Here is a 98,835-nt window from a genome sequence, read left to right as displayed (position 1 = left end):
TCGGCTTCGGCGGTGGCCTCGCCGACGAGGGTGTCGGCCTGTTCGGCGGCGTCCTGGCGGCGCTTGTCGGCGGCCTGCCGGGCCTCGTCCAGGACCCGCTCGGCCTCCGCGGCGATCCGGCCCGCCTCGGCCGTCGCCTCGCCGACCACGCCCTCGGCCTTCTCGGCCGCCTCCGAACGGATCCGGTTGGCGTCGTCCCGGGCGTCGGCCCGGGTGCGGGCCGCGTCCTGCTCGGCCGACGCCAGCGCGTCCGTCGCCTCCGTGCGCACCCGCTGGGCGTACTCGGCGGTGTCCGTACGGAGCTTCTCCGCCTCCGCGATCGCGTCGCCGACGGTCCGCTCGGCCAGCGCCTTCGCCGCCTCGGACTCCTCCTGGGCACGCGCCCGCGTGCGGGCCGCGTCCTCCGAGGCCCGCTCCCGCTCCTCGTACGCGTCGGCGCGGACCCGGTCCGCCTCCTCCTGCGCCTCGGTCCGGGTCCGCTCCGCCGCGTGCTCCGCGGCCGAGCGCAGCCCGGCGATCTCCTCCTCGGCCTGCTCGCGCAGCCCGGCGACCGAGTCGCGGACCTCCTGCGCGGTCTGTTCGGCGGCACCGACCATCTCGGTCGCCCGCGCGTCCGCCTCCTCGACCAGGCGCTGCGCCTCGGCCTGCGCCTCCTCCACCCGCTTGCGGGCGGCGGCCAGCAGCTCCTCGGACTGCTCGCGGGCGTGCTCGCGCTCCCGGCCGGCCTCGGCACGGGCCGACTCCAGCGTCTCCTCGGCCTCCCGGCGGCGCCGGACGGCCTCCTCCTGCGCGGCGGCGAGCGCCTCGGCGGCCTCGGCGGCCACCCGCTCGGCGGCGGCCGCGGCCTCGGCCCGCACCCGGTCGGCGGTCTCCTGGGCCTCGGAGCGCAGCCGCTCGGCCTCGGACTCCGCCTCGGACGTCAGCCGCTGCGCGGTCGCCTCGGCCTCGGCACGGGCCGCCGACGCGTCCGCGGCGGCCTCCGACCGCAGCCGCTCGGCCTCCTGCTCGGCCTGCTCCGACAGCGTCCTGATCCGCTCGGCGCCCTCCGCGCGCAGCCGCTCGGTCTCCTCGGCGGCCTCGCGCCGGATCCGCTCGCCCTCGGCGCGGGCGTCGGTCAGCTCCTGTCCGGCCGCCGCCACCTTCGCCTCGGCGTCGGTGTGCAGCCGGGTCAGTTCCTCGGCGGCCTCGGCACGGCGCGCCTCGGCGGCCCGCTCGGCGTCCGCGCGCAGCTCGGCGGCGGCCTTCTCGGCGGCCGCCCGTACCGCCTCGGCCTGCTCCTCGGACTCGGCGCGCAGCCGCTCGGCCTCCGCGCGGGTCCGCTCCAGGGTCTCCTCGGCCTGGGTCCGGAGCGTCTGGGCGCGCTCCATCGCCTCCGACCTGACCTTCTCGCTCTCCGCGCCGGCGCTGGAGCGCAGCTCGTCGGCGTCGGCCTTCGCCTTGGCCAGCAGCTCCTCGGCGGTCTTCGCCGCCTCCTCGATCTGCTGGACGGCCTCGCGGCGGGCCTCGCCCCGGATCCGCTCGCCCTCGGCGACGGCCTCGGCGCGCAGCTGCTCGGCCTCGCCGCGCAGCCGCCGGGCCTCCTCCTGGAGCTCGACCGTCTTGGCCCGGTACTCCTTGGTGTCGTCCTTCGCCGAGCCGAGCAGCTCGTCGGCCTGCTCCTCGGCGCGGGAGCGCAGCCGGTCGGCCTCGGTCTCGGCCTCGCGGCGGATCCGCTCGGCCTCCTCGGAGGCCCTGCGGGTGGTCTCGGCGGCCTCCTCGGAGGCCTTGCTGAGGATCTCCTCGGCGCCCCGGGCGGCCTTGGCGAGCGCGGCGGCCGAGTCCTCGGCGGCGCTGGCGCGGGCCTTCTCGGTGGCCTCGGCGAAGACCTTCTCGGTGTGGGCGGTGGCCTCGCGGAGCTTCTCCTCGGCCTCGGCCTTGAGCTGCTCGGCCTTCTCGGTGGCCTCGCCGACGAGGCGGGCGATCTCCGACTTGGCGGTACGGGTGCGCTGCTCGTTGACGGAGTCGGCGGAGGCCAGCGTCCTGGCGGCGGACTCCTTGGCCTCCGCGAGGGCCTTGTCGGCCTCGGCGCGGGCCTGCCGCAGCCGCTCCTCGGCCTCCTGCATCCGCTGCTCGGCGGCGCGGGTCAGCTCGGTGGCCTGGCGGCGGGCCTGGTCGGTCTCGGCGACGGCGGCGGTCCGCAGCTGCTCGGCGTGACCGGTGGCCTCCTGGGCCTGGGTGGAGGCGGCCGTCATCAGCCGCTCGGCGTCCTTGCGGGCGCGCAGCAGAATCGCTTCGGCCTCGGCGCGGGCGGCCTCGGCCTCGGCGCCGACGCGGCGGCCGGTCTCCTCGGTCAGCCGGGCGGCCTCGGCGCGGGCGGCGGCGATCGACTGCTCGGCCTCGGCGCGGGCCTCGTCCATGAGCCGGCGGGCCTGGGCCTCGGTGCGGGCACGCAGCTGCTCGGCCCAGGCCACGTTCTCGTTGACGTGGGCCTCGACGGTCTGGCGGCGCTCGTTCAGCTCCTGGTCGAGCTGCTGCCGGCGCTGCACGGCCTCGTTGTGGAGCTCGGCCTGGAGCCGGGCCTGGTGCTCGGCGTGCTCCTGGAGGATCCGCTGGGTCTGCGCCCGGGCCTCGCGCAGCTCCCGCTCGGCGTCCTGGCGGAGCTGCTCGGCCTGCGCCTGCGCGTTGCGCAGCAACTGCTCGGCCTGGTAACCGATGTCCGCGCTGTCGTAGGCGGGACGGGACGCGATGGTGCGCCGCGCCTCGTGGAGCTTCGCACGCAGGACCTCGACCTGGTAGCCCAGGTCCTCGGCGTGCTGGACCGCCTTCTCCCGCTCCTTCTTCAGCCGGTCCATCTCGGCTTCGAACCGCGAGAGATGGTCGTCCTCGGCTCGCTGGCTCTCCTGCCGTTCGTAGCCCCGCACCGCGCGGTCCATCCTTCCCCGAGCCTTGCGAGCGGGGGAGACCCCAACCCCTGGTCGCGTCGTTCCGACGAGCACCGTTCACCGGACAGAACGGCCCCCCGGGGAATCGTGGCAGATCGGACGACCCCGACATCCCGACTACGGCGCTGCGCGAAGCGGCCCCGACCGGCCCCGGCCCGGAGCCGCCCACTCTACCGGGCCGGGAATACGGAGGTCAGTGCTCCGCTGAGGAGTGGTCAGCGGAAGCGGGTGCGGAGGTGACGAGTTCGGTGAGGACGCCGTGGCAGTCCTTGGGGTGGAGGAAGGTGATCCGGGAGCCCATGGAGCCGGTCCGGGGCTCGTCGTAGAGGACCCGGACGCCCTTGCCGCGGATCGCCTCGGCGTCCCCGTCGACGTCCGCGGTGCCGAAGGCGATGTGGTGGACGCCCTCGCCGTTCTTGGCCAGCCACTTGCCGACCGCGGAGTCCTCGCGGGTGGGCTCCAGGAGCTGGAGGTAGGAGGCGCCGCCGTCGTCCGTGGCGTTGATCCGCAGCATGGCCTCGCGGACGCCCTGCTCCTCGTTGACCTCCGAGTGGTAGACCTCGAAGCCGTACGTGGCACGGTAGAACTCGACGGTCTTGTCCAGGTCGAAGCAGGCGATCCCGATGTGGTCGATACGCGTCAGCATGGCTCCAGTCCACCCCGGCGGGGATGGTTACGCAACGTGCGCGCCGTCACACCGGCGGGCCGGTGACCGGGCCCCGCACCGCTCAGTACATTGGCGGTAAACCCTCGTTCACTCCTCATCCCAAGGGGCCGTGCCTCATGTCTGGAACGACCGGTACCACCTCAGTGATCGTCGCGGGCGCCCGCACGCCCATGGGTCGACTGCTCGGCTCGCTCAAGTCCTTCTCCGGCGCCGACCTCGGCGGCTTCGCCATCAAGGCCGCCCTGGACCGGGCCGGCATCGGCGGCGACCAGGTGCAGTACGTGATCATGGGCCAGGTGCTCCAGGCGGGCGCCGGGCAGATCCCCGCCCGCCAGGCCGCCGTCAAGGCCGGCATTCCGATGAACGTCCCCGCCCTCACCATCAACAAGGTGTGTCTGTCGGGCCTGGACGCCATCGCGCTCGCCGACCAGCTGATCCGTGCCGGCGAGTTCGACGTCGTCGTCGCCGGCGGCCAGGAGTCCATGACCAACGCCCCGCACCTGCTGCCGAAGTCCCGCGAGGGCTACAAGTACGGCGCGATCGAGATGCTCGACGCGATGGCGTACGACGGCCTCACCGACGCCTTCGAGAACATCGCCATGGGCGAGTCCACCGAGAAGCACAACACCCGCCTCGGCATCGACCGCGCCTCCCAGGACGAGATCGCCGCGCTGTCGCACCAGCGCGCCGCCGCCGCGCAGAAGAACGGCGTCTTCGAGGCCGAGATCACCCCGGTCGAGATCCCGCAGCGCAAGGGCGAGCCGGTGGTCTTCGCCAAGGACGAGGGCGTCCGCGCCGAGACGACCGTCGAGTCCCTCGGCAAGCTCCGCCCCGCTTTCACCAAGGACGGCACCATCACCGCCGGCACCTCCTCGCAGATCTCCGACGGCGCCGCCGCCGTGGTCGTGATGAGCAAGGCCAAGGCGGAGGAGCTGGGCCTGGAGTGGATCGCCGAGATCGGCGCCCACGGCAACGTGGCCGGCCCGGACAACTCGCTCCAGTCGCAGCCGTCCAACGCGATCAACCACGCCCTGAAGAAGGAGGGGCTGACCGTCGACGACCTCGACCTGATCGAGATCAACGAGGCCTTCGCCGCCGTCGCCGTACAGTCCATGAAGGACCTCGGCGTGTCCCCGGAAAAGGTGAACGTCAACGGCGGCGCCATCGCGCTCGGCCACCCGATCGGCATGTCCGGCGCCCGCGTGGTGCTCCACCTCGCGCTGGAGCTCAAGCGGCGCGGCGGCGGCATCGGCGCGGCCGCGCTCTGCGGCGGCGGCGGCCAGGGCGACGCGCTGATCATCCGCGTGGCCGGCAAGTAAGCACTTCCGACAGGAGAAGGCAGCATGGTGGACGTCCCCGCACTGGTCGCCCAGGCACGGGAGGGCAGGCCGCGGGCCGTGGCCCGGCTGATCTCGCTCGTGGAGGGGGCGTCCCCGCAGCTGCGCGAGGTGATGGCGGCGCTGGCCCCGCTCACCGGCAACGCCTACGTGGTGGGCCTGACCGGCTCGCCCGGCGTCGGCAAGTCCACGTCGACCTCGGCGCTGGTGACCGCGTACCGACGGGCCGGCAAGCGGGTCGGCGTGCTCGCCGTCGACCCGTCCTCGCCGTTCAGCGGCGGCGCGCTCCTCGGCGACCGGGTCCGGATGTCGGAGCACGCCTCCGATCCGGGCGTCTACATCCGCTCGATGGCCACCCGCGGCCACCTGGGCGGTCTCGCCTGGGCCGCCCCGCAGGCCATCCGGGTCCTCGACGCGGCCGGCTGCGAGGTGATCCTGGTGGAGACCGTCGGCGTCGGCCAGTCCGAGGTGGAGATCGCCGGGCAGGCGGACACCTCGGTGGTGCTGCTGGCCCCGGGCATGGGCGACGGCATCCAGGCCGCGAAGGCGGGCATCCTGGAGATCGGCGACGTGTACGTGGTCAACAAGGCCGACCGGGACGGCGCCGACGCCACCGCCCGCGAGCTCAACCACATGCTGGGCCTCGGCGAGGCCCGTGGCCCCGGCGACTGGCGGCCGCCGATCGTGAAGACGGTCGCGGCGCGCGGCGAGGGCGTGGACGAGGTCGTGGAGGCCCTGGAGAAGCACCGGGCCTGGATGGAGGAGCACGGGGTCCTGGCGGAGCGCCGCAGGGCCCGGGCGGCCCGCGAGGTGGAGACCATCACCATCACGGCGCTGCGCGAGCGGATCGGCGACCTGCACGGGGACCGGCGCCTCGACGCGCTGGCCGAGCGGATCGCGACGGGCGCGCTCGACCCGTACGCGGCCTCCGACGAGCTCCTGGCGAGCCTGACCGGCGCCTGAGGGCCCGGATCGACGGAAAAGGGCCTCCCCGTCCGGGGAGGCCCTTTTCCGTCGATCCGTCAGGTCACGGCTTGCCGCGCTTGCCGCGCAGCCGCTCGGCGATCGGCTTGAGCGACTCGTGGAGGTCGCCGAGCGCCTCGGGGGAGAGCCGGTCGATGAAGTGGTCGCGGACCGACTCCACGTGGTGCGGGGCGACCTTGCGCATGGTCTCCATGCCCTCGTCGGTGAGCACCGCGTACAGGCCGCGGCGGTCGGACTCGCAGTTCTCCCGCTGGACCAGGCCGGCGTTCTCCATCCGGGTGATCTGATGGGAGAGGCGGCTCTTGGACTGGAGGGTGGCGGCGGCGAGGTCGCTCATGCGGAGCCGGCGCTCCGCGGACTCGGAGAGATTGACGAGGATCTCGTAGTCGTTCATCGTCAGGCCGAAGGGCTGGAGGTCGCGCTCCAGCTGGTGCGTCAGCATTCGCTGGACGTCGAGGAAGGTGCGCCACGCGCACTGCTCGGCGTCGGTGAGCCAGGGGGTGGCCGTCTCGGTGTCCATAGAGTGGATTCTACCTAAGAAGTTGAATACTTGACGAAATCTGCGGGGTGACGCGCGGCACCCGCCGTACCGGCCGCGGTCCCCGCGCGGCCGTTCGAGGCGTCACGCTCCGCAGACTACCGCTCACAGCCCGAAGCGCCGCTGCAGGTCGCCGAGCTGGCCGGGAAGGCGCGGTACCGCGCCCTGCGCCGCCTGGCCGGAACCGTGTGCCCCGTGCCCGCCCGGCACCCCCGCCTGGGCCGGCGGCGCCCCGGTGGCCCGCTCCGCCATGAGCAGCTCCGTCGACTGGAGCAGCACCGTGCCCGCGCCGACGAACTCGAACTGGTGCTCCTCGCCCGAGGAGCCCCCGATGCCGGTCAGGGCCCGTACGCCGCCCATCACGCCCGTCAGGTAGGCGTGGTCGTAATGATGGCAGGGGGACGGGCAGTCCGCCCAGCCGACCAGCGCCTGCGGGTCGACCCGCAGCGGCGGCTCCATGAAGACCACCGAACCGTTCGACGCGGCCACGAACTTCCCGGTTCCGATCAGCGTCACGAACCCCGGCACGATCGACTGCTTCAGCGCCAGCGTCGGCTGGTAGGCCAGCAGGTTCCCCGAACGGATCGTCAGGTTGCCCTGGTCCAGGTCGTACGAGTTCACGTCGAAGGCGCGGTCCGCGAGCAGCATCTTCCCGGAGCCCTCGGCCACCACCCAGTCGCTCGCGTGCAGCGGCGAGTGGAAGGCGGTCCGCACCAGCCGGTCGAGCCGCCCGTGCCCGATCCCGTTGAACTCGATCTGCCCGTAGTAGGCGATCATCTTCCCCTTCTGCAGGAACCACTGGGAGCCCTTGAGCTCCACGCAGAAGGTGTACGGATTGACGTTGTCGTCCGACGGCAGGGTGTGCGGATCGTGGATGACGGGGGTGCTCACAGCTTCTCCTCCGATGCCTGGACGTACACCGCGCCGCTGCCGCTCAGCTCCAGCTGGAAGGCCTCGCCCGAGCCGCGGCCCACCATGTCGCGCCAGCCCAGCGCGGTCGAGAGCTTGTTGCGCACGTCGCCGTGGTGGGCGACGTACGCCTGGGGGTCGACGTGCACCGGGCGGCCCGGCGCGATCGGCAGCTCGATGACCCCGCCGTGCGCCATGACCGCCACCGCGCCGTGGCCCTTCAGGGTGGTGGTGAAGAGGCCCTGGCCGGTGACCTGGCCGCGGACCAGGCCCATGACCCCGCCCTGCGCGCCCAGGAACATCGTGCCCTGCTCCAGGGTGCCGTCGAAGGCGAGCAGCCGGTCCGCCTCCACGTACAGGGTGTCGCCGGTCAGCGTGATCACCTGGATGTGGTGGCCGCCGTGCCCGAACAGCACCGTGCCGCTGCCCTCCACGGTCATCAGCGGCGTCGCCTCGCCGGCCACCCTGCGGCCGATCATCGACATCAGGCCGCCCTGCCCGCCCGCCATGTTCGGCGTGAACGTGACGTCCCCGCGGTAGGCGAGCATGGCGCCGCGCTGGCTGAAGAGGCGCTGTCCGGGGACGACGGCCGCCTCGACCATCTTCGAGTTGATCTCGCGGAAGGGCATCAGACGTCGCCTCCGATCGTGTTCCGCTCGCTCGGCTGGACGTAGACCAGGCCGTCGCCCTCGAAGCGGATCTGGAAGGCCTCGCCGCCGCCCTCGCCCAGCAGTGTGCGAAAGGTCACACCGGACTGGAAGTGCTGCTGGAGGTCGCCCTGGTGGGCGATGTACGCGCCCGGGTCGACCGACAGCGGGTACTGCGGGGTCACCCGGAGCACCACCGCCGGGCCGTCGGACAGGAGCGCCGCCTGGCCGGTGCCCTCCACCGTGGTGGTGAAGAGGCCGTTGCCGGTGGCGCCGCCGCGCATCCCCGTGAAGGTCGTGCCGGTGCGCAGCCCCGCGTCCGCGCAGAGCAGGTTGCTCGCCTCCACCCACAGCCTGTCGCCGTGCAGCCGGACGAGGTTGATCTCGGAGGCCCGGTCGGCGAACCAGCAGGTCCCCTGGCCCCTGACCTCCATCACCTCCATCTGTTCGCCCGTCAGCCGACGGGTGACCATGCCGCGCAGGCCCTCCCCGCCGCCGCTCATCTTCTTGAACGCCATCTGCCCGTCGTAGGCGACCATCGAGCCGTTCTTCGCCTTGACGGCGTCGCCGGTCATCGTCACGGCGAGCACCTTGCTGCCTTGGAGTCGGAACGTAGCCACGGCCCGAAGGTAGCGGGGACCCGGATAAAGAGACAGCAAAGTCGCCGTGCACAATGGACCCGCCCACCCTTGTGCATCCGTTCACAAGATCGCGCCCGGCAGCTGTTCATCGGCTCGAACGAAGGTGACCCTCCGTGGACCTCAAGACCGCTTCCTCCCTCCACCGCCTCCGGCTCGTCTCCGCGCCCGAGGCCGTGTCGTTCCTGCTCCTGCTGGTCTGCTCGGTGCTCAAGCGGACCACGGACTTCAACGCGGTCCCGGTCATGGGCGCGGTCCACGGCCTCCTCTTCGTCCTCTACGTGCTCTTCTGGCTGGACGCCTGGAACCGCACCAAGTGGAGCTTCGGCACCGCCGCCGTCTACTTCCTCCTCTCCGTCGTGCCCTTCGGCGGCTTCTTCGCCGACCGGAAGCTGAAGAGCGAGGCCGAGGCCGCCGTCATCGCCTCCCGCGCCCGCGCCGAGGCCGCCGAGGGCAAGGTGAACGCGTGATCGTCGCCTTCTCCGTCACCCCGCTCGGCGTGGGCGAGGAGGTCGGCGCATACGTCGCCGACGCCGTCCGCGTCGTCCGGGAGTCCGGGCTCCCGAACCGCACCGACGCCATGTTCACGTCCATCGAGGGGGAGTGGGACGAGGTCATGGACGTGGTGAAGCGGGCCGTCGCCGCCGTCGAGGCGCGCGCCCCGCGCGTCTCCGTCGTGCTCAAGGCCGACATCCGGCCCGGCGTCACCGACGGCCTCACCGCCAAGGTCGAGACGGTCGAGCGCCACCTCGGCGGCTGAGCCCGCCGCATCCGAGCCCCTGGCCGCCTGGCCAGGGGCTTCGTGCCGCCCGCCGGGACTTTGAGCGGGTGTTTGACATCGGTTAACGTCCTCCTTGAGCGATCGCTCAAAACGGGAAAGCGGCCGTGGCACACCACCGGCCGTCCCCGTTCCCGGCCGCCGTCGGCCCGGTGTCTCCGCGGGGGAGCGCCACCGGGCCCGCGGCGCGCCGCGGGGGGTGAGGAGGGGCGGGCATGGCGCGGGACGCCAAGGGGCGGGAGACCCGCGAGAAGCTGCTCGACGGGGCGCTGCGGGCGCTCGTCGAACACGGGATCGCCGGGGCCTCCGCGCGGACCGTGGCGGCCGCCGCCGGGGTCAACCAGGCTCTCGTCTTCTATCACTTCGGCTCCGTCGACGACCTGCTCGCCGCCGCCTGCCGGCGGGGCGCGGAGCAGCGGGTGGCCCGCCACCGCGACCGGCTCCGGGCCGTCACCCGCCTCACCGACCTGCTCGCCTTCGGGCGGGCCATGCACGCCGAGGAGCGGGAGGCCGGACACGTCGCCGTCCTCGCCCAGCTGCTCGCCGGCGCCCAGACCCACCCCCGGCTCGCCCCGGCCACCGCCGCCGGGCTCGACCTGTGGGCGGAGGAGATCGAGGCCGTGCTGCGGCGGGTCCTCGCCGGCACCCCGCTGGACGGCGTCACCGACCCGGCCGGCCTCGCCCGCGCCGTCGCCGCCTCCTTCGTCGGCCTCGAACTCTACGAGGGCGTCGACCCGGACGGCGCCGACGCCGCGCTCACCGCCCTGGAGCAGCTCGGCGCGCTGCTCGCCGCCGTGGAGGAGCTGAATCCGATGGCGCGGAAGGCGGTCGCGCACACACTGCGTCGATCGGGTGGACGCGGCCGGTAGGACGCCCTCACTCGGAGCACTCCAGTCGACACGCCGAGACATCTCCCCTTTTGTGGGGATATCGGCTCGATCGACGACAGCTGGAGGCACCGTGCGGCCGGGAGGCTACGACTACGACACCTACAGCCGACTCGCCGGTCCCCTCACGGAACCGGACACGGCGGAGTACCGGGTGCAGTACACGAGTCTGCTCTCGAAGGAGCCGCACCGAATACGAGCCGTCCTCCTCATGGCGCTCGCGCCGCTGCTCTCCGCGGTGCTCCTCGCCTACCTGGTCTGGCCCACCCACTGGACCGTCCGCGAGGGCGACGACACCTGGCGGGTGCCGTACGACACGGTGATGCTCGTGTCGATCGGGCTCATCTGCTTCTTCATGCTGGTGAACGTCACCTCGATCGCCCACGCCACCATGGTCGCCCGCGACCCCGTCCCGGTGTGTCCGGAGAAGGGCACCCGGGTCGCCTTCCTCACCACCTACGTGCCCGGCAAGGAACCCCTCGCCATGGTGCGGGCCACCCTGGAGGCCGCCGTCCGCCTCCGGCACGACGGCACCCTGCACGTGTGGCTCCTCGACGAGGGCGACAGCGACGAGGCCAAGGCCCTCTGCGCCGAACTCGGCGTCCGCCACTTCACCCGCGCCGGCGTGCCCGAATGGAACCGGAAGAAGGGCGTCCACAAGGCGAGGACCAAGCACGGCAACTACAACGCCTGGCTCGCCATGCACGGCGACGCCTACGACTTCTTCGCCTCGGTCGACACCGACCACGTGCCGCTCCCGGGCTTCCTGGAGCGGATGCTCGGCTACTTCCGCGACCCCGACGTCGCCTTCGTCGTCGGCCCCCAGGTCTACGGCAACTACACCGGCGCCGTCACCAAGGCCGCCGAGTCCCAGCAGTTCCTCTTCCACGCGCTCATCCAGCGCGCCGGGAACCGCTACCGCGCCCCCATGTTCGTCGGCACCAACAACGTCGTCCGGATCTCCGCCCTCAAGCAGGTCGGCGGCCTGTACGACTCCATCACCGAGGACATGGCCACCGGCTTCGAGCTGCACCGCCGCAAGAACCCGGCCACCGGCCGGCGCTGGCGCTCCGTCTACACCCCCGACGTCCTCGCCATCGGGGAGGGCCCGGCCTCCTGGACCGACTTCTTCACCCAGCAGCTCCGCTGGTCCCGGGGGACGTACGAGACGGTCCTCAAGCAGTACTGGAAGGCGCCGTTCAGCATGCCGCCCGGCCGCCTCCTCAACTACACGCTCATGCTCGTCTACTACCCCATGACGGCCGTGAACTGGCTGCTCGGCATCCTCAGCTGCGTCCTCTACCTCTGGCTCGGCGCCTCCGGCACCCAGGTCTCCTCCCAGGTCTGGCTCATGATCTACAGCGACGCCGTCGCCCTCCAGATCGGCCTCTACCTCTGGAACCGCCGCCACAACGTCTCCCCGCACGAACCCGAGGGCTCCGGCGGCCTCGCCGGCATGGTGATGTCCGCGCTCTCCGCGCCCGTCTACCTGAGGTCCCTCGGCTCCGCGCTGCTGCGCACCCGGGGCCGCTTCGTCGTCACCCCCAAGGGCGGCTCCGCCAGCCCCGACCGCCTCCTCACCTTCCGCATCCACCTCTTCTGGGCGGTCGTCCTCGTCGCCTCCCTGGCGGCCTCGGTCCGCTACGACCACACCCACGCGGCGATGCGCACCTGGGCGGTCCTCGCCCTCGCCATCACCCTCGCCCCGGTCACCGTCTGGACCTGGACCCTGCTGCGCGACCGGCGCGCCCGGGCGCTGCGCGAACGGGCCCGCGCCCGGACCCGCGACCGCCGCCTCGCCGTCGCCCGCACGGGGATCGAGCTGCGCACCGTACCGCCGCTGCCGCAGTTCCCCCCGCTGCCGCAGTTCCCGCCCCTGCCCCCGCACCCGCCCGCGACCCCCGCGCCCACGACGTCCGGAGGGAACTGATCCATGGCCTACCGGCCGTCCAAGAAGTTCAAGAAGACCCTGCTCGGCAGCGGCGCCGTCCTCCTCCTCGCGGCGCTCAACGCCCCCGCGGCCGTCACCTTCGCCTCGGAGAAGTACCACGCCTACAAGATCGCCCAGCCCGGGTACAAGAAGAAGTACGGCTCCTGGGGCGGCGTCTCCGTCCCCGACGGGGCGCGGATCAACGCCATCCACGCCGCCCTCCTGCACACCGGCAAGGTGCTGCTGATCGCCGGCTCCGGCAACGACCAGAAGAACTTCGACGCCGGGACCTTCGACACCGTCCTGTGGGACCCGGTGAAGAACACCTTCAAGAAGGTCCCCACCCCCGAGGACTTCTTCTGCGCCGGCCACAGCCAGCTGCCCGACGGGCGGCTCCTGGTGGCCGGCGGCACCGCCCGCTACGAGGTCCTCGACGGCGGGGTGACCAAGGCCGGCGGCGGCATGCGGGTGAAGAACGAGAGCCCCGACAAGGCCGTCACCCTGAAGAAGGGCACCCGCTTCCGCTCCCCGTCCGGCGTCGAGTACGTCTCCACCACCGACGTCACCGTCCCCAAGGCGAAGCGCGAGTTCGAGATCTCGTACTTCAAGAGCGGCCAGATGAAGCCCTGGAAGACCAAGGTGACCGCCGCCGAGGCCCGGGTCTTCGTCGAGGCCGTCGAGGAGGGGCCGCAGGGCCTCACCACCGAGGCCGCGCAGTACGAGGTCGTCGGCCTCAAGGGCGAGCAGGCCGACAACGTGTACGGCCTCGCCCAGAAGCTCACCACCGAGAAGCAGGACTTCCAGGGCATCAAGGCCGCCTACGAGTTCGACCCCAAGGCGGAGAAGTACGTCCCGGTCGCCCCCATGAAGGACGCCCGCTGGTACCCCACCCTCGTCGGCCTCCAGGACGGCAGGGTCCTCGCCGTCTCCGGGCTCAACGACGTCGGCGACGTCGTCCCCGGCGACAACGAGATCTACGACCCGAAGACCAAGAAGTGGACCAAGGGCCCCTTCCGCTACTTCCCCACCTACCCGTCGCTCTTCCTCACCAAGGGCGGCAAGCTCCTCTACACCGGCTCCAACGCCGGCTACGGCCCCGCCGACAAGGGCCGGGAGCCGGGCCTGTGGGACCTGAAGACCAACAAGTTCACCCCCCTGACCGGCCTCACCGACCCCGACCAGCTGGAGACCTCCGCCTCCCTGATCCTGCCCCCGGCGCAGGCGCAGAAGGTGATGGTCCTCGGCGGCGGCGGGGTCGGCGAGTCCGCCAAGTCCACCGCCCGCACCTCCATCGTCGACCTGAACACCGACAGCCCGACCTTCCGGGACGGCCCCGCCCTCCCGCAGGGGACCCGCTACCTCAACAGCGTCCTGCTCCCCGACGACACCGTCTTCACCACCGGCGGCTCGCGCGACTACCGGGGCCGCAGCGGCAGCGACATCCTGAAGGCGCAGTTCTACGACCCCGCCACCAACGCCTTCGCGGCGGCGGCCGACCCCACCGTCGGCCGCAACTACCACTCGGAGGCGCTGCTGCTGCCCGACGGACGGGTCGCCACCTTCGGCTCCGACCCGCTCTTCGACGACAAGGACAACACCAAGCTCGGCACCTTCGAGCAGCGCATCGAGGTCTTCACCCCGCCCTACCTCCACAAGGCCGGCGCCGACCGGCCGGTGATCGGCGAGGGTCCCCGCGAGCTCGACCGCAACGGCCGCGCCACCTTCAGGACCAAGGACGCCGGCCGGATCGCCAAGGCCCGCCTGATGCGGCCCAGCGCCGTCACCCACACCACCGACGTGGAACAGCGCTCGGTGGCGCTGGAACTGACCAGGGGCAAGGACGGGCTCACGGTCACCGTGGACGCCCCCGAGGACCGCACCCTCGTCCCGCCCGGCTGGTACATGCTCTTCGTCACCGACGAGGCGGGCATCCCCTCCGAGGCGAAGTGGATCCACGTGAACGGAAAGTGAAGGAGCGTCAGGACTCGGCGCGGCGGGCCAGGCCGAGCGCGTACTCGGGCCACCAGGTCCCCGCGGCCGGGCCGCCCCGGCACTGCCCGTCCGAATCCCCCGGGCGCTTGATCCACAGGTAGGCGTCCACCAGCGCGTCCCCCGTCCGGTCCGTCGGCGGCACGCCGAGCGACCGGCCCGGGGGATTGCACCAGGCCTCCGCCCGGTCCCCCGGGAGGGGGCCGGCGCCGTTCCGGCTCGTGTCGACGGTGAAGTGCATCCCGCCGAGCAGCCCCGACAGGGTCGCCCCGAAGTCCCGCACCACCGACGTCTCCTGGAAGTTCGACACGTTCAGCGAGAAGCCGTCCGCACGGGCGATCCCGGCCCGCCGCAGCGGCTCCACCAGCTTCCCCGGGTCGTCGATCCACGCCGGGTTCCCCGCGTCCAGGTAGACCCGGGTGCCCGGCTGCCGCTTCAGCCGCTCGATCGCCTCCGAGAGCAGCGCCGACCGCTCCTCGTGGTACTGCCCCGGCGTGCAGCCGTCCACCATGTGCGGCACCGCGTCCGGCTCCAGGACCACCACCGCGGAGGCGTCCCCGATCGCCGAGGCGAAGGCGTCCACCCAGGCCCGGTACGCCCCCGCGTCCCGCGCCCCGCCGGCCGAGTACATCCCGCAGTCGCGGTGCGGGATGTTGTACGCCACGAAGACCGCCGTCCGGTCCTCCGCCCGCGCCCCGCGCACCGCCCGCTCGATCTCCGGCACCGGGTCGTCCCCGGCCGGCCACTCCGCGACCGGCTGCTCCGCGATCCGCTTCAGCACCCGGGCGTCGTCGGTACGGCCCTGCGCCTCGTACTGCCGGACCTGCTTGGCCGCGTCGCTCTCCGGGTCCACCCAGAACGGCGAACCGCCGGTCGGCGCCGGAGCCTCGCCCCCCGTCGCGGCCGGCGGACCGACGGGGGAGCGGGCGGGTTCGTCGGAGGAGCAGCCGCTGCCGGCCAGCAGCAGCGCGGCGGCGAGGGCGACGGCGGTGACGGTGGTGGTGCGGCGGGACATCCGGCCCCCAGGGTCGGCAACGTGGGGAGTACGGGCGCGAGGTCCGTCAGGAGATCACCGACGAACGGGGCTCATCGTGACATAACGGTCACCCGGCGTCCGGCTGCGACACCGCGATCCCCAGCGGCGTCCGCTCGTACAGCACCTGGTGGCCGTACCGCCGCGAGGTCAGCAGCCCCGCGTCCCGCAACACCGCCAGGTGCGCCGACACCGACGACGGCGCCCGGCCGAGCCGGTGCGCGAGCGCCGTCGTCCCGGCCGGCTCGTCGAGCGCGCACAGCACGTCCGCCCGCACCGGCCCGAGCAGCCGCGCCAGCGCCTCCGGCGTGCGCTCCCGCGGCGGGCTCCACAGCCCGCCGACGCCGCGCACCGGGTACACCACCGTCGGCTGCCACGGCTCGTCGAAACCGCTGATCACCTCCGGCCAGATGAACACCGACGGCATCAGCACCAGACCCCGGCCGCCCAGCGCCCGCACGTGCTCGCCGCGATAGGAGCCGACCTCCAGGACCGCCGTCCCCGGATCCCAGGAGAAGGACGGGTGCAGCTCGCCGAGCAGCCGCTCCAGACCGCCCTCCGCCAGCCGCCGGGAGTGGTACGCCACGTCCGCCTCCAGGAGCGCCCGCAGCCGGGGCCACTCGGGCGCGACCAGCGCCTCCCAGGCGGCCCGGAGCAGCTCCGCGAGCCGCGCGACGGACGCGGCGGGGTCGGCGAGCAGCCGCCGCCCCTCGGCGCTCCCGGCCGCCCCCGGCGTGCAGGCGAGGGCCCGCGCGAGGTCCGGCCCGGCCAGCGCCGGATCGACGTCCCGCACGGCGGCCAGTTCCTCCTCGAAGGAGGCGGCGGGCCCCAGCGGCGGCGGATACAGGAAGTCCGGCGAGTGCCCCCGCTCCGGCATCAGCAGCTGGAGCGGCGCCAGGTCCAGCTCCCGCGCGGCTCCGGCGATCCGCCGCAGCCACGGCAGGTGGTACCCCTGCTGCCGGGGCCGCGCGAGCACCCGCACGGCCGACTGCGTCTCCCAGAGCGGCGACACGGCGAACCGGATCCGCAGCGGATCGGACTCCCCGAAGAGCAGGTGATACGGCACGGGCACCGTCCGGAGACTCGAAGATTCGGCTGGACCCGAAAGTCTAGGTCTCCCGCCCCCCGCCCCCCCAGGCTGCGGTCATGGCCCCGACCGACACCCCTGCCCCGACCGACACCCCCGCCCCCGCCGGACCCCCCGTCCCCACGCCCGCCCCCGCCGCCACCGCCCCCCAGGCTGCGGTCATGGCCCCGACCGACACCCCGACCGGCACCCCCGCCCCCGCATCCACCTCCGCCCCGAGCCCCGCCCCGGCGACCGCCGCGGCCGGCCCCGGACCCGCGTCCGTTCCGGCCGCCCCCGGCTACCTCGCCGTCTTCCGCGTGCGCGAGTTCCGGTGGGTGTTCGGGGCGCACCTGCTGTCGTTGCTCGGGCTCGTCGTCAGCGAGATCGCGCTCACCGTGCTCGTCTACGACCTCACCCGCTCCCCGCTGCTCTCCTCGCTCACCTTCGCCCTCGGCTTCCTTCCCTACCTCCTCGGCGGCACCCTCCTCGCCGGGCTCGCGGACCGGCACCCGCCCCGCCGGGTGCTCGTCGTCTGCGACCTGGTCTGCGCCGGAGCCGTCGCGCTCATGGTGCTGCCCGCCACCCCCGTCGCCGGGCTGCTCGTGCTGCGCTGCGCCGTCGCCGCCGTCGCGCCCGTCTTCCAGGGCACCCGCATGGCGACGCTCGCCGACATCCTCGGCGACGGCGACCTCTTCGTCCTCGGCCGCTCGCTCCTGCGGATCGTCTCCCAGTCCGCCCTCCTCGCCGGCTTCGGCGTCGGCGGCGTCCTCCTCACCGTCGTCCCCGCCCGCGGCGCCATCGCGCTCACCGCCGCGACCTTCCTCCTCTCCGCCCTGCTCCTCCGCCTCGGCACCGCCCGCCGCCCGGCCCGCGCCGCCGACCGGCGCGAGGGGCCCGGCGCCACCTGGTCCCTGCTGCGCGACCGGCGGATCCGCCGACTGATGCTGCTCTTCTGGGTGCCGCCGCTCTTCGTCGTCGTCCCCGAGGCGCTCGCCGCCCCCTACGCCGACGGGCTCGGCGTCTCCACCGCCGCCCTCGGCCTCCTCATGTGCGCCCTGCCGGTCGGCACCATCGCCGGAGAGCTCCTCGCCGGCGCCCTCCTGAGCCCCGCCACCCGCGCCCGGCTCGTCGCCCCGCTCCTCCTCGCCGGCTTCCTCCCCTTCCTCCTGTACGCGCTGCGCCCCGGCCCCGCGCTCGCCGCGCTCGCGCTCGTGGCGGCCGGCGCCGCCGGCGCGCACACCCTCGGCCTCGACGCCCGGTTCGTCGCGGCCGTCCCCGAGGAGCGGCGGGGGAGGGCGATGACCCTCATGACGGCGGGCATGATGACCGTCCAGGGCGTCGGCATGGCCGGAGCGGGCCTGGCCGCCGAGTTCGCCCCCGTCCATCGGGTGGTCGCCGCCGCCGGGCTGCTCGCCGTCCTGATCCTCGGCGTCCTGCTCGCGACCGAAGGACGAGACGGGGCTGACCGCCATGTTCCCCATCGGTAAGGTCGACGCGTGCCGAAGCCGCTGAGTCTCCCGTTCGACCCCATCGCCCGCGCCGACGAGCTCTGGCAGAAGCGCTGGGGTCCGGTCCCCTCGATGGCCGCGATCACCTCGATCATGCGCGCCCACCAGATCCTCCTGGGCGAGGTGGACGCCGTGGTCAAGCCGTACGGCCTGACCTTCGCCCGCTACGAGGCGCTGGTGCTGCTCACCTTCTCCAAGGAGGGCGAGCTGACCATGTCGAAGATCGGCGAGCGGCTGATGGTCCACCCCACGTCCGTGACGAACACGGTGGACCGCCTGGTGAAGTCGGGCCTCGTCGCCAAGCGCCCCAACCCCAACGACGGGCGCGGCACCCTCGCCTCCATCACGGAGAAGGGCCGCGAGGTGGTCGAGGCGGCCACCCGCGACCTGATGGAGATGGAGTTCGGCCTGGGCGCGTACGACGCCGAGGAGTGCGCCGAGATCTTCGCGATGCTCCGCCCGCTGCGCGTCGCGGCGGGCGACTTCGACGAGGGCTGACCCCCGCTCCGGCGAAGGCCGACCCCACTCCGGCGAGGGCCGAGCCCCGGCGCCGGCGCCGGCCGACCCCCGCGAAGATCGCCCCGGAACGGGCGGTTACGCTCGACGGCATGAAATCCAGCGTGCTGACCCGCTACCGCGTCATGGCGTACGTGACCGCCGTCATGCTCCTGATCCTCTGCGGCTGCATGGTCGCCAAGTACGGCTTCGACACCGGCGAGGACCTGACCTTCGCGGTCTCCCAGACCCACGGCGTCCTGTACATCATCTACCTCGTCTTCGCCTTCGACCTGGGCTCCAAGGCCCGCTGGTCGTTCGGCAGGATCGTGTGGCTGCTGCTCTCCGGCACGATCCCCTTCGCCGCCTTCTTCGTCGAGCGCAAGGTCGTCGCCGAGGTGAAGCCGCTGGTCAGCGGCGGGCAGCCGGTTCCGGCCAAGGCCTGAGCCCCACCCCCGTACAACTGTGCGGGGGTTTCTCATCGACATTTACTAGGACGTCCTAGTAAATTCGAAGGCATGGACGCTGACGCCATCGAGGAAGGCCGCCGTCGCTGGCAGGCCCGTTACGACAAGGCCCGCAAGCGCGACGCGGACTTCACCACGCTCTCCGGGGACCCGGTCGAGCCGGTCTACGGGCCCCGGCCCGGGGACACGTACGAGGGGTTCGAGCGCATCGGCTGGCCCGGCGAGTACCCCTTCACCCGGGGACTCCACCCCACCGGCTACCGGGGCCGCACCTGGACCATCCGCCAGTTCGCCGGCTTCGGCAACGCCGAGCAGACCAACGAGCGGTACAAGATGATCCTCGCCGCCGGCGGCGGCGGGCTCTCGGTCGCCTTCGACATGCCCACCCTCATGGGCCGCGACTCCGACGACCCCCGCTCCCTCGGCGAGGTCGGCCACTGCGGCGTCGCCATCGACTCCGCCGCCGACATGGAGGTCCTCTTCAAGGACATCCCGCTCGGCGACGTCACCACGTCGATGACGATCTCCGGCCCCGCCGTCCCCGTCTTCTGCATGTACCTGGTCGCCGCCGAGCGCCAGGGCGTCGACCCGGCCGTGCTCAACGGCACGTTGCAGACCGACATCTTCAAGGAGTACATCGCGCAGAAGGAGTGGCTCTTCCCGCCCGAGCCGCACCTGCGCCTCATCGGCGACCTGATGGAGCACTGCGCGCAGGGCATCCCCGCGTACAAGCCGCTCTCCGTCTCCGGCTACCACATCCGTGAGGCCGGGGCGACGGCCGCGCAGGAGCTGGCGTACACCCTCGCCGACGGCTTCGGCTACGTCGAGCTCGGCCTGTCCCGCGGCCTCGACGTGGACGTCTTCGCCCCCGGCCTCTCCTTCTTCTTCGACGCCCATCTCGACTTCTTCGAGGAGATCGCGAAGTTCCGCGCCGCCCGCCGGATCTGGGCCCGCTGGATGAAGGAGGTGTACGGCGCCAAGACCGACAAGGCGCAGTGGCTCCGCTTCCACACCCAGACCGCCGGCGTCTCCCTCACCGCCCAGCAGCCGTACAACAACGTCGTGCGCACCGCGGTCGAGGCCCTCTCCGCCGTCCTCGGCGGCACCAACTCCCTCCACACCAACGCCCTCGACGAGACCCTGGCCCTCCCCAGCGAGCAGGCCGCCGAGATCGCGCTGCGCACCCAGCAGGTGCTGATGGAGGAGACCGGCGTCGCCAACGTCGCGGACCCGCTGGGCGGTTCCTGGTACGTCGAGCAGCTCACCGACCGCATCGAGGCCGACGCCGAGAAGATCTTCGACCAGATCAAGGAGCGCGGCCTGCGCGCCCACCCGGACGGGCAGCACCCGATCGGCCCGATCACCTCCGGCATCCTGCGCGGCATCGAGGACGGCTGGTTCACCGGAGAGATCGCCGAGTCCGCCTTCCGCTACCAGCAGTCCCTGGAGAAGGGCGAGAAGCGGGTCGTGGGCGTCAACGTCCACCACGGCTCGGTCACCGGCGACCTGGAGATCCTGCGGGTCAGCCACGAGGTCGAGTGGGAGCAGGTCCGGGTCCTCGGCGAGCGGAAGGGCCGGCGCGACGAGGCGAAGGTCCGCGCCTCCCTCGACGCCATGCTGGCGGCGGCCCGGGACGGCTCCAACATGATCCCGCCGATGCTCGACGCGGTCCGCGCCGAGGCCACCCTCGGCGAGATCTGCGACGTCCTCCGCGAGGAGTGGGGCGTGTACGTGGAGCCCGCCGGCTTCTGAGCCGCCACGGCGACGGCGCGAAGGGCCGGTACGGGACTCCGTACCGGCCCTTCGCGTTCCGCGTCAGCGGACCGAGCCCAGCACCTTCGCCGGGGTGATCCGGAGCGTCACCCGGACCTTCTCCGGCGGCAGGTCCAGATACTCCTGGCCGGCGCCCGCGCCCTCGTACTTCTCCGCCAGCGCCACCGCCAGCGCGCGGCCCTCGTCCTCGGTGACCGTCGCCGAGCCGCGGATCTCCGTGTAGCGGTCCGGGTCACGGCGGTCCAGGAGGGTGAGGGAGACCCGGGCGTCGGCCCGGACGTTCTTGACCTTGCGGCGGCCCTCCTGGCTGGAGATCAGGACGTCGTCGCCGTCCCGGCCCACCCACACCACCGAGGTCTGCGGCGAGCCGTCGGGCTGGACGGTGGCCAGGACGGCGTGGTTGACGTCGTCGAGCAGGGCGCGCACCGGCTCGGAGAGCCGGATGTCCTCATGAATGATCATGGAGGCACGCTAGCCGAGCGCCACGACCGCTCCCAGACCGCCGACCAGAAGCGACGAGAGGCGGTTCACCCAGGCCGCGTCCACCGGTTCGGCGCTCACCAGGGCGCGGTGCACCACCGCGCCCGCGACCACGTCGAAGATCAGGTCGTCGGTGGCGTCCACCACGGCCGGGTCGCGGTCGGCCGGGAGCTCGCCGCGCTCCTGGGCCCGCCGGCGCCCGTCCAGGACGAGCCGCTTCTGCCGCTCCACGATCGAGGCGCGGATCCGCTCGCGCAGCGGCGCGTCCCGGGTCGACTCGGCGACCACGGCCATCAGCGCGGTCTTGGTCTCGGGGCGCTCCAGGAGCGCCGCGAACTGGAGGACGACGTGGGAGATGTCGGCCTGGAGGGAACCCAGGTCGGGCAGTTCGAGTTCATCGAAGAGGACGGCGACGGCGTCGACGACGAGTTCGTTCTTGTTGGCCCAGCGGCGGTACAGGGTGGTCTTGGCGACCCCGGCGCGGGTGGCGACGTCGCCCATCGTGAGCTTGGACCAGCCCAGCTCCACCAGGGCCGCGCGGGTCGCCTCCAGGATGGCCTCGTCGGCCTCGGTGGAGCGGGGGCGGCCGGTGCGGGTGCTGCGGGGGGTGGTGCGGCTACACATGGACGACGACCATACCCGCCGGTAGGTTCGGCGCCAGAGGCCCGCGATGTGAGGCAGTTCACGGGGTGCGGCTCCCCTCCGTCCGGTCCCGGCCATTACGCTACGACCCGTAGCGAAAGGCTTTGAGCGGCCCGAGCGACAACCATGCAGGACGCCGGGTGGGGACCCGGCGAGCGGAGGGCGCCCTCGGCGGAGGGCGCTGTTCGGCCACGGCTTACCGGATCCGCGCGCGGAAGGGGGAGGATGTACTCATGCAGCCCCGAAACATGTCCATGAGCGGCGTCGTCGACCTCGCCGCGGTGAAGGCGGCCGGAGAGGCCAAGGCGAAGGCGGAGCAGGCGCGCGCCGAGGCGGCGCGCCACGGCGGGCCCGCGGCGGTGCCGCCTTCCGCCCTCGTGATCGACGTCGACGAGGCGGGCTTCGAGCGCGATGTGCTCCAGCGTTCCGCCGAGGTCCCGGTCGTCCTCGACTTCTGGGCCGAGTGGTGCGAGCCCTGCAAGCAGCTCGGCCCGCTCCTGGAGCGGCTGGCCGTGGAGTACGACGGCCGCTTCCTCCTCGCGAAGATCGACGTCGACGCCAACCAGATGCTGATGCAGCAGTTCGGCATCCAGGGAATTCCGGCCGTTTTCGCGGTCGTCGCCGGCCAGGCGCTGCCCCTCTTCCAGGGCGCGGTGCCGGAGGGTCAGATCCGCGAGACCCTCGACCAGCTGATCCAGATCGGCGAGGAGCGGTTCGGCCTGACGGGCCTGACCGTGGACGCCGGCGCCGAGGACGCCGGTCCCGCCCCCCGACAGGCCGCCGGCCCCTACGACGCCCTCCTGGAGGCGGCCGCGTCCGCGCTGGACGCGGGTGACCTGGCCGGCGCCGTGCAGGCGTACAAGAACGTCCTCGCCGACGACCCGGAGCACCCCGAGGCGAAGCTGGGCCTCGCCCAGGCGGAACTGCTCGGCCGGGTGCAGGGCATGGACCCGCAGGCGGTCCGGAAGAACGCGGCGGACAACCCGGCGGACGTCGCCGCGCAGATCGCCGCCGCCGACCTGGACCTGGTGGGCGGTCACGTCCAGGACGCCTTCGGGCGGCTCGTGGAGACCGTGCGCCGCACCTTCGGCGACGACCGGGACGCGGCGCGGCTGCGGCTCCTGGAGCTGTTCGAGGTGATCGGCCCGGAGGACCCGCGGGTGATCGCGGCCCGCCAGGCGCTGGCGCGGGTGCTGTTCTGACCCTTTCCGGCCCCTGAATTCCCGCCCTGCGACTAAGCGCCTGCTCAGGGCGGGAAAAGGCGCCGGATCGTCTGGCGATTTGGCGACACGGTGACAAGTCGCGGCCGCGCTTTACCAAATCTTGATAAACGCGGCCGCTGTTACTTGCAGTAAATCGAACCCGTGGGTCTGTCCGGGTTCGCCTTCCCATAAGCGGATTTTCCGCACCACGCGCCTCCACCCTGCGTACCCGGGCGGAGGCATCGCGCCATGGCGCGGTCACGCATCCGTTACTAGCGAGTAATGAACCCCTTGTGCGGGCGCCGGGAATGGACCACGATCGGCCACGCTCGGTCCGAACCGCACGCCCCGGCAACCCGCCGGGACGCACGGCGAGGGTCCCCACCGGGCGGACCGGCGGCCCACGCGGCCGGTCATCGGACAGGGGGGTTCCTGCTCCCACCGGGCAGGACCTGTCCACCGGGCCGTGCGCACGCGCGGCACATGGTTGTCGCTCGGGGGTGATCGCCGGTGAATCGGACGCGCGTCGCGCCTCCTGACGCCTCGGCGCTCTCCTTCCCGAGGACGTAGCTCTTCTCCCATCCCAGGCCGGGCCCCGGGCCCTCCTGGAGATGTACGTCCGAGAAGGAGGATTCTCATGAAGTCCCAGGTTCGTGGCGGGACCAGATGGAAGCGTTTCGCCGTCGTCATGGTCCCGAGCCTGGCGGCCACGGCCGCGATCGGTGTCGGCCTGGCCCAGGGCGCGCTCGCCGCGTCCTTCGCGATCTCCGGCCAGGAGTTCAAGGTCACGACGGACAAGCTGGAGGGCACCCAGTTCGTCCAGTACGGCAGTGTCAACAAGGCCAAGGACCTCAAGGGCGAGCCCTTCGCCGCCCCGGTCGCGGTCTCCGGCTTCGACACGGCCAAGATCACCAACATGTGCCAGTCCGTCGTCACCCCCGTCCCGGGCCTGGGGAACATCACCCTGCGCCTGGAGGCCGGCAACGAAGGGACCAAGGTCGAGGCCGAGGAGCTCTACCTCGACGTCTCCTACCTCGACGCCGACGCCGAGTTCACGAACATCGACATCGGCATCGCGGCCGGCGCCCTCGACCACGGCCCCGACCGCAAGCCGTCCGGCCGTCAGGGCATCCAGCCCAACACCGAGGCCAACCCGTTCGGCTTCGGTCAGCGCGCCGAGAGCGTGACGCTGACCGACGTCGAGCAGAAGGCGTGGGCCACCACGGCCGGCACCTTCAAGCTCCCGGACCTCAACCTGTCCCTGCACCGGGGCACGGACAAGGAGTGCTTCCAGGGCTGACCCGGTCCTGTGGGGTGCGGGCCGTCACGGCGGCCCGCACCTTCCCCGGGGCCGCCCCGGTCTTCTCACCTTCTCAGCAACACCGCTTCCAGGGAGCTGTTTTCCATGAGCGCCGAGACCCCTGCCTCCCCCGAAGTCCGCAAGGAGAACCGGTTCAAGGTCTGGCGGCAGACCCGGCCCTTCTGGGCGGGCCTGTTCACCATCCTCGCCAGCCTGCCGATCGCCTACCTCCCCTACGGAGACGTGCGGCTCGGCAACATGACCCTGGCCATGGCCACGACCGCCGGCGCCGGTGCGCTGATCATCGGCGTCCTGCTCTTCACGCTCGGCCTGACGATGTGGTTCCAGCCCGTCGTCCGGGTCTTCGCGGGTGTCGCGACGATCGTGCTCGGCCTGGTCTCCATCCCCGTGTCGAACTTCGGCGGTCTCGTCATCGGGTTCTTGTTCGCCCTCATGGGCGGCGGCATGTCCGCGGCCTGGGCACCCGCCCCGCCGGTCGAGGAGACCGACGGCGCGGAGCACGACGGTGAGCCGGTGGCATCCGAGGAGACCGCGTACGCCTCCGAGACCGAGGCCGTGCTGGCGGCCGGAATCCCGGAGCAGGCGCACGGACCGGCGACCGACACGACGATCGACGCCAACGGCGGGAGGAACAGTGCGGGGTGACGACACCCAGCCGACTGTCGCGAGGAGCGGGCCGCGCCACGCGGCCCCTCGCAAGACGCTGCTGAACAGGATCCAGGGCCCCGCGGGCAAGGCGATGGCGCTCGCCGCCATGCCCACCGCGGTGCTCATGGGCATGGGCCTCGCGCCCAGCCCCGCGCTCGCCGACGAGAAGGACATCCCCTTCGCGCCCGGCCCCTGTGTGAGCCGCTCCGACGAGCCGGTGGCGGAGGAGACGACGGCCACGCCCACGGCGAAGGCCACCGAGACCGCGAAGCCGGAGCCGACCGCGACGGCCACGGCCACCACGCCGGCCGAGCCGACCGGGCAGCCGACGGCGACCCCGTCCGCGACCGCCACGCCCACCGCGACGGCGAGCCCGTCCGCCACCACGGCGGCCCAGGGCGGCGCCCAGGCGGTGGCCCCGGAGGCGGCGGCGACCGCCACGGCCGCGCCCACACCCACGCAGTCGGCCAACCCGCTCGACCCGCTGGGCGTCGGCGACGCCCTGAAGGACCTCTTCGGCGGGCTCGCCCCGAAGCAGGAGCCCACGGCGACCCCGTCGGCCACCGCGACCCCGACCGCCTCGGCGACGACGGCCGCCCCGCAGCAGCGCGCGACCACGACGGACGAGACGCAGGCCCCGAAGACCGACACCGCGAAGACCGACACCGCGGCGGACGCGAAGGCGGCCGACACCGAGGCCGACGCGACCAAGGCCGCCATCAAGGAGGCCGCGGAGAAGGCCGGCGTGAAGGTCCAGGAGCTCCCCGAGAGCGCGCAGGGCCTGGAGGCCAAGCCGGACACGGACATACCCGACGGCGCCAAGCCCCGCTTCCCGTGCCCCGAGCGCGACGACGCGGCCCTCGCCGCCGCCGAGCTCGAACCCGGCATCCCGCTGCTGCCGGACGAGCCGTGGCGCCTGGAGAGCACCAGGCTCACGCTCAGCGGCCTGAAGTACCACGGCATCGTCGAGGTGAGGACGTACGGCGGCAAGGTCAAGAAGGTCCTGAAGTTCACCGCGACCTACATCGGGATCAAGGACCTGCATCAGATCACGGAGCACTCCGAGGGCCGCGAGGCCCACGTCCGTTCCAGGAAGGGCTCGGAGTCCACCATCACCGGCGGCACGGTGACGATGTACACGGAGGAGCTGAAGGGCAACCTCCTCGGCATCATCCCGATCACCTTCGGCCCCGAGTCCCCGCCCCCGCTGGACCTCCCGGCCGTCTTCTTCACCAACGTCAAGCTCAAGCAGGCCGGCCAGTTCGGCGGAACCCTCCGGGTCAAGGACCTCCGCAACACCATCGAGCCGAGCTGACCCCCGCACCACTCCGGGAGCCGCACAAGGGCCGTGGGTCGCGTCCCCCATCGAGGGGTGCGGCCCGCAGCTCGTCGGGGCCGACCACGCCCGGCCTGACGAGGACGAGGAGCGTGACGACGACTGACCCGGAAACGGCCGGTGGGCCGCACCCCCCTCGGGGTGCGGCCCACCGGCCGTTCGTCTGTCCGCGGGGCGCGTCAGGCGCCTTCGCCGCCCAGGTGGTGGACGCGGACCATGTTGGTGGTGCCGGGGACGCCGGGCGGGGAGCCGGCGGTGATGACCATGGTGTCGCCGGCGTTGTAGCGCTGGAGCTTGAGGAGCTCGGCGTCGACGAGGTCGACCATGGCGTCGGTGTTGTCGACGAACGGGACCAGGAAGGACTCGACGCCCCAGCTCAGGGCGAGCTGGTTGCGGGTGCCCTCGTCGGTGGTGAAGGCGAGGATCGGCTGCTGCGTGCGGTAGCGCGAGAGACGGCGGGCGGTGTCGCCGGACTGGGTGAAGGCGATGAGCGCCTTGCCGTCGAGGAAGTCGGCGATCTCGCAGGCCGCGCGGGCGACGGAGCCGCCCTGGGTGCGGGGCTTCTTGCCGGGGACCAGGGGCTGGAGGCCCTTGGAGAGGAGCTCCTCCTCGGCCGCGGCGACGATCTTCGACATCGTCTTGACGGTCTCGATCGGGTAGGCGCCCACGCTCGACTCCGCGGAGAGCATGACCGCGTCCGCGCCGTCCAGGATCGCGTTGGCGACGTCGCTCGCCTCGGCGCGGGTCGGACGGGAGTTGGTGATCATCGACTCCATCATCTGGGTGGCGACGATGACCGGCTTGGCGTTGCGGCGGCACATCTCGACGAGGCGCTTCTGCACCATCGGGACCCGCTCCAGCGGGTACTCGACGGCGAGGTCGCCGCGGGCGACCATGACGGCGTCGAAGGCGGCGACGACCTCGGCCATGTTCTCGACGGCCTGCGGCTTCTCGACCTTGGCGATGACGGGGACCCGGCGGCCCTCCTCGTCCATCACCTTGTGGACGTCCTTGACGTCGGCGGCGTCGCGGACGAAGGAGAGGGCGACCATGTCGCAGCCCATCCGGAGGGCGAAGCGGAGGTCCTCGACGTCCTTCTCGGAGAGGGCCGGGACGTTGACCGCCGCGCCGGGCAGGTTGATGCCCTTGTGGTCGGAGATCACGCCGCCCTCGATGACGACGGTCTTGACCCGGGGGCCCTCGACCTCGACGACCCGCAGCTCGACGTTGCCGTCGTTGATGAGGACCTGGTCGCCCTTGGACACGTCGCCCGGGAGGCCCTTGTAGGTGGTGCCGCAGATGGACTTGTCGCCGGGGACGTCCTCCGTGGTGATGGTGAACTCGTCCCCGCGGACCAGCTCGACCGGGCCCTCGGCGAAGGTCTCCAGCCGGATCTTGGGGCCCTGGAGGTCGGCCAGCACACCGATGGCGCGGCCGGTGTCGGCGGCGGCCTTGCGGAGACGGTCGTACCGTCCCTGGTGCTCTGCCTGGGTCCCGTGGCTCATGTTGAAACGGGCCACGTTCATACCGGCCTCGATGAGAGCCTTCAGCTGCTCGTACGAGTCGACGGCGGGGCCCAGCGTGCAGACGATTTTGGAACGGCGCATGAGGCGGATCCTATCGGTTTGTTTCACTGCGGAATATTCCGGCTGGCGGAAAGTACAAATGGGCGCGGGGTCGCTCAGGCGTTTGTCGTACGAGTAACTTCTCCGGCCGCGTTCCCGTCCGGTCCCCGCCCCCCGTCCCCGCCCGCGATCTCCCCCGTCAGCGCGAAGGTCTGGCGGGCGATCTCCAGCTCCTCGTCGGTGGGCACCACGGCCACCGCGACCCGGGCGTACTCGGGCGAGACGATCCGCGGCTCACCGGACCGTACGGCGTTGAGCCCGGCGTCCACCGCGAGGCCGAGTTCCTCCAGGCCGGCGATGGCGGCCTCCCGGACCGGTGCCGCGTTCTCGCCCACGCCGGCGGTGAAGACGACCGCGTCGACGCGCCCGAGGACCGCGTAGTACGCGCCGATGTACTTCTTCAGGCGGTGGACGTAGATGTCGAAGGCGAGCGCGGCCCGCTCGTCGCCCTCGTCGACCCGGCGCCGGATCTCGCGCATGTCGTTGTCGCCGCAGAGGCCGACGAGACCGGACTTCTTGTTGAGGAGGACGTCGATCTCGTCGGCGTCCATGCCGGCCACCCGCTTGAGGTGGAAGGTGACCGCCGGGTCGATGTCGCCGGAGCGGGTGCCCATGACCAGGCCCTCCAGCGGGGTCAGGCCCATGGAGGTGTCCACGCAGCGGCCGCCGCGGACCGCCGAGGCGGAGGCGCCGTTGCCGAGGTGGAGCACGATCACGTTCACCTCCTCGGGCTCCTTGCCGAGCAGCTTCGCCGTCGCCCGGGAGACGTACGCGTGCGAGGTGCCGTGGAAGCCGTAGCGGCGGATCCGGTGCGCGTCGGCGGTCTCCACGTCGATCGCGTACCGCGCCGCCGACTCCGGCATCGTGGTGTGGAAGGCGGTGTCGAAGACGGCGACCTGCGGCAGGTCGGGGCGCATCGCCCGCGCGGTGCGGATGCCGAGCAGGTTCGCCGGGTTGTGCAGCGGAGCCACCGGCACGAGCCGCTCGATCTCGGCGATCACCTCCTCGTCGATGACGGTCGGCTCGGTGAAGCGCAGCCCGCCGTGCACCACCCGGTGGCCGATCGCGGCCAGTTCGGGGGAGTCCAGGCCGAGCCCGTCCGCCGCCAGCTCCTCGGCGACCGCCTTCAGCGCGGCCGCGTGGTCGGTGATGGGGCCGGTCCGCTCGCGCGGGGCGCTCCCGCCCGCCCGGAGCGGGGTGTGGGCGAGCCGGGAGGTCTCCTCGCCGATCCGCTCGACGAGCCCCTGCGCGAGCCTGCTGCCGTCGCTCATGTCGAGGAGCTGGTACTTCACCGACGAGGAGCCGGAGTTGAGGACGAGGACGCGGGTGGGGGTGCCGGTCATGCGGGGAGCTCCTGAGCCGGGGTCGGGACCTGGGACTGGATCGCGGTGATGGCGACCGTGTTGACGATGTCGCTGACGAGGGCGCCGCGCGAGAGGTCGTTGACCGGCTTGCGCAGGCCCTGGAGGACCGGTCCGACGGCGATGGCGCCGGCCGAACGCTGGACCGCCTTGTAGGTGTTGTTGCCGGTGTTGAGGTCCGGGAAGATCAGCACGGTCGCCTGGCCGGCCACCTCCGAGTCCGGCAGCTTGGTGGCGGCGACGGACGGCTCCACGGCGGCGTCGTACTGGATCGGGCCCTCGATCCGCAGCTCCGGGTGGGAGTCGCGGACCAGCTTGGTCGCCTCGCGCACCTTGTCGACGTCGGCGCCGGAGCCGGAGGTGCCGGTGGAGTACGAGAGCATCGCGATCCGCGGCTCGACGCCGAAGCGGGCGGCGGTGGCCGCCGACTGGACGGCGATGTCCGCGAGCTGCTCGGCGTCCGGGTCCGGGTTGACCGCGCAGTCGCCGTACACGAGCACCTTGTCGGCGAGGCACATGAAGAAGACCGAGGAGACGATCGAGGCCTCCGGCTTGGTCTTGATGATCTCGAAGGCGGGGCGGATGGTCGCGGCGGTGGAGTGGACCGCGCCGGAGACCATGCCGTCGGCGAGGCCCTCCTGGACCATCAGGGTGCCGAAGTAGTTCACGTCCGAGACGACGTCGTACGCGAGCTCCACGGTGACGCCCTTGTGGGCGCGCAGCGCCGCGTACCGCTCGGCGAAGGCGTCGCGCAGCTCGGAGGTCCGCGGGTCGATCAGCTGGGTGTCGCGCAGGTCGACGCTGAGGTCGGCGGCCTTCTTGCGGATGGCCTCGACGTCGCCGAGGAGGGTGAGGTCGCAGACGTCGCGGCGCAGCAGCACGTCGGCGGCGCGCAGCACCCGCTCCTCGGTGCCCTCGGGGAGCACCACCCGGCGCCGGTCGGCCCGGGCCTGCTCCAGGAGCTCGTGCTCGAACATCATCGGCGTGACCCGGCCGCTGGGCGCCACCGAGATCCGCCCCAGCAGGTCGGCGGTGTCCACGTGCCGCTCGAAGAGACCGAGCGCGGTCTCCGCCTTGCGGGGGGTGGCGGCGTTGAGCTTGCCCTCCAGGGCGAAGAGCTCCGCGGCGGTGGGGAAGCTGTTGCCGGCGACGGAGAGGACCGGGGTGCCGGGCGCGAGCCGGGCGGCCAGGGTGAGGACCGCGTCGGTGGGCCGCTCGTCCAGGGTGAGCAGGACGCCCGCGATCGGGGGCGTACCGGCCGAGTGGGCGGCGAGCGCGCCGACGACCAGGTCGGCGCGGTCGCCGGGGGTGACGACGAGGCAGCCGGGGGTCAGCGCGCCCAGGAAGTTCGGCAGCATCGCGCCGCCGAAGACGAAGTCCAGGGCGTCGCGGGCGAGGCCGGCGTCGTCGCCGAGGACGACGGTCGCGCCGAGCGCGTGGGTGATCTGGGCGACCGTCGGGGCGGCGAGGGCCGGCTCGTCGGGGAGGACGTAGCAGGGGACGGGGAGCCGGGCGGTCAGCCGGTCGGCGATGGCCTCGCGGTCCTCGCCGGCGACCCGGTTGACGACCATCGCGAGGACGTCGCAGCCGAGGCCGTCGTAGGCGCGGAAGGCGTTGCGGGCCTCGGCGCGGACGGATTCGGCGGTCTGGTCCTTGCCGCCGACGACCGGGATGACGGAGGCGCCGAACTCGTTCGCGAGGCGGGCGTTGAGGGCCAGCTCGTCGGGGACCTGGGTGCCGGCGAAGTCGGTGCCGAGGACGAGGACGACCTCGTAGTCGCGGGCGACCGCGTGGAAGCGGTCGACGAGCCGGGAGAGCAGCTCGTCGGTGCCCTGCTCGGCCTGGAGGGCGGAGGCCTCGCGGTAGTCCATGCCGTAGACCGTGGACGGGTCCTGGGTGAGGCGGTAGCGGGCGCGCAGCAGGTCGAAGAGGCGGTCGGGGCCGTCGTGCACCAGCGGACGGAACACCCCCACCCGGTCCACCTGCCGGGTGAGGAGCTCCATGACTCCCAGCTCGACGACCTGGCGGCCGTCCCCGCGGTCGATCCCGGTCACGTACACACTGCGCGTCACGCCGCGGTCTCCTGTCCCGTTCCTGCGGAAGGGGCCCGTCCGGTGGGAGGGCCGTCCTGCGCGAGGGCCCGGCCCGTGCCGGGGCCCGGCCCTCGCCTTCGTCAACCCCCGGCGCTGGAAAGACACCGATAGGGTGGCATTACCCCCTTGACAATACCCCTGCACCTGGGTAGGCCGCCCGCCGTACGAAGGCCCCGTTCCAGGGGACGAAAGACCCCCGGACGGACCCGTTCCCGGCACGCGCGGAGCGGTCGCGGAAGGCCCGGGCGGATCCGGCGTGTGAGAATCGGAAACGGCTCAAGGAACGGCTCAACGGCTCACACGGAACCTCGACGGAGCAGGAGACACAGCACGATGCGCATCGGAGTCCTCACCGCAGGCGGCGACTGCCCCGGCCTGAACGCAGTGATCCGGTCGGTCGTCCACCGGGCCGTCACGAACTACGGGGACGAGGTCATCGGCTTCGAGGACGGCTACGCCGGACTCCTCGACGGCCGCTACCGCCCGCTCGACCTCAACGCCGTCAGCGGCATCCTCGCCCGCGGCGGCACCATCCTCGGCTCCTCCCGCCTGGAGCGCGACCGCTTCGCCGCCGCCTGCGACAACGCCAAGGCGATCGTCGAGAAGAGCGGCTTCGACGCGCTCATCCCGATCGGCGGCGAGGGCACGCTGACCGCCGCCCGGATGCTCTCGGACGCGGGCGTGCCCGTCGTCGGCGTCCCCAAGACCATCGACAACGACATCTCCTCCACCGACCGCACCTTCGGCTTCGACACCGCCGTCGGCGTCGCGACCGAGGCGATGGACCGGCTGAAGACCACCGCCGAGTCGCACCAGCGGGTGATGGTCGTCGAGGTGATGGGCCGGCACGCCGGCTGGATCGCGCTGGAGTCCGGCATGGCCGGCGGCGCCCACGGCATCTGCCTGCCCGAGCGCCCCTTCGACCCGGCCGACCTGGTCAAGATGGTCGAGGAGCGGTTCGCCCGCGGCAAGAAGTTCGCCGTCATCTGCGTCGCCGAGGGCGCGCACCCGGCCGACGGCACGATGGACTACGGCAAGGGCGAGATCGACCAGTTCGGCCACGAGCGCTTCCAGGGCATCGGCACGGCCCTCGCGTACGAGCTGGAGCGGCGCCTCGGCAAGGAGGCCCGGCCGGTCATCCTCGGCCACGTCCAACGCGGCGGCACGCCCACCGCGTACGACCGCGTCCTCGCCACCCGCTTCGGCTGGCACGCGGTGGAGGCCGTGCACCGCGGCGAGTTCGGCAACATGACGGCGCTGCGCGGCACCGACGTGAAGATGGTGCCGCTCGCCGAGGCCATCACCCAGCTCAAGACGGTCCCCGCGGACCGCATCCGCGAGGCCGAGTCGGTCTTCTGACCGCGCCCGCGCGGCCGGGTCGTCTTCCGGCCGCGCCCGCCGCACGACGACGGAGGTCCCGCCCGACGGGACCTCCGTCCCGTGTTCCCGACGGACCTCCGTCCCGCGTTTCCGGGGTCCTAGTGCCCCACCACCGCCCAGAAGTGCTCGTTGACCGACTCCAGGTACGCGCGGCCCTCGTCGCCGGTCGCGCCCGAGGCGCCCCAGCTGGACGTCGCGGCCATGCGGGCGTGGTACTCCGCGTGCAGCCGCGCCAGGGCCTGCTCCACCACCCGCTTGGGCAGCGGCAGCATCCGGACCGCCGGCTTCACGTACGCCTGCCAGCGGGTCGTCGCCGCGTCCCGCAGCAGCTCCGCCAGCCGCTCGTCGCCGCCGGTCGCGGTGATCAGGGCGCGCGGGCCGAGCCCCAGGACCTCGGCGAGCGCGGCCGTCTGCCGCTCGGTGCCCTTCCAGGCCCCCGCGTCCTCCATCCGGGCGTACGCGTGCGCGGCGACGCCGACCCGCCGGGCCAGCTCCTCGACCGAGAGCCCGCGGGCCACCCGGTGCTCGCGCAGCGTGGAGGCGACGGCGATCAGATCGGCCGGCGAGCACCACAGGACGCCCGCGAGCGCGGTCAGCTCCTGTTCGCTCGGCACGAGGGTGCCGCGCTCCCAGGCGGCGACGGCGTCGGGGGTGACGGGGAGCCCGTACTGCGCCCGCAGGCCGTACGCGACATGGGCGGGTGCCATGCCGAGCCCCTGCCGCAGGCGGCGCGCGGCCGGGGCGTCGAAGGGGGGAGAGGGATGGTGCACCCGGCCACGCTAACCACGAATGGCCGAAATTGGCTACGGTGCGTTCATCTGAGGCCACGGCCTGTAGGAACGTCGGAACCGGCCGGTAATCGCCGGTGAGCGGTGCGTGACGTCCGGTGAGCGGACCGCGGACCGTCCTCCGGTGCCTTTCGAGGAGGGTACGAGCTCCGCCGCGCGCGGCCCGGGCGGGGCGCGGGCCCGGCCCCCGGAGCCCGGCGCCGACGCGTCAGCGGGCGGTTTCGCGCCAGCGGTACTGCAGCTCCGGGCGGCCGATCTGGCCGTACTGGGGGGCGCGGACGGCGCGGCCCTCGGTGACCAGGTGCTCCAGGTACCGGCGGGCGGTGATGCGGGAGATCCCGACCGCCGCGCCGGCCTCGGCCGCGGTGAGGCCGGCGGGGGCCTCGCGCAGGGAGCGGGTGACGGCCTCCAGGGTCGGGCCGCTGAGGCCCTTCGGGAGGGTGGCCGGCTGCGGGGCGCGCAGCACGGCGAGGGCGCGGTCGACCTCGTCCTGCCCGGACGCCTCCCCGGCCGCCCCGCGGAACTCCGCGTACCGCGTCAGCCGGTCCCGCAGGGTCGCGAAGGCGAAGGGCTTGAGGACGTACTGGACGACCCCGAGCGACACCCCCTCGCGGACCACCGCGAGATCGCGTGCCGAGGTCACCGCGATGACGTCCGCCGCGTGCCCGGCGGCCCGCAGGGCACGGAGCAGCGCGAGGCCGTGCCCGTCCGGGAGGTAGAGGTCGAGCAGGATCAGGTCGACGGGGACCCGGTCGAGCAGCCGTACCGCCGCCGCCCGCGAGTGCGCGACCCCGACCACCCGGAAACCCTCCACCCGCCCCGCGTACAGCGCGTGCGCGTCCGCGGCGACGGGGTCGTCCTCGACGACCAGGACCCGGATCTCCTGCGCCCCGCTCATGCCTCTCCTCCGGTGCGGGGGAGCGGCACCCGGACGGTGAAGCGGGCGCCGCCCCCGGGGGCCTCGGCGACGGTGAGGGTGCCGGCGGCGCGGGTGACGGCCTGGCGGACCAGGGCCAGGCCGAGGCCGCGGCCCGGGCCCCGGGTGGACCAGCCGCGGCCGAGGACCGCGTCGCGGTCGGCGGGCCGGACGCCGGGCCCGCTGTCGTCGACGCGGAGCAGCAGCTCGCCGTCGCCCGCGCGGGCCGCGACCGTGACGGTCACGCGCGCGTGCGGGGTCCCGCCGGCCGCCTCCACGGCGTTGTCGACGAGGTTGCCGAGGACCGTCACGAGGTCCCTCGGCTCCAGGGCCGGCGGCAGCAGCCCGTCGTCGATCCGGCTGTCCTCGGTGAGGACCAGCTCCACGCCCCGCTCGTTGGCCTGCGCCGCCTTTCCGAGCAGCAGCGCCGCGAGGACCGGCTCGCCGACCGCGTCCACCACCCGGTCGGTGAGCGCCTGCGCCAGCTCCAGCTCGGCCGTCGCGAACTCCACGGCCTCCGCCACCCGGCCGAGTTCGATCAGCGAGACCACCGTGTGGAGCCGGTTCGCCGCCTCGTGGGCCTGCGAGCGCAGCGCCTCCGTGAACCCGCGCTGGGAGTCCAACTCCCCTGACAGCGCCTGGAGTTCGGTACGGTCGCGCAGCGTCACGACCGTACCGCGGCGCTCCCCGCCCACCACCGGCCGGGTGTTGACGACGAGGACCCGCTCGTCCGTCAGATGCGTCTCGTCGACCCGCGGCTCCGAGGAGAGCAGCGCCCCCGTCAGCGGGGCCGGAAGGCCGAGCTCCGCCGCCGGCCGGCCCACCACCCCCTCGTCGAGGCCGAGGAGTTCGCGCGCCCCGTCGTTGATGAGCGCGATCCTGCGCCGCCCGTCCAGCATCACGAGCCCCTCCCGCACCGCGTGCAGCGCCGCCTCGTGGTAGTCGTGCATCCGGCTGAGCTCGGTGGCGTTCATCCCGTGGGTGTGCCGCCGCAGCCGCGCGTTGATCACGTACGTGCCGGCGCCGCCGAGCGCGAGCGCCGCGCCCGCCATCCCGAGCAGCGCGGTCACCTGCTCCCGCACCTGCGCGCTGATCCGCTCGATGGTGATGCCCGCGCTGACCAGGGCGACCACCCGCCCCTCGGAGAAGATTGGCGTGATCGTCCGCACCGAGGGGCCGAGGGTCCCCGGATACGTCTCCGAGAAGGTCCCGCCGCGCAGCGCCGGCTCGATGTGGCCGAGGTAGTGGAGGCCGATCCGGTCGGGCTCCGGGTGCGTCCACCGGGTGCCGTCCGGCGCCATGACCACCACGAAGGCGAGGTCCGCCCGCCGCCGGAGCTCCTCCGCGTACGGCTGGAGCGCGGCGGACGGCTCGGCCGAGAGCGCGGCGGCCCGCACGGACGGCGAGCCGGCGAGGGCCGTCGCGGCGGCCGTCGCCTGCCGGCGCGCGGTCTCCTCGGCCTGCGCCCGGTCCGTGAGGTACGCGAAGACCGCGCACCCCGCCACGACCGCGGCCATCAGCACGACCTGCATGGCGAAGAGCTGGCCGGCCAGGCTGCGGGGGAGGGGGCGGAGGGGCGGGAGACGCATGCGTGCAAGTGTGCACGCCGGGATTTGCTCCCGCGCATCGCGTTCCCGAATCGTTCTCCACGGGAAGCGGCCGGAGCGGCACGCGCACGTTTCGGCCATGAACGAAACGCACGCAACGGTGACCCCGGTCACAGGCTGATGGATAGTCGCGGAGTCCACCGGGACGTGGACGCCCCCATCCGTACGAGGAGGACCCCGTGGCCGCACGCCGGGACCGCACCCATTATCTGTATCTGGCCGTGATCGGCGCCGTCCTGCTCGGCATCGGCGTCGGTTTCCTCGCCCCCGGCGTGGCCGTCGAGCTGAAGCCGCTGGGCACCGGCTTCGTGAACCTCATCAAGATGATGATCTCGCCGATCATCTTCTGCACGATCGTGCTGGGCGTCGGCTCGGTCCGCAAGGCCGCCAAGGTCGGCGCCGTCGGCGGCCTCGCGCTCGGCTACTTCCTGGTGATGTCGACCGTCGCACTCGCGATCGGCCTCGTCGTCGGCAACCTGCTGGAGCCCGGTTCCGGCCTCCACCTCACCAAGGAGCTGGCCGAGGCCGGCGCCCAGCAGGCGGAGGGCGCGAGCGAGGGCACCGCCGACTTCCTGCTCGGGATCATCCCCACCACCCTCGTCTCCGCCTTCACCGAGGGCGAGGTCCTCCAGACGCTCCTCGTCGCCCTCCTCGCGGGCTTCGCGCTCCAGGCGATGGGCTCGGCCGGCGAACCGGTCCTCCGCGGCATCGGGCACATCCAGCGGCTCGTCTTCCGCATCCTCTCCATGATCATGTGGGCGGCTCCGGTCGGCGCCTTCGGCGCCATCGCCGCCGTCGTCGGCGCCACCGGCCTCGACGCCCTCAAGTCGCTCGCCGTCATCATGATCGGCTTCTATCTGACCTGCGCCCTCTTCGTCTTCGTCGTCCTCGGCGCGCTGCTCCGGCTGGTCGCCGGGGTCGGCATCTGGTCGCTCCTGAAGTACCTGGGCCGCGAGTTCCTGCTGATCCTCTCGACCTCCTCCTCCGAGTCGGCGCTGCCCCGCCTGATCGCGAAGATGGAGCACCTGGGCGTCTCCAAGCCGGTCGTCGGCATCACCGTCCCCACCGGCTACTCCTTCAACCTCGACGGCACCGCCATCTACCTCACGATGGCCTCGCTCTTCGTCGCCGAGGCGATGGGCGACCCGCTCTCGGTCGGCGAACAGATCTCCCTCCTCGTCTTCATGATCATCGCCTCGAAGGGTGCCGCGGGCGTCACCGGCGCCGGTCTCGCCACCCTCGCCGGCGGCCTCCAGTCGCACCGCCCCGACCTGGTCGACGGCGTCGGTCTGATCGTCGGCATCGACCGCTTCATGAGCGAGGCCCGCGCCCTCACCAACTTCGCCGGCAACGCCGTCGCCACCGTCCTGGTCGGCACCTGGACGAAGGAGATCGACCGGACGCGGGTGACCGAGGTCCTGGCGGGGAAGTTCCCCTTCGACGAGAAGACACTCGTCGACGACCACGCCGACCACGCCGACCACGCCGACCACGCCGGGCCCGCCGACCCCACCGCCGTACCCGACCAGCGCGACCAGGGCGAGGAGCGCGCCCGCACCGGAGTCTGACCCCCCCGCCGGGCGTCCGCCCCCCCCGCCGGGCGTCCGACCCCCACCGAACCTCCTCCCGGGACCCGGGCCTTGAGCCGGATCCGGGCACCGGGAGGAACCCGCCCCCGCGAAAAGGCCCTTGACACCGTCAAGGGCCTCCGCGTGAGAATGGGGCTCCTCGCGTCGCGTGTCGGTCCGCGCTCGAAAGCGGAGACATGGAGGCAAGAGAACCGTAGGGACGGCAGTTGCCTCTCGACTTCAACACCTCGATCATCGAAGAATTCCGCACCAACGCCGGACGCCTCGGCGGCCCCTTCGAGGGATGGGTGCTCCTTCTCCTCACCACCACCGGCGCCAGGTCCGGAAAAGAACACACCACTCCGCTCGGATTCGTCGAGGACGGCGACCGGCTGCTCGTCGTCGGCTCGGCCGGCGGCTCCGACCGCCACCCGGACTGGTACCGCAACGTCCTCGTCCACCCCACGGTGACAGTGGAGCTGGGCGCGGACACCTGGCAGGCGACCGCCGTCGCCGCGGCCGGCGCCGAGCGGGACGAGCTCTTCGCCAAGGTCGTCGCGGTCGCCCCCGGCTACGCCGACTACCAGAAGGCGACGAGCAGGGTCCTGCCCGTCGTCGTCCTCCACCGGATCCCGGAAGACGACCACACCCCGCCGGACCGGCTCGACGCCCTCGCCGACGAACTGGTGAAGGTCCACGACTGGCTGCGCGACGAACTCGCCGCCCTCGCCGAGGGCCTCGCCACGCGGGGCACCGCCGAGCTGACGGTGGAGCTCCGCCGCCACTGCCTCACCTTCTGCTCGGGCCTCGCCCGGCACCACGGCGGCGAGGACGCCGGCCTCTTCCCGTACCTGGCCCGCGCGTTCCCCGGGAAGGCCGGGGTGTTCGAGCGGCTCCACGCCGAACACGCCACCGTCTCCCGCGCGCTCGACGGCCTGCGGGAGCTGCTCGCCCGGGTCGACGAGACGGGACCGGAGCGGCTGCGTCCCGAATTCGACAGGCTGCGCGCGGAGTTGGAGGCCCACTTCGCGTACGAGGAGGCGGAGGTCGTTCCGCTCCTGAGGGCGGCCGTGCCAGACTCGGCCGCATGAACCATGATCACGACGAGGCGGGGCTGACCGTCGGGGGCCGCGACCCGGACCTGACGAAACTCCTGGACCGGGGCCTCGACGCGTACAACTTCGCGGCCACCGGGACCACCGCCGAGGACCAGGGCGAGCTGTCCGTGCGGGCACGGGACCCCGAGACGGGCGAGACCGTCGGCGGGCTGACCGCCTGGACCTGGGGCGGCCTGCTCGGCATCGAGATGCTGTGGGTGCACGAGGACCACCGCCGGGACGGCTGGGGGAGCAGGCTGCTGCGCGCGGCCGAGGCCGAGGCCCGCCGGCGCGGCTGCGACCGGGCCGCCGTCTCCTCCTTCACCTTCCAGGCCCCGGACTTCTACCGGCGGCACGGGTACGTGGAGACCGGCCGCACGCTCGGCATCCCGGGCGGCGCGGAGGACGTCCACTTCCACAAGAGCCTGGTCTAGGGCCGGACCCCACGGGGCCCGGCCCTTCGTCGCGCCCGGCCTTCGGCACTTGACTTCCCCCGAGGGTGTAGCGATACGATACGTCTCGTCTTGTTGGGCGGCGGGAGGAGATCCGCATGACGCGGGAACGGTACGTGGACGTGGAGCCGGGCGTACGGCTCTGGGCCGAGGAGTGCGGAGCCGCCGACCGGCCCCCGCTGCTCCTGGTCATGGGCGCGCTGGCGTCCGGCCTCGCCTGGCCCGACGAGCTGGTGGCCCTGCTTGCCGAGCGCCACCGGGTGATCCGCTACGACCACCGGGACACCGGGCGCTCCACGTGGGCCTTCGACGAGAACCCCTACCCGATCTCCCGGCTCGCCGAGGACGCCGTCGCCGTCCTGGACGCGTTCGGGGTCGACCGGGCCCACGTCGTCGGCATGTCCCTCGGTGGGCTGCTCGCCCAGCTCCTGGTCGCCGACCACCCGGACCGGCTGCTGAGCGCCACCCTCATCGGCGCCACCGCGCTCAGCACCACCCCGTACGTCGGCCCCGACGGAGCCCGGGTGCCGGTCGAGGAGCTGCCCGGCCCCTCGGAGCGCCTCCTGGAGTTCTGGGCCCTTCCTCCGGAGGACCGCGACCTCGAGGGGGAGCTGGATGACCGGGTCGAGCACTGGCGGGCCCTGGCCGGCGACGCCCTCCCCTTCGACGCGGACTGGTTCCGCGAGCGGGAACGCGCGATCGTCGCCCACACCGGACACCACGCGCCGGGCTCCGCCCATGCCCTTGCCGATCCGTCCGGGCTGCTCCGCACCGACGAGCTCGCCGCCACCGAGGTCCCCGTCCTGGTGATCTCCGCGCCGGCCGAGCCGGTCGCGCCGGCGCCGCACGCCGAGCACCTCGCCCAGGTGATCCGCGGCGCCCGGCTCGCCGAGATCCCCGGCATGGGCCACGCCCTTCCGCCCGAGGTCCACGCCCCGCTCGCGAAGGAGATCCTGCGCCACACCGAAACCGCGTGACGACACCAAAAAACCCCGGCTGAATTGACAGTCGGGGTGGTGCGGCGTCTATATTGGTGAATTCCGTGTACTCACTCGCGACGTTGTCACGAGGAATTCACGGAGCATTTCACTAAAGGCACTGTATCGCGCTGGGAGTCGAATTGTCAACCGAGCCAATTCGGGACGAGCAGAAATTCATCACCTCGCTCTACGCGCGGCTCGACGACCTGAGGGACCGGGCCGAGACCGCCGTGGGCGAGGCGCTCAGGACGCCCGGGACCGGGAGCGCGCAGTCGCGTCTGGAACGGGACATCCTGGTCGCCGAGCAGTCGGGGCTGCTCGCCGCGTTCAACGCCGGGGAGTCCGGGCTCTGCTTCGGCCGGCTCGTCTTCAAGGACGGCCGCGACCACCACATCGGCCGCATCGGGCTGCGCGAGGACGACCCGCGGCGCACCCCGCTCGTGGTCGACTGGCGCGCCGAGATCGCCCGCCCGTTCTACCTCGCCACCGGCCACGAGCCCATGGGCCTCACCCGCCGCCGGCACATCACCACGAAGGGCCGCGAGGTCGTCTCGCTCCACGACGAGGTCCTCGACCTCGCCGACCGCAGCCGCTCCGGGCACGAGGGCCGGGACGCCGACGAGGTCCTCCTCGCCGCGCTCGACGCCGCCCGCACCGGCCGGATGCACGACATCGTGCAGACCATCCAGGCCGAGCAGGACGCCATCATCCGCTCCCCGCACCACGGCGTCCTCGTCGTCGAGGGCGGCCCCGGCACCGGCAAGACCGCCGTCGCCCTGCACCGCGCCGCGTACCTCCTCTACGCCCACCGCGAGCAGCTCGCCAAGCGGGCCGTCCTCATCGTCGGCCCCAACCCGGCCTTCCTCGGCTACATCGGCAACGTGCTGCCCTCGCTCGGCGAGACCGGCGTCCTCCTCGCCACCCCCGGCGAGCTGTACCCCGGTGTCCGCGCCACCGGCGCGGACACCCCGCGCGCCGCCGCCGTGAAGGGCGACGTCCGGATGGCCGCCGCCCTCGCCGAGGCCGTACGCGACCGGCAGCAGGTCCCCGAGCGCGGTGCGCCGCTCGTCGTCGCGCACGAGGACGGCGACCTCGTCATCGACTGGGACATGGCCCTGGAGGCCCGCCACAAGGCCCGCGAGACCGCCCTCCCGCACAACCTCGCCCGCCCCTACTTCGCCTTCCGGATCCTCGACGCGCTCGCCGAGCAGCTCGCCGACCGGATCGGCGCCGACCCGTACGGCGGCCCGAACTTCCTCGGCCCCGACGACATCGCCCTCCTCGCCAAGGGCGTCGCCGCCAACCCCGACGTGCACGCCGCCATCGACGAGCTCTGGCCGGAACTGACCCCCGAGGCCTTCCTCGCCGACTACCTCGCCGAGCCCACCCACCTCCCCGAGGAGGACGCGGCGGCGATCCGCCGCGACGGCGGCGCGTGGACCCCGGGCGACGTCCCCCTCCTCGACGAGGCGGCCGAGCTCCTCGGCCGTGACGACTCCGCCGAGCGGGCCGCCCAGGAGGCCGAGCGGCAGCGGCAGGTGCAGTACGCGCAGGGCGTCCTCGACGTCTCCTTCGCCTCCCGCACCTACGAGTTCGAGGACAAGGAGGAGCTTGACGAGGACGCCTCCGAGGTGCTGTCCGCGCACGACATCATCGACGCCGAGCGGTTCGCCGAGCGCCACGAGGAGGCCGACCACCGCACCGCCGCCGAGCGGGCCGCCGCCGACCGCACCTGGGCCTTCGGCCACATCGTCGTCGACGAGGCGCAGGAGCTGTCCGCCATGCAGTGGCGGCTCCTGATGCGCCGCAGCCCCACCCGCTCCATGACCCTCGTCGGCGACCCGGCGCAGACCGGCGACCCGGCCGGCGTCGGCGCGTGGGAGCGGATCCTCACCCCGTACGTGGAGGACCGCTGGCAGCACGTGAGGCTGGGCGTCAACTACCGCACGCCCGCCGAGATCATGGCGGTCGCCGCCGCCGCGCGCCGCGAGGACGACCCGGCCTTCGAGCCGCCCGGCTCGGTCCGCTCCACCGGCGTCGAGCCCTGGGACCGGGCCGCCGAGGACCCGGTGAAGGAGACCGCCGACGCGGTCGCCGCCGAGCTCCGCGCCGAGGGCCGGCTCGCGGTGATCGCCCCGGCGGAGCTGCTGCCCGCCCTGGCCGAGGCGCTGCCCGAGGCCTCGTACGGCGAGCAGCCCGACCTGACCCGGCCGGTGGTCCTCCTCGACCCCCGCCAGGCGAAGGGCCTCGAATTCGACACGGTCCTCGTCGTCGACCCGGACGGCATCCGGGCCGGCGCCCCGCACGGGACCAACGACCTGTACGTGGCGCTGACCCGGGCCACCCAGCGGCTCGGGATCGTCAGGCGGGCCTGAGACCGTCAGGCCCGCCCGACGACCGTCAGGCGGGGCGGAGCCAGACCGTCGCGAGCGGCGGCAGCGTCGTCCGGACGCTCGCCGGCCGCCCGTGCCACGGCACCGACTCGGTCTTCACCGGGTCGGTGCCGACCACGTCCGAACCGCCGTACCGGGCCGCGTCCGTGTTCAGCACCTCGCTCCAGGCGGCGAAGGAGTCCGGCACGCCGATCCGGTAGTCGTGCCGGACGACGGGGGAGAAGTTGCAGACGGCGAGGAGCGGCGAGCCGAAGCCGTCGTAGCGGAGGAAGGCGAGGACGTTGTCGTCGGCGGCGTCCCCGGCCACCCACTCGAAGCCCTCCGGCACGGTGTCCCGCTCCCACAGCGACGGCGTCGCCGTGTACACCCGGTTCAGGTCCCGCACCAGGTCCTTCACGCCCCGGTGGTCGGCCTCCGCGCCGTACTCCGGGTCGAGCAGCCACCACTCGGGCCCGTGGTCCGCCGACCACTCCGAACCCTGCGCGAACTCCTGCCCCATGAAGAGGAGTTGCTTGCCCGGGTGGGCCCACATGAAGCCGAGGTAGGCGCGGTGGTTGGCGCGCCGCTGCCACCAGTCGCCGGGCATCTTCGACACCAGCGCCCGCTTGCCGTGCACCACCTCGTCGTGCGAGATCGGCAGGATGTAGTTCTCGCTGTACGCGTACACCATCGAGAAGGTCATCTCGTGGTGGTGGTACTTGCGGTGCACCGGCTCCTTCTCCATGTACTGGAGCGAGTCGTGCATCCAGCCCATGTTCCACTTCATGCCGAAGCCGAGCCCGCCGTGGCCGCCCGGCCCGACCAGGTCCGTCGCCCGCGTCACCCCGTCCCAGGCGGTCGACTCCTCGGCGAAGGTGACGATGCCGGGGCAGCGGCGGTAGACGGTGGCGTTCATCTCCTGGAGGAAGGCGACCGCGTCGAGGTTCTCCCGGCCGCCGTACTCGTTCGGCAGCCACTCGCCGTACTCGCGGGAGTAGTCCAGGTAGAGCATCGACGCGACCGCGTCCACGCGCAGGCCGTCGACGTGGAACTCCTGGCACCAGTACACCGCGTTGGCGACCAGGAAGTTGCGCACCTCCTTGCGGCCGTAGTCGAACTCCAGGGTCCCCCAGTCCGGGTGGTGCGAGCGGCGCGGGTCCTCGTGCTCGTACAGCGGGCGCCCGTCGAACTCGGCCAGCGCCCAGTCGTCCTTCGGGAAGTGCGCCGGCACCCAGTCCATGAGCACGCCGATGCCCTCCCGGTGCAGCGCGTCCACCAGGAACTTGAAGTCGTCCGGGGTGCCGAGGCGGGCCGTCGGCGCGTAGAAGCCGGTGACCTGGTAGCCCCAGGAGCCGCCGAAGGGGTGCTCGGTGACAGGCATGAACTCCACGTGCGTGAAGCCGAGTTCACGGACGTACGCGGGCAGTTCCACCGCCAGCTCGCGGTAGGTCAGCCCGGGCCGCCAGGACGGCAGGTGGACCTCGTACACGGAGATCGGCGCCTCGTGCGGCGGACGGGCGCCGCGCCGCGCCATCCACTCCTGGTCGCTCCACTCGTAGTGCGACTCGGTGACGATCGAGGCGGTGTCCGGCGGGCACTCGGTGCGGCGGGCCATCGGGTCGGCGCGGAGCGTGTGCGAGCCGTCGGGCCGGGTGATGTCGTACTTGTACACCGCCCCCTCCCCGATGCCGGGCACGAACAGCTCCCACACGCCGGTGGAGCCCAGCGAGCGCATCGGCAGCCCGGTGCCGTCCCAGTGCGTGAAGTCGCCGGTGACGCGGACGCCGCGGGCGTTCGGCGCCCAGACGGCGAAGCGGGTGCCGGTGACGCCGCCGTGCCGCATCACCCGCGAGCCCAGCGCCGTCCACAGCTCCTCGTGCCGGCCCTCGCCGATCAGGTGCAGGTCCAGCTCACCGAGCGACGGCAGGTGCCGGTACGGGTCCTGCACGGCGAGCTCGTCGTCCCCGTAGCGCACGCGGAGCTCGTACGCCGGGACCTTGCGCAGCAGCGGGACGAACGCGGAGAAGAGCCCGTCGCCGTCGTGGGCGAGCTCCACCGTCCGCCCCTTGGGCAGCACGGCCGTCACCCCGCTCGCCCAGGGGCGCAGCGCCCGGATGACGAGCCCGCCCTTCACCGGGTGCGCGCCGAGGAGGGCGTGTGGGTCGTGATGCTCGCCGGCGAGCAACCGCGCGCGCTCGCCGGGGTCGAGAGGGGGCGCTGTGCGGGGCGTCTTGGCGGTCACCGGTGGCCTCCAGAAAGCTCGGAATATGTACGAACATGTCAACACCCCCACAACCCCCCCGGAAACTCCGCCGAACGGGCCATGTCCCGCCGACGCCCCCCCGCGTGGGCGGGGCGGTCACGGCGGGGTGGCGAGACGGTGGATGGCGGAGAGGGGGACGGGGAGCCAGTCGGGGCGGTGGCGGGCCTCGTAGACGACCTCGTACACCGCCTTGTCCGTCTCGTAGGCGCGGAGGAGGGCCGGGTCCGTGCGGGGGTCCGCGCCCGCGACCTCCGCGTAGCCCGTGCAGTACGCCGCCCGGCACCGCACCGCCCACTCCGCGTTCCAGGGCCGGTGCGTACGGGCCGCGTAGTCGAAGGAGCGGAGCATGCCGGCCACGTCGCGGACCGTCGGCTGCGGGCGGCGCCGTTCTTCGAGGGGCTTCGCCGGCTCGCCCTCGAAGTCGATGACGGCCCACCCGCCGTCCGAGCCGCGCAGCGTCTGCCCGAGGTGCAGGTCGCCGTGGATCCGCTGCACCGTGCCCGCGCCCTCCGCGTCGCCCGCCGCCGCGAAGACGGCCCGCAGTCCGGGGACGTACGGCAGCAGCGCGGGGACGGCCTGCGCGGCGGCGTGCAGCCGGCGGTCCATCGCGGCGGCGAGGCCCTCCGTCTCGGCCCGTTCGAGGCGCTGCGTGGGCAGGGTCTCGGCGAGCGCGAGGTGCACCTCGGCGGTGGCCCGCCCGAGGGCCCGCGCCTCCGCGGTGAACTCCCGCCCGGCGGCGAGCGCGTCGAGGGCGAGCCGCCACCCGTCGCGGGAGTCGCGGAGGTAGGGCTGGAGGACGCCGAGCGTCGCCGCCCCCGACTCGAACCAGGCGACGGGCGCCGGGACCCGGGCGCAGCCGGCCTGTCCGAGGGCGAGGGTCAGTTCGAGGTCGGGGTTGGCGCCGGGGCTGACCCGGCGGAAGATCTTCAGGATGTACGCGTCGCCGAACACCAGCGAGGAGTTGGACTGTTCGGCGTCGAGGACCCGCGGCGCGAGCGCCCCGGGCAGGGCGCGGGTGGCGTGGAAGCGGAGCGGCCCGGTGCGGCCGGGCGTGCGCAGCCGCTCGTACAGGAGACCGGCGAGGCGCGGGTCCCGCAGCCCTTCGTAGACGGCGCGGCCGGCGAGCGGGCCCTGCCGGACGCGTCCGATGAGGGCGGGCGCGAGGCGCGGCGGCAGCTGGGACCGTACGCCGAGGAGGAGCTGGTAGCAGTCGGCGGGTTCGCCGGTGGGGCGGCCGGGTTGTTCGACCCGGACGAGGAGGTGGAGGAGTCCGGGTCCGGGGCCGTCCAGGGGCAGCAGCTCGGTGGCCGCTTCCAGCGTGAATCCCGTGACCCGGCGGCCCTTGCCCGCGAACCAGCGCTGCCGGGGCAGCCATTCGTGGAGCAGGGGTGTCAGGGACGGAAGGAGGGCGTCCGGGGCCCGGGTGGTGGATGCGGCAATCTCCGGCATGGCATCGCGTCCTTTCCCCGGGGTGCGCACAGGGTTGTCGTAAGTGTTCAAATGCGCAGATTGTCCCGGATGGCGGCTGGGGCTGTCCGGATGTGCGGGACGTGTCGGAAAGGGAAGATCCGTACGGATGGGGCTGGATGGATCCGTATGGGGGAGGTTCGTGTGTGGGACACAGTTCCCGGAGTGGGACGGAGGAAACCGTCCCACTCCGGCGGAGGCCGAATCGGCCTCCGGTCAACTCCGCTTCATGCGGAACCAGTAGAAGCCGTGGCCCGCCAGCGTCAGCAGGTACGGCAGCTCGCCGACCGCGGGGAACTCCACCCCGCCGATCAGCTCGACGGGCCGCATCCCGGCGAAGCGCCGCAGGTCCAGCTCGGTCGGCTGGGCGAACCGCGAGAAGTTGTTGACGCAGAGCACGAGATCAGCGTCCTGGCCCTCCTCCGGAGCGGTCTCGCGGAGGAAGGCGAGCACCGCCGCGTTGGAGGACGGCAGTTCGGTGTACGTCCCCGTCCCGAAGGCGCGGTTCTGCTTACGGATCTCGATCATCCGCTTCGTCCAGTGCAGCAGCGAGGACGGCGAGGCCATCCCCGCCTCCACGTTGGTCACCTGGTAGCCGTGGACCGGGTCCATGATGGCCGGCAGGTAGAGGCGGCCCGGGTCGCAGGAGGAGAAGCCCGCGTTCCGGTCCGGGGTCCACTGCATCGGGGTGCGCACCCCGTCCCGGTCGCCGAGCCAGATGTTGTCGCCCATGCCGATCTCGTCGCCGTAGTACAGCACCGGGGAGCCCGGCAGCGAGAAGAGCAGCGCGGTGAACAGCTCCATCTGCTTGCGGTCGTTGTCGAGGAGCGGGGCGAGGCGGCGCCGGATGCCGATGTTGGCCCGCATCCGCGGGTCCTTGGCGTACTCGGCGTACATGTAGTCCCGCTCCTCGTCCGTGACCATTTCGAGGGTGAGCTCGTCGTGGTTGCGGAGGAAGATGCCCCACTGGCAGCCGGAGGGGATCTCCGGCGTCTTCGCCAGGATCTCGGAGACCGGGTAGCGCGACTCGCGCCGCACGGCCATGAAGATCCGCGGCATGACCGGGAAGTGGAAGGCCATGTGGCACTCGTCGCCGCCGGAGCGGAAGTCGCCGAAGTAGTCGACGACGTCCTCCGGCCACTGGTTGGCCTCGGCGAGCAGCACCGTGTCCGGGTAGTGGTCGTCGATCTCCTTGCGGACCCGCTTGAGGAAGGTGTGGGTCTCCGGCAGGTTCTCGCAGTTGGTGCCCTCCCGCTGGTACAGGTACGGCACCGCGTCGAGCCGGAAGCCGTCGATCCCGAGGTCGAGCCAGAACTTCAGCGCCGACAGGATCTCCTCCTGCACGGCCGGGTTCTCGTAGTTGAGGTCCGGCTGGTGCGAGAAGAAGCGGTGCCAGTAGTACTGCTTGCGGACCGGGTCGAAGGTCCAGTTGGAGGTCTCCGTGTCGACGAAGATGATCCGGGCGTCGGGGTACTGCTTGTCGTCGTCGGCCCAGACGTAGTAGTCGCCGTACGGTCCCTCCGGGTCGCGCCGCGACTCCTGGAACCACGGGTGCTGGTCGCTGGTGTGGTTCATGACGAAGTCGATGATCACGCGCATCCCGCGCTGGTGCGCCGCGTCCACGAACTCCACGAAGTCGGCGATGTCGCCGAACTCGGGGAGGACCGAGGTGTAGTCGGCGACGTCGTACCCGCCGTCGCGCAGCGGGGACTTGAAGAACGGCGGCAGCCACAGGCAGTCCACGCCGAGCCACTGGAGGTAGTCCAGGCGGGACGTGATGCCCTTCAGGTCGCCGACGCCGTCGCCGTTGCTGTCCTGGAAGGACCGGACGAGGACCTCGTAGAAGACGGCCCGCTTGAACCAGTCGGGATCGAGGTCCTTGGCGGGGGTGTCCTCGAAGGTGTCGGGGACGGGATCGTTGACGGTCATGAGATGGGTGACCCTCCGGTCTGCGGGGACGGTCGCAGGACGAGCACGTGCGCGGGCGCGACGCCCGGTTCCAGGCGCACGTAGGCGCTCCTGCCCCAGTGATAGGTGTCTCCGGTGAGCTCGTCGCGCACCGGCACGGTCTCGTGCCAGCCGAGGCCGAGTACCGGCATGTTCAACGAGACCGTCGCCTCCTGGGTGTGGTGCGGGTCGAGGTTGACGACCACCAGAACGGTGTTCGAACCCTCCTTCTTCGAGTAGGCGATCACCTGCGGGTTGTCGACGTCGTGGAAGGTGAGGTTCCGCAGCCGGCGGAGCGCCGGGTGCCGGCGGCGGATCCGGTTCAGGGCGGTGATCAGCGGGGTGATCGTCGCGCCCGCGCGCTCCGCCGACTCCCAGTCCCGGGGCTTGAGTTGGTACTTCTCCGAGTCGAGGTACTCCTCGCTGCCGGTGCGCAGCGGGGTGTTCTCGCACAGCTCGTAGCCGGCGTAGATCCCCCACGTCGGCGAGAGCGTCGCCGCGAGCACCGCGCGCGCCTCGAAGGCCGGCCGGCCGCCCTCCTGGAGGTAGGCGTGCAGGATGTCCGGGGTGTTCACGAAGAGGTTGGGCCGCATCTGCGCCGCCACCTCGCCGGACAGCTCCGTCAGGTACTCGGTCAGCTCGTCCTTGGAGTTCCGCCACGTGAAGTACGTGTAGGACTGCTGGAAGCCGATCGCGCCGAGGGTCCGCATCATCGCCGGTCGGGTGAAGGCCTCCGCCAGGAAGATCACGTCCGGGTCCCGCCCGTTGATCTCCCCGATCACCCGCTCCCAGAACACCACCGGCTTGGTGTGCGGGTTGTCCACCCGGAAGATCCGCACCCCGTGGTCCATCCAGTGCCGCAGTACCCGGACCGTCTCGGCGACGATGCCGTCCATGTCCTTGTCGAACGCGATCGGGTAGATGTCCTGGTACTTCTTCGGCGGGTTCTCGGCGTAGGCGATCGAGCCGTCCGGCCGGTGGTGGAACCACTCCGGGTGCTTCTCCACCCACGGGTGGTCCGGCGAGCACTGGAGCGCGAAGTCCAGCGCGACCTCCAGGCGCAGCTCCCGGGCCCGGGCCACGAAGGCGTCGAAGTCCTCGATCGTGCCCAGGTCCGGGTGGACCGCGTCGTGCCCGCCCTCCGGCGAACCGATCGCCCACGGCACGCCGACGTCGCTCGGCGACGCCGACAGGGAGTTGTTCGGGCCCTTGCGGTGGGTCTCGCCGATCGGGTGGATCGGCGGCAGGTAGACCACGTCGAAGCCCATCGCCGCGATGGCCGGGAGCCGTTCGGCCGCGGTGCGGAAAGTGCCCGGGACCGTACGGCCCTCGACCTCCCGCACGCCCTCCGAGCGCGGGAAGAACTCGTACCAGGCGCCGTACAGGGCCCGTTCCCGCTCCACCCGGAGCGGGAACGCCGGGGAGACGGTGACCAGTTCGCGCAGCGGGTGCCGCTCCAGGGTCTCCGTCACCCGCGGCGCGAACGCGGCGGCCAGGCGCGCGGCGGCCGGGCGGGACTCGTCGCGCAGCGCGTCGGCCGCCGCGAGCACCGCCTCCCGGCCGCCGCCCTTCTTCGGGACGCCCTTCGCGGCCCGTTCGTGCAGCTCCGCGCCCTCGGTGAGGACGAGTTCGGAGTCGATCCCGGCCGGGATCTTGATCTTCGCCGCGTGGCGCCAGGTCGCCAGCGGGTCGCTCCACGCCTCGACGGTGTACGTCCACAGCCCCTCGGCGTCCGGGGTGACCTCGGCACCCCAGCGGTCGGAGCCCTCGGCCAGCTCGCGCATCGGGGTCCACGGCCCCGGGCGGCCCGTCGGGCCGGTGAGTACGACATTGGCGGCGACCGCGTCGTGGCCCTCGCGGAAGACGGTGGCCGACACCTCGAAGGTCTCGCCGGCCACCGCCTTCGCGGGGCGCCGGCCGCAGTCGACCAGCGGGCGGACGTCCAGTACGGGAATGCGTCCCATGAGCGGATTCACAGCATCACCTGACGGTTTACGGGGGTGCGGGTGGTGGTGCGCTCTTTCTAGCCGCGCCGGAGGCCGGTGGGAGGCGGGCATCGCCGCGCCCCTCCGCGTTCACTCGGATGGCGGGCCCACAGGGATGAAGCGGAGTACGGAGGCGGGTACGGGAACGAGGGATTCGGGGGAGTACCCGGGGAGCTTCCCCGGGTTCACGCGTGGGCAATCCGGCCCTTTGTTAACTACTAGGGCGTAGGGGGTGCGGCAAGGCGCGAGTCGGCCGAAACCCGCCGGGTGCCGTGCGGCGGACCGCGAACCGGCGCCGGACCTCGTTACGCTGACGGTCCGTCGTCACCGCGGAAGACGGGAGACGCGCATGGACACGGAACCGGCCCGGGCCGTCCTCCACCACGTGCTGGCCGGGCGGTGCGGGCTCGCCCTGCCGGGGACGGGCCCCCTCGACCTCGCCCCCGGCGACCTGGCACTCCTGCCGACCGGCACCCCCCACCGGCTCACCGCGGGCCCCGCCGCCTCCGGCACCCCGCCGCCCGGCGGCCCCGGCGCGCCGCCCGCGGAGGTGCGCGTGGTCGGCGGGACGGAGGAGGGCGCCCGGGTGCTCACCGTACGGGCCGGCTACGACCCCCGGGGCGCACCGCCCCTCATGACGGCGCTCCCGCGCGCGCTCCGGCTCGAACGGCGGCGCGTCGAGGGCGCGCCGCTGCTGCGTGAGACCCTCGCGGCGCTCGCCGCGCCCGGCCGCCGCGCGGGCCCCGGCGACCGGCTGCTCGCCCTGCGCGTCCTGGAGACCGCGCTCGTCCTCGCCGCCCCGCGCCCGCCGGACGGCCCCTGCCCCCACCCCGGCATCGCCCGCGGCCTCGCCGCCATCGAGCACCGCTACGCCGAGCCGTGGACCGTGGTGACCCTCGCCCGCGAGGCCGGGATGGGCCGCTCCGCCTTCACCGCGGCCTTCCGCGAGGCCGTCGGCACCTCCCCGGCCCGTCACCTGACGGCCCGCCGGATACGGGAGGCGGCCCGGCTGCTCGCCGAGACGGGGCTCCCCCAGTCGGCCGTACCCGCCCGCGTCGGCTACCGCAGCCGCGTCGGCTTCCACCTCGCCTTCCGCACCGCCTACGGCATGACGCCGGGCGAGTACCGGGCCGCCGCGCCCGCCGCCCCCCGCCGGAGCCGGCGGCCGGTCTGATGTAATCGTCCCGGCGTCCAGGGGATGCGGCGCCGGGCACGGGAACGGGGACGGGGGCGGAGTTGCAGGCGCTGGATGCTTCGGATCCGCGGCAGGTGGGGCGGTACCGGATCCTGGCCCGCCTGGGGGCGGGCGGAATGGGACGCGTCTACCTGGGGCGGTCCACGAGCGGCCGGATGGTCGCCGTCAAGGTGGTGCGCGCCGAACTCGCGGAGGACCCCGAGTTCCAGCGCCGGTTCGTCCGCGAGGTGGAGGCCGCCCGCCGGGTCACCGGCTTCTTCACCGCGGCCGTGGTCGACGCCGACCCGATGGGCTCGCCGCCCTGGCTCGCCACCGCCTACGTTCCCGGGCCGTCCCTGGAGGCGGCCGTCCGCACGCACGGGGCGTGGTCCCGGCGCTCCCTGCTCTACCTGGGCGCGGGGCTGGTCGAGGCCCTGGAGGCCATCCACGGCACGGGCCTGGTCCACCGCGACCTGAAGCCGTCGAACGTGCTGATCGCCGCCGACGGCCCCCGGGTGATCGACTTCGGGATCTCGATCCTCGGCGAGTCGAGCGTCCTGACCCAGGCCGGGATGGTGATCGGCACCCCCGGCTTCATGTCGCCCGAGCAGGTGGCGGGAAGCGCCGTCGGCCCGGCGAGCGACGTCTTCTCGCTGGGCGCGGTGCTGGCCTTCGCGGCCTGCGGCGTCGGACCGTTCGGGACCGGCTCGGCGCACTCGGTGAACTTCCGCGCCGTCTACGCGGAGCCCGACCTGCGCCTGCTGCCGCCGGGGACGGACTTCGTCGCCCGGTGCCTGGAGAAGGACCCCGCCCGCCGGCCCACGGTGCCGGAACTGCTCGCGGAGTTCGCCGGACTGCTCGGCGAGGGGAGCGGCCACACCTACGGCGGCGGGCAGGCGCAGGAGACCGACTGGCTGCCGGCGGCGGTGGCGGCGTCCCTCGGCTCGGCGGGCGCCGTCACCGGCCGGCCGGCCGGTGACGCACCGGCGCCCACGCCCGACACGGCGGCCGCGCCCGACCCCCGCGTCCCGCTGGCGAAGGGCCCCGCCGCACCGCCCGCGATGCCGAGCACGCCGCCGGCGATGCCGGCGATGCCGGGCACCCCGCCGGCGGCCGTGCCGTCCGCCGCGCCGGCCCCGGTCGGCCGTCCGGTCGCCGGCAACCCGTACGCCGTCACCACCCCCACCCCGTACCCCCCCGGCCCCGCGGGCGGACCGGCCCGCCCGCCCGGCCGCCCCCGGGGCCGCGGGCTCCTGGCGATCGCCCTCGGCGTCGTCCTGGTGGCGGGCGGCGTCACCGCCACGGTCCTCGGCCTGAAGGACGACCCGGCCGGGAAGCAGGGGCGGCAGCAGGACCAGGGGAAGGACCAGGGGAAGGGCGGGCAGGAGGGCCGGGGGGACTCCGGGGCCACCGGGGGCTTCGACGCCGCGGTCGGCAAGGTGGTCAACGCCTCCGACCGGAAGGGCGGCACCCTCCGCCTGGTGAGTTCGACGGACGCCGACTCCTGGGACCCGGCCCGTTCCTACTCGGGATGGGTCTGGAACATCCAGCGGCTCTACGCCCGCACCCTGATGACCTACGCCGCCGCACCGGGCGAGGACGGCCTCGCGGTGGTCCCCGACCTGGCCGCCGCCCCGCCCGAGGTGTCCGCCGACGGCCGGACCTACACGTTCCGGCTGCGGCCCGGCCTGAAGTTCGAGGACGGCTCGCCGATCACCGCCGCGGACGTCAAGTACGGCATCGAGCGCGTCTTCGCCACGGAGATCGCCGGCGGACCCACGTACCTCGTCGACGTCCTGGACCAGAAGCAGGGCTACCGGGGCCCGTACCGGGACACCGGGACGTCGGGCCTGCGGTCCGTCGAGACCCCGGACGACCTCACCGTCGTCTTCCGGCTGGCCGAGCCCGACTCCCGGTTCCCGTACCTGCTCACCATGGGCGCGACGGCCCCCGTGCCGCGGCAGCGCGACACCGCCGACCGCTACGGGACCAGGCCCATGGCCTCCGGCCCGTACCGCTTCTCCTCCTACCAGCCGGGCCGGTCGCTGGTCCTCGTCCGCAACGAGCAGTGGGATCCGGCCACCGACCCGCTCCGCAAGGCCCTGCCGGACCGCGTCGAGCTGACCATCACCACCGACCCGGCCAAGGTCGACCAGCAGCTCCTCGCGGGCACCGCCGACCTCGACGCCTCCCAGCTCGGCCTCTCGCAGGCGACCGCCGCCAGGGTGCTGGGCGACCCGAAGCTGAAGGCCCAGGTGGACAACCCGTACAGCGGGTACCTCCGGATGGTCACGATGATCTCCGACACCGCCCCCTTCGACAACGTCGACTGCCGCAAGGCGGTGGTCTACGCGGCCGGCACCGAGGCCATGCGGACCGCGCGCGGCGGCCCGTCCTTCGCCTCCCTCCAGGGCAACATGCTGCCGCCGACGGCCCGCGGCGCCGACTCCTACGACCCCTTCGGCCTGACCAAGGGCAAGCCCCGCAAGGAGGAGGCCGAGAAGGCGCTGCGGGCGTGCGGCAAGCCCGGCGGCTTCACCACCAAGGTCGCCCTGAACAGCGGGAACCCCAAGGACGCCGCCGCGCTCACCGCCCTGCGGAACGATCTCCGGGCGGTCGGCATCAAGGTGGAGATCGAGCGCTTCGACAGCGTCCCGGCCTACTACGCCGCCCTGGGCTCCCCCAAGATCCAGAGGGAGAAGGGGATCGGCATGCTCATGATGGGCTGGGGGGCCGACTTCCCCACCGGCGCGGGCTTCCTCCAGCCCCTGGCCGACAGCGCCCTGTCCAGGTCCGAGGGCAACACCAACTACGCCCGGGTGAAGGACCCCGCGATCGACGAGCTGTTCGACCGGGCGTCCGCCGAGACCGACGACGCCGAGGCGAACCGGCTCTACCAGGAGATCAACCACCGGCTCACCGACGGCGCGTACTACCTGCCCGTCACCGCCGAGAAGACCGTCAACCACCGCCACCCGCGGCTGACCAACGTCTACGTCCACGAGGCGTTCAACCTGGTCGACGTACAGGCCCTGGGCCTCGGCGAAGGGCCGTGACGCCCGGCCGGCGCCCCGGCCCGCGGCCCGGGGCGCCCGGGGGAACGCGCCCCCGGGCGCCCCGCCCGTGCCCCCGGGCGCCCCGCCCCGAACCGGCCCCGGGTTCCTACACTCGGGGCGGCACGCCGGGCGCACAGCGTGGTGCGTCCGCCCCGTAGCGTCACCGGCCTGCGAAGGTGGGACACGTGAAGGCAATCCGTCGATTCACCGTGCGTCCTGTCCTCCCCGACACCCTTCGACCCCTCGCCGCCCTGGCGCGCAATCTGCGCTGGTCGTGGCACGAGCCGACCCGCGCCCTCTTCGATTCCCTGGCCCCCGAAGGGCTCGCGGGCGCCGACCCCGTCCGCGTGCTCGGTGCCCTGGAGGCGTCCCGGCTCGCCGCGCTCGCCGCCGACCGGGACTTCCTCGGCAGGCTCGCCCTCGCCGCCGAGGACCTCGACGGCTACCTGGAGCGGCCCCGCTGGTACCAGGAGCGCGGCCCGGGCGACGGGCCCGCCGCCGTCGCCTACTTCTCGCCCGAGTTCGGCGTCGCCGCCGCCCTGCCCCAGTACTCCGGCGGGCTCGGCATCCTCGCCGGCGACCACCTCAAGGCCGCCAGCGACCTCGGCGTCCCCCTGATCGGCGTCGGACTGCTCTACCGCCACGGCTACTTCCGGCAGTCCCTCGGAAGGGACGGCTGGCAGCAGGAGCAGTACCCCGTCCTCGACCCCGGCGAGCTGCCGGTCTCCCTGCTCCGGGAGGCCGACGGCGGCCCCGCGGGGATCGCGCTCGCCCTGCCCGGCGGGCGGAGCCTGCGCGCCCACATCTGGGTCGCGCAGGTGGGCCGCGTCCCGCTGCTCATGCTCGACTCGGACGTCGAGGAGAACGCCCCCGGCGAGCGGGCCGTCACCGACCGGCTGTACGGCGGAGGCAGCGAGCACCGGCTCCTCCAGGAGATGCTGCTCGGCATCGGCGGCGTCCGTGCCGTCCGCACGTACGCCCGGCTCACCGGCCACCCCGCGCCCGAGGTCTTCCACACCAACGAGGGTCACGCCGGCTTCCTCGGACTCGAACGGATCCGCGAACTCCAGGGCGGGGGGCTCGACTTCGACGCCGCCCTGGAGACCGTGCGGGCCGGGACCGTCTTCACCACCCACACCCCCGTCCCCGCCGGCATCGACCGCTTCGACCGGGAGCTCGTCGCCCGCCACCTCGGCGACGACGGCGCCCTGCCCGGCCTCGACACCGGCCGGATCCTCGCCCTCGGCGACGAGACCCCGCTCGGCGGCGAACCCGGCGTCTTCAACATGGCCGCCATGGGCCTGCGCCTCGCCCAGCGCGCCAACGGCGTCTCCACCCTCCACGGCGCCGTCAGCCGGGAGATGTTCGCCGGACTCTGGCCCGGCTTCGACGCCGGGGAGGTGCCGATCACCTCCATCACCAACGGCGTCCACGCCCCCACCTGGACCGCCCCCGAAGCCGCCCGCCTCGGCCCCGACGCGAGCGACCGCGAGCTGTGGGAGCTGCGCCGGACCCTGCGCGCCCGGCTCGTCGCCGACGTCCGGGACCGGCTGCGCGCCTCCTGGCGGCAGCGCGGCGCGGCCGCCGCCGAACTCGGCTGGACCGACGCCGTCCTCGACCCCGACGTCCTCACCATCGGCTTCGCCCGCCGGGTCCCCTCGTACAAGCGGCTCACCCTGATGCTCCGCGACAAGGACCGGCTGCGCGCCCTGCTGCTCGACCCCGAGAGGCCGGTGCAGCTCGTCGTCGCCGGCAAGGCCCACCCGGCCGACGACGGCGGCAAGAAGCTCGTGCAGGAGCTGGTCCGCTTCGCCGACGACCCCCGGGTCCGGCACCGGATCGTCTTCCTGCCCGACTACGGCATGGAGATGGCCCGCGGCCTCTACCCGGGCTGCGACGTCTGGCTCAACAACCCCCTCCGCCCCCTGGAGGCCTGTGGCACCAGCGGCATGAAGGCCGCCCTCAACGGCTGCCTCAACCTCTCCGTCCTCGACGGCTGGTGGGACGAGTGGTACGAGCCCGAGTTCGGCTGGGCCATCCCCACCGCCGACGGGGCCGCCGCGGCCGACGAGGAGCGCCGCGACGACCTGGAGGCCGCCGCCCTCTACGAACTGATCGAGCGCCGGGTCGCCCCCCGCTTCTACGACCGCGGCCCCGACGGCGTCCCCGCAGCCTGGACCGCCATGGTCCGCCGCACCCTCACCGAACTCGGCCCCAAGGTCCTCGCCGACCGGATGGTCCGCGAGTACGTGGAACGGCTGTACGTCCCCGCCGCCGCGGCCCGCCGGGCGCTCACCCCGGACCGGGCGCGGGAGCTCGCCGCCTGGAAGGCCCGGGTCCGGGCGGCCTGGCCGGGCGTCTCGGTGGACCACGTGGAGATCGGCGACGACCTCGCCGAGGCGGGGGCGGAACTGGGCGCCACGCCCTGCGTCCGGGTGCGGGTCGCACTCGGCGGCCTCTCCCCGGACGACGTCGAGGTGCAGGCCGTGACCGGCCGCGTCGACGCCGACGACACCCTCACCGGCACCCGCACGGTCGCCCTCAAGCCCGTCGGCGGCCCCGACCTGGAGGGCCGCCAGCCCTACGCGGGCACCCTGGAGCTCGACCGCACCGGCGCCTTCGGCTGCACCGTCCGCGTGCTGCCCGCCCACCCGCTCCTCGCCCACCCCGCCGAACCCGGCCTGATCGCGCTGCCCGAGGACCCGGGCGGCGAGGGCGCGGGGGTGCTCCTGAGGTAGCCGCCGACGGGGCCCGGGCGGGTGCCTAGGCTGGACGGCATGATCAGGGTGTTGCTGGCCGACGACGAGACGATGATCCGCGCCGGGGTGCGGGCCATCCTCACCACCGACCCGGGGATCGAGGTGGTCGCCGAGGCGGGCGACGGACACGAGGCGGTGGAGCTGGCCCGGCTCCACCGGCCCGACGTCGCCCTCCTCGACATCCGGATGCCCCGGCTCGACGGCCTCGCCGCCGCCGACGCGCTCCGCCGCACCCTGCCGGAGACCGCGGTCGTCATGCTCACCACCTTCTCCGAGGACGACTACATCGCCCGGGCCCTCGGCACCGGCGTCGGCGGCTTCCTCCTGAAGTCCGGCGACCCGCGCGAGCTGATCGCCGGGGTCCGCGCGGTCGCCTCCGGCGGCGCCGCCCTCTCGCCGGCCGTCGCCCGCCGGGTCATCGACACCCTCGGCGGCGAGCGGCTCACCCGCGCCGCCGCCGCCCGGGCCCGGCTCGCCCCGCTCACCGGCCGGGAGCGGGAGGTCGTCTCGCTGCTCTCCGCGGGCTGCTCCAACCAGGAGATCGCCGCCCGCATGCACGTCGTCGAGGGCACCGTGAAGGCCCACGTCAGCGCCGTCCTCGCCCGCCTCGGCCTGCGCAACCGCGTCCAGCTCGCGGTCCTCGCCCACGAGGCGGGCCTCGCCGCCGCCCCGGGGCCCTCCGGTGCCTGAGGTCCCGGCGGCGCGCCGGCGCCTCTTCGACCTGGCGCTGTGGCTGCTGCTCTCGCTCCCGGTGCTGCTGCGCTCCGACCCGAACGACGGCGGGTCCTGGTTCCAGGTCGCCGCCGGGGTCACCGTGCTCGGCGGCTGCGTCGCCGTCAGCCGCCGGTGGCCGCTGCTGCCGCTCGCGGTCACGGTCGCCGCGAGCCTGCCCGCCTCCCTGGAGCTGTTCACGCCCTCGTACAGCCTCGCCCTGGTCGCCTTCGGCTATCTCGCCGGACGGCGGCAGGACCACACCCGCGGCTCGCTCTTGCTGTTCGGGACGGTGGCCGCCGTGGGTCTGGTGCTCACCCGGCTCACCGGCACCTCCCTGGGACCCTGGTTCACCCTGATGCTGGCGCTCGCCCTGGCGATCGTGGCGCCCTGGCTGGTCGGCCGGTACGTCCGCCAGTACGACCGGCTGGTGCGCAGCGGCTGGGAGCTCGCCGACCGGATGGAGCGGGAGCAGGCGGCGGTCGCCGACCGGGAGCGGCTGCGGGAGCGGTCGCGGATCGCGGGCGACATGCACGACTCCCTCGGCCACGACCTGGCGCTGATCGCGGTGCGGGCGGGCGCCCTGGAGGTGGATCCGGGGCTCGGGCCCGAGCAGCAGCGGGCGGCGGGCGAGCTGCGGCGGGCGGCGGCGGAGGCGACCGAGCGGTTGCGGGACGTCATCGGGGTGCTGCGGGAGGAGGGCGAGGGGGCGCCGACGACGCCGTCGGACGAGACGGTGGGCGAGCTGGTGGACCGGGCCAGGGCCTCGGGGCTCGACGTGACGCTGCGCGGGGACGGGCCGGTGCCGGAGCCGGCGGGCATGGCGGGCCGGGCGCTGCACCGGGTGGTGCAGGAGGGGCTGACGAACGCGGCGAAGCACGCCCCGGGCGCCGCCGTCACCGTCGAGCTGCGGGAGGCCGCGTCGCGGGTGACGGTACGGGTGGTGAGCGGGCCGGGCGAGGGGGTCGGGGAGTCCGGCTCCGGGGGCTTCGGGCTCGTCGGCCTGGACGAGCGGGTCCGGCTCGCGGGCGGCACCCTGACCCACGGTCCGGTGCGCGGCGGCGGCTTCGCGCTGACGGCCGTGCTGCCGCGGCGGACGCCGGCCGCGGTGCCGGCCGCGCCGACCTCGGCCCGGGAGCTGGACCGGGCCCGCCGCCGGGTGCGGAAGGACCTGGTGCGGGCGATCTGGATCCCGCTGGCGCTGCTCGCGGCGCTGTCGGTGCTGACGGCGGGCGTGGCGCTGTGGTCGCAGTCCCGCTCGTACCTGGAGCCCGACAACTACGCGCGGCTGCTGGTCGGCCAGGAGTACGCGGAGCTGGTGGAGGACCTGCCCGACCACGCCCTGGAGGCGCCGCCGGCGGGGCTGCCGCCGGAGCCGGTGGGCGCGGACGAGTGCCGGTACTACCGGGCGACGGTCTTCGCGGAGGTGCCGGTCTACCGGCTGTGCTTCACCGGCGGGCGGCTGAGCTCGCGGGACGAGCTGGGGTGAACGGGCGGACGCCCGGAGGGATGGGATCCCTCCGGGCGTCCGTCGCGCGCTGCCTCGGGCCGTGCCTCCCGGGTTACGGGAAGGTCAGCTTGAAGCCGTTGATGTAGCCGGTGTCGGCCCCGGCCTTGTCCTGGACGCGGAGCTTCCAGGCGCCGTTGGCGACCTCGGAGGAGGCGTTCACGGTGTAGGTCTGGGCGATGTTGTTCGCACTGCCGCCGGAGCGGTTGTGCAGGTTGTAGACCGAGCCGTCGGGGGCGACGAGGTCGACCACGAGGTCACCGATGTAGGTGTGGACGATGTCCACGCCGACGGAGAGGTTGCTCGGGGCGTTGCCGGTGACGCCGGTGACGTTGACCGTCGAGGTCACCGCGGCGCCGGGGGAGTCCGGGATGGCGACGTCGGCGGTGTTCTCGAAGACCTTGCCGGGGGTGGTGCCGCCGGGGCGGGTGCCGACGTTGACGCCGGCCCAGGCGTGCTGGACGGCGAGGGCCTCGGGGCTGCCGGCGCCGTACAGCTCCTCGGCGGCCGCGACCGTGCCGGTGCGGGCGCCCGCGTAGTTGGTGGACGAGGTCCACTTGGTGGTGAGGGCCTTGAACCAGATCATCCGGGCCTTGTCGATGCCGATGCCGGTGACCGGCAGGCCGTCGGAGGTCGGCGAGTCGTAGGTCACGCCGTTGACGGTCTTGACGCCGCTGCCCTCGGAGAGCAGGTAGAAGAAGTGGTTCGCCGGGCCCGAGGAGTAGTGGACGTCGATCGAGCCGATGCCCGAGTACCACGCGTCCTTGGACGAGCCGTCCTTGCTGGGCTTGTCCATGTAGCGGAGCGGGGTGCCGTTGCCGCGGATGTCGATCTTCTCGCCGACGAGGTAGTCGCCCGGGTCCTTGGGGTTGTTGGCGTAGAACTCGACGGCCGCCGCGAAGATGTCGGAGGTCGCCTCGTTGAGGCCGCCGGACTCGCCGCTGTAGACGAGCTTGGCCGTGACCGAGGTCAGGCCGTGGGTCATCTCGTGGGCGGCCACGTCGATGGAGGTGAGCGGCTTGGCGTTGTTCGCGCCGTCGCCGTACGTCATGCAGAAGCAGGAGTCCTGCCAGAAGGCGTTGACGTAGGCGTTGCCGTAGTGGACCCGGGAGTACGCGCCGACGCCGTCGCCGCGGATGCCGCTGCGGCCGTGCACGTTCTTGTAGTAGTCCCAGGTGAGCGCGGCGCCGTAGTGGGCGTCGGCGCCGGCCGTCTCCAGGTTGGTCGGGGTGCCGTCGCCCCAGACGTCGTCCGCGCCGGAGAAGAGCGTGCCGGTGCCGGAGGTGCCGCGGTTGAGGTTGTACGTCTTGTGGTTGCCGCGGCCGGTGTCGGTCAGGGTGTACGAGGGCGCGGTGCCGAGCGTGACCTGGCCGCTGTACTGGGTGTTGCCGGTGCCGTTGTGCACGGCCTGCCACTCGTACAGCTTGGCGCCGGTCTTGGCGTCGGTGACGACGTGCAGCTCGTTCGGCGTGCCGTCGTGCTGGAGGCCGCCGACGACGGTCTCGTACGCGAGGACCGGGGCGCCGCCCTGGCCCATCCAGACGACCTTGCGCGGCGCGCGCTCGCTCTTGGTGGCCTTCGAGCCCTCGGCGGCGGCCAGGCCGACGGCCTGCTTCTCCGCGGCGGCGGGGGCGACGGTGGCCGCGAGGTCGACGTTCTTCAGCTCCGCGCGGGAGGACTTGGCGACGCCGGTGGTGGTGCCGGCCTCGGTCTCGGCCACGATCAGGTCGCCGCCGAGGACCGGGAGGCCCGCGTAGGTGCGCTCGTAGCGCGTGTGGGTGGTGCCGTCGCGGTCCTGGACCACGTCGCGGACGACGAGCTTCTCCTGGCTGCCGAGGCCCAGCTCCTTGGCCGTCTCGGCCTTGTCGGCGTCGGCGGCCTTGATCAGCGCGGTGCGCTGGGCGGGGGAGAGGTCGGCGGGGAGCTTGCCCGGGTTGACCTTCCCGAGGGCCGACGCCGGGGCGGCGGCCGTGCCGGGGTTGTCGGCGGAGGCGCTGCCGGCCTGGACGCCGACGGCGAGCATGGCGGCGGCTGCGACGAGTGCGCCGGTCGCGGTGGCACGGCGGCTGGGCGTGGATCTCACGCGGACTCCTTTTGCGAGGGGGGTACCGGTCCGCTGGGTGGGCGGGCCGGGCGGTGCAAACAGAGCGGTGACACACGAACGGGTGATGCGGCGAACGCGATTGCGAGGAACCTGGGAGAGAGTCGCAGCTACCGCCGGTACCTGTCAGGACCGCGTCAACAACTTGGCCGGAAGTCGTCCGCTGCGCGCACGGCCGGGTTCGTTAACCGGACGTTTCGTCGATCGCGGGTGAAGCGTCACACCCCGTTCGGCGTGCGGGAACGCCGCACGGCCCGCGCGGCGGTCGGCCGCGGCGCCGCCCACCGTCCCGCCCTTCGGACACGAGGCGCCTTTACCGACCCGATGGCCGAAATATTTCGGCGGGAACAGGACCCTCCGCGTCCGCGCCCCGGGCCGTCCGGCCGGGACCGTCGGACGCCGCCCCACCGCCCCCTCCGGGTCACGTCGACGCGTTCGCCCGGCCCGCCGTCCCGTCAGCCCGCCAGCGAGTCGCGCCAGGCGCGGTGGAGGCCCGCGTAACGGCCCTCGCCGCCGACCAGTTCGGCCGGGGCGCCGTCCTCCACGATCCGGCCCGCCTCCATCACCAGGACCCGGTCCGCGACCTCGACCGTGGACAGGCGGTGGGCGATGACCACCGCCGTGCGGCCCGCCAGGACCGTGTCCATCGCGTGCTGCACCGCCCGCTCGCCCGGCACGTCCAGCGAGCTCGTCGCCTCGTCCAGGATGAGCACCGCGGGATCCGCCAGGAGCGCCCGCGCGAAGGCCACCAACTGGCGCTGACCGGCCGAGATCCGGCCACCCCGCTTCCGTACGTCGGTGTCGTAGCCGTCCGGCAGGCCGGCGATGAACTCGTGCGCGCCGATCGCCTTCGCCGCCCGCTCGATCTCCTCCCGGGTCGCGTCCGGGCGGCCGATCGCGATGTTCTCCGCGACCGTGCCGGAGAAGAGGAACGCCTCCTGCGTCACCATCACCACACCCCGCCGCAGCTCGGGCGTCGACAGTTCCCGCAGGTCCACGCCGTCGAGCAGCACCCGGCCCTCCGTCGGGTCGTAGAAACGGGCGAGCAGCTTCGCCAGCGTCGACTTGCCCGCGCCGGTCGCCCCGACCACCGCCACCGTCTGCCCGGCCGGGATCCGCAGGGAGAAGCGGGGCAGCACCTCGCCGCCCGTCCGGTAGGCGAACCGCACCCCGTCGAAGACGACCTCCCGGCCCGGCGCCGCCCCCACCCGCTCCGGCAGCTCCCGCGGGACCTCCGCCTCCGGCACGCCCGGCTCCTGCGCGAGCAGCCCCGCGATCTTCGTGAGCGAAGCGGCCGCCGACTCGTACGAGTTGAGGAACATCCCGAGCCGGTCGATCGGGTCGTACAGCCGCCGCACGTACAGCACCGCCGCCGCGAGCACGCCCAGCTCCAGCGAACCCTCCGCGACCCGGTAGGCCCCCCACAGGCACATTCCGGCCACCGCCGTGTTCGCCACGAGGCGTGAGCCCACCACATAGCGGGCCATCTCCAGGAGCGCGTCCCCGTTGCTCCGCTCGTGCCGGTGGTTGAGCCCCGCGAACTCCGCGTCGTTCACCCGCTCCCGGCGGAAGGCCCGCACCGGCCGGATGCCGTTCATCGTCTCCGCGAACTTCACGATCACCCCGGCGATCGCCGTCGACCGCTCCGCGTACACCGCGCCCGCCCGTCGCCGGTAGCTCCGCACCAGCAGGTACAGCGGCCCGAAGGAGGCCACCGCCACCGCGCCGATCCCCAGGTCCAGCCAGAGCAGCACCAGCGAGATCGACACGAACGACAGCACCACCCCGATCAGTTCCTGGAGCCCCTCCGACAGCAGCTCCCGCAGCGACTCCACGTCCGTCGTCGACCGCGAGATCAGCCGCCCCGAGGTGTACCGCTCGTGGAAGTCCACGCTCAGCACCTGCGCGTGCCGGAAGATCCGCCCCCGCAGGTCGAGCAGCACGTCCTGGTTGATCCGCGCCGCGCCCCGCACGAAGCCGTACTGGAGCGCCCCCGCGCCCACCGCGCACAGCAGGTAGCCGACCGCCACCGCGATCAGCGGCCCGTGGTCACCGGCCCGGAAGGCCGGCACGCCCCGGTCGATCGCGTACGCCACGAGCAGCGGGCCCGCCTGGACCGCCGCCTCCTTCACCAGCAGCACCAGCGCCGCCACCGCCACCGCGAACCGGTGCCCGGCCAGCAGCGAGCGCAGCAGCGCCCCGGTCGCCCCGCGCGGCGCCGGCAGATCGTCCCGATCGAACGGATCGCCCGAGCCGGGACCCGACCCGTCCGCCCGCTCCTCCTCGTCCGCGCGCGCGAGCGTGGTCTCCGTCATCGTTCCCCGTCCCCCTCGCCGGCCATCAGCCACGCGTACTCGCCGCTGCTCCGCAGCAGTTCCTGATGGGTGCCGACCGCCGCGATCCGCCCGCCCGAGAGCAGCGCCACCCGGTCGGCCAGCATGACCGTCGACGGCCGGTGCGCCACGACCAGCGCCGTCGTCTCCTTCAGCACCTCGCGCAGGGCCGCCTCCACCCGCGCCTCCGTGTGCACGTCGAGCGCCGACAGCGGATCGTCCAGGACCAGGAAGCGCGGCCGGCCGACCACCGCCCGCGCCAGCGCGAGCCGCTGCCGCTGCCCGCCCGACAGACTCAGCCCCTGCTCGCCGACCTGCGTCCCCGCGCCCTCCGGCAGCCGGTCCACGAAACCGTCCGCCTGCGCGATCCCCAGGGCGCGCCGCAGCTCCGCCCCGCCGGCGTCCTGCCCGGCGCCCATCAGCACGTTCTCCCCGACGCTCGCCGAGAAGAGCGTCGGCTCCTCGAAGGCCACCGACACCAGCGACCGCAGCCGCTCCCGGTCCATCAGGGCGATGTCCTCGCCGTCGAGCAGGATCCGCCCGCCGGTCGCCTCGTGCAGCCGCGGGACGAGCGCGGTGAGCGTCGTCTTGCCGGACCCCGTGGCGCCGACCAGGGCGAGCGTCTCCCCGGGCCGGATGTGCAGGTCGATGCCGTCCAGGACCGGCGGCGTCCCCTCCGGGGCGTCCGGATACCGGAACGACACCCGCTCGAAGCGCACCCCGTCCGGGCCCCCGGCGGCCGGCCCGCCGCCCGCCACCGCCGTGTCCGGCTCCGCCTCCGCGTCCATCACTTCGAAGTACCGCTCGGTGGCCGTCGCCGCCTCCTGGCTCATCGCCAGGAGGAAGCCGATCGACTCCACCGGCCAGCGCAGCGCGAGCGCCGTCGACAGGAAGGCGACGAGCGTGCCCGCCGACAGGTCCCCGTCCGCGACCTGGACCGTGCCGAGGACCAGCGTCGCCCCGATCGCCAGCTCCGGCAGGATCGTGATGAGCGCCCAGATCAGCGCGAGCAGCCGCGCCTTGGCCAGCTCGGTGGAGCGCAGCAGCCGGGCGAGCTGGCGGAAGGACTCCGCCTGGCTGCGGTGCCGGCCGAAGCCCTTGACGATCCGGATGCCGAGGACGCTCTCCTCGACGACCGTCGTCAGATCGCCGACCTGGTCCTGCGCGCGGCGCGCGACGACCGCGTACCGGCTCTCGAAGAACGAGCAGAGCACCACCACCGGCACCACCGGCGTCAGCAGCACCAGGCCGAGCGACCAGTCCTGCGCGAGCAGCAGGGCGCAGCCGGCCAGCAGCGTCACCCCGTTGACCACCAGGAAGGTCAGCGGGAAGGCCAGGAACATCCGGACCAGCATCAGGTCCGTCGTCCCGCGCGAGAGCAACTGCCCGGACGCCCACCGGTCGTGGAAGGCGATCGGCAGCCGCTGGAGCCGGCCGTACAGGTCCTCCCGCATCCGCGCCTCCACCGAGGACAGCGGACGGGCCACCAGCCACCGCCGCAGCCCGAAGAGACCGGCCTCCGCGAAGCCCAGCAGCAGCAGGTACAACGCCCCCAGCCACACCCCGCCCGGGTCCCGGTCCGCGACCGGCCCGTCCACCAGCCACTTGAGCACCAGCGGAATGACGAGCGACAGACAGGAGGCGACGATCGCGACGGCGGCGGCACTGAAGAACCGCCCGCGCACGGGCCGGACGTACGGCCAGAGCCGCAACAGCACCCGCACCGCCGAACGGTCGGCGGGGCGGTCCTCGGGGGTGGCAGGTTTCTCGGGCATCAGGTCCGACCCTACGGTTCACCACTGACACGTCTCACCCGATTTTCGGACGGCCCCTCCGTGCGGTCGCCGCCGTCGTGCCTCGGTGGCCGGTCGCAACCCTCCCGCACCCGCGGTGCGGGCCATTTCGTGAGGGTTCACTCCTTTGCATGAGCCATGGGAAGGAGCGAACTATCAGGGGTTGGTCGTGGCAGCGTGCTGTGCGTGAAGATTGTTACGCGGGTGAAGTTGTTGCCGGTGTCCGCGCATGACGCGGACGCACTGGCGGCGACCCTGCGTGCCTGCAACCGGGCGGCGAACCACGCGTCCGAGGTGGCCTTCGTCAAGGACCTGAAGCGGCGGAACGTGCTGCAGAAGGAGGTGTACTTCGCCCTCAAGGCGGAGTACGACCTCGGGGCGCAGCCCGCGGTGCGGGTGGTGAAGAAGGTCTGCGACGCCTACGCCACCCTGAAGGGCAACATCAAGGCGGGGAATCTCGGCCGAGAGGGCTCGAAGCGCCGCCTGCGGGCGGAGTCGAAGCCGATCCGGTTCCGGGAGGACGCGGCGCAGCCGTTCGACGACCGCATCCTGACCTGGAACCTCGATGCCCGGACGGTGTCGATCTGGACGGTGGCCGGGCGGATCAAGCGCATCCCGTTCGTCTGCTCCCCCGAGGCGCTGAAGCTGCTGGCGTCTCGCAAGGGCGAGTCCGATCCGGTGATGCGTGACGGCATGTTCTTCCTGATCGCCACCATCGACATCCCCGAGCCGCCGGTGTCCGAGCCGTCCGGGTTCCTCGGGGTGGATCTGGGCATCGTGAACATCGCCACCACCTCGGACGGCGAGATCATGTCCGGCCGCCGACTCGACCGCTACCGCGGGCGGATGGTGAACCTGCGGGCCAAACTCCAGAAGAAGCGCACCAAGTCCGCCAAGCGGGCCCTGAAGCGCATCCGGCGCCGCGAGTCCCGTCACGCGGCGAACACCAACCACATCATCGCCAAACGGCTCGTCGCCACCGCTGAACGCACCTCGCGCGGGATCGCCCTGGAAGACCTGGGCGGCATCCGGCAGAGGGTCACGGCCGAGAAGGACCAGCGGGCACGACTGCACTCCTGGGCGTTCGCCCAGCTCGGCGCCTTCGTCGAGTACAAGGCACGACGGGCGGGGGTGCCCGTGGTCTTCGTCGACCCGCGCAACACCTCCCGGCAGTGCTCGGAGTGCAGACGCACCCACCGTACGAACAGGGTGTCCCAGGCACGGTTCGTGTGCCGCTCCTGCGGAGCGGTCCCGCACGCGGACCACAACTGTTCCCGCAACATCGCCCACCGGGGCGACGCTGTGTGGAAGCGGGGCGCGGTCAACCGCCCCGGAACCACCGCAAGGTAGTTCCGGACGCAGGGGACCACGCGACGGCCGGTCGCGCTCCACCTGCAATCACGGCCCCAGGAGACCGGGCCGAAAGGCACGGTCTCCTGGGGGCCGAGAAGTCGACCTGCTACGTGACCCTCCGCTGACCCCCGCGGGCGGTGGCCCTCACCCCACCACCCGCAGCAGCACCACCGACCGCGCCCCCACCGTGAGCACCTCCCCGCCCGGGTGGAGGGTGCCCGGGGGCGCGGTCTGGTCCTCCTCGGCGGTGTCCAGGACGCGTTCGTACGTCTGGGCCCAGGGCGGGCCGGGGAGGCGGAAGTCCAGAGGGCCGGGGCCCGCGTGGAGGACGGCGAGGAAGCTGTCGTCGAGGACCTGCTCGCCCCGCTCGTCGCGGCCCGGTATGTCGCGGCCCGACAGGTAGAGGGCGAGCGTCGCCGAGGGCGCGTACCAGTCCCGTTCGGTCATCTCGGTGCCGTCGGGGCCGAACCACGCGAGGTCCCGCAGCCCGTCCGCGCCCTGCGGCCGGCCGGAGAAGAAGGCGCGGCGGCGCAGCACCGGGTGGCGGTGGCGGAGGGCGAGCAGCCGCCGGGTGAGGGCGAGGAGCTGGGCGCGGCCGGGGTCTTCGGGGAGCGACCAGTCGAGCCAGCTGGTCTCGTTGTCCTGGCAGTACGCGTTGTTGTTGCCGCCCTGGGTGCGGCCCATCTCGTCGCCGGCGACGAGCATCGGCACCCCGGTGGAGAGCAGCAGCGTGGTGAGAAGGTTGCGCAGCTGGCGCAGCCGGAGGGCGGCGACGGCCGGGTCGTCGGTCTCGCCCTCCGCGCCGCAGTTCCAGGAGCGGTTGTCGTGGGTGCCGTCGCGGTTGCCCTCGCCGTTGGCCTCGTTGTGCTTGCGCTCGTAGGTGACGAGGTCGCGGAGCGTGAATCCGTCGTGGGCGGTGACGAAGTTGACGGAGGCGTAGGGGCGGCGGCCGCCCCAGGCGTACAGGTCGCTGGAGCCGGAGAGCCGGTAGCCGAGGTCCCGGACGTCGGGCAGCGCGCCGCGCCAGAAGTCCCGTACGGCGTCCCGGTAGCGGTCGTTCCACTCGGTCCAGAGCGGCGGGAAGGCACCGACCTGGTAGCCGCCGTTGCCGACGTCCCACGGTTCGGCGATGAGCTTGACCCGGCGCAGGACGGGGTCCTGGGCGATGACGGCGAGGAAGGGGGAGAGCATGTCGACGTCGTGCATCGAGCGGGCGAGCGCGGCCGCCAGGTCGAAGCGGAAGCCGTCGACGCCCATCTCGGTGACCCAGTACCGCAGGGAGTCGGTGATGAGCCGCAGCACCTGCGGCTGGACGACGTGGAGCGTGTTGCCGCAGCCGGTGTAGTCGGCGTACCGGCGGGCGTCCGACTGGAGCCGGTAGTAGCCGCGGTTGTCGATGCCCTTCAGCGACAGCGTGGGGCCCAGCTCGCCGGCCTCCGCCGTGTGGTTGTAGACGACGTCGAGGATCACCTCGATGCCCGCCGCGTGCAGTGCCCGCACCATCCGCTTGAACTCGCCGACCTGCTGCCCGGTGGTGCCGGACGAGGAGTAGCCGGCGTGCGGGGCGAAGTAGCCGATCGAGTTGTAGCCCCAGTAGTTGGTGAGGCCGCGCCGCAGCAGGTGGTCCTCGTGGGCGAACTGGTGCACCGGCAGCAGCTCGACCGCCGTCACCCCGAGGCGGACGAGGTGGTCGACCGCGGCCGGGTGGGCGAGCCCCGCGTAGGTGCCGCGCAGGCGCTCGGGGATGCCGGGGTGCCGGGCGGTGAAGCCCTTGACGTGCAGTTCGTAGATGACGGAGTCCTGCCAGGGCGTCTTGGGCCTGCGGTCGTCGGACCAGTCGTCGTCGTCCCGCACGACGACCCCCTTGGGCACGTACGGGGCGGAGTCCCGCTCGTCGCGGACGGTGTCGGCGACGTGCTGCTGCGGCCAGTCCCGGGCGTGTCCGTACGCCTCCGGGGGCAGCGCCGCGAAGTCGCCGTCGACGGCCCGCGCGTACGGGTCGAGGAGCAGTTTCGCGGGGTTCCAGCGGGCTCCGGTCCACGGGTCCCAGCGGCCGTGCACCCGGTAGCCGTACCGCTGCCCGGGGCCGACGCCGGGCACGAAGCCGTGCCAGATCTCGTGGGTCAGTTCGGTCAGCGGCAGCCGGGTCTCGGTGCCGTCGGGCGCGAAGAGGCAGAGCTCCACGGCCTCCGCCCCGCCCGCCCAGAGCGCGAAGTTGGTGCCCCGGGTCCCGTCCGGGCCGGTCCGGCAGCGGGCCCCGAGCGGGGTGGGCGTCCCCGGCCACACCGGGGGCGCGGTCCGTCCGGGGGCATGCTCCGGTACCGCCTGCTGTTCGGCTGCGCTCGACACCGCCCTGGCCTCCCGCGGCTCCGGCGGGGCCCGCGTGACGGGGCGGGGGCGTCCCGGCCCCGGCCCCGCGCGTCCTCCCGCACCCTCGTGTACTCCCGGTCCTCCTCCCTGTTCTGCCCGCGCCGGGGTCCGCCCAACATGGCCCGCCCGGACGTTTCCCCTGGAGGGGGGTCGTCGTTGGGCCACGCGTGACACGTGTATGGGAACGGGCCGGGCAATTCCTCGCGGTGGCGGGGCTCCTCGTGGGCCTCGCCGGCTGCACCGGATCGGACGGGGGAGGGGGCCTCGGCCTGGACCTCCCGGGCAAGGCGCGGGCCCCCGGCGACGTGATCCGGGTCAGCCCGGAGGACGGCAGCCGGGCGGTCCCCGCGGACGGGCCCCTGGAGGTACGGGTGGACAGCGGGCGGCTCGAACGGGTGAGCGTCATCCAGGTGGCGGACGGCCGCCGGGCCGCGGTGCCCGGGGCGATCGCGGCCGACGGGCTGCGCTGGCGGCCCGCCGACGGCACCCGGCTCGCGCTCGCCGCGAAGTACAGCGTGGACGCGGTGGCGCTCGACGCCCACGGGCGCCGCTCGGCCCGGCACACCACCTTCACCACGGTGGTGCCGGAGAGCCGCTTCATCGGCTACTTCACTCCGGAGAACCGTTCCACGGTCGGCGCCGGCATGATCGTTTCCTTCGGCTTCAACCGGCCGGTCGAGAACCGCGCCGCGGTGGAGCGGGCCATCCGGGTCACCGCCGACCCGCCGGTGGAGGTCGTGGGCCACTGGTTCGGCAAGGAGCGGCTCGACTTCCGACCGGCCGCGTACTGGGCGGCCGGCACGAAGGTGACGGTCGAGCTCGGCCTGCGGGACGTCGAGGGCGCCCCCGGGGTCTACGGCATCCAGCGCAAGACGGTCGGCTTCACCGTCGGCCGCTCCCAGGTCTCCCTGGTCGACGCCGCGGCCCACACCATGGAGGTGCGGCGGGACGGGCGGCTGCTCGCCACCCTGCCGATCACCGCGGGCGCCCCGAAGACCACCACGTACAACGGGAAGATGGTGGTGACCGAGCTGTACGACGTGACGCGGATGAACGGCGCCACGGTCGGCTTCGGGGGCGAGTACGACATCAAGGACGTGCCGCACGCCATGCGGCTCACCGAGTCGGGCACCTTCATCCACGGCAACTACTGGGCCGACGCGTCCACCTTCGGCTCGGCCAACGTCAGCCACGGCTGCGTGGGGCTGCGGGACGTGAAGGGCGGTGGCGCCGACACCCCGGCGGGGTGGTTCTTCGACCGGAGCCTCGTCGGCGACGTCGTCGAGGTGGTCAACTCCCGGGACCGGAAGGTCGCTCCGGACAACGGCCTGGGCGGCTGGAACATGGACTGGGAGGAGTGGAAGAAGGGCTCCGCGCTCCGCTGACCCGGCCCCGTTCCCCGGGCCGGACGCGGGCCGCTCCCCGCCCGCCTCCGGACGCGTCCCAACTGGGACTGAACGGTGACATTCACGTGGAACTTTCGTGTCGTCCGGTGTGATTATCTAACGCCGTGCGCGGGACGTGCGCACAGGGGGTGGGGCCCGGCCGGCGGCCGGGCCGTGCGAGGGGAGAAGACCATAGTGAACGGGCAGCCGATATCGGGGACGCCGGCACGGCGGCGGGGCGTCCGGCTCGGAGCACTGGCCGCGGGGGCGCTGATGGTGGTCCTCACCGCCTGCGGCGGCGGGGAGCCCGCCGAGACCGCGCCCGACGGGGGGAAGGCCGAGCTCCCGGGGCGCGCCGCCCCCGACAACGCCGCCTCCCAGGCGGTCGTCACGGTCCTGCCGAAGGACGGCGCCGACGCGGTCGCCACCAGCGGGGCCCTGAAGGTCACCGCCGGGCAGGGCAAGCTGACCACCGTGACCGTCGCCGACTCCAAGGGCACCGCGGTCGAGGGCAAGATCTCCGCCGACGGCTCCAGCTGGGAGCCGCTGGCCCACCTGTCGGCCGGCACCCAGTACAAGGTCCACGCGGTCGCGAAGGACGCCGAGGGCCGGGAGTCCGCGAAGGACACCACCTTCACCACGCTGACCCCGAAGAACACCTTCATCGGCCACTACACGCCGGAGGCCGACACGACCGTCGGCGTCGGCATGCCGGTCTCCATCAACTTCACCCGGGGCATCACCGACCCGGAGGCCGTGGAGAAGGCCATCAAGGTGACGGCCGAGCCGGCCGTCGAGATCGAGGGCCACTGGTTCGGCAACGACCGCCTCGACTTCCGCCCCGAGCAGTACTGGAAGGCGGGGACGAAGGTCACCGTCGAGCTGAACCTGGACGGCGTCGAGGGCCGTCCGGGCGTCTACGGCAAGCAGAAGAAGACGTACTCCTTCACGATCGGCCGCCGCCAGGTCTCCACGGTCGACGCGAGCGCCAAGACGATGAAGGTCGAGCGCGACGGGAAGATCATCAAGACGCTCCCGATCACCGCGGGCGCCCCGTCCACGACCACCTACAACGGCCAGATGGTCATCAGCGAGAAGTACAAGGTGACCCGCATGAACGGGGCCACCGTCGGCTTCGGCGGCGAGTACGACATCAAGGACGTGCCGCACGCCATGCGCCTGTCCACCTCCGGCACCTTCGTGCACGGCAACTACTGGGCCCCGAAGTCCACCTTCGGCTCCCAGAACGTCAGCCACGGCTGCGTCGGCCTCTCGGACACCCGGGGCGCGGGCGACAGCTCCACCCCGGCCGCCTGGTTCTTCGACCGTTCGATCATCGGTGACGTCGTCGTCGTGAAGAACTCCAAGGACAAGCAGATCAAGCCGGAGAACGGCCTGAACGGCTGGAACATGAGCTGGGCGGAGTGGACCGCGTAGGCCCGCTCCCGCGACGGGGCCCGGTGCTGTGAGCAACAGCACCGGGCCCCCCGGCGTTAACGGCCACTAACCTTCCCTCCATGACTGTGAACCTCGAAGTCGCCGACGGCGTCGGCACGATCCGCCTCGACCGCCCGCCGATGAACGCGCTCGACATCGCCACCCAGGACCGGCTGCGCGAGCTGGCCCAGGAGGCCACCGACCGCGACGACGTGCGGGCCGTGGTCCTCTACGGCGGCGAGAAGGTCTTCGCGGCCGGCGCGGACATCAAGGAGATGCAGGTCATGGACCACGTGGCCATGGTCGAGCGGTCGCGCGCCCTCCAGGACTCCTTCACCGCCGTCGCCCGCATCCCCAAGCCGGTCGTCGCCGCGATCACCGGCTACGCCCTCGGCGGCGGCTGCGAGCTCGCGCTCTGCGCCGACTACCGGATCGCCGCCGACAACGCCAAGCTCGGCCAGCCCGAGATCCTGCTCGGCCTGATCCCCGGCGCCGGCGGCACCCAGCGGCTGTCCCGGCTCGTCGGCCCCTCCCGGGCCAAGGACCTCATCTTCACCGGCCGGATGGTGAAGGCCGACGAGGCCCTCACGCTCGGTCTGGTCGACCGGGTCGTCCCGGCCGCCGAGGTGTACGAGCAGGCGCACGCCTGGGCCGCGAAGCTCGCCCAGGGCCCGGCGGTGGCGCTGCGCGCCGCCAAGGAGGCGATCGACCAGGGCCTGGAGGCCGACATCGACACCGGCCTCGCCCTCGAACGGACCTGGTTCTCCGCGCTGTTCGCCACCGCCGACCGCGAGACCGGCATGCGCAGCTTCGTCGAAGAGGGCCCGGGCAAGGCGAAGTTCGCCTGACCTCCGCCGGACGGCCCGTCAGCCGACGGGCCGTCACGGCGACACGCCGTCCCGCGGGGGCCATTCCACCGGAACGGCCCCCGCGGGCCGTCTCCTGCGGCCATCATGGAGGGCATGGCGGGCCTGGAGAGCAGGGAACAACCACGGCAGGGCGGCGTGCCCGCCGCCCGGTGGACACCGACCCTGGAGGACGAAGAGGCCCTCGCGGCGATGGACCGGTACGGCAATCCGGCGGAGACCGACGTGCGGCTGCCGTCGCTCCCGGAGTCGGCGAGGATCGCCCGCCGGATGACCCAGTACGTGGTGCTCCGCCAGTGGGGGCTCGGCCCGAACCTCGCCGAGCACGCCGTCCTGCTGGTCTCCGAACTCGTCGGCAACGCGGTCCGGCACACCGGTGCCCGCGTCTTCGTGCTGCGCGCCCAGCGCCGCCCCGGCCGGATCCGGATCGAGGTGCGCGACCCCTCGCGCGGGCTGCCCTGCCTCATGCCGGTGGCCGAGCTCGACGTCAGCGGCCGGGGCCTCTTCCTCGTCGACAAGCTCTCCGACCGCTGGGGAGCGGACCTCGGGCCGCGCGGCAAGACCACCTGGTTCGAGATGCGGGTCACCGACCGCTGACCGGCCCCGGACGCACGGAAGCCCCCGTGCGCCGTGGTGGGGTCGCGTGGGGGCTTCCGTGTGATGCGCCGTGGACGGGGGGGTGTATCCACGGCCGCAGAGGCGACCTTGCCCGGGTCAATGGGGGTCGTGTCACCGACTATGACAGACGGCAGGCCACTCCGCCAAGCGCCCATATCGCTGTCAATGTGGACATCTAGGCACGTTTTAACTGTGAATCGTTGGTGACGTGCGGCACTCACCTTGCAAACCATGAATGACTATGCGGTTCATCGGTTGTTTCCCTCGATCATCCACATAGTGGACGGCCGGGCGTGCCCTAGGACGCGGTGAGGAGCGCCTCCGAGGCCACCGGCCGGTACCCCGCCGCCTGGAAGGTCCGCACGCTCCGCGCGTTGCCCGGCGACTGCTGCGCCCACACCACGGGATCCGGCGTCAGGTGCCGCGCCGCCGTCGCCAGCGCCCGGCCCAGACCCAGGTGCCGCGCCGCCTCGTCCACCTCGATCGCCGCCTCCGTCCGCCCGGCGACGCCGCGCCCCAGGACCAGCACCCCGCCGTCCGCCGCCCACACCCGTACGTCGTCCCGGTACTTCAGGGCCCGCGCCACCCGGGGGTGCTCCGGGTCCTCGATCTCCCGCAGCGTCACCGGCGGCGGGCCCGGCAGGGCGTCCGCGACCGTCAGCAGGTCGATGGTGTTCATCCGCCGGCCGGTCCTGGCCATCAGCCGCACCAGGAAGCCGGGGTTCATGCTCGCCGCCAGCGGGTCGCCGCCGGTCGCGGCCAGCTCCGCCCGCACCCATTCCGGATCGACGTCCGCGAAGACCACCGAGTGGGCCGTGAAGGCCAGCACCCCCGCGTCCCGCTCGTCCGGCTGCGGGACCACCGTCGTGCGGCCGTCCGTCGCCGGGAACTCCCCGCGCGCCGCGGCCTCCAGGATCCGTGTCACGTCCGTGCTCATACCGCCATCATCGGACACCCGCACGGCCAGCTAATCTGACCCCCGTCATAACAGCACCGAGAAGGGGCGGAAGCAGTGGCGGACATCGAGTCGGCACGGACGGCATTCAACCGGTACGACGTGGACGGGGACGGCTTCATCACCGCCGCGGAGTACAAGAGCGTCATGGCCCAGCTGGGCGACTTCAACGTCACCGAGACGGTGGCCGAGGCCCTCATCAAGCAGCGCGACGACAACGGCGACGGCCAGCTGTCGTGGGACGAGTTCTGGGCCCACCTGAACAAGGCCTGACCCCGGCCCGACCGGTCACGGGACGGGGCGGCGCCCACCCTGAGTTGCCGCCCCTCCCGGGCTCGGTGACGATCGTCCGGTGACGCTTCCCGGACCCTTCGGCACCTCCGGCCGCCGAGGCGCGGCGGCCCTCGCCGCCGCCGTCCTCGGCGTCCTCGCCGTCGCCGTCCTCGGCGCGGGCCTCGCCCGGGCGGGCACCGGCGAACTGCGCATACCCGCGGCCGGAACCACCACCCTGCTCCGGCTCCTCCTCCTGACCGGCCTCGCCGTCGCCGTCGGCGAACTCGCCGGCCGCCGGATCGCCGGCCGGGGGCCCCTGCCGCGCTCCCTCGCCGTCCCCGGCGCCCTCCTCGCCGCGGGCGCCGCCGCCGGCCTCCTGCTGCTCCTCGCCGCCGTCAGCGGCCTCAGCCTCCCCGTCGTCTACGGGCTCCGCGAGGGCCGGCTGCTGCTCGTCACCGCCAACGCCTGCCTCCTCGCCGCCGTCTGCGCCGCCTCCCGGCGCCCCGGCCTCGCCGCCCTCCCGCTCGCCGCCGCGATCGCCGCCGAGGCGCTGCGCGCCCACCCCGAGACCGCCGGCTTCGGCGTCGGCACCGCGCTCACCGTCGTCCACCTGACCGCCGCCTCGCTCTGGACCGGCACCCTGCTGTACGTCCTGCGGGTCCTGCGGCCGCGCGGCGGGGGCGGCCGGGCGGTGCTCCTGCGGTACGCCCGGATGGCGGCCTGCGTCTACGCGGCCCTGGCCGTCACCGGCACCGTCTCCACCCTGCGGCGCCTCCCCCTGGAGATGGTGTTCGCCACCGCGTACGGCAGGGTCCTGCTGGTGAAGCTCGCCCTCTTCGGCGGCGCCAGCCTGCTGGCCCTGGCGGCCCGCTCCCGGCTGCGCTCCGGCGCCGACGCGGCCCCTCCGGCCCGCGTGGAGCTCGCCGTCCTCGCCGTGGTCGTGGCCCTCTCCGCCCTCCTCACGGTGGTCCCGGATCCGCACTGGCTGCGGCACTGACCACCGGGCCACGACGGCGAGAACCGGCCGTTCCCGGAGTTCCCGGCCATCCGTGCCGGGATTGGCCTAGACCTATTGCCCGGCAGGGGGCGCGCCGATACGTTTCGTCCCGGCTGCGCAGCCGTCGGGAACCGCACCGGATCCCCACGCACCACATCGCATCGTTCATTTCAGGAGGACATGCCATGTACCGTCGCGTCGCAGCCGCACTCGCCACCGCGGCCACCGCCGGAGCCCTCGCCCTCGGCACGGCCGGCTCGGCCGAGGCCGCGGGCCCCGGCTTCTCCCCGCGCAGCCACCACTCCTCGTACGCCGAGTGCCAGGCCGCCGGCCGGGCCGGGTACGCGATCTGGGGCCCGATCTTCTTCTGCGAGCCCTTCACCTCCACCCGCCCGGACGTCATCGTCCTCTGGGTCCGCTCCTGACCCGAACGCGCGAAGGCCGGTCCCGTGGGGGCGGGACCGGCCGTTCGTCACGTGCGCGTACGGGCGCGGTTCAGCATTCGATGATGTTCACCGCGAGACCGCCGCGCGCGGTCTCCTTGTACTTGACGCTCATGTCGGCGCCCGTCTCCTTCATGGTCTTGATGACCTTGTCGAGGGAGACCAGGTGGCTGCCGTCGCCGCGCATCGACATCTTCGCCGCCGTGACGGCCTTGACCGCCGCCATGCCGTTCCGCTCGATGCAGGGGATCTGGACCAGGCCGCCGACCGGGTCGCAGGTGAGGCCCAGGTTGTGCTCCATGCCGATCTCGGCGGCGTTCTCCACCTGCTCGGGGGAGCCGCCCAGCACCTCGGCGAGGGCGCCGGCCGCCATCGAGCAGGCCGAGCCGACCTCGCCCTGGCAGCCGACCTCGGCGCCGGAGATCGAGGCGTTCTCCTTGAAGAGCATGCCGACCGCGCCGGCCGCCAGGAGGAAGCGGACGACGCCGTCCTCCTTCTCCTCCTCCGAGGCCCCGCCCGCCCCGAAGTTCATGTAGTAGTGCAGGACCGCCGGGATGATGCCGGCCGCGCCGTTGGTCGGGGCGGTGACCACCCGGCCGCCCGCCGCGTTCTCCTCGTTCACCGCCATCGCGTAGAGGGTGATCCACTCCATCGCGTGCATCGCCGGGTCGCCCTCGGAGCGCAGCTTGCGGGCCAGGGAAGCGGCACGGCGGCGGACCTTCAGGCCGCCGGGGAGGATGCCCTCGCGGGACATGCCGCGCGAGACGCAGGCCTGCATGACCCGCCAGATCTCCAGGAGGCCGGCCCGGATCTCGTCCTCGGTGCGCCAGGCCTTCTCGTTCTCCAGCATCAGGGAGGAGATCGACAGGCCGGTCTCCTTGGTGAGCCGGAGCAGCTCGTCGCCGGTGCGGAAGGGGTACTTCAGGACGGTGTCGTCCGGGATGATCGGGTTCTCGCCCGCCACCGCGTCCTCGTCGACCACGAAGCCGCCGCCGACGGAGTAGTACGTCTTCTCCAGCACGAGCCCGCCCTCGGCGTCGTACGCGAAGACCGTCATGCCGTTGGCGTGGTACGGCAGCGCCTTGCGGCGGTGCAGGACCAGGTCGTCGTCGAAGGAGAACGGGACCTCGTGGGCGCCGAGCAGGTTGATCCGCCCGCTCGCCTTGATCCGCTCGAACTCCTCGTCGGCGTGCTCCACGTCGACCGTGCGGGGCGAGTTGCCCTCCAGGCCGAGGAGGACCGCCTTCGGGGTGCCGTGGCCGTGGCCGGTGGCACCGAGCGAGCCGTACAGCTCCGCCCGCACCTTCGCCGTGTGGGCGAGCAGGCCCTCGTTCTTCAGCCGGCGGGCGAACATCCGGGCCGCGCGCATCGGACCCACCGTGTGGGAGCTGGACGGGCCGATGCCGATCGAGAACAGGTCGAAGACCGAGATGGCCACGGGAGGACTCCTTGTGGGGGCTAGACGCCGTTGTCTGCCGGGGTGGAGCAGAAAAGCGTGGGAGAGGGGGGTGGGACATGGGGCGGGGCACCGCGCTCACTGTCCAGTGTGCGCGGTGCCCCGGAGCTTTCGTACGAACAAAAGCGTACGAAATTACTTCAGGCCGGGGTACAGCGGGTGCTTCTCGGCCAGCGCGGTCACGCGGGCCTTCAGCGACTCGGCCTTCTCCGCGTCGAAGCCGGGCTTCAGCGTCTCGGCGATGACGTCGGCGACCTCGGTGAAGTCCTCGGCGGCGAAGCCGCGGGTGGCGAGGGCCGGCGTGCCGATGCGCAGGCCGGAGGTGACCATCGGCGGGCGCGGGTCGTTCGGGACGGCGTTCCGGTTGACCGTGATGCCGACCTCGTGGAGCCGGTCCTCGGCCTGCTGGCCGTCGAGCTCGGAGTTCCGCAGGTCCACCAGGACCAGGTGCACGTCCGTGCCGCCGGAGAGGACCGAGACGCCGTGCGCCGTGACGTCGTCCTGGACCAGGCGCTCGGCCAGGATCCGGGCGCCGTCCAGGGTGCGCTGCTGGCGCTCCTTGAACTCCTCCGAGGCCGCGACCTTGAAGGAGACGGCCTTGGCCGCGATCACGTGCTCCAGGGGGCCGCCCTGGAAGCCCGGGAAGACGGAGGAGTTCAGCTTCTTCGCGAACTCCTTCTTCGCCAGGATGATGCCGCCGCGCGGGCCGCCGAGCGTCTTGTGCGTGGTCGAGGTCACCACGTCCGCGTACGCGACCGGGTTCGGGTGCAGACCGGCCGCGACCAGGCCCGCGAAGTGGGCCATGTCGACCCACAGGTACGCCTCGACCTCGTCGGCGATCCGGCGGAACTCCGCGAAGTCCAGCTGGCGCGGGTAGGCCGACCAGCCGGCGATGATCACCTTCGGGCGGTGCTCCTTGGCGAGGCGCTCGACCTCGGCCATGTCGACCAGGCCGGCCTCGTCCACGTGGTACGCGACCACGTTGAACTGCTTGCCCGAGAAGTTCAGGCGCATGCCGTGGGTGAGGTGGCCGCCGTGCGCCAGGTCGAGGCCCAGGATCGTGTCGCCCGGCTGGGCGATCGCGAAGAGCGCGGCCTGGTTGGCGGAGGCGCCGGAGTGCGGCTGCACGTTGGCGTACTCGGCGCCGAACAGGTCCTTGATCCGGTCGATCGCGATCTGCTCGGCCACGTCGACGTGCTCGCAGCCGCCGTAGTAGCGGCGGCCCGGGTAGCCCTCGGCGTACTTGTTGGTGAGGACGGAGCCCTGGGCCTCCATGACCGCGACCGGAGCGAAGTTCTCCGAGGCGATCATCTCGAGGGTGGACTGCTGGCGGCGGAGCTCGGCGTCGACGGCGGCGGCGACGTCCGGGTCCAGCTCGTGGAGGGGAGTGTTCAGAAGCGACATGAAGCGATCCCTAGGGGGTCTCGGTCAGCCTGCGGTGAAGGCGGTGTACTCGTCGGCGGTGAGCAGGTCGTCCTGCTCGGCCGTGAGGCGCACCTTGAACAGCCAGCCGCCCTCGAACGGAGCGGAGTTCACCAGCGACGGGTCGTCGACGACGTCCTGGTTCGCCTCGACGACCTCACCGGTCACCGGGGAGTACAGCTCGCTCACGGACTTGGTGGACTCCAGCTCGCCGCACTCCTCGGTGGCGGTCACGGTGGAGCCGACCTCCGGGAGCTGGACGAACACGATGTCACCGAGGGCGTTGGCCGCGTGCTCCGTGATGCCGATCGTGGCGACGCCGTCCTCGACGGCCGACAGCCACTCGTGCTCCTTGCTGTAGCGAAGCTGCTGGGGGTTGCTCATGACCTGATTCTCCTGTACCGGGGGAGTGCGGATGTACGGGGGTCTTGCGGGGTGAGACGGGATCCGGGACGACCGCGTCACTTCTGGCGCTTGTAGAACGGCAGCGCCACGACCCTGTACGGCTCGTGGGTGCCGCGGATGTCCACGCCGACGCCCTCGGTGCCGGGGGCCGCGTGGGCCGCGTCGACGTACGCCATCGCGATCGGCTCGCCGAGCGTGGGGGAGGGGGCCCCCGAGGTGATCTCGCCGACGACCTCGCCGCCCGCGACCACCCGCATGCCGGCGCGCGGGACGCGACGGCCCTCGGCGACCAGGCCGACCAGCTTGCGCGGCGGGGCGGTCTCGGCGCGCTCGGCGGCGGCCTCCAGCGCCTTGCGGCCGACGAAGTCGCCCGGCTTCTCGAACTTCACGACCCGGCCCAGGCCGGCGTCGAAGGGGGTGAGGGAGGTGGTCAGCTCGTGCCCGTACAGCGGCATGCCCGCCTCCAGGCGCAGCGTGTCGCGGCAGGAGAGGCCGCAGGGGATGAGGCCGACGCCCGCGCCCGCCTCGGTCAGCGCCTTCCACACGCCCTCGGCGTGCTCCGGCTTCAGGAAGAGCTCGAAGCCGTCCTCGCCGGTGTAGCCGGTGCGGGCGATCAGCGCCGGGACGCCGGCGACGGTGCCGGGGAGGCCCGCGTAGTACTTCAGGCCGTCCAGGTCGGCGTCGGTGAGCTGCTTCAGGATGCCGGGGGACTCCGGGCCCTGCACGGCGAGCAGGGCGTAGGCGTCGCGGTCGTCGCGGACCTCGGCGTCGAAACCCCCGTCGTGCCGCGCGCGGGCGACCAGGGCGTCCAGGACGGTCTGGGCGTTGGAGGCGTTGGCGACGACCATGTACTCGGTCTCGCCGAGGCGGTAGACGATCAGGTCGTCGAGGATGCCGCCGTCCTCCTGGCAGATCATCGTGTAGCGCGCGCGGCCGTTGCCCACGGTGGAGATGTTGCCGACCAGGGCGTAGTCGAGCAGGTCGACGGCCTGCGGGCCGGTGACGGTGATCTCGCCCATGTGGGAGAGGTCGAAGAGGCCGGCCCTGGTGCGGACGGCGTTGTGCTCGTCGCGCTCGCTGCCGTACCGCAGCGGCATGTCCCAGCCGGCGAAGTCGGTCATGGTCGCGCCCAGCGAACGATGCAGGGCATCGAGGGCGGTGAGACGGGGGGTGGTGCTCATGGTGGACGTGGCTCCCGGTTCCCGAAGGCGGAAAACATGACAGGCAAGGACGTTCCTCCCCATCTGTCATGGAACCTGAGAGGTTCACCGGGGGCATCCCCGGCTTGCACCTTGGGTGGGGACACGACGGGTGTCCCGCTTTTCAGATCTGCCTCGTCCACGCGGTACGGGGCCTGAGAGATTCAAGGGAGGGTCTTGCTCCTTCGGCGCCCGGACGGCCCAGCGGGCCGGTCCGGAACTCTCCCGCGCGGATTCGAGCGGCCGGTATGCGGTTGTACGGCGCTGCGCGCCTGGCGCGCACATCCTCGCATACGGTGTCGGCGCCGCAAATCGCTTGTCTCGGATTACCGTTTCTTTACACTTCGTGGGCAAGGGTCTCCATGAGGTCTCCCGGCACGTCCCCCGGGGACCCGACAGGGGGAGCAGCGATGAGGATCCAGCACACCGGCGCCTTCGCGGGCGACGCCGCCCTACCGGCCCAGCGGGCCCGCGCCAGGACCCGGCGGCGCGGGCGCGTGGTGCGGGACCTGCGCGACCGGGGCGGCCGCGGACCGCGCGTCCTCGCCTTCGCCGCCGGTGACGTCGTGGTCGTCTCCGGGCTGCCCGGCAGCGGCAAGTCCACCCTGCTGCGGCGGGCCGCCGCGGGCCTCGGCATCGACTCCCAGGACACCCGGGAGCGCTGGGAGGCCCGGATGCCCTCCTTCCTGCCGTACGCGCTCTACCGCCCGCTGGTCCGGATCGCGCACTACGCCGGGCTCCACCGGGCCCTGCGCTCGGGCGCCGGGGTCGTCGTCCACGACTGCGGCACCCAGTCCTGGGTCCGCGGCTGGCTGGCCCGCGCGGCCGCCCGGCGCGGCCGCGCCCTCCACCTGGTCCTCCTCGACGTCGACCCGGACACCGCCAGGGACGGCCAGCGGGAGCGGGGCCGGGGGGTGTCCGCGTACGCCTTCGCCCGGCACCGCAGGGCCGTCGGCCGGCTCGTCGCCGCCGTCGAGGCGGGCCGCCCGCCGCGCGGCTGCGCGTCCGCCACCCTCCTCGACCGGGACGCGGCGGCCGCGCTGCGCCGCATCGGCTTCCGCGCCCCGGTGTGAGGCCCTCGGCCCGGGTTCTGGTCACAGCCGGGGCGGGGCGGCGTTAGGGTGCTGCGGGACGGCCGGGACCAGGGTCGTACGAGAAGGGGACGGAACCACCGTGGACGTGACGTGGCCGGGCAACGAGCTGGAGGAGGCGCTCGCCGCCGCGCTCGGGGAGCCCGCGGCCGGAGGCCGGCTCATCGAGGTGCTCGGCCGCAGCCAGGTGTGGGTCCCGCTGCCGAACGGCGGCGGCCCCGACAGCCCCGACCTGGACCTCCCCACCATGGAGATCGGCGGCGGCGCCTTCGTTCCCGTCTTCAGCTCCCAGGAGCAGTTCCTCGCCTGCGTCGGCACCCACATGTCCTTCACCGTCGCGCCCGCCCGTGACTTCGCCCGCGGGCTGCCCCCGCAGCTCGGCATCGCGGTGAACCCCGGCGGCACCGTCGGCGTCCCGCTGCCCCCGCCCGCCGTCGCCGAGCTCTGCCGGGTCGGCCGCACCGCCCTGGACGGCCCCGCGTCCGGCGGCCGGGTCCGGCTCTTCGAGCCCGACTGGCAGGACGACCCGGTCGACTTCCTCGCCGCCGCCTCCGCCGAGTTCGAGGCCACCGGCGTCGTCGCCACCGCCCGCCGCGCCCTCGCCAGCGTCGAGGGCACCGAACCGGCCCTCTTCATCGGCGTCCAGCTCCTGGGCTGGGACGGCGTCGACCGCAACGCCCCGCTGGACGCGCTGGGCCGCGCCCTGGGCCGCGTCGAGGTCGCCTGGCCGGTGAACCTGATCCTCCTCGACATGGCGGCCGACCCCGTCGGAGACTGGATGCTGGAGCGGGTGCGCCCCTTCTACCAGCGCGCGGTCCACTGATCCACCGAACCACCGAACCACCGAGCCGTACGAGACAGACAGAGGGGCGGGACCCAGGGTGAGCGCGTCAGGCAGCGCCGGGACCGGAGAGGTCGAGCAGATGCTGCGCCAGGTGGCGCCCGGACGCTACGACGCGTACGAGGGGCTGCTGCACGCCCTGGCCGACGGCGAGCTGTACATGCTGCTCTGGCAGGGCACCCCGGGCTCGCCCGACGCCCAGTACGGCAACATGGAGGTCGACGGGCACGGCTACGCGCCCTGCGTCACCTCGCCCGGCGAACTCGCCGCCTCCGGCTGGCACCGCGCCCACGAGCGCGTCACCGGCCGCGAGATCGCCCGCTCCCTCTACCCCGAGCGCTGGGGCGTCTGGCTCAACCCGCACGCCCCCGGCGGCGGCGTGGGCATCCCCTGGGCGGACCTCCGCCGGATCGCCACCGGCCTGGACCGGATGCCCGCCGGGCCGCTCCGGGTCTCCGAACCCGCCCTGGAGATCCCGCAGTTCTACGCCCAGCTCACCCAGAACGCGCACCGGACCCCGGCCGTCCGCTCGCTGCGCCGCGGCTGGGTGCAGCCCGCGCTCGGGACTCCGTACCTGGTCATCGGCCTCGACCTGTACGACGGTTCGGCCGCGGCCGTCGACGAGGTGCGGGCGATGATGCGCCAGTCGATCGGCGCCGTCCCCGAGGGGCTGCCCGTCTCGACGGTCGCGCTCTCCGACGCGTACGACCCGGTGGCGCTCTGGCTGAAGGCCCACGCCCGGCCCTTCTACGACCGCGACGCGCACGGAGCGCCGTCCCGGCATGTGGGATCCCACCGTCCGGGATACGGCTATCCGCCCGCGCAGCACCGCTGACCGTCCGCTGTCCCCTCCTGCCCCGTTCTGGCCGAATTTCCTTGCCGGGACGGGGTTTTGCGTCCGCTTTGAGACCGCTCAGGCCGCCGATGTCCGGCAACGGACCGTTTTGGTGAGTGTCCGGGTCTCAGGTTGGTATCACCGCTATGCGGACTGTTCTCTGCCGCGTCACTCGCCAGTAGCGTTCGGCCGGTCAAGACCAGACAGGGCGACCCAGGGGTGGACCCATGCGCATACTCAATTCCCGGTCGACCCGGGCTCTGACGGCGGCCATCGCGGTCGGCCTCATCGCCACGGGTTGTGCGAGTGAGCGGAAGGAGGGGGACAAGGGCGGAGCCAAGGACACCTTCGTGTTCGGCGCCCCCGGCGACCCCGCCTCCCTCGACCCGGCCCTCGCGAGCGACGGCGAGACCTTCCGGGTCACCCGTCAGGCGTTCGAGGCGCTCCTGGAGCACGAGCCCGGCGGCAGCAAGCTCGTCGGCGGTCTGGCCGAGAAGTGGTCCAGCAACCCCGAGGGCACGGTCTGGACCTTCAACCTCCGCAAGGGCGTGAAGTTCCACGACGGCGAGGCCTTCGACGCCAAGGCGGTCTGCGCCAACTACGACTACTGGTTCAACTGGAAGGGCACCTACCAGTCGAGCGCGGTCTCGTACTACTGGCAGACCATCATGGGCGGCTTCAAGGCCAACGAGGACAAGGAGACGCCCAAGGCGAACTACAAGTCCTGCACGGCCAAGGACGACTCCACCGCCGTCATCGAGGTCTTCGAGCCCTCCGCCAACCTGCCCGGCGGCTTCTCCCTGAACGCCCTCGCGATCCACTCACCGAAGGCCCTCACGGAGTACGCGAAGCAGCAGCTCACCGAGGCCGGCGACGCCATCTCGTACCCCAAGTACAGCCAGGAGGCCGGCACGGTCGCCGGCACCGGCCCGTACAAGATCACGAAGTGGAACAAGGGCAACAAGGAAGTCTCCCTGGAGCGCTTCGACGACTACTGGGGCGAGAAGGCCAAGGTGAAGAACCTGGTCTTCCGCACGATCGACACCGAGGAGGGCCGCCGCGCGGCGCTCCAGGCCGGTGACATCGACGGCTACGACCTCGTCGCGCCCGCCGACATCAAGACCCTGGAGGGCGAGGGCTTCCAGGTCCCGACCCGTGACGTCTTCAACCTGCTCTACCTCGGCATGACGCAGGGGGCCAACCCGGCGCTGAAGAAGCCCGAGGTCCGCCAGGCCATCGCGCACGCCGTCGACCGCGAGAACATCGTCAAGACCCAGCTGCCCGAGGGCGGCAAGGTCGCGACCCAGTTCATGCCCGACACCGTCGCCGGTCACTCGGACAAGGTGAAGCAGTACCCGTTCGACACCGCCAAGGCCAAGTCGCTCCTCGCCGGCGCCGGCGCGAGCGGCCTGTCGGTCGACTTCTGCTACCCGACCGAGGTCACCCGCCCGTACATGCCCGCCCCGCAGGACATCTTCGAGCTGCTCAAGGCCGACCTGGAGAAGGCCGGCATCAAGGTCAACCCGAAGCCGAAGAAGTGGAACCCGGACTACGTCGACGCGGTGGAGAGCGGCGACTGCGCCCTCCACATCTTCGGCTGGACCGGTGACTTCAACGACGGCTACAACTTCATCGGCACCTGGTTCGCCGGCCCCGGCAAGCAGTGGGGCTTCGACGACAAGAAGGTCTTCGACGCGGTGAAGGCCGGATCGCTCCAGGGTGACCCGACCAAGCGCACGGACCTCTACAAGGCCGCCAACGAGGCGATCATGGAGTACCTCCCGGGCGTCCCGCTGACCTCCTCCCCGCCGGCCATCGCGTTCGGCAAGAACGTGGTCCCGCCGAAGGTCTCCCCGCTGACGCAGGAGAACTTCGCCGAGGTCTCCTTCAAGTAACACCCCCGTAAGCGGTCCGCCCGGTCACGCGCTCCTGCCGTGACCGGGCGTCCGCGCATCCACCACCCTCCACACGCAAGAAAGGGGCACGCGGGGTGTTGCGACTCGTCGTACGACGACTTCTCCAGCTCATACCCACCCTGCTCGGCCTGTCGGTTCTGCTCTTCATCTGGCTGAACCGGCTGCCCGGCGGACCCGCCTCAGCGATCCTGGGCGAGCGGGCGACCGAGGCCGACGTGGCGCGCATCAACCGCGCGCTGGGACTCGACCAGCCGATCTACGTCCAGTACGGACGCTTCCTCAAGCGACTCCTCGACCTCGACCTCGGCACCTCGGTGCAGACCGGACAGCCCGTCTGGGACGAGTTCGTGCTGCGCTTCCCCGCCACCGTCGAACTCAGCCTCGCGGCCATGCTCATCGCCGTCAGCGTGGGCATCCCGCTCGGCTACCTCGCCGCCCGCAAGCGCGGCGGCTGGCTCGACGTGGCCTCCGTCTCCGGCTCCCTCGTCGGCATCTGCATCCCGGTCTTCTTCCTGGCGCAGCTCCTCAAGGCCGCCTTCGGCGACGTCTTCGGAACCTACGGCCGCCAGACCACCGGCATCGACGCCACCAGCGTCACCGGCCTCGCCGTCCTCGACGGCGTCCTCACCGGCGAGTTCGACGCCGCCTGGGACGCCCTCATGCACCTGGTGCTGCCCGGCATCGCCCTCGCCACCATCCCGCTCGCGGTCATCGTCCGCATGACCCGCGCCAGCGTCCTGGAGGTCCTCGGCGAGGACTACATCCGCACCGCCGAGTCCAAGGGCCTGGAGCGCCGGGTCGTCCGCGGCCGGCACGTCCTGCGCAACGCGATGCTCCCCGTCGTCACCGCCGTCGGCCTGCTCACCGGCAGCCTCCTCTCCGGCGCGGTGCTCACCGAGTCCGTCTTCACCTTCGGCGGCATCGGCTCCTTCATCCGGACCGCCATCGACGCCCGCGACTACCCGGTGCTCGTCGGCTTCATCCTGTTCATCGCCATGATCTACGTGGTGATCAACATGCTCGTCGACCTCGCCTACAGCGTCATCGACCCGAGGGTGCGGGTGCACTGATGAGTCTCACCACCACTGCTTCCAAGATCGACCGACTCGCCCAGCTCACGGCGAAGACCGAGACCTCCAGCGGCTCCAGCCTCTGGCGCGAGGCCATGCGCCGCATGCGCGGCAGCAAGATGGCGATCATCGGCGCCGTGATCATCGCCGGCTTCGTCCTGCTCGCGATCATCGGCCCGTGGATCGCCCCGTACGGCCCCGCCGAACAGACCTGGCGCGGCGAGGTCTTCTCCAACCGGGGCCAGTTCGTCGGCGCCCGCGCCGAGAACTGGTTCGGCCTCGACCACCTCGGCCGCGACCTGTTCTCCCGGATGCTCGTGGGCGCCCGCCAGACCCTGCTCGTCGGCGTCGTCTCCATGCTCATCGGCCTGCTGATCGGTGCCTTCGTCGGCATCGTGTCCGGCGCCGCGGCCACCCTCGGCGGGAAGGCCGGCCGGCGGATCGACGACGCCATCATGCGCGTCACCGACATCCTGCTCGCGCTGCCCTCGCTGCTCCTCGCCGTCTCCGTCGCCGCCGTGATGGGCCAGTCGCTCACCACCGTGATGATCGCCGTCGGCGTCGTGCAGATCCCCGTCTTCGCCCGCCTCCTGCGCGGCTCGATGCTCGCCCAGGGCGGCAGCGACTACGTGCTCGCCGCCCGCTCGCTCGGCATCCGCAAGCGGCGGATCGTCTTCACCCAGATCCTGCCGAACTCGCTCAGCCCGGTGATCGTCCAGGCGACGCTCAGCCTCGCCACCGCCATCATCGAGGCCGCCGCCCTCTCCTACCTCGGCCTCGGCAACCCCGACCCCGCGGTGCCGGAGTGGGGCGTCATGCTCTCCGCGGCCCAGCGCTTCTTCGACAACGAGCCGATGATGTCCATGTACCCGGCGGTCGGCATCGTCATCACCGCCCTCGGCTTCACCCTGCTCGGCGAGGCCATGCGCGAAGCCCTCGACCCGAAGCTGCGAGGCTGACATGGCACTGCTCACCGTGGACGAACTGACCGTCACCTTCGGCGGCCGCGGCCGCAAGGACGTCCGGGCGGTCAACGGCGTCTCCTTCAGCGTCGACCAGGGCCAGGTCGTCGGCCTCGTCGGCGAGTCCGGCTGCGGCAAGTCCGTGACCTCGCTCGCCCTCATGGGCCTGCTGCCCGCCAAGGGCGTCACCCTCGGCGGCCGCGCCGAGCTCGACGGCACCGACCTGCTGAAGCTCTCCCCCTCGAAGCTGCGCGACCTGCGCGGCCGCGAGATGGCGATGATCTTCCAGGACCCGCTGTCCTCGCTGAACCCGGTCGTCCCCATCGGCGTCCAGGTCACCGAGATCCTCCAGCGCCACCGCGGCCTGAAGGGCGAGGCCGCCCGCAAGGAGGCCGCCCACCTGCTCGACCGGGTCGGCATCCCCGACCCGGACCGGCGCCTCAAGGAGTACCCGCACCAGCTCTCCGGCGGCATGCGGCAGCGCGCGCTCATCGCCATGGCGGTGGCCTGCGCCCCCCGCCTGCTCATCGCCGACGAGCCGACCACCGCGCTCGACGTCACCATCCAGGCCCAGATCCTCGAACTCCTCAAGGAGCTCGTCGACCAGGAGGGCACCGCGCTGCTGATGATCACCCACGACCTGGGTGTCGTCGCCGGCCTCTGCGACCAGGTGAACGTCCTCTACGCCGGCAAGGTCGTCGAATCGGCCGGCCGGCGCGAGCTGTTCGCCCACCCGACGCACCCGTACACCCACGGCCTGCTCGGCTCCATCCCCCGGCTCGACGCCCCGCGCGGCGAACCGCTCCACCCGATCCGCGGGTCCATCAACGACCAGATCGCCTGGGCCGACGGCTGCGCCTTCGCCCCGCGCTGCGACCGGTACGAGATGGAGTGCCTCACCGGCACGCCCGAACTGACCGAACCGCGCGCGGCCGGCCACCGCGCCCGCTGCGCGAACCCGGTCCTCGCCACGACGGAGGTACCGGCATGAGCCTGCTCGAACTCGACGGCGTGAAGGTCCACTTCCCCGTCAAGAAGGGCATCCTCTTCGACCGCACCGTCGGTCACGTCTACGCCGTGGACGGCATCTCCCTCAAGGTCGAGGCGGGCCAGACGTACGGCCTCGTCGGCGAGTCCGGCTGCGGCAAGACCACCCTCGGACGCGCCGTGCTGCGGCTCGTGGACGTCACCGACGGCTCCGTCGTCCTCGACGGCACCGACGTGGCCAAGCTGCCGGAGAAGGAGCTGCGCTCCTTCCGCCGCCGGCTCCAGATGGTCTTCCAGGACCCGCTGGGCAGCCTCAACCCGCGCCAGAACATCGAGTCGATCCTCAGCGAGGGCATGGCCGCGCACGGGATCGGCGCGAACCAGGACGAGCGGCGGGAGAGGATCCGGGAGATCCTCGCCAAGGTGGGCCTGCCCGCCAACAGCCTCTCCCGCTACCCGCACGAGTTCTCCGGCGGCCAGCGCCAGCGCATCGGCATCGCCCGCGCGCTGGTCCTGGAGCCCGACCTCGTCATCTGCGACGAGCCGGTCTCCGCGCTCGACGTCTCCATCCAGGCCCAGGTGATCAACCTCCTGGAGGAGCTCCAGGAGTCGATGGGCCTGACCTACCTGGTCATCGCCCACGACCTCGCCGTCGTCCGGCACATCTCGGACGTCATCGGCGTGATGTACCTCGGCTCCCTCGTCGAGGAGGCACCGAGCGACACGCTGTACGAGGAGCCGCTGCACCCGTACACGCGGGCGCTCATGTCGGCCGTGCCCGTCCCCGACCCGGAGGCCGAGGAGCGGCGCGAGCGGATCCTCCTGACCGGCGACCTGCCCTCCCCGGCCAACCCGCCGGCCGGCTGCCGCTTCCACACCCGCTGCCCGTGGGCCCAGCCGAAGTGCTCCCAGGAGCGCCCGGAGCTCACGGACGCGGGCGGCGGCCACAAGGTGGCCTGCCACTTCACGCGGGAGATCCGGTCGGGCGAGCTCCCCATGGCGGGCGGCACCGCCGCGGTCGTGATCCCGGCGCAGACGACGCAGGAGCCGGAGAGCGCTCCGGAGACCGAGACCCCGGTGGCTCCGAAGGAGGAGGCCCCGGCCGCCCCGGAGGCCGAGACCCCGGCGGCCTCGGCGGACGAGGCTCCGGCCGCTCCGAAGGCCGAGACCCCGGTGGCTTCGGGCGAGGGCTCCGAGGAGAAGTAGGGCACCGGGGAAGGGCCCGGCCGCCGTGGTGCGGCCGGGCCCTTCCCGTACGCACGGCACAATTGCTCGGTGCTCCACGATCTGTTCAGCCCGTCGGTCCAACACACGCTCGACCTCATCGGCATCTTCGTCTTCGCCATCTCCGGCGCCCTCCTCGGCGTCCGGAAGAACTTCGACGTCTTCGGCATGGCGGTCCTCGCCGAGGTCACCGCGCTCGGCGGCGGCCTCCTGCGCGACCTCATCATCGGAGCCGTGCCCCCGGCCGCCTTCACCGACCTCGGCTACTTCCTCATGCCGCTCGTCGCCACCGCGCTCGTCTTCTTCCTCCACCCCGAGGTGGAGCGCACCCAGACCGCCGTGAACGTCTTCGACGCGGCCGGCCTCGGCCTCTTCTGCGTGACCGGGACGACGAAGGCGTACGACTACGGGCTCGGCCTCACCTCCTCCGCGGCGCTCGGCCTCGCCACGGCCGTCGGCGGCGGCGTGCTGCGCGACGTCCTCGCCAACGAGGTGCCGTCCCTGCTCCGCTGGGACCGCGACCTCTACGCCGTGCCCGCGATCGTCGGCGCGACCATGGTCGTCCTCTGCATCCGCTTCGAGGTCCTGAACGCCTACACCAGCGGCACCGCCGTGCTCACCGCCTTCCTCCTGCGGCTGCTCGCGATGCGCTACCACTGGCGCGCGCCGCGCGCCTGGAACCGCCGTTCGTCCGCCAGCGAGGAGCCCGAAAAAGCTACCGCTCAGTAGTTTTCTGCTGTACGGTCGGCCGCATGAGCACGAGCACCCAGACGAGCCCCGCAGCCGAGGCCGCGGCGCTCAGCGAGTTCGACCGGGACACCGCCGTCACCCTCCGCGAGCCCGGGGTCTACGACACCGAGCTCTCGGCCGGCTGGACGATCATCCACGCCGTCAACGGCGGCTACCTCCTCGCCCTGCTCGGCCGCGCCCTCGGCGACCACCTGCCGCACCCCGACCCCTTCACCATCTCGGCGCACTACCTCACGCCGTCGGTGCCGGGCCCCGCGGTCGTCCGCACCGAGACCGTCCGCACCGGCCGGACCCTCTCCACCGGCACCGCCTCCCTCTACCAGTACGTCGAGGACGGCACCGAGGTCGAGCGGATCCGCGTCCTCGCCTCCTACGGCGACCTCGACGCCCTCACCGACGAGGTCCGCACCAGCGCGGTGCCGCCCGCCCTCGCCCCGATCGACCGGTGCTTCAGCGCCTCCGACGGCCCGGCCCCGCCGATCCCCGGCTCCTCCGCCATCACCGACCGGCTGGACCTCCGCCTCGACCCCGCCTGCGTCGGCTGGGCGATCGGCGCCCCCTCCGGCAAGGGCGAGATGCGCGCCTGGTTCGGCCTCGCCGACGGCCGCGAGCCCGACGCGCTCTCCCTGCTCCTCGCCGTCGACGCGCTGCCCCCGACCTCCTTCGAGCTGGGCCTCAAGGGCTGGACGCCGACCGTGGAGCTCACCACCCACATCCGCTGCCGCCCCGCCCCCGGCCCGCTGCGGGTCTCCATCACCACCCGCAACCTCGCCGGCGGCTTCCTGGAGGAGGACGCCGAGGTCTGGGACAGCGCCGACCGCCTCGTCGCCCAGTCCCGCCAGCTGGCCCGCGCCCCGCGCGGCTGACCGCGTACGCCCCCGCGCCCGCCCGCACCCGCCGGGCGCGGGGAGGGCGGCGCGGCGGGGAGCGCCGCCCCGGGGCTCGTAGAATCGACCCACCATGGCTTACCTCGACCACGCCGCGACCACGCCCATGCTCCCCGAGGCGATCGAGGCGATGACCGCCCACCTCGCCGTCACGGGCAACGCCTCCTCCCTGCACGCCGCCGGGCGGCGCGCCCGGCGGACCGTCGAGGAGGGCCGCGAGACCCTCGCCGCCACGCTCGGCGCCCGCCCCAGCGAGGTGGTGTTCACCTCCGGCGGCACCGAGGCCGACAACCTCGCCGTGAAGGGCCTCTACTGGTCCCGCCGCGCCGCCGACCCGCGCCGCACCCGCGTCCTCGCCAGCCCCGTCGAGCACCACGCCGTCCTCGACGCCGTCGACTGGCTCGCCGGCCACGAGGGCGCCGACGTCGAGTACCTGCCGGTCGACGCGTACGGCAGGGTCCACCCCGAGGCGCTGCGGGAGGCGATCGCCCGCGACCCGGGGTCCGTCGCCCTCGCCACCGTGATGTGGGCCAACAACGAGATCGGCACCGTCATGCCGGTCCGCGCGCTCGCCGACGCCGCCGCCGAGTTCGGCGTCCCGCTGCACGCCGACGCCGTCCAGGCCGTCGGCCAGCTCCCGGTCGACTTCGCCGCCTCCGGGCTCGCCGCCATGACCGTCTCCGGCCACAAGATCGGCGGCCCGTACGGCATCGGCGCCCTGCTCCTCGGCCGCGAGCACACCCCCGTCCCCGTGCTGCACGGCGGCGGGCAGGAGCGGCACGTCCGCTCCGGCACCCTCGACGTCCCCGCCGTCGCCGCCTTCGCCACCGCCGCCCGCGTCGCCACCGGGGGGCAGGAGGCCTTCGCCCGCGAGATCGGCGCCCTGCGCGACGCGCTCGTCACCGCCGTCCGCACGGCCGTCCCCGACGCGGTCCTCGGCGGCGACCCGGCCGACCGGCTCCCCGCCAACGCCCACTTCACCTTCCCCGGCTGCGAGGGAGACTCGCTGCTCCTCCTGCTCGACGCCGCCGGGATCGCCTGCTCCACCGGCTCCGCCTGCACCGCCGGCATCGCCCAGCCCAGCCACGTCCTCCTCGCCACCGGCACCGACCCCGACCTGGCCCGCGGCACCCTCCGCTTCTCCCTCGGCCACACCTCCACCGAGGAGGACGTGAAGGCCGTCGCCGACGCCATCGGCCCGGCGGTCGAGCGCGCCCGCACCGCGGGGCTCAGCTAGCCCGGACCGGCTTGGTGAGCTCCCGCCGCACCAGTTCCATGTAGCGGTCCCAGTCCCAGTGCGGGCCGGGATCGGTGTGGTCGGTGCCCTCGACCTCGACGTGGCCGATGATGTGCTCCCGGTCCGCCGGTATCGCGTACCGCCGGCAGATGTCCGCCGTCAGCCGCGCCGAGCCCGCGTACATCTCCGCCGTGAAGTCCTTCGGCCGGTCCACGAAGCCCTCGTGCTCGATGCCGATGCTCCGCTCGTTCATGTCCCGGTTCCCGGCGTGGAAGGCCACGTCGAGCTCCCGGATCATCTGCGCCACGTGCCCGTCCTTGCGGACCACGTAGTGCGTGGCCGCCCCGTGCAGCGGATTGCGGAAGACCTTCAGCGCCGTCGCGTACGAGCCCTGCACCACGTGGATCACCACCCGGTCGATCCCGTAGTCGTCCGGCCGGTCCGCCCGCCGCCAGTTCGCCTGGTGCGCCGCCGTCCACTCCGCCGCCCCGTGGTCGAGCGCCCCGTCCGTGCGCGGCTTCTCCATCCCCGGCAGCCGCCACCAGGCCCGCGCCAGCTCCTCGCGCGCCAGGACCGCCGTGCCCGCCACCGCGACGCCGCCGCCGAGCAGCACGGTGCGGCGCCGGACCCCCCGCTTCTTTCCGGCCTTCTTCGCGCCGTTCTCGCTCCCCATGCCTACCGGAACGCTCGGTCCCGGCCGGACGGTTCCCGCCGCCCCGTACTCTGGTAGGGCTATGACTGAGACTCCGCGCCCCCTTCGCGTCCTCGCCGCCATGTCCGGCGGCGTGGACTCCGCCGTCGCCGCCGCCCGAGCCGTCGAGGCCGGCCACGATGTCACCGGTGTGCACCTCGCGCTCTCCGCGAACCCGCAGTCCTTCCGCACCGGAGCCCGCGGCTGCTGCACCATCGAGGACTCGCGCGACGCGCGCCGGGCCGCCGACGTCATCGGCATCCCCTTCTACGTGTGGGACCTCGCCGAGCGCTTCCGCGCCGACGTCGTCGACGACTTCGTCGCGGAGTACGAGGCGGGCCGCACGCCCAACCCGTGCCTGCGCTGCAACGAGAAGATCAAGTTCGCGGCCCTGCTCGACAAGGCGCTCGCCCTCGGCTTCGACGCGGTCTGCACCGGCCACTACGCCACCGTGGTCCTGAACGAGGACGGCACCCGCGAGCTGCACCGCGCCTCCGACATGGCCAAGGACCAGTCGTACGTCCTCGGCGTCCTCGACGAGCAGCAGCTCGCCCACGCGATGTTCCCGCTCGGCGACACCCTCACCACCAAGGACGAGATCCGGGCCGAGGCCGAGCGGCGCGGCCTCGCCGTCGCCAAGAAGCCCGACAGCCACGACATCTGCTTCATCGCCGACGGCGACACCCAGGGCTTCCTCGCGAGCCGCCTGGGCAAGGCGGAGGGCGACATCGTCGACGAGTCCGGCACGAAGCTCGGCACCCACGAGGGCGCGTACGGCTTCACCATCGGCCAGCGCAAGGGCCTCCGCATCGGCCACCCCGCCGCCGACGGCAAGCCCCGCTACGTCCTCGACATCTCACCCGTGAACAACACGGTCACCGTCGGCCCCGCCGAGGCCCTCGACGTCACCGCCCTCACCGCGATCAAGCCCCGCTGGTGCGGCACCGCCCCCGAAGGACCCGGCCGCTACACCGCCCAGCTCCGCGCCCACGGCGGCGAGACCGCGGTGAGCGCGACCCTGGAGGACGGCGAACTGAAGGTCACCTTCGACGAGCCCGTCCGGGGCGTCGCCCCGGGCCAGGCGATCGTCCTCTACGCCGGCACGCGCGTGGTGGGCTCGGCGACGATCGCCACGACGGCACGCCGCACGGCCGCCGCCCCCGCGTGACGGGGACGGCCCGGCTCACACCACCTCCGCCGGCTCCACGGCGTCCGCCACGAAGTCCATGAGGACCGGCGCCAGCACATGGGGCGCCACCTCGTGGGTCTGCCCCGTCAGCGTCCGGTGCCGGGCGCGCGGCAGCCGTGCCGACAGCTCCCGGGCCGCCCGCCGGACCGGCGCCGGGCTGGCGCCCCCGTCGACCACCAGCACGCGCGCGTGGACCTCCGGCACGGGCCTGCGCCCGTCGTACGGCGGCTCGAAGACCGAGACGGCCCCCACCGGCACCCCCGCCGCCGCGGCCGCGAGCGCGAGGACCCCGCCCGTCCCGGTGCCGTGCACCGCCGCGCCGGGTCCCGCCGCCGCCAGGACCGCCGCCAGGTCCTCGAACTCCCGCTCCGGCGCGTAGCCGCTCCCGAGGTGCCCCCGGCGGTCGTACACGTACACGGCGTGGCTCCGGGCCAGCAGACGGGCGAGCGGCACCCCGTCCGCGCCCGACCCCGGCGCCCCGCCCACCAGCACCACCGCGGGCCGGTCCGCGGCTCCCGAGCCGTACCGCGCGTACGCGATCGGCGTCCCGTCCCGTGACACGACCGTCTTCACCTCGTCCATGGCAGGGCAGACCGGCGGGCGCGCCACAACTCATCGCCGCGGCCGGGAAATTCCCGAAGAAACATGGAACCCGCAGGTCAGAGCCGTAAAGAAAACAGGGCCGTGGAGATGTCGGACGTGTCCTACGGTGTCGGCATGAACATCTGCGTCTTCCTCTCCGCCGCCGACCTCGACGAGCGCTACACCGCCCCCGCCCGCGACTTCGCCCGCCTCCTCGGCAAGGCGGACCACACCCTCGTCTGGGGCGGCTCCGACACCGGGCTGATGAAGGTCGTCGCGGACGGCGTCCAGGAGGCCGGCGGCCGCCTCGTCGGCGTCTCCGTCGACTTCCTCGCCGCCAAGGCCCGCCCGGGCGCCGACGAGATGACCGTCACCAAGGACCTCGCCGAGCGGAAGGCGCTCCTCCTCGCCAAGTCCGACGCGATCGTCGTCATGGCCGGCGGCACCGGCACCCTCGACGAGGCCACCGAGATCCTGGAGCTGAAGAAGCACGGCAAGCACACGAAGCCCGTCGTCTTCCTCAACACCGCCGGCTTCTACGACGGCCTCAAGCTCCAGTTCCGCCGCATGGAGGACGAGGGCTTCCTCCCGCGCCCCCTCGCCGACCTCGCCTTCTTCGCCGAGGACGGCCCGGCGGCCCTGGCGTACCTGGAGCGGCAGCTGAGCTGAGCTGAGCTGACCGCCCGGCTCCGCTTCGCGATTGCGTACTCCGGAACGAGCTCCGCTAAGGTCGTCGGGCGCACACGACACGCAACGGGGATCGGGGGATCGTGAGCCCGACGCAGCGTGGGCAGGACATCTTCGGGACGGTCGGGGACGACACCCGGATGAATCTGGCCTCCACGGATCGGGGCGGCCCCCTCGGGCACGTCCGGAACGGGCAACCTCAAGCACAGCGACGGCCCCTGGACCAGCGCCTCCGGCACGGCGGGCGCCGTAAGGACCAGCACCGGGACGAGCCGCGCCGCCCTCGGCCCCGGCCACGAGGGCGTCTCCTCCGGAGCCGCCGGCCTCTCCGCGCTCGCCGCGCTGAACGACGTGCGCCGGTCGTGGGGGGACCGCCTCGTGTCCGTACGCGACGAATGCGAGGCGCTCCAGGGGACGCTGCTCGCGGTCGCGAAGGAGATGGGCGAGACCGACGCCTCGGTGAAGAGCTCCCTCGCCTCCATCGACACCAGGCCCGGGGAGGAGAAGCGATGACCGCCGCCACCCTCACCTGGCAGCAGCTGCGCGACCTGAGGACCTCCGAGCTCACGGAGGCGGGCGACGCCTGGCACCAGGTGTCGAACCGACCGGACCCGGGTCGACCGGGCCATGTCCGCGAAGCTCCGCGAGACGCAGGAGAGCGAGTCGGCGGAGGCGGCCCTCGGCCGGCTCAAGCGCCTCAGCCGCAACTTCCAGTACCTGCACAGCGAGTGCGGCCTCGTCAGGACGACGCTCAACGGCCTCGCCGCCGACCTCGCCGAGCCGCAGACGCAGCTGAGGAACGCGCTCGCCGACGCCTCCGCCCAGGGCCTCACCGTCCACGAGGACGGCTCCGTCGGCTACCCCGCCGCCGAGGTCACCGACCTGGCCGGCACGGCGAAGCAGGCCCCCGGCGGCACCGTCCGCGGCAGCGCCCGTCTCCCCCTCGAGGCGCCGACCCTCGGCAGCCCCCAGGGCGGCTTCCCTGGCTTCCTGCCGCTCAACCCGAACCAGGCGAAGGCCCAGTCCGTCGCCGACCGCATCGCCCGAGCCCTGCGCTCCGCCGGCGAGGTCGACGCCCGGTACGCCAGGACCCTCACCGGCCTGAAGGCGGAGAAGGGCCTCGACGTCACCGAGGCCACCCTGAAGGACGTCCGCCTGGACACCGCCGACGTGCGCGGCACGGCCGGCATGTACCTCGGCGAGGACGTGCCGGCCGACAAGAGCCCCGCCGAGCGCAAGAAGTGGTGGGACGGCCTGACGGACGAGCAGCGCGAGGAGTACCCGGAGGTCGCCCCGGACCTGGTCGGCGGCCTCGACGGCATCCCGGCCACGGCCCGCGACGAGGCCAACCGCACCTACCTGCCGATCCTCATGGACGAGCTGGCCCGGGAGGGCGGCGACGAAGCGAAGACGAAGCTGGACGCCCTGCGCGGCATCCAGGAGAAGCTGAACGCGCCGAGCGACCCGCCGATGTTCCTCCTCGGCATCGGCGACGAGGGCAACGGCCGCGCGATCGGCTCCGTGCGGCAACCCGGACACGTCGAAGAACGTCTCGGCCTACGTCCCGGGCCTGGGGACGAAGCTGAACGAGGAGTTCGTCGACGACACGATGAAGCGGGCGCAGGACACGGCCAGGGGCGCCCGGCGTCTCGACCCGTCCAGTGCCTCCATCATCTGGCTCGGGTACGACGCGCCGCAGCTCGCGGACGTCATGACGAGGGGCGACGCCCAGCGGGGCGCCCCGGCGTACAACGAGTTCATGGCGGGGCTCTCGGCGACCAACCAGAACGCGGATCCCCACGTCACGGCGATCGGCCATTCCTACGGTTCGCTCACCGTGGGAACGGCCGCCCAGCGGCCCGGCGGGATCCCGGGCGCGGACGACATCATCCTCCTCGGCAGCCCCGGCGTGGACGCGCAGAAGGCGACGGAACTCGGGGTCGGCAAGGACCACGTCTTCGTCGGCGCCGCCGACAACGACCCCGTCACCCACCTGCCGAGCAAGGACGAGGCGGCCATGGGCTGGTTGACGTCGGGGCCGGTGGGCGTGCTGGTCGCCCGCGACCTCTGGGACATCGGCGACGACGACGTGTACTTCGGCAAGGACCCGGCGAGCGAGGCCTTCGACGCCCGTCGCTTCAAGGTCGACGACGGTCCGCGGATGCTCTGGGACAGAGGCGGGTTCGACGCCCACTCCCAGTACTTCACACCGGAGCTGGATCCCGAGTCCGCCAACAACATCGCCAGGATCGTCGCCGGGCGGTCCGAGAAGATCACCACGGAGGAGCACCGATGAAGCGACCGGGACGGATCGTACGGGCGGCCGTCTCCGTCGTCATGACGGGCGCGGTGCTCGCGGGGTGCGGGGGGCAGGACGGCGACGGACGAGGGAGGAACGACATGAACATGCAGGAAGCGGCGGAGCGGGCGGACGCGATCCTCGACGCCACGCTGGGAGCGGTCGCGCCGGAGGTCCAGTGGGCCCACGACACCTGGACCAGCGGAAGCTGCACGGTGACGCGGCGCCGGACCGTCACCACGGTCATCTCCGAACAGAGGCGCGGCAGCTTCCTCGGCGTGATCGAACGCTTCTGGAAGAAGAGCGGCTACGAGATCACCGGCGTGAACCAGGACCGTGAGATGCCGTCCATCTTCGCCCGGAGCACCGACGGCTTCCTGTTCGATCTCACGATCGGGTACAAGGGCCAGGCGTTCTTCGACCTCACCACCCCGTGCGTCGAGAAGTCCGACGTCGCCGACCCGACCACCAAGCCCAACGGCCCCGCCTACCCCTACGGCAAGATCCCCACCCCCAACGTCCACTCCGACTTCTGGTCCGCCACGACTCCGGCCACCACGCCCGCCCCCGCCCCCTCCTCCTGACCGCAGGTGGGAGCATGGCCCCATGGCTACTCATGTGATCACCGGGGCCGGTTCCGGCATCGGCGCGGCCGTCGCGCGGCGGCTGCACGCGCGCGGGGACGAGCTCGTGCTGCACGCGCGCGACGCGGGGCGGGCGAAGGAGCTGGCGGCGGAGTTCCCCGGCGCCCGGACGCTCGTCGGCGACCTCGCCGACCCGGACCGGCTCTCCTGGGCGTTCTCGCACCAGAGCCTGCCCGACCGGATCGACTCGCTGCTGCACGTCGCCGGCGTCGTCGACCTCGGCGGGGTGG

The 98,835-nt window shown here is 73.0% G+C and carries 81 protein-coding genes, 1 pseudogene and 2 riboswitches (1 of these 84 cut by a window edge); of the genes and pseudogenes, 51 read left to right on the top strand and 31 right to left on the bottom strand.

Annotation, left to right across the window (positions count from 1 at the left end; all coding sequences use genetic code 11):
• Together scy and mce are read right to left on the bottom strand one after the other, a co-directional pair.
• On the bottom strand, window positions 1-2,900 hold a 2,900-nt coding region (scy, locus tag IE245_RS13190), incomplete at its 3' end, for a polarized growth protein Scy (RefSeq protein WP_308436609.1).
• A 214-nt stretch (window positions 2,901-3,114) separates the two neighbouring features.
• A complete protein-coding gene (mce, locus tag IE245_RS13185; RefSeq protein ID WP_031006202.1) occupies window positions 3,115-3,567 on the bottom strand; it encodes a methylmalonyl-CoA epimerase in 453 nt (150 codons plus the stop codon).
• Window positions 3,568-3,704: 137 nt separating this feature from the next.
• Between mce and IE245_RS13180 the strand changes: the two genes are divergently transcribed.
• Window positions 3,705-4,907 (top strand): acetyl-CoA C-acetyltransferase, encoded by a 1,203-nt coding sequence (locus IE245_RS13180; protein ID WP_189947015.1) that lies wholly within the window; start codon window positions 3,705-3,707, stop codon window positions 4,905-4,907.
• A gap of 24 nt (window positions 4,908-4,931) precedes the next feature.
• Window positions 4,932-5,888 (top strand): methylmalonyl Co-A mutase-associated GTPase MeaB, encoded by a 957-nt coding sequence (gene meaB / locus IE245_RS13175; RefSeq protein ID WP_189947014.1) that lies wholly within the window; start codon window positions 4,932-4,934, stop codon window positions 5,886-5,888.
• Window positions 5,889-5,952: 64 nt separating this feature from the next.
• On the opposite strand, the gene IE245_RS13170 is transcribed toward meaB, so the two are convergent.
• From IE245_RS13170 to IE245_RS13155, 4 genes are all read right to left on the bottom strand, one after another.
• Window positions 5,953-6,429, bottom strand: coding sequence for a MarR family winged helix-turn-helix transcriptional regulator (locus IE245_RS13170; protein ID WP_189947013.1), 477 nt, complete (start codon window positions 6,427-6,429; stop codon window positions 5,953-5,955).
• 123 nt (window positions 6,430-6,552) lie between these two features.
• Complete coding sequence (locus IE245_RS13165; RefSeq protein WP_189947012.1) at window positions 6,553-7,338, bottom strand: AIM24 family protein; 786 nt, start codon at window positions 7,336-7,338, stop codon at window positions 6,553-6,555.
• Window positions 7,335-7,985: an AIM24 family protein gene (locus IE245_RS13160; protein ID WP_189947011.1), complete on the bottom strand. Its 651-nt coding sequence runs from the start codon at window positions 7,983-7,985 to the stop codon at window positions 7,335-7,337. Before IE245_RS13160 ends, IE245_RS13165 begins: the two co-directional genes overlap by 4 nt.
• Complete coding sequence (locus IE245_RS13155; RefSeq protein WP_189947010.1) at window positions 7,985-8,623, bottom strand: AIM24 family protein; 639 nt, start codon at window positions 8,621-8,623, stop codon at window positions 7,985-7,987. The genes IE245_RS13160 and IE245_RS13155 overlap by 1 nt, the downstream gene beginning before the upstream one ends.
• 134 nt (window positions 8,624-8,757) lie before the next feature.
• On the opposite strand from IE245_RS13155, the gene IE245_RS13150 reads away from it, so the two are divergent.
• The 5 genes from IE245_RS13150 (at window position 8,758) to glxA (ending at window position 14,207) form a co-directional block, all read left to right on the top strand.
• Window positions 8,758-9,111, top strand: coding sequence for a DUF3817 domain-containing protein (locus IE245_RS13150; protein WP_189947009.1), 354 nt, complete (start codon window positions 8,758-8,760; stop codon window positions 9,109-9,111).
• The gene (locus IE245_RS13145) at window positions 9,108-9,401 is read left to right on the top strand and encodes an MTH1187 family thiamine-binding protein (protein ID WP_189947008.1); all 294 of its coding nucleotides are present in this window, start codon (window positions 9,108-9,110) and stop codon (window positions 9,399-9,401) included. Before IE245_RS13150 ends, IE245_RS13145 begins: the two co-directional genes overlap by 4 nt.
• 233 nt (window positions 9,402-9,634) lie before the next feature.
• On the top strand, window positions 9,635-10,288 hold the full coding sequence (locus IE245_RS13140; RefSeq protein WP_189947007.1) for a TetR/AcrR family transcriptional regulator: 654 nt from the start codon (window positions 9,635-9,637) through the stop codon (window positions 10,286-10,288).
• A 91-nt stretch (window positions 10,289-10,379) separates the two neighbouring features.
• Window positions 10,380-12,236, top strand: coding sequence for a glycosyltransferase family 2 protein (locus tag IE245_RS13135; protein WP_189947006.1), 1,857 nt, complete (start codon window positions 10,380-10,382; stop codon window positions 12,234-12,236).
• Window positions 12,237-12,239: 3 nt separating this feature from the next.
• A complete protein-coding gene (glxA, locus tag IE245_RS13130) occupies window positions 12,240-14,207 on the top strand; it encodes a radical copper oxidase GlxA (protein WP_189947005.1) in 1,968 nt (655 codons plus the stop codon).
• A 7-nt stretch (window positions 14,208-14,214) separates the two neighbouring features.
• Here glxA and IE245_RS13125 read toward each other — a convergent pair whose 3' ends face one another.
• Complete coding sequence (locus tag IE245_RS13125; RefSeq protein WP_189947004.1) at window positions 14,215-15,240, bottom strand: glycoside hydrolase family 6 protein; 1,026 nt, start codon at window positions 15,238-15,240, stop codon at window positions 14,215-14,217.
• Window positions 15,241-15,328: 88 nt separating this feature from the next.
• Complete coding sequence (locus IE245_RS13120) at window positions 15,329-16,324, bottom strand: ArsR/SmtB family transcription factor (protein WP_189947104.1); 996 nt, start codon at window positions 16,322-16,324, stop codon at window positions 15,329-15,331.
• An 80-nt stretch (window positions 16,325-16,404) separates the two neighbouring features.
• On the opposite strand from IE245_RS13120, the gene IE245_RS13115 reads away from it, so the two are divergent.
• The 4 genes from IE245_RS13115 to icmA all read left to right on the top strand — a co-directional run bounded on the left by IE245_RS13115 (window position 16,405) and on the right by icmA (window position 20,549).
• Window positions 16,405-17,814 (top strand): MFS transporter, encoded by a 1,410-nt coding sequence (locus tag IE245_RS13115; protein ID WP_189947003.1) that lies wholly within the window; start codon window positions 16,405-16,407, stop codon window positions 17,812-17,814.
• 9 nt (window positions 17,815-17,823) lie between these two features.
• Entirely contained in the window at window positions 17,824-18,333 is a 510-nt protein-coding gene (locus IE245_RS13110) for a MarR family winged helix-turn-helix transcriptional regulator (protein ID WP_189947002.1), read from the top strand.
• Window positions 18,334-18,443: 110 nt separating this feature from the next.
• Window positions 18,444-18,776, top strand: a complete 333-nt coding sequence (locus IE245_RS13105) for a DUF3817 domain-containing protein (protein WP_189947001.1) — start codon at window positions 18,444-18,446, stop codon at window positions 18,774-18,776.
• Window positions 18,777-18,848: 72 nt separating this feature from the next.
• Window positions 18,849-20,549, top strand: coding sequence for a coenzyme B12-dependent isobutyryl-CoA mutase large subunit (icmA, locus tag IE245_RS13100; protein ID WP_189947000.1), 1,701 nt, complete (start codon window positions 18,849-18,851; stop codon window positions 20,547-20,549).
• 63 nt (window positions 20,550-20,612) lie between these two features.
• Here icmA and IE245_RS13095 read toward each other — a convergent pair whose 3' ends face one another.
• Together IE245_RS13095 and IE245_RS13090 are read right to left on the bottom strand one after the other, a co-directional pair.
• Window positions 20,613-21,032, bottom strand: a complete 420-nt coding sequence (locus IE245_RS13095) for a PPOX class F420-dependent oxidoreductase (protein ID WP_189946999.1) — start codon at window positions 21,030-21,032, stop codon at window positions 20,613-20,615.
• Window positions 21,033-21,041: 9 nt separating this feature from the next.
• Window positions 21,042-21,674 (bottom strand): TetR/AcrR family transcriptional regulator, encoded by a 633-nt coding sequence (locus tag IE245_RS13090; RefSeq protein ID WP_189946998.1) that lies wholly within the window; start codon window positions 21,672-21,674, stop codon window positions 21,042-21,044.
• 251 nt (window positions 21,675-21,925) lie between these two features.
• Here IE245_RS13090 and IE245_RS13085 point away from each other — a divergent pair, with 251 nt between their 5' ends.
• From IE245_RS13085 to IE245_RS13070, 4 genes are all read left to right on the top strand, one after another.
• Window positions 21,926-22,894 (top strand): tetratricopeptide repeat protein, encoded by a 969-nt coding sequence (locus IE245_RS13085; protein WP_189946997.1) that lies wholly within the window; start codon window positions 21,926-21,928, stop codon window positions 22,892-22,894.
• Between the two features lie 637 nt (window positions 22,895-23,531).
• A complete protein-coding gene (locus IE245_RS13080) occupies window positions 23,532-24,194 on the top strand; it encodes a DUF6230 family protein (RefSeq protein WP_189946996.1) in 663 nt (220 codons plus the stop codon).
• Between the two features lie 105 nt (window positions 24,195-24,299).
• Window positions 24,300-24,860, top strand: a complete 561-nt coding sequence (locus IE245_RS13075) for a DUF6114 domain-containing protein (protein ID WP_189946995.1) — start codon at window positions 24,300-24,302, stop codon at window positions 24,858-24,860.
• Complete coding sequence (locus IE245_RS13070; protein ID WP_189946994.1) at window positions 24,850-26,178, top strand: hypothetical protein; 1,329 nt, start codon at window positions 24,850-24,852, stop codon at window positions 26,176-26,178. The genes IE245_RS13075 and IE245_RS13070 overlap by 11 nt, the downstream gene beginning before the upstream one ends.
• A 200-nt stretch (window positions 26,179-26,378) precedes the next feature.
• Here the strand turns inward: IE245_RS13070 and pyk are convergent, their stop codons facing one another.
• The 3 genes from pyk to pta all read right to left on the bottom strand — a co-directional run bounded on the left by pyk (window position 26,379) and on the right by pta (window position 31,257).
• The gene (pyk, locus tag IE245_RS13065; RefSeq protein ID WP_189946993.1) at window positions 26,379-27,806 is read right to left on the bottom strand and encodes a pyruvate kinase; all 1,428 of its coding nucleotides are present in this window, start codon (window positions 27,804-27,806) and stop codon (window positions 26,379-26,381) included.
• A 74-nt stretch (window positions 27,807-27,880) separates the two neighbouring features.
• The gene (locus tag IE245_RS13060; RefSeq protein ID WP_189946992.1) at window positions 27,881-29,167 is read right to left on the bottom strand and encodes an acetate kinase; all 1,287 of its coding nucleotides are present in this window, start codon (window positions 29,165-29,167) and stop codon (window positions 27,881-27,883) included.
• Entirely contained in the window at window positions 29,164-31,257 is a 2,094-nt protein-coding gene (pta, locus tag IE245_RS13055; protein ID WP_189946991.1) for a phosphate acetyltransferase, read from the bottom strand. Before pta ends, IE245_RS13060 begins: the two co-directional genes overlap by 4 nt.
• A 354-nt stretch (window positions 31,258-31,611) precedes the next feature.
• On the opposite strand from pta, the gene IE245_RS13050 reads away from it, so the two are divergent.
• Complete coding sequence (locus IE245_RS13050; RefSeq protein ID WP_189946990.1) at window positions 31,612-32,637, top strand: 6-phosphofructokinase; 1,026 nt, start codon at window positions 31,612-31,614, stop codon at window positions 32,635-32,637.
• A gap of 119 nt (window positions 32,638-32,756) precedes the next feature.
• Here IE245_RS13050 and IE245_RS13045 read toward each other — a convergent pair whose 3' ends face one another.
• The 3 genes from IE245_RS13045 to IE245_RS13035 form a co-directional block, all read right to left on the bottom strand.
• Window positions 32,757-33,365: a helix-turn-helix domain-containing protein gene (locus IE245_RS13045; RefSeq protein ID WP_189947103.1), complete on the bottom strand. Its 609-nt coding sequence runs from the start codon at window positions 33,363-33,365 to the stop codon at window positions 32,757-32,759.
• A 289-nt stretch (window positions 33,366-33,654) separates the two neighbouring features.
• Window positions 33,655-34,344: a response regulator gene (locus tag IE245_RS13040; protein WP_189946989.1), complete on the bottom strand. Its 690-nt coding sequence runs from the start codon at window positions 34,342-34,344 to the stop codon at window positions 33,655-33,657.
• A complete protein-coding gene (locus tag IE245_RS13035; RefSeq protein ID WP_189946988.1) occupies window positions 34,341-35,951 on the bottom strand; it encodes a sensor histidine kinase in 1,611 nt (536 codons plus the stop codon). Before IE245_RS13035 ends, IE245_RS13040 begins: the two co-directional genes overlap by 4 nt.
• A gap of 197 nt (window positions 35,952-36,148) precedes the next feature.
• Here IE245_RS13035 and IE245_RS13030 point away from each other — a divergent pair, with 197 nt between their 5' ends.
• The 5 genes from IE245_RS13030 to IE245_RS13010 all read left to right on the top strand — a co-directional run bounded on the left by IE245_RS13030 (window position 36,149) and on the right by IE245_RS13010 (window position 42,441).
• Window positions 36,149-37,537 carry a cation:dicarboxylate symporter family transporter gene (locus IE245_RS13030; protein ID WP_189946987.1) on the top strand — a complete coding sequence of 463 codons (1,389 nt, stop codon included), beginning with the start codon at window positions 36,149-36,151 and terminating at the stop codon, window positions 37,535-37,537.
• A gap of 227 nt (window positions 37,538-37,764) precedes the next feature.
• The gene (locus IE245_RS13025) at window positions 37,765-38,628 is read left to right on the top strand and encodes a nitroreductase/quinone reductase family protein (RefSeq protein WP_189946986.1); all 864 of its coding nucleotides are present in this window, start codon (window positions 37,765-37,767) and stop codon (window positions 38,626-38,628) included.
• Window positions 38,625-39,068: a GNAT family N-acetyltransferase gene (locus tag IE245_RS13020; RefSeq protein WP_189946985.1), complete on the top strand. Its 444-nt coding sequence runs from the start codon at window positions 38,625-38,627 to the stop codon at window positions 39,066-39,068. Before IE245_RS13025 ends, IE245_RS13020 begins: the two co-directional genes overlap by 4 nt.
• Window positions 39,069-39,184: 116 nt before the next feature.
• Window positions 39,185-40,063, top strand: a complete 879-nt coding sequence (locus IE245_RS13015; protein WP_189946984.1) for an alpha/beta hydrolase — start codon at window positions 39,185-39,187, stop codon at window positions 40,061-40,063.
• 143 nt (window positions 40,064-40,206) lie between these two features.
• Window positions 40,207-42,441, top strand: a complete 2,235-nt coding sequence (locus IE245_RS13010; protein WP_189946983.1) for a HelD family protein — start codon at window positions 40,207-40,209, stop codon at window positions 42,439-42,441.
• Between the two features lie 25 nt (window positions 42,442-42,466).
• On the opposite strand, the gene glgB is transcribed toward IE245_RS13010, so the two are convergent.
• The 4 genes from glgB to IE245_RS12990 all read right to left on the bottom strand — a co-directional run bounded on the left by glgB (window position 42,467) and on the right by IE245_RS12990 (window position 50,079).
• Complete coding sequence (gene glgB, locus IE245_RS13005; protein ID WP_189946982.1) at window positions 42,467-44,680, bottom strand: 1,4-alpha-glucan branching enzyme; 2,214 nt, start codon at window positions 44,678-44,680, stop codon at window positions 42,467-42,469.
• 117 nt (window positions 44,681-44,797) lie between these two features.
• Window positions 44,798-46,150, bottom strand: a complete 1,353-nt coding sequence (locus tag IE245_RS13000) for a maltokinase N-terminal cap-like domain-containing protein (protein WP_189946981.1) — start codon at window positions 46,148-46,150, stop codon at window positions 44,798-44,800.
• A 234-nt stretch (window positions 46,151-46,384) separates the two neighbouring features.
• A complete protein-coding gene (treS, locus tag IE245_RS12995; RefSeq protein WP_189946980.1) occupies window positions 46,385-48,097 on the bottom strand; it encodes a maltose alpha-D-glucosyltransferase in 1,713 nt (570 codons plus the stop codon).
• Entirely contained in the window at window positions 48,094-50,079 is a 1,986-nt protein-coding gene (locus tag IE245_RS12990; protein WP_229851256.1) for an alpha-1,4-glucan--maltose-1-phosphate maltosyltransferase, read from the bottom strand. Before IE245_RS12990 ends, treS begins: the two co-directional genes overlap by 4 nt.
• Window positions 50,080-50,332: 253 nt before the next feature.
• Between IE245_RS12990 and IE245_RS12985 the strand changes: the two genes are divergently transcribed.
• The 5 genes from IE245_RS12985 (at window position 50,333) to IE245_RS12965 (ending at window position 59,289) form a co-directional block, all read left to right on the top strand.
• Window positions 50,333-51,274: an AraC family transcriptional regulator gene (locus IE245_RS12985; RefSeq protein WP_373305318.1), complete on the top strand. Its 942-nt coding sequence runs from the start codon at window positions 50,333-50,335 to the stop codon at window positions 51,272-51,274.
• 95 nt (window positions 51,275-51,369) lie between these two features.
• Entirely contained in the window at window positions 51,370-54,330 is a 2,961-nt protein-coding gene (locus tag IE245_RS12980) for an ABC transporter substrate-binding protein (protein ID WP_268256550.1), read from the top strand.
• A gap of 185 nt (window positions 54,331-54,515) precedes the next feature.
• Window positions 54,516-57,068: an alpha-glucan family phosphorylase gene (glgP, locus tag IE245_RS12975; protein WP_189946976.1), complete on the top strand. Its 2,553-nt coding sequence runs from the start codon at window positions 54,516-54,518 to the stop codon at window positions 57,066-57,068.
• Between the two features lie 39 nt (window positions 57,069-57,107).
• Window positions 57,108-57,779, top strand: a complete 672-nt coding sequence (locus IE245_RS12970; RefSeq protein WP_189946975.1) for a response regulator — start codon at window positions 57,108-57,110, stop codon at window positions 57,777-57,779.
• Window positions 57,772-59,289, top strand: a complete 1,518-nt coding sequence (locus IE245_RS12965) for a sensor histidine kinase (protein ID WP_189946974.1) — start codon at window positions 57,772-57,774, stop codon at window positions 59,287-59,289. The genes IE245_RS12970 and IE245_RS12965 overlap by 8 nt, the downstream gene beginning before the upstream one ends.
• Before the next feature lie 73 nt (window positions 59,290-59,362).
• Here IE245_RS12965 and IE245_RS12960 read toward each other — a convergent pair whose 3' ends face one another.
• The 3 genes from IE245_RS12960 to IE245_RS37925 all read right to left on the bottom strand — a co-directional run bounded on the left by IE245_RS12960 (window position 59,363) and on the right by IE245_RS37925 (window position 65,516).
• Window positions 59,363-61,390, bottom strand: coding sequence for a M4 family metallopeptidase (locus tag IE245_RS12960; RefSeq protein ID WP_189946973.1), 2,028 nt, complete (start codon window positions 61,388-61,390; stop codon window positions 59,363-59,365).
• A 473-nt stretch (window positions 61,391-61,863) separates the two neighbouring features.
• Entirely contained in the window at window positions 61,864-63,723 is a 1,860-nt protein-coding gene (locus IE245_RS37930; RefSeq protein ID WP_189946972.1) for an ABC transporter ATP-binding protein, read from the bottom strand.
• Window positions 63,720-65,516: an ABC transporter ATP-binding protein gene (locus IE245_RS37925; RefSeq protein ID WP_189946971.1), complete on the bottom strand. Its 1,797-nt coding sequence runs from the start codon at window positions 65,514-65,516 to the stop codon at window positions 63,720-63,722. The genes IE245_RS37930 and IE245_RS37925 overlap by 4 nt, the downstream gene beginning before the upstream one ends.
• A gap of 156 nt (window positions 65,517-65,672) precedes the next feature.
• Between IE245_RS37925 and IE245_RS12945 the strand changes: the two genes are divergently transcribed.
• Window positions 65,673-66,884, top strand: a complete 1,212-nt coding sequence (locus IE245_RS12945) for an RNA-guided endonuclease InsQ/TnpB family protein (protein WP_229851255.1) — start codon at window positions 65,673-65,675, stop codon at window positions 66,882-66,884.
• 147 nt (window positions 66,885-67,031) lie between these two features.
• On the opposite strand, the gene glgX is transcribed toward IE245_RS12945, so the two are convergent.
• Window positions 67,032-69,236: a glycogen debranching protein GlgX gene (glgX, locus tag IE245_RS12940; RefSeq protein ID WP_189946969.1), complete on the bottom strand. Its 2,205-nt coding sequence runs from the start codon at window positions 69,234-69,236 to the stop codon at window positions 67,032-67,034.
• A 188-nt stretch (window positions 69,237-69,424) separates the two neighbouring features.
• On the opposite strand from glgX, the gene IE245_RS12935 reads away from it, so the two are divergent.
• From IE245_RS12935 to IE245_RS12920, 4 genes are all read left to right on the top strand, one after another.
• Complete coding sequence (locus IE245_RS12935; protein ID WP_189946968.1) at window positions 69,425-70,642, top strand: L,D-transpeptidase; 1,218 nt, start codon at window positions 69,425-69,427, stop codon at window positions 70,640-70,642.
• Between the two features lie 195 nt (window positions 70,643-70,837).
• Complete coding sequence (locus IE245_RS12930; RefSeq protein ID WP_189946967.1) at window positions 70,838-72,079, top strand: Ig-like domain-containing protein; 1,242 nt, start codon at window positions 70,838-70,840, stop codon at window positions 72,077-72,079.
• An 80-nt stretch (window positions 72,080-72,159) separates the two neighbouring features.
• A complete protein-coding gene (locus tag IE245_RS12925) occupies window positions 72,160-72,927 on the top strand; it encodes an enoyl-CoA hydratase/isomerase family protein (RefSeq protein ID WP_189946966.1) in 768 nt (255 codons plus the stop codon).
• Window positions 72,928-73,041: 114 nt separating this feature from the next.
• Window positions 73,042-73,542, top strand: a complete 501-nt coding sequence (locus IE245_RS12920; RefSeq protein WP_189946965.1) for an ATP-binding protein — start codon at window positions 73,042-73,044, stop codon at window positions 73,540-73,542.
• 319 nt (window positions 73,543-73,861) lie between these two features.
• Here IE245_RS12920 and IE245_RS12915 read toward each other — a convergent pair whose 3' ends face one another.
• On the bottom strand, window positions 73,862-74,500 hold the full coding sequence (locus IE245_RS12915) for a GNAT family N-acetyltransferase (RefSeq protein WP_189946964.1): 639 nt from the start codon (window positions 74,498-74,500) through the stop codon (window positions 73,862-73,864).
• 75 nt (window positions 74,501-74,575) lie between these two features.
• Between IE245_RS12915 and IE245_RS12910 the strand changes: the two genes are divergently transcribed.
• The 3 genes from IE245_RS12910 (at window position 74,576) to IE245_RS12900 (ending at window position 76,213) form a co-directional block, all read left to right on the top strand.
• The gene (locus IE245_RS12910; RefSeq protein WP_169086627.1) at window positions 74,576-74,791 is read left to right on the top strand and encodes an EF-hand domain-containing protein; all 216 of its coding nucleotides are present in this window, start codon (window positions 74,576-74,578) and stop codon (window positions 74,789-74,791) included.
• Between the two features lie 79 nt (window positions 74,792-74,870).
• On the top strand, window positions 74,871-75,788 hold the full coding sequence (locus IE245_RS12905) for a CopD family protein (protein ID WP_189946963.1): 918 nt from the start codon (window positions 74,871-74,873) through the stop codon (window positions 75,786-75,788).
• A 185-nt stretch (window positions 75,789-75,973) separates the two neighbouring features.
• A complete protein-coding gene (locus IE245_RS12900) occupies window positions 75,974-76,213 on the top strand; it encodes a hypothetical protein (protein ID WP_189946962.1) in 240 nt (79 codons plus the stop codon).
• 70 nt (window positions 76,214-76,283) lie between these two features.
• Here the strand turns inward: IE245_RS12900 and IE245_RS12895 are convergent, their stop codons facing one another.
• The 4 genes from IE245_RS12895 to gcvT form a co-directional block, all read right to left on the bottom strand.
• Entirely contained in the window at window positions 76,284-77,669 is a 1,386-nt protein-coding gene (locus IE245_RS12895) for an L-serine ammonia-lyase (RefSeq protein WP_189946961.1), read from the bottom strand.
• Between the two features lie 153 nt (window positions 77,670-77,822).
• Window positions 77,823-79,091 (bottom strand): serine hydroxymethyltransferase, encoded by a 1,269-nt coding sequence (glyA, locus tag IE245_RS12890; protein WP_229851254.1) that lies wholly within the window; start codon window positions 79,089-79,091, stop codon window positions 77,823-77,825.
• Window positions 79,092-79,115: 24 nt separating this feature from the next.
• Entirely contained in the window at window positions 79,116-79,493 is a 378-nt protein-coding gene (gcvH, locus tag IE245_RS12885) for a glycine cleavage system protein GcvH (protein ID WP_189946960.1), read from the bottom strand.
• Window positions 79,494-79,570: 77 nt separating this feature from the next.
• Window positions 79,571-80,695, bottom strand: a complete 1,125-nt coding sequence (gene gcvT / locus IE245_RS12880; RefSeq protein WP_189946959.1) for a glycine cleavage system aminomethyltransferase GcvT — start codon at window positions 80,693-80,695, stop codon at window positions 79,571-79,573.
• A gap of 53 nt (window positions 80,696-80,748) precedes the next feature.
• Window positions 80,749-80,846: riboswitch (glycine riboswitch) on the bottom strand.
• A gap of 1 nt (window position 80,847) precedes the next feature.
• Window positions 80,848-80,951, bottom strand: a riboswitch (glycine riboswitch).
• A gap of 172 nt (window positions 80,952-81,123) precedes the next feature.
• On the opposite strand from gcvT, the gene IE245_RS12875 reads away from it, so the two are divergent.
• The 11 genes from IE245_RS12875 (at window position 81,124) to IE245_RS12825 (ending at window position 92,513) form a co-directional block, all read left to right on the top strand.
• Complete coding sequence (locus IE245_RS12875; protein ID WP_189946958.1) at window positions 81,124-81,786, top strand: AAA family ATPase; 663 nt, start codon at window positions 81,124-81,126, stop codon at window positions 81,784-81,786.
• 100 nt (window positions 81,787-81,886) lie between these two features.
• Complete coding sequence (locus IE245_RS12870) at window positions 81,887-82,627, top strand: enhanced serine sensitivity protein SseB (RefSeq protein ID WP_189946957.1); 741 nt, start codon at window positions 81,887-81,889, stop codon at window positions 82,625-82,627.
• Between the two features lie 58 nt (window positions 82,628-82,685).
• Complete coding sequence (locus tag IE245_RS12865) at window positions 82,686-83,480, top strand: enhanced serine sensitivity protein SseB C-terminal domain-containing protein (RefSeq protein ID WP_189946956.1); 795 nt, start codon at window positions 82,686-82,688, stop codon at window positions 83,478-83,480.
• A 227-nt stretch (window positions 83,481-83,707) separates the two neighbouring features.
• The gene (locus IE245_RS12860) at window positions 83,708-85,375 is read left to right on the top strand and encodes an ABC transporter substrate-binding protein (RefSeq protein WP_189946955.1); all 1,668 of its coding nucleotides are present in this window, start codon (window positions 83,708-83,710) and stop codon (window positions 85,373-85,375) included.
• 95 nt (window positions 85,376-85,470) lie between these two features.
• Window positions 85,471-86,466, top strand: coding sequence for an ABC transporter permease (locus tag IE245_RS12855; RefSeq protein WP_189946954.1), 996 nt, complete (start codon window positions 85,471-85,473; stop codon window positions 86,464-86,466).
• Complete coding sequence (locus IE245_RS12850; RefSeq protein WP_189946953.1) at window positions 86,466-87,425, top strand: ABC transporter permease; 960 nt, start codon at window positions 86,466-86,468, stop codon at window positions 87,423-87,425. Before IE245_RS12855 ends, IE245_RS12850 begins: the two co-directional genes overlap by 1 nt.
• 1 nt (window position 87,426) lies before the next feature.
• Entirely contained in the window at window positions 87,427-88,419 is a 993-nt protein-coding gene (locus IE245_RS12845; RefSeq protein ID WP_189946952.1) for an ABC transporter ATP-binding protein, read from the top strand.
• Window positions 88,416-89,621, top strand: a complete 1,206-nt coding sequence (locus tag IE245_RS12840; RefSeq protein ID WP_189946951.1) for an ABC transporter ATP-binding protein — start codon at window positions 88,416-88,418, stop codon at window positions 89,619-89,621. Before IE245_RS12845 ends, IE245_RS12840 begins: the two co-directional genes overlap by 4 nt.
• A 69-nt stretch (window positions 89,622-89,690) precedes the next feature.
• Window positions 89,691-90,368: a trimeric intracellular cation channel family protein gene (locus IE245_RS12835; protein ID WP_189946950.1), complete on the top strand. Its 678-nt coding sequence runs from the start codon at window positions 89,691-89,693 to the stop codon at window positions 90,366-90,368.
• Between the two features lie 23 nt (window positions 90,369-90,391).
• A complete protein-coding gene (locus tag IE245_RS12830; RefSeq protein WP_189946949.1) occupies window positions 90,392-91,255 on the top strand; it encodes a thioesterase family protein in 864 nt (287 codons plus the stop codon).
• A 94-nt stretch (window positions 91,256-91,349) separates the two neighbouring features.
• Window positions 91,350-92,513 carry a cysteine desulfurase family protein gene (locus IE245_RS12825; protein ID WP_189946948.1) on the top strand — a complete coding sequence of 388 codons (1,164 nt, stop codon included), beginning with the start codon at window positions 91,350-91,352 and terminating at the stop codon, window positions 92,511-92,513.
• Here the strand turns inward: IE245_RS12825 and IE245_RS12820 are convergent.
• A complete protein-coding gene (locus tag IE245_RS12820) occupies window positions 92,506-93,186 on the bottom strand; it encodes an N-acetylmuramoyl-L-alanine amidase (protein ID WP_189946947.1) in 681 nt (226 codons plus the stop codon). The genes IE245_RS12825 and IE245_RS12820 overlap by 8 nt on opposite strands.
• A gap of 61 nt (window positions 93,187-93,247) precedes the next feature.
• Between IE245_RS12820 and mnmA the strand changes: the two genes are divergently transcribed.
• Complete coding sequence (mnmA, locus tag IE245_RS12815; protein ID WP_189946946.1) at window positions 93,248-94,372, top strand: tRNA 2-thiouridine(34) synthase MnmA; 1,125 nt, start codon at window positions 93,248-93,250, stop codon at window positions 94,370-94,372.
• A gap of 15 nt (window positions 94,373-94,387) precedes the next feature.
• Here the strand turns inward: mnmA and IE245_RS12810 are convergent, their stop codons facing one another.
• Window positions 94,388-94,975 carry an alpha/beta fold hydrolase gene (locus tag IE245_RS12810; RefSeq protein WP_189946945.1) on the bottom strand — a complete coding sequence of 196 codons (588 nt, stop codon included), beginning with the start codon at window positions 94,973-94,975 and terminating at the stop codon, window positions 94,388-94,390.
• Window positions 94,976-95,110: 135 nt separating this feature from the next.
• Between IE245_RS12810 and IE245_RS12805 the strand changes: the two genes are divergently transcribed.
• From IE245_RS12805 to IE245_RS12785, 5 genes and pseudogenes are all read left to right on the top strand, one after another.
• Window positions 95,111-95,644 (top strand): LOG family protein, encoded by a 534-nt coding sequence (locus tag IE245_RS12805; protein ID WP_189946944.1) that lies wholly within the window; start codon window positions 95,111-95,113, stop codon window positions 95,642-95,644.
• Between the two features lie 396 nt (window positions 95,645-96,040).
• Entirely contained in the window at window positions 96,041-96,175 is a 135-nt protein-coding gene (locus IE245_RS37700; RefSeq protein WP_268256549.1) for a hypothetical protein, read from the top strand.
• Window positions 96,172-97,958 (top strand): annotated as a pseudogene (locus IE245_RS12795) (alpha/beta hydrolase). Before IE245_RS37700 ends, IE245_RS12795 begins: the two are co-directional and overlap by 4 nt.
• The gene (locus tag IE245_RS12790; RefSeq protein WP_229851253.1) at window positions 97,955-98,545 is read left to right on the top strand and encodes a hypothetical protein; all 591 of its coding nucleotides are present in this window, start codon (window positions 97,955-97,957) and stop codon (window positions 98,543-98,545) included. The pseudogene IE245_RS12795 and the gene IE245_RS12790 overlap by 4 nt, the downstream one beginning before the upstream one ends.
• 22 nt (window positions 98,546-98,567) lie before the next feature.
• On the top strand, window positions 98,568-98,835 hold the 5' end (the start) of the coding sequence (locus tag IE245_RS12785; RefSeq protein ID WP_189946943.1) for an SDR family oxidoreductase. It continues 422 nt past the right edge of the window; only the first 268 of its 690 coding nucleotides appear in the window; it begins with the start codon at window positions 98,568-98,570; its stop codon lies off the right edge, out of view.

This window comes from Streptomyces roseolus (assembly GCF_014649855.1).
In the GTDB taxonomy this organism is placed as follows: Bacteria; Actinomycetota; Actinomycetes; order Streptomycetales; family Streptomycetaceae; genus Streptomyces; species Streptomyces roseolus.
The sequence above is the reverse complement of the archived record's forward strand: the minus strand, read 5'-3'. Positions and strand labels throughout refer to the sequence as shown.

Bases quoted from the DNA above. Each gene is read 5' to 3' on its own strand.
- IE245_RS13125 (WP_189947004.1), bottom strand. From the start codon at position 15,240: ATGTCCCGCCGCACCACCACCGTCACCGCCGTCGCCCTCGCCGCCGCG.
- IE245_RS13075 (WP_189946995.1), top strand. From the start codon at position 24,300: ATGAGCGCCGAGACCCCTGCCTCCCCCGAAGTCCGCAAGGAGAACCGG.
- IE245_RS12790 (WP_229851253.1), top strand. From the start codon at position 97,955: ATGAAGCGACCGGGACGGATCGTACGGGCGGCCGTCTCCGTCGTCATG.
- IE245_RS13000 (WP_189946981.1), bottom strand. From the start codon at position 46,150: ATGCCGGAGATTGCCGCATCCACCACCCGGGCCCCGGACGCCCTCCTT.
- IE245_RS12845 (WP_189946952.1), top strand. From the start codon at position 87,427: ATGGCACTGCTCACCGTGGACGAACTGACCGTCACCTTCGGCGGCCGC.
- pyk (WP_189946993.1), bottom strand. From the start codon at position 27,806: ATGCGCCGTTCCAAAATCGTCTGCACGCTGGGCCCCGCCGTCGACTCG.
- IE245_RS12840 (WP_189946951.1), top strand. From the start codon at position 88,416: ATGAGCCTGCTCGAACTCGACGGCGTGAAGGTCCACTTCCCCGTCAAG.
- IE245_RS12875 (WP_189946958.1), top strand. From the start codon at position 81,124: ATGAGGATCCAGCACACCGGCGCCTTCGCGGGCGACGCCGCCCTACCG.
- IE245_RS12860 (WP_189946955.1), top strand. From the start codon at position 83,708: ATGCGCATACTCAATTCCCGGTCGACCCGGGCTCTGACGGCGGCCATC.
- IE245_RS12825 (WP_189946948.1), top strand. From the start codon at position 91,350: ATGGCTTACCTCGACCACGCCGCGACCACGCCCATGCTCCCCGAGGCG.
- IE245_RS13050 (WP_189946990.1), top strand. From the start codon at position 31,612: ATGCGCATCGGAGTCCTCACCGCAGGCGGCGACTGCCCCGGCCTGAAC.
- IE245_RS13140 (WP_189947007.1), top strand. From the start codon at position 9,635: ATGGCGCGGGACGCCAAGGGGCGGGAGACCCGCGAGAAGCTGCTCGAC.
- IE245_RS37925 (WP_189946971.1), bottom strand. From the start codon at position 65,516: ATGCCCGAGAAACCTGCCACCCCCGAGGACCGCCCCGCCGACCGTTCG.
- IE245_RS13045 (WP_189947103.1), bottom strand. From the start codon at position 33,365: ATGGCACCCGCCCATGTCGCGTACGGCCTGCGGGCGCAGTACGGGCTC.
- IE245_RS12810 (WP_189946945.1), bottom strand. From the start codon at position 94,975: ATGGACGAGGTGAAGACGGTCGTGTCACGGGACGGGACGCCGATCGCG.
- IE245_RS13035 (WP_189946988.1), bottom strand. From the start codon at position 35,951: ATGCGTCTCCCGCCCCTCCGCCCCCTCCCCCGCAGCCTGGCCGGCCAG.
- glxA (WP_189947005.1), top strand. From the start codon at position 12,240: ATGGCCTACCGGCCGTCCAAGAAGTTCAAGAAGACCCTGCTCGGCAGC.
- IE245_RS13040 (WP_189946989.1), bottom strand. From the start codon at position 34,344: ATGAGCGGGGCGCAGGAGATCCGGGTCCTGGTCGTCGAGGACGACCCC.
- IE245_RS12915 (WP_189946964.1), bottom strand. From the start codon at position 74,500: ATGAGCACGGACGTGACACGGATCCTGGAGGCCGCGGCGCGCGGGGAG.
- IE245_RS12820 (WP_189946947.1), bottom strand. From the start codon at position 93,186: ATGGGGAGCGAGAACGGCGCGAAGAAGGCCGGAAAGAAGCGGGGGGTC.
- IE245_RS12945 (WP_229851255.1), top strand. From the start codon at position 65,673: ATGGGAAGGAGCGAACTATCAGGGGTTGGTCGTGGCAGCGTGCTGTGC.
- IE245_RS13020 (WP_189946985.1), top strand. From the start codon at position 38,625: ATGAACCATGATCACGACGAGGCGGGGCTGACCGTCGGGGGCCGCGAC.
- IE245_RS13080 (WP_189946996.1), top strand. From the start codon at position 23,532: ATGAAGTCCCAGGTTCGTGGCGGGACCAGATGGAAGCGTTTCGCCGTC.
- IE245_RS12990 (WP_229851256.1), bottom strand. From the start codon at position 50,079: ATGGGACGCATTCCCGTACTGGACGTCCGCCCGCTGGTCGACTGCGGC.
- IE245_RS13115 (WP_189947003.1), top strand. From the start codon at position 16,405: ATGGCCCCGACCGACACCCCTGCCCCGACCGACACCCCCGCCCCCGCC.
- meaB (WP_189947014.1), top strand. From the start codon at position 4,932: ATGGTGGACGTCCCCGCACTGGTCGCCCAGGCACGGGAGGGCAGGCCG.
- IE245_RS12925 (WP_189946966.1), top strand. From the start codon at position 72,160: ATGACTGTGAACCTCGAAGTCGCCGACGGCGTCGGCACGATCCGCCTC.
- gcvT (WP_189946959.1), bottom strand. From the start codon at position 80,695: ATGAGCACCACCCCCCGTCTCACCGCCCTCGATGCCCTGCATCGTTCG.
- icmA (WP_189947000.1), top strand. From the start codon at position 18,849: ATGGACGCTGACGCCATCGAGGAAGGCCGCCGTCGCTGGCAGGCCCGT.
- IE245_RS13090 (WP_189946998.1), bottom strand. From the start codon at position 21,674: ATGTGTAGCCGCACCACCCCCCGCAGCACCCGCACCGGCCGCCCCCGC.
- IE245_RS13060 (WP_189946992.1), bottom strand. From the start codon at position 29,167: ATGACCGGCACCCCCACCCGCGTCCTCGTCCTCAACTCCGGCTCCTCG.
- IE245_RS13095 (WP_189946999.1), bottom strand. From the start codon at position 21,032: ATGATCATTCATGAGGACATCCGGCTCTCCGAGCCGGTGCGCGCCCTG.
- IE245_RS12850 (WP_189946953.1), top strand. From the start codon at position 86,466: ATGAGTCTCACCACCACTGCTTCCAAGATCGACCGACTCGCCCAGCTC.
- mce (WP_031006202.1), bottom strand. From the start codon at position 3,567: ATGCTGACGCGTATCGACCACATCGGGATCGCCTGCTTCGACCTGGAC.
- IE245_RS12900 (WP_189946962.1), top strand. From the start codon at position 75,974: ATGTACCGTCGCGTCGCAGCCGCACTCGCCACCGCGGCCACCGCCGGA.
- IE245_RS13085 (WP_189946997.1), top strand. From the start codon at position 21,926: ATGCAGCCCCGAAACATGTCCATGAGCGGCGTCGTCGACCTCGCCGCG.
- IE245_RS12920 (WP_189946965.1), top strand. From the start codon at position 73,042: ATGGCGGGCCTGGAGAGCAGGGAACAACCACGGCAGGGCGGCGTGCCC.
- glyA (WP_229851254.1), bottom strand. From the start codon at position 79,091: ATGTCGCTTCTGAACACTCCCCTCCACGAGCTGGACCCGGACGTCGCC.
- IE245_RS12970 (WP_189946975.1), top strand. From the start codon at position 57,108: ATGATCAGGGTGTTGCTGGCCGACGACGAGACGATGATCCGCGCCGGG.
- IE245_RS13170 (WP_189947013.1), bottom strand. From the start codon at position 6,429: ATGGACACCGAGACGGCCACCCCCTGGCTCACCGACGCCGAGCAGTGC.
- IE245_RS13015 (WP_189946984.1), top strand. From the start codon at position 39,185: ATGACGCGGGAACGGTACGTGGACGTGGAGCCGGGCGTACGGCTCTGG.
- mnmA (WP_189946946.1), top strand. From the start codon at position 93,248: ATGACTGAGACTCCGCGCCCCCTTCGCGTCCTCGCCGCCATGTCCGGC.
- IE245_RS13180 (WP_189947015.1), top strand. From the start codon at position 3,705: ATGTCTGGAACGACCGGTACCACCTCAGTGATCGTCGCGGGCGCCCGC.
- IE245_RS12805 (WP_189946944.1), top strand. From the start codon at position 95,111: ATGAACATCTGCGTCTTCCTCTCCGCCGCCGACCTCGACGAGCGCTAC.
- IE245_RS12830 (WP_189946949.1), top strand. From the start codon at position 90,392: ATGAGCACGAGCACCCAGACGAGCCCCGCAGCCGAGGCCGCGGCGCTC.
- gcvH (WP_189946960.1), bottom strand. From the start codon at position 79,493: ATGAGCAACCCCCAGCAGCTTCGCTACAGCAAGGAGCACGAGTGGCTG.
- treS (WP_189946980.1), bottom strand. From the start codon at position 48,097: ATGACCGTCAACGATCCCGTCCCCGACACCTTCGAGGACACCCCCGCC.
- IE245_RS13105 (WP_189947001.1), top strand. From the start codon at position 18,444: ATGAAATCCAGCGTGCTGACCCGCTACCGCGTCATGGCGTACGTGACC.
- IE245_RS37930 (WP_189946972.1), bottom strand. From the start codon at position 63,723: ATGACGGAGACCACGCTCGCGCGCGCGGACGAGGAGGAGCGGGCGGAC.
- IE245_RS13160 (WP_189947011.1), bottom strand. From the start codon at position 7,985: ATGCCCTTCCGCGAGATCAACTCGAAGATGGTCGAGGCGGCCGTCGTC.